An 82445-nucleotide genomic window follows, 5' to 3' on the forward strand; every position below is an offset into this window, starting at 1 on the left:
CTCGCGCAGCGGCCCAGCGAGGGGTCGGCCCCCTGCCACCTGGCGGTGGACCCCACCGGCACGCGCCTGGCGGTGGCCAACTACGGCGACGGCACCCTCAGCGTGCACGGCATCGACGGATCCGGCCTGCTGACCGACACGTGGATCTTCCCCTACCGCGAGGGTGCCCACGCCCACCAGGCGGTCTTCGGCCCCGACGACGTGCTGTACGTGAGCGACCTGGGGGCCGACGAGATCCGTCGCTACCTGGTCGGCGACGAGGTGGTCCCGCACCCGGAAGGACCGGTCAGGCTCGCCCCCGGCATGGGCCCCCGGCACATGGCCATGGCGGGCGGCCACTGGTACGTGGTGGGAGAGCTGGACGGCACCGTGCGCGCCTACGACGCCGAATGGCGCGAGATCCACGTCGCCCCGGCCAGCGGGAGCGGAGAGCGGAACCAGCCCTCACACCTGGAGGTCCGCGGCAGGCTCGTCTACGTCGCCAACCGGGGTCCCGACACGATCTCGGTCTTCGCCGGCCCCGAGTTGGAGCCGGTCGCGGAGGTCGCCTGCGGCGGCGCCTGGCCGAGGCACTTCGCCATCGCCGACGGCCGCATGTACGTGGCCAACCAGCATTCGGACACCGTCGCCGTGCTCCCGCTGAAGGACGGCGTCCCGCGGCCCGCGGGGGAGGTCTTCGCCGTCGGCACCCCGTCCTGTGTGCTGCCGCTGCCCTGAGCTGCCGGTGAGAAGGGGGTCGGTGGTTCCGGGTGGGTATGACCCATGAGGTGGCCGGGGATTCCCGCAGGTGACGTGCGCGACCTGTTTGGCACTCCGGTGGAGGCGCTCATGTGTCGCTTCTCCGTCGATCGTGGGAGGCGACATATGAGGACTAGTTCTATTTGGTCTAGACCACTGACGCATCTGACGGCAGAATGCGTTTCGTCGGTGGCGGAAATCCGTCGCCGATCGGCCCATGCCCTTTAGTCTGATCATCTTGGCTCGGACTCATAACCGGAGGATGTCATGCGTATCGGAGTGCTCACCGGGGGCGGCGACTGCCCCGGCCTGAACGCCGTTATCCGCGCTGTCGTGCGTAAGGGAGTGGGCGTCCACGGGCATGAGTTCGTCGGGTTCCGCGACGGCTGGCGGGGCCCCCTCGAGGGCGACACCATGCCGTTGGACATCGAGGCCGTACGCGGCATCCTGCCGCGCGGCGGGACGATCCTGGGCTCGTCGCGGACCAACCCGATCAAGATCGACGGCGGCGTTGAGAAGATCAAGGAGAACCTCGCGAAGGGCGGGGTCGACGCGCTGATCGCGATCGGCGGCGAGGACACCCTCGGTGTGGCCAAGCAGCTCTTCGACAAGGGGGTGAAGGTCGTCGGCGTGCCCAAGACGATCGACAACGACCTCAACGCCACCGACTACACCTTCGGCTTCGACACGGCGGTCAACATCGCCGTCGAGGCGATCGACCGCCTGCACACCACCGCCGAGTCCCACCACCGCGCGCTGATCTGCGAGGTCATGGGCCGCCACGCGGGCTGGATCGCCCTGCACGCCGGCATGGCGGGCGGTGCCAACGTCATCCTCATCCCGGAGAAGCCCTTCGACATCGACCGGGTCTGCGCCTACGTCGAGTCCCGCTTCAAGACGAAGTACGCGCCGATAATCGTGGTCGCGGAGGGCGCGCACCCGGTCGAGGGCCAGATGACGCTGCAGGCGGGCGAGCTCGACGCCTTCGGCCACGTGAGGCTCGGCGGCATCGGCGAGAATCTCGCCAGCGAGATCGAGAAGCGCACCGGCAAGGAGGCCCGTACCACGGTGCTCGGCCACATCCAGCGTGGCGGCACCCCCACGGCCTTCGACCGGGTGCTGGCCACCAGGTTCGGCCTGCAGGCCATCGACGCGGTGCAGGACGGCGACTTTGGCAAGATGGTCGCCCTCCAGGGCACCGAGATCGTGCGGGTGGGTCTCGACGAGGCCACCAAGGAGCTGAAGACCGTGCCGGCCAGCCGCTACGAGGAGGCCGAGGTCTTCTTCGGCTGAGACGTCATCGCGGCCCCTCGCGGAGAGTGGCCGTTTGCAAGCGTTCTGCAAGCGTCCGGTCCTAGCCTCCCGACTGGGCGGCCGGCCGCCTGCGATTCCCCTCCATGTACGGCTTGCGCCCTGACCAAGCGGCCCAGCGGGCGCAGGCCGTACATCATCGCTCTTGGGAGTCGAACAAAGACGGGCCCTTCGGCGCCTGAGCGGCGGGCGGGGTGACCGGCTCGTGCAGCCGGGCCTCGGCGCGGCGGTTCTCCAGCCTGGCCAGCAGGGTGGCGTCGTGGTCCAGCTCCGGCTGCGACGGCGACAGGATGACGGTGAGCAGCAGGCCGAGGGTCAGCAGGCCCAGCACGGTCAGCGTGGGCAGCATGAAGTCGATGCCCTTGGCCCCTCCGAGCGGCGCGGGTGAGAGCCGGGGGTGCACCTCGAGCGCGAACATGCCGGTGTAGTGCATGCCGCAGACCGCCAGGGCCATGATCATCGCGGCGCCGCCGGTGGCCGGCACGCCGCTGATCCGCAGGCTGAACCAGAGCGCCACGATGGACGCGGCGATCGCGATCGCGACCGAGACCCCGACCAGCACCGGATCGTAGGAGAGGTGGGCCGGCATTCTCATCGCGAACATGCCGATGTAGTGCATGCCCGCCACGCCGAGACCGGTGAGCACGCCGCCGGAGACCAGCGGCACGAACCGCTCGCCCTGGTAGGAGACCAGGAACAGGCCCGCGCCCACGACGACGACGGCCAGGGCCGCCGAGCCGATCGTCAGCGGCACGTCGTAGCGGATCTGGCCGCCGCCGACGGAGAAGCCCATCATGGCGACGAAGTGCATGACCCAGATACCGGTGCCGCCGATGGACAGTGCCCCGCCCGCCAGCCAGCGGACCCGTGCCGCCCCCGCCGCCTCGCGGGCTCTGGCGGTGAGCAGGAGGCCGAGCATGCATCCGACGCTCGACATGACATAGGCCAGCACGGGGGTGAGCAGGCCGTAAGAAAAGTGATCTACGTGGGACATGTTCCAGTTTTTCGTGAGAGAGAAATCGGTGGATTATTGCAGTACGCCGCTTTCTTGTTGAGAGGTAGGGCTGGCGTGTGACGGGAATCGAGGGGCCGTTCTGGCGGGCGGTCGCGGTGTTCCGCGTCGCATCCCTTGGGTACGCGGCGGTTCTGCTCATCCGTGCCGGAGGGTACGCCCACCCGGCGATCGGCTGGCTGGTGATCGGCGTCATGGCGCTGTGGACCGCGGGGACGATCTTCGCCTACTCCGTCGAGGAGCTCCGCGGCCGGCCGCTGCTCGCCGCCGACATGCTCGTGACCGTGGGCTGCCTGCTCGCCACCCCGGCGGTGCAGGGCGCCTACCAGGAGGGCAGCCTGCCGATCACCGGCACCTGGATGGGCGGCGCGGTGCTCGCCTGGGGCGTGTACGGCGGGCGGCGGCTGGGGGCCGTGGCCGCGTTGATCGTCTCGCTGGCCGACCTGTGGCTGCACGGTGTCCCCGGAGGGGGCTTCGAGATGCTGCCGATCAACGGCACCGTCCTGCTCTTCCTCGCCGGGACCGTCGTCGGGCACGTCGCCCGGCTGGCCAAGAAGGCCGAGGAGCGCATGGAGCAGGCGATCGAACTGGAGGTCGCGGGGCGGGAGCGGGAGCGGCTCGCCCGGGGAATCCACGACTCGGTGCTCCAGGTGCTCGCGCTGGTTCAGCGGCGCGGGCAGGAGATCGGCGGCGAGGCGGCCGAACTGGGCAGGCTCGCGGGCGAGCAGGAGGCCGCCCTGCGCGAGTTGGTCAGGCTCAGGCCAGAGGCGCCCGCCGCGGGCACCGCGGACCTGTGCGCCCTGTTGCACAGGTACGGCTCGGCCACGGTCACCGTCTCGGCCCCGGCGACCCCGTTGATCCTGCCCGCGGCCACCGCGGCGGAGATGGCCGCCGCGGTCGGGGCCGCCCTGGACAACGTCGCCCGCCACTGCGGGGCGCGGGCGCCCGCGTGGGTCTTCGCCGAGAGTGATGACGGGCTGGTCACCGTGACCGTCAGGGACGAGGGGCCGGGTATGGCACCCGGACGCCTGGAGGAGGCCGCCGCCGACGGGCGGCTCGGCGTCGCGCAGTCCATCCGGGGCCGTGTCGCGGACCTTGGCGGCACGGTCAGTGTGATCTCCGCTCCCGGCCGGGGCACCGAGATCGAGATGTCGGTGCCGACCGGCTAGACCGCCTCTCACGGCCGCCACGGGGGGCGGGTCGGGCCGTCCGGGCGCTGTGCAGCAGGACGGGCACCTCCGGAGGAACGGGCCTAAGGTAGGCCAATGCGCGTGATGGTGGTGGACGACCACCCGATGTGGAGGGACGGGGTGGCCAGGGACCTGGCCGAGGCCGGATACGAGGTGGTGGCCGCGGTCGGGGAGGGACGGCAGGCGGTCCGGGTGGCCGCGGCGGTCCGGCCCGAGCTGGTGGTGCTGGACCTGCGACTGCCCGACCTGCCGGGGGTCGAGGTGGCCAGGAGGCTGGCAACCTCGGAGCCACCGCCCAGGGTGCTGGTACTGTCGGCCAGCGGCGAGCAGGAGGACGTGCTGGAGGCCATCAAGGCGGGAGCCTCCGGATATCTCCTGAAATCCGCGAGCAAGGAGGAGTTCCTCGACGCGGTCCGGCGCACCGCGGGGGGCGACGCGGTTTTCACCCCCGGGCTGGCCGGGCTCGTGCTGGGGGAGTATCGGAGGCTGGCGGCCAGACCCGCGCCCGAGGCGACGCCCCGCCTGACCGAGCGGGAGACCGAGGTGCTCCGCCTGGTCGCCAAGGGGTTGTCCTACAAGCAGATCGCCGAGCGTCTCGTGCTCTCCCACCGGACCGTGCAGAACCACGTCCAGAACACGCTGAACAAGCTCCAGCTCCACAATCGGGTGGAACTGGCCCGCTACGCCATCGAGCAGGGCCTCGACGAGTCGTAGTCCCGACTAAAGTAACAAGGTCGAGAGGTTGTCTTTGCGCGAACGCGCGAGAGACTTGACGAAGCCCTACCACGAAGCCCCGCATATCCCCTCGAAGCTCCACCGGAGGTTGCACCATGACCATGTCCGCCTTGGGCGAGCCCTGCGTTCTGCTCAAACTGGGCGAGGTCGTCCTCAAGGGCAACAACCGTGAGCTCTTCGAGCGGAGGTTGCAGGCCAACATCAAGGCCGCGCTGAAGGATGTCGGCGTCAAGGTCGACGTCCGGCAGCGCCACGGCGTCATCGCGCTCTTCCTACCGGACGGCACCGAGGTCGAGGTCGCGGACACGGTCGCCGAGCGCGTCTCCTACGTCCCCGGGCTGGTCTGGATCCACCGTGCCTGGCGGGTCGCCAAGGATCCCTCGGCGATCACCAAGGCCGCCATCGAGCTGCTGGCCGACCGCGACGACGTCAGGCGCGGCGTCTCCTTCGCGGTCCGCTCCCGCCGCCGCGACAAGCGCTTCCCGCTCACCTCGATGCAGCTGGACCGCTCGGTCGGTGGCGAGCTCAACGACATCTACGGACTGCCGGTCGATCTGAAGCGTCCCGAGCTGGTGGTCTCCATCGAGGTCGACCGCGACGAGGCGTTCGTCTTCACCGGCGGGCTGCCGGGCCAGGGCGGGCTGCCGGTCGGCACCAGCGGCCGGGGCCTGGTCCTGATGTCCGGCGGCATCGACTCCCCGGTGGCCGCCTACCGGATGATGCGCCGCGGCCTGCGCGTCGACTTCCTGCACTTCTCCGGCATCCCCTTCACCACCTCCGAGTCCATCTACAAGGCGTACGCGCTGGTCAGGGCACTCGACAGGTTCCAGGGCGGGTCCCGGCTGTGGGTCGTCCCCTTCGGTAAGGCCCAGCAGTCCATCAAGGCCTCCGGCCAGGACCGCCTGGCGGTGATCACCCAGCGCCGTCTGATGCTGAAGACCGGCGAGGAGGTCGCCCGCCGCCTGCGCGCCGGTGCCCTGGTCACCGGCGACTCCCTGGGCCAGGTCTCCTCGCAGACCCTGCAGAACATCACCGCCCAGGACGACGCGGTCGACATGCCGATCCTGCGTCCGCTCATCGGCCTCGACAAGACCGAGATCATGGCCGAGGCCCGCCGCATCGGAACCCTGGCGATCTCCGAACTGCCGGACGAGGACTGCTGCTCGCTGCTGGCCCCCCGCCGCGCCGAGACCGCCGCGAAGGTCGCCGACCTGAAGAAGATCGAGCGTCGTCTGGACGCCGAGGAGCTCGCCGTCCAGCTCGCCGGATCCCTGCAGGAGTACCGGCTCGACGCCTGAGATCGGATCACCCGGCCCCGGGGCGTACCCGGGACCGGGGGTCGTGGCGAGCGGATGGGTCAGGCGGGGGCCAGGGCGTCGACGGCCGCGACCTTGCCCAGCAGCGGCGGGAACCGCTCCATCACCCGGGCCAGCTCGCCCAGGTCGCCGTCGACCAGCGCCTGGGGGCCGTCGCAGAGGGCTTGGTCGGGGCGCGGGTGGACATCGATGATCACGCCGTCGGCGCCGGCCGCGATGGCGGCGCGGGTGAGCGGCAGGACCAGGTCGCGGTGGCCACCGGAGTGGGACGGGTCGACGATGACCGGCAGGTGCGACAGCCGCTGGGCGAGCGGCACCGCGGAGACGTCCAGGGTGTTGCGGGTGGCGGTCTCGAAGGTGCGGATGCCGCGCTCGCACAGCACGATGTCGAGGTTGCCGCGCTGGGCGATGTACTCGGCGGCCATCAGCCACTCCTCGATGGTGGCGCTCATCCCGCGCTTGAGCATCACCGGCTTGCCGGCGGCGCCGACGGCCTGGAGCAGCGCGAAGTTCTGCGCGTTGCGGGTGCCGACCTGGAGCATGTCGGCGTAGGAGGCCACCAGTTCCACGTCGGCCGCGTCGACGACCTCGGTGACGACCGGAAGCCCGGTCTGCTCGCGCACGTCGGCGAGGATGCGCAGGCCGGCCTCGCCGAGCCCCTGGAAGGCGTACGGGGAGGTACGGGGCTTGTAGGCGCCGCCGCGCAGCAGGGTGGCCCCGGCGGCAGCGGCCATCCGGGCGGCCTGAAGGGTCTGTTCGGGGGTCTCCACCGCGCACGGGCCGGCGATCAGGGTGACCGTGCCGGGACCGATCGGCACACCGCCGACGCGGACCGTGGACCGCTCGGGGTGGTTGTCGCGGCTCACCAGCTTGTACGGCGCGCTCACCCGCATCACGTCGGCCACCCCGGTCATGCCTCGCAGGTCGAGGGTGGTGAACTGGGCGACATCGCCGACCAGGCCGATGATCGTACGGCTCACGCCCCGGCTGACGAACGCCTCGCCGCCCGCCGTGCCGATGACCTCCACGATCGCCTCGACGTCCTGCTCCGTGGCGCCGGGTCCCATGACGATGACCATGTCTCTCCCTCTTCGACGGCTCCGGCCGGTCCGACCGGCTCCGAGGTCTGTGGTGTGTTCGATGAAGGCCGGGAAAAGCAGAAGGCCCCGAGTCCGAAACCGGACCCGGGGCCTTCTGTTCGCCAGGCTGTCAGCGCAGCATCTGGTGGCGAACGGTCCGACTCACGGGTCCGTCGCCATAAAAAAACCAGAACGCTGTACGCATAGTGCGAAATGATAGCGCACGGTCAGAGCGCCCCTGTCCCGCCGGGCGAGAGAACGTTATTCGGTAGCCGCCGGGGCGCCGCGAAGTCCGCGATGGCAGGATTACCACGTGCCATAGGGGAAACGGCGGAGGGAGTGATGGTGGAGCAGTCCGAACCTTCGTGGGAGGAGCCTCGCCTGCCTCCGGGCCAGTACGTCCCCCGGGGCCGACCGGTGATCCACTACGGCCGGGTGCCCCGGTTCCGCCCGGAGACCTGGCAGCTGCACGTCATGGGGGCGACGGCCTCGGGTGAGCAGCACCGTTTCACCTGGCCCGAGTTCTCCGCGCTGCCGCGTACCACGGTGGTGGCCGACTTCCACTGCGTCACCAAGTTCTCGATCATGGGTAACGAGTGGGGCGGGGTGTCCGCGGCGACGCTGATGGAGGTCGCCCCGCCCGCGCCCGGTGTGAAGCACGTGATGATCTGGGGTGAGTACGGCTACAGCGCCAACGTGCGGATAGGCGACTTCGACCGCTCACAGACGATGCTCGCGCTGGAGCTGGACGAGAAGCCCATCGCCCTGGAACGTGGGTTCCCGGTGCGGATGATCGTCCCGCACCTGTACGCGTGGAAGAGCGTCAAGTGGGTGCGCGCCGTGGAGTACCTGCTGGAAGACAGGCGCGGCTTCTGGGAGGAGCGCGGCTATCACAACATCGCCGACCCCTGGCGCGAGCAGCGCTACTCCTATCAGGAGGAAGCGGGCGAAGGTCCGCCCTGAGCGGTCCGTGATCGGCGTTTGCCCCCGATCTCCGGGGTGGGTTGACTACGGTTTTCCGCATGTCGACCACGGGCTGGGTGCTGCTCTGCGCCTTCAGCGCCCTTCTCGGACTCGTCCTTCCCCGCCCGCGCCGGCGGCCCCCGGACCGGCAGGGCGGTCCGACGGACGAGGCCACCTTCCTGACACTGCACATCGCGGCGATGGCGGCTCCCTCGCTGCGGTCCGGGCTCACCCACGAGTCCGCCCGTAAGGCGGTCCGCCACCTGCGTACCCTGCTGGGCACCAGTGCCGTCGCGGTCGCCGACAGCGGTGGCCTGCTCGCCTGGGACGGCGCGGCGGGCTGCCACCGCGACCACGCGCCCGAGCACGCCAGGACCGTACTGGCCTCGGCGCGCCCGCACGTGGTGACCGGGAACGAACCGGCCTGCGACACACCGGGCTGTGCCACCGGGGGTGGGGTCGTCGTACCGCTCACCGTCGACGGGCGGGTGGTCGGGACGCTCGCCGCGTATGACGCCGTGGTGAGCGTGGCACTGGTGCGGACCGTCACCGAGGTCGCCAGATGGGTCTCGGGGCAGCTGGAGCTGGCAGAGGTCGACTCCTCGCGGCGGCGGACGATGGAGGCGGAGATGCGGGCGCTGCGCGCCCAGATGTCTCCGCACTTCGTCTACAACGCGCTGACCACCATCGCCTCGTTCGTCCGCACCGACCCCGAGCGGGCGCGGGAGCTGCTGGTGGAGTTCGCCGACTTCAACCGGTACGCGCTGCGCCGGGCACGCGACTTCACCACCCTCGCCGAGGAACTGCACTGCGTGGACCGCTACCTGCTCCTGGAACGTGCCAGGTTCGGCGACCGGCTCCGGTTCACCCTCAGGGTCGCGCCGGAGGTGCTGTCGGTCTCCGTCCCGTTCCTCTGCCTGCAGCCGCTGGTGGAGAACGCGGTCAAGCACGGCGTGGCCGCCGCGGGGCGTCGTGGAGAGGTGCGGGTGGTGGTCAGCGACGCCGGAGCCGAGGCTCACATCAGCGTGCAGGACGACGGCCTGGGCATGCCCCCCGAGCGGGCCAGGGGGCTCCTCGACGGCTCCGCGCCGCCGGGAGAGGAGGGCGGGATCGGGCTGGCGGGCGTCGACGTGCGCTTCCGCCAGATCTACGGCGAGGACTACGGTCTGGTCGTGGAGAGCGCCCCGGACGCGGGCACGACGGTGCGGCTCCGCGTTCCCAAGCTCCACCCCGCCAATAGCTATTTGTAGTCAAACCATTACCTGAAGTTGCCATGAGGCTTGCGGCGGGTGTGGTTCAGAGGGCAGCGTGGGGTCATGTTGCGAGTCCTGGCCGTTGACGACGAGGTCCCCGCCCTTGAGGAGATCGCCTATCTCCTCCGCCAGGACCCCCGTATCGAGCACGTCTCCACGGCCGCGGGCGGGGTCACCGCGCTCCAGGACATGGTCCAGATGATCGGCGCGGGCGAGCGGCTGGACGGGGTGTTCCTCGACATCCGGATGCCGGGCCTGGACGGCCTCGACCTGGCCAGGCTCATCGCGGGGTTTCCCAACCCGCCCCGGCTGGTCTTCGTCACCGCCCACGAGGAGTGCGCGGTGCAGGCCTTCGAGCTGGAGGCGGTCGACTACCTGCTCAAGCCGGTCAGGGCCGACCGGCTGGCCGAGGCGGTACGGCGCCTGGAGTCCATGATTCCGGCTGCGGCCGACCCCGTGCTGGAGGACGTCATCCCGGTCGAGCTCGCGGGGCGGACGCGGTTCGTGCCCCAGCAGGCCGTCTGGTTCGCCGAGGCGCAGGGCGACTACGTCCGGCTCCACACCGACGAGGGCAGCTACCTGGTCCGCATGTCGCTGGCCGCCCTGGAGCGGCGCTGGGCGGGGTCGGGGTTCATCCGGGTGCACCGCAGCACGCTGGTCTCGGTGCGGCACGTGAGCGAGCTGCGCTTCGACGGCGGCAGGGTGATGCTCCGGGTGGGCAACGAGACGCTTCCGGTCAGCCGCCGGCACGCCCGCGAGGTCCGCGAACGGCTGGTCCGCCAGTTCCGTGACCGCCCGGCCGTCCCCGGTGTGGTCCGGGCCAGGCCCCTGCCCTCCGCGGCCGCCCTGCGATAGCCGCGGCACGCTCTCCGTGGGCCCCCGCGCGGTGATTCGCGCCCGTGCGGGCTTCCAGCCGGCCGTTCCGCGGTCGCCGTCCCCTTCGCGTCTCTCCGCGCGCCGACCGGCCTCGCGCCTTCCGTGCGCCGTTCCACGGCCGTACGGCTCATCGGCGTTTCCCTGGCACGGGCGGGCCCCAGGGGTCCCGCGAGCCCCCGATCGACCGTTCGTCGCCCGCCGTGCGCCGTTCGTCGCGTCGGGACTCTCCGCACATCGACAACTACTGACCGTTAATCGCGCTGGCGGGAAAGCGCCGCTCGCTCGTCTGGACGCGCCTCTAGTGTTCCCTCATCGGAGAGCGAGACCCGCCGGATCAGGGGGGGACAGGGCCGTAAGGCTCGCACAGGACCTGATGCGCGGACACGGGGTGACCGCCGGCATCCGGCCACCGGGTCCTTGACCGGAAGGGGGAGGGGTCGCCGCTCTCCGATACGACGGGACGCCCGCGTTAGCCAGCGGGCCGGACCGTGATCCGGCCACACGGGGGCGGCCGGATCACGAGGACGGGCGTCCCGTCCGACCTTCCGGCAGGTCAGGAACTCACCCGGTCGCGGAGCTTCTTGAGCGCCTCGATGTCCTCGCGGTGCTTCTCGGCACCGCCCGGTGTCTCGATGCAGAACGGCACCCCGGCCATCACGGGATGGCTCAGCATCTCGGCGAAGGGTTCGGCGCCGATGTGGCCGGAGCCGATGTTCTCGTGCCGGTCCTTCCTGGAGTCGCACACGTCCTTGGAATCGTTGGCGTGGACCAGCTTGAGCCGTCCGGGGGCGATCGCGTGCAGGGCCTCCAGAGTCTCCTTGACGCCCTCGGAGGTCGACAGGTCGTGCCCGGCGGCGAAGGCGTGGCAGGTGTCGAAGCAGACCCCCGCCTTGGGGTGCCAGTCGAGGGCCGCCAGGTAGGGCTCCAGGTCCTGGACCGTCGCGCAGAGCACCGCGCCCTGCCCGGCCATCGGCTCCAGCAGCAGGTCGGGCCCGTCGTCGGGGATCTCGTCCAGGAGCGGCAGGAGATGTTCACGCAGCTGGCGCAGCGCCTCGTCGCGGGACTGGCTCACCGCCGACCCCGTGTGGACGACCACTCCCTTCGCGCCGATCGCGTGGCCGCGCAGCAGGTTGTGCCGCACGGTGGCCACCGACTTCTCCAGCGTCTCCGCGCTGGGCGAGCCCATGTTGACCAGGTAGGGCGCGTGCACGAAGGAGAGCACGCCCGACTCGAGGAGCTTGGCGTCCTGGGCGGGGTCACCCACGGCGAGCGCCCAGCCGCGAGGGTTGGTGACGAACACCTGGATCATCTCGGCACCGATGTCGGAGGCGTAGCGCAGCCCGCCCTTGGCGAGACCGCCGGTGACGGAGACGTGTCCGCCGATGGAGGAGAGAGAAGTCATGGTGACCTCAGTTTAGGCGGCGCCCTCGGCGCTTCACAGCCGACAGGCCGCCCACCTGACCTGCCCTCCCCGCACTCTGGGGCGAGGTGACCGGTGAGGGGCGCCGGCGGTGCGCTCAGCCGCGTCTCCCAAGGAGAATCGAGCGCCGGGTACCAGCAGGTTTGGAGTATGTTGCGGAAATCTGCGGCGAACCCTTGGCATAGTTTGGGGTGCTTGCCGCTGGACTGTACGCGCCGGTGGTGTGTGTACTGCTCCCATGTCTAACGTGCACTCCGCGCCGCAGGTCGCGGGGCTGGCCGCCTTCAACGCGCTGGGTACCGAGGAGGCCGAGGCCGAACTGCTGGCCTGCTGCGCCTGCCGGGACTTCGCCGCGCGGGTGGCGGCGTCGCGCCCCTACCGTGACCTCGACAGGCTGGCCGAGGTCGCGGAGGCCACCGTACGGAGCCTGGACTGGTCCGGCGTACGCGAGGCGCTGGCAGCCCATCCCAGGATCGGCGAGCCGCCACGCGAGGGCGGCCCGGTGGCCGGTCGTTCCGGAAGGGAGGCGGCCTGGTCCCGCCGCGAGCAGTCGGGGGTCGCGGCGGCGGGGCGGGAGGTCCTGGACCGGCTGACGGAGGGCAACCGCGCCTACGAGCGGCGGTTCGGCCACGTCTACCTGATCTGCGCCACGGGCCTGTCGGCCGAGGAGATGCTGGCCCGCCTCACCGAGCGGCTCGGCAACGACGAGGACACCGAGCGGGACGTGGTCAGGGCCGAGCTCGCGAAGATCATCCGTCTGCGGCTGGCGAAGCTCCTGGGGGCGGCCACATGAGCCTGTCCACGCATGTGCTCGACGCCGCCCTGGGCAGGCCGGCGGCGGGTGTCGCGGTACGCCTGGAGCGGGACGGCGAGGTGCTCGCCGAGGGCGTCACCGACGCCGACGGGCGGATCGCGGGATGGACCTGCGGGGCGGGCGCCCACCGGCTGGTCTTCGAGACCGGGGACTACTTCGCCGCCCGCGCGGTGGACGCCTTCTACCCGCGGGTCTCGATCGACTTCACGGTGGCGGACCCGGGGGAGCACCACCACGTGCCCCTGCTGCTCAGCCCGTTCGCCTACTCGACGTATCGAGGGAGCTAGCATGCCCGTCGTTCTCGGACCCAACCGCTACGGCAAGGCGGAGACCCGCCTGGTCCGTGTCGTCAGGGACGGTGACGTCCACCACATCAAGGACGTCACCGTCGGCTCGGCACTCTCCGGCGACATGGAGGCGGTCCACCTCACCGGCGACAACGCCGCGGTCCTGCCGACCGACACGCAGAAGAACACCGTGTACGCCTTCGCCAGGAAGCACGGTGTCGCCCAGATCGAGGACTTCGCGATCCTGCTGGCCCGTCACTACGTGGACTCCCAGCCCACGGTCCACCACGCCCGGGTGGAGATCGAGGAGTACTTCTGGGACCGGATCCCGGTGAACGGCGACTCCGCCCCGGGAGCCGGGCACTCCTTCGTTCGCTCCGGCAGGGAGACGCGCACCTGCGTCGTCCACCACGACCGGGACGGCACCACCACCGTGGTCTCCGGGCTGAGGGACCTGGTGGTGCTCAACTCGACGGGGTCGGAGTTCTCCGGCTTCGCCCAGGACGAGTACACCACCCTGAAACCCACCAGGGACCGCGTCCTGGCCACCGAGGTCTCGGCCCGCTGGCGGCACCTGCCAGGCATGCCCCCGCACGGGGACTCCTGGGGGGATTCCCACTACGGGGAGTCCTACGACGAGGTGCGCCGCTGCCTGCTCGGCGCGTTCGCCGAGACCTACAGCCTGTCGCTGCAGCAGACGCTCTACGCGATGGGCGAGCGGGTGCTGAACACCCGGAAGGAGGTCTGCGAGGTGCGCCTGGCGATGCCGAACAAGCACCACTTCCTGGTGGACCTCACCCCCTTCGGGCTGGACAACCCTAATGAGGTGTTCTACGCCGCCGACCGTCCCTACGGGCTGATCGAGGGCAGCGTGCTCCGTGACGACACCCCCGACGCCCGCTTCGCCTGGGAGTGATGACCGTGGATTTCCTGCGACCCGCCACCTGGGCGGAGGCGCTGGCCGCCAAGGCGGACCGGCCGGAGGTGGCGCCCATACAGGGCGGCACCGACATGATGGTCGAGCTCAACTTCGACGTGCGAAGGCCCGCCGGGCTGCTCGACCTGAACCGGATCGCCGAGCTCGCGACCTGGAGTGAGGAGGCGGACGGCAGGCTCAGGGTCGGTGCGGGCGTGTCGTACGCCCGGCTGATCGCCGAGCTGGGCGACCGGCTGCCGGGTCTCGCCCAGGCCTCCCGTACCGTCGGCTCGCCGCAGATCCGCAACCGGGGCACGGTGGGCGGCAATCTCGGCGCGGCCTCGCCCGCGGGGGACAGTCACCCGCCGCTGCTCGCGGGGGACGCGGTCATCGAGGTCGCCTCCGCCGCCCGGGGCGTGCGGATGATCCCGGCCGCGGCCTTCTACCTCGGGGTCAAGCGCAGCGCGCTGGAACCCGACGAGCTGATCAGGGCGTTCTGGATGAGCCCGGCGAGCGGCCCGCAGTACTTCTCCAAGGTCGGTACCCGCAACGCCATGGTGATCGCGGTCTGCTCGTTCGCGATCGCGCTCCATCCCGCGGAGCGCCGGGTCGGCACCGGCATCGGCTCGGCCGCCCCGACCCCCCGGCGCGCCGTCGCGGCCGAGGAGTTCCTGGCCGCCGAACTCGACTGGGAGGCGCGGCTCGACCCCGCACTGCTCGGGCGCTTCGGTGAGCTGGCCGCCGAGGCCGCCTCGCCGATCGACGACGTGCGCGGCACCGCCGACTACCGGCGTCACGCCATCGCGGTGATGGCGCGGCGCACCCTGACCTGGGCGTGGAACGACCTGCGCTCCGGGCGCTTCGAGAGGAGGGCAGGCTGATGCGCGTCACCTTCACGGTCAACGGCCGCAGCGAGACCGCCGACGACGTCTGGGAGGGCGAGAGCCTCCTGTACGTCCTGCGCGAACGGGTGGGCCTGCCGGGTTCCAAGAACGCGTGCGAGCAGGGCGAGTGCGGCTCCTGCACCGTCTACCTCGACGGGGTGCCCGTCTGCGCATGCCTGGTCGCGGCAGGGCAGGCCGAGGGCCGCGTGGTCCGCACCATCGAGGGACTCGCCGACGGTGACCGGCTCGACCCGGTCCAGGAGGCGTTCGTCGAGTGCGGAGCCGTCCAGTGCGGGTTCTGCACCCCCGGCCTCGTCGTCCAGGCCCACGACCTGATCGAGCGGATCCCGCGCCCGTCCGACGCCGAGATCCGCGAGGCCCTGGCGGGCAACCTGTGCCGGTGCACCGGCTACGAGAAGATCCTCGACGCCGTACGCCTCGCCGCGGCCCGCAAGGCCGGTGCGGGGCCGGGGCCGCGCGGCGAGGAGAAGGAGTCCCGTTGAGCGCCATCCTGATCGAGAACGTGCACATCGCCCCGGTCGTGGGCCCGGAGATCCCCTCGGGACACATCCACGTCGAGGGTGACCGGATCGTGGCCCTCGGCGCGGGCCCCGCCCCGGTGGTACCGGGTGCGGTCAGGATCGACGGCACCGGCTGCCTGGCCACCCCCGGTCTGGTCAACACCCACCACCACCTCTACCAGTGGGCCTCCCAGGGGCTCGCCCAGGACGCCACGCTGTTCGAGTGGCTGACGGCGCTCTACCAGGTGTGGGCCGCCATGGACGCCGAGGTGGTGAAGGGCGCGGCGGGCGCGGGGCTGGGCTATCTGGCCCTGTCCGGCTGCACCACCTCCAGCGACCATCACTACATCTTCCCGAAGGGGCGAGGGGATCTGTTCGCCGCGGAGATCGAGGCGGCCCGGGAGGTCGGGCTCCGCTTCCACCCCGCCCGGGGCTCGATGGACCGGGGTAGGTCGCAGGGCGGCCTGCCGCCGGACGTGGTGGTCGAACGGCTCGACGAGATCCTCGACGCCACGGCCGAGGCCGTCGACACCTACCACGACCCGTCCTTCTCCTCCAGGCTCCGCGTCGCGGTCGCCCCCTGCTCGCCGTTCTCCGTCAGTGCCGACCTGATGATCGAGGCCGCCGCGCTGGCCAGGTCCAAGGGGGTACGGCTGCACACGCACCTCGCCGAGACCCTCGACGAGGAGGAGCACTGCCTGCGGCAGGTCGGGCAGCGCCCGGTCGACTACATGGAGAAGCTCGGCTGGCTCGGCCCGGACGTGTGGTTCGCCCACGCCGTCCACCTGAACGACGGCGACATCGACGTCTTCGCCCAGACCGGTACCGGCTCCGCGCACTGCCCGAGCTCCAACGGCCGCCTCGGCGCCGGCATCGCCCGCGTCTCCGAGATGCTGCGCAGGGGCGCGAACGTCGGCCTGGGGGTGGACGGCAGCGCCTCGGCCGAGCTCACCTCGCTCTCCGGCGAGATGCGCCAGGCCCTGCTGTTCCAGCGGGCCAGGTACGGGCCCACCGCGCTCACCGCCCGCCAGGCCCTGGAGATCGCCACCCTGGGCGGGGCGAGGAACCTGGGCCGGCAGGAGGAGCTCGGCTCGCTGGAGGTGGGAAAGCTCGCCGACATCGCCCTCTGGCGCACCGGGGCCTTCGCCTCCGCGGTCGCCGACCCGGTCTGCGCCCTGGTCTTCGGCACCCGGCAGCCACCGCTGGCCCGGCTGCTGGTGGGCGGCGAGACCGTCGTCGAGGACGACGAGCTGCGCACCGTCGCCCAGGACGCACTCGGCCGCGCCGGTGGCGAGGCCCACCGCCGCCTCATGCGGCTGGCCGCCGAGCAGGGCTTCACCGCGGGCCAGGAGGTCGGCGGATGAGGACCGGGCGTCGGGGGCGCTCAGCGGTGGATGTGATGATTGTTCTCCGTTTCACCGGGGTCAGGCATTCGCTCCCCACCGGCTCGCACGGGCGGGGGGCGAATGCCGCCCATCCGCCATTAGGGAGCAGGGTTGTCTGAGTCGTCGGGACATGTAGTGATCGCCCCGGACAAGTTCAAGGGCTCGCTGACCGGTGCCGAGGTCGCCGCGCGGATCGCCGCGGGTCTCGGGCCCGGCGTCGCCACGGTCGCGCTGCCGGTGGCCGACGGCGGTGACGGCACCGTGGACGCGGTCGTGGCCTGCGGGTTCAGCCGGGTCGAGGTCGAGGTCACCGGCCCCGTCGGTGAGCCGGTCCTCGCCTCCTATGCCTGGCGCGACGCCCTCTGGAAAGGAGACGTGGCCACCGCGGTCGTCGAGCTGGCCGAGGCGTCGGGGCTGCGGCGGTTGCCGGCCGCCTCGGGGCAGGTCGCCCCGGCGGCGGGCTCGCTCGCGCACGAGGGCGTCGAGACGGCACCCCTCACCGCGACCAGCCACGGTACCGGCGAGCTGATCGCCCACGCGGTACGGCGCGGGGCCCGGCGGATCGTGCTCGGTCTCGGCGGCAGCGCCTGCACCGACGGGGGAGCGGGCATGATGCGGGCGCTCGGCGTCCGCTTCCTGGACGCCGAAGGGCGGGAGCTCCCGTTCGGTGGAGCCGCCCTCGGCGACCTGGCGAAAATCGATAAATCCGGCCTTATCAAGATTGATGATGTCGAGTTCGTCGTCGCGGGCGACGTGGACAACCCGCTGCTCGGTCCGCACGGGGCCGCCGCCGTGTACGGGCCGCAGAAGGGCGCGAGCCCCGACGAGGTGAGGCTGCTCGACGCCGCCCTCGCCCGGCTGGCCGCCGTCGCCGCGCACACCCACGGCCTGGTCGGGGCCGCCGAGCACGACGGCGTCGTCCGTTCGATGGGCGTGGCCGGGCAGCCGGGCGCCGGTGCCGCCGGGGGCGTGGGCTTCGCCGCGCTGGCCTTCCTGGCCGCCGAGTTCCGGCCCGGCATCGAATACCTCCTCGACCTGCTCGGATTCCACGACAGCCTGGAGGGCGCGCGCCTCGTCGTCACCGGTGAGGGCTCGCTCGACGAGCAGACGCTGCGCGGCAAGGCGCCCGCGGGGGTCGCGAGCGCCGCGGCCAAGGCGGGAGTCCCCGTGGTCGTGGTCTGCGGGCGCCGGGCTCTCGGCGACGAGGAGCTGAGCGCGGCGGGCATCACGGCCGCCTACGCGCTCACCGACATCGAGCCCGACCCGGCCGTGTGCATGTCGCAGGCGGGCCCGCTGCTCGAACGGCTCGCGCGCACGGTCGCCGAGAGGCACCTTTGAGCGCCGTTCCGGCGCCGTCCGGGCACGGCGGGAAGGGGACGCGGGGCCGATGAGCGTGAGCGGGGTACGGGCGCCCAGGCCGGCGCGTTCCGCGGCGAGAAGCGGGCAGGAACGGAGAGCCGATGAGTGCGAGGGCTGAGGACGTGCTGGATCTGGTCATCCGGTCCCGCCGGGCCGTGCTGCCCGGGAAGGAGGGACCTGCGGCCGTCGCGGTAAGGGACGGGAAGATCGTCGGGGTGCATGCCCACGCCGCCGAGCTGAACGCCGCCGAGCAGGTCGACCTCGGCGACGTCGCGCTGCTGCCGGGCCTCGTCGACACCCATGTGCACGTCAACGAGCCCGGCCGGACCCACTGGGAGGGGTTCGCCTCCGCCACCCGGGCCGCCGCGGCGGGCGGGGTGACCACCATCGTGGACATGCCGCTCAACTCGCTGCCGCCGACCGTGAACGCGGACGCCCTGGCGGTGAAGAGGAGCGCCGCGGACGGGCAGTGCGCGGTGGACGTCGCCTTCTGGGGCGGCGCGATCCCCGGCAACGTCGCGGACCTGAGGGCGCTGCACGAGGCGGGTGTGCGCGGGTTCAAGTGCTTCCTGTCCCCGTCGGGGGTGGAGGAGTTCCCGCCGCTGGACACGGACGGGCTGCGGGCGGCCATGGTGGAGATCGCCTCCTTTGACGGCCTGCTGGTCGTGCACGCCGAGGACCCCGCGCTGCTCGCGGACCCGGTGGGGCCGCGGTACCCGGAGTTCCTCGACTCCCGCCCCGGAGAGGCCGAGCGCCGTGCCGTCGAGCGGGTCGCCGCGCTGGCCGCGGAGACCGGGGTGCGGGCGCACATCCTGCACGTGTCGTCCGCGCTCTGCCTGGAACCGCTGGCCAGGGCCAGGCAGGAGGGGATCAGGCTCACCGCGGAGACCTGCCCGCACTACCTCACGCTGGTGGCCGAGGAGGTGCCCGAGGGCGCCACCCAGTTCAAGTGCTGCCCGCCGATCCGTGCCTCGGACAACCGCGACGAGCTCTGGCGCGGGCTCGCCGACGGGGTGCTCGGCTGCGTCGTCTCCGACCACTCGCCCTCCACCCCCGACCTGAAGGTGCCCGACTTCGCCGCCGCCTGGGGTGGTATCTCCTCCCTCCAGCTCGGCCTGACCGCGGTCTGGACCGAGGCGGCGCGGCGCGGGCACGGTCTGGGCGACGTCGTGCGCTGGATGGCCACCCGCCCGGCCGAACTGGCCGGGTTGCGCGGCAAGGGCGCCATCGTCGAGGGCGCCGACGCGGACCTGGTCGCCTTCGACGCCGACGCCGTCCAGACCGTAGACGTCGCCAGGCTGCACCACAGGAACCCGGTCACGCCCTATCACGGCAGGACGCTCACCGGCGCGGTCCGCACGACCTGGCTGCGCGGCCGGGCCGTGCGGAAGGACTTCAGGGGCGTCCTGCTTTAGCGCTCCCGCGGAACGATCCGGCGGCCAGGATTCCGCTCCTCGTGAGAAAGGTTCTCTCCTTGATCGAGTTCACCGCACTGCCCGACCTCGCCCTGCGCGCCCTCGGTGGCTCGGTGATCGCGGCCAACGACGAGTCCTTCGCGGAGAAGGAGAGCCTCATCAGGCCGGGGCGCCCCGGCTTCCGCCCGCACACCTTCGGCGCCAAGGGCCAGGTCTACGACGGCTGGGAGACCCGCAGGCGGCGCGAGCCCGGCCACGACTGGGCCCTGGTCAGGCTCGGCATGCCCGGGGTGGTCCGGGGTGTCGTGATCGACACCGCCTGGTTCAAGGGAAACTACCCGCCGCACGCCTCCGTCGAGGCGTGCGAGGCCGAGGGCTATCCGACGGTCGCCGAACTGGAGACGGCCGACTGGGTGGAGATCGTGCCAATGAGCGACCTCAGGGGGGACGCCGAGCACTTCTTCGAGGTGTCCGGAGAGCGCCGCTACACCCATGTGCGGCTGAACATGTTCCCCGACGGGGGCGTCGCCAGGCTGCGGGTGCACGGCGAGATCAGGCCCGACCTGTCGGTGTACGAGGGACTCGGCCTGGACCTGGCCGCGCTGGAGAACGGCGCGCTCGTCACCGCCTGCTCCAACGAGTTCTACTCCTCGCCCAACAACGCCATCTCCCCGGGCCTCGCCCGCCACCAGGCCGAGGGCTGGGAGACCGCCCGCCGCCGCGACGGCGGCAACGACTGGCTGGTCATCCGTCTGGCGGGGCCCGGGATCGTCAGGCTCGCCGAGATCGACACCACCAACCTGGTGTTCAACGCTCCCGCCGAGGTCTCCGTCACCGGCAGCGCGGACGGCGCCACCTGGTTCCCGCTGCTGCCCAGGACCCGCCTGCTGCCCGACACCCGGCACCGCTTCCGCATCACCGACGCGCCCGAGGCCGCGTACGCCAGGGTGGACATCCACCCCGACGGCGGTCTCGCCAGGATCCGCCTGCACGGCCTCCTGGCCGAGGGCTGAGCACCCGGAGGTTCGTCCCGTGCCCGGCTGCCGGTACCGGCCGGAGCACGGAGATCCGTCTCGCCGGGACCCGGTGCCGAGCCCGTCAGGCCCGGCCGTCAGTACCAGATGGTGACCTCGGTGCCGGCCGGGACCGTCTGGCCGCCCGGCGGGGTCTGGGCCAGCACCCTGCCCTTGCCCAGGGTCCGCCTCAGCTTCACCGTGACCCCCGCGGCGCGCAGCTCGTCGCGCGCCGCCCTGAAGTCCTTGAAGACGATGTTCGGGATCACCACGACGTTGCCGCCGTCGCCGGGAGGCTGCTCGCCGTTGTTCTCCCAGGGCCAGTGCCACTCGCTGGCGCACTGCGAAAGGGTCAGCCGGACCACGGCGCCCTTGTCGACCTCGGCCTTGGGCTGGGGGTCCTGGGCGATGACCGTGCACGGCTGGGCGGCGTCGGTCTGCTCGACGAACTCGGGAGCGAATCCCGCCCCGCGCAGCACCCCGTCCGCCTGGTCGCGGGGCATGCCCCGGACATCCGGCATGACCAGGCCCGCGCTCACGACCAGATCGACCTTGCTGCCCTCCTTGACCGGGTTTCCCACGGCGGGGACGGTCCGCATCACCTGGTCACGCGGCACGGTCTCGCTGGGCTGCCTCCTGACCTTGCCGACGACCAGTGAGGCCTCCGCCAGCCTGCTCCTGGCCTGGGGTTCGGTCATGCCCACCACGTTGGGCACCGCGACCCGCTTGGGGCCGGCCGAGGCGATCAGGATCAGCTTGCTGCCCGGCTCGGCCTCGGTGCCCGCCACGGGATCGGTGCGGAGCACGTTGCCCTTGGGCACCTTCTCGTCGTGCTCTGCCTCGCCCTCCTCGACGGTGAAGCCGCGCTGTCTGGCCTCGCTGGTGGCGACCGTGATGTTCTTGCCCACCAGGGTGGAGGGCACCACGATGGTGGTGTTCTGCGAGAACAGCCAGCCGGTCACCCCCACCGCGATCACCATGACCACGGCCAGCGCGAGCAGGAACCAGCGGGCGCCGGACATCTTGCGCGTCGTGGAAACGGGCGGTGGCTGGTCGCCCACCGGGCCGGTGGGCAACTCGACGCGGGGCTGGATCAGCGTGTGGTTGGCCGGTGCGGGCGGTGCGGACGGTGCGGACACGACGGTCTCGTGGGCGTGCGGCGGCCCGACGGGGACGGACGGCACCGGGCCGCTCTCCCTGGGCAGCATCCGGTGCGCGTCGACGGCGGCGACCAGCAGCGCGGTGGCGTCCGCGGGACGGTTCGCGGGATCGCGGGCCGTCGCCCTGGCCACCAGGGTGTCGAGCAGCGGGGAAGAGCCGGGGAGCAGCGCGGAGGGTACCGGCACCGTGTCGTGTACGTGCCGGTAGGCCACCGACATCGGGGTGTCGCCCTCGTACGGCTGGCGGCCGGTCAGGAGCTCGAACAGCATGATGCCGGCCGCGTAGACGTCGCTGCGGGCGTCGGCGGCCCCCGAGGTGACCTGCTCGGGGGACATGTAGCCGATGGTGCCGATCATGACGCCGGTGCGCGTCTGGTTGGTCGCCTCGATCGCGCGGGCCAGGCCGAAGTCCACCACCTTGACCCGGCCGTCGTCGGCGAGCAGCACGTTCTCCGGTTTGACGTCCCGGTGGACCAGGCCCGACTGGTGGGCGGCGCCCAGCGCGGCGAGCACCGGGATCATGACTTCCAGTGCCTCGCGGGCGGGCAGCCTGCCACGGTCGCGGAGCACGTCGCGCAGGGTCCGGCCCGGCACGTACTCCATCGAGAGGTAGACGTTGTCGCCATCCGTGCCCTGGTCGAAGACGTGCACCACGTTGGGGTGCGACAGGCTCGCCACCGACTTGGCCTCGCCGATGAACCGCCGTACGAAGGCGGGGTCCTCGGCGAGCGAGCGGTGCATCACCTTCACGGCGACAGTGCGGTCGAGCCGGATGTCCAGGGCCAGATAGACGGTCGCCATTCCGCCCCGGGCGATCCGGGACTCAACGCGGTAACGCCCGTCGAGGAGTTTCCCGACCAGGGGGTCCGTAAGCGTCGTGTCCACGTGGCCGAGTTTACGGGCGATTTGACGCCGACAGGGTCCCTGAATCCCAAACCGATGCCGAGACGTGGTCGTTTTCTATCGATGAAGAGGGGAGGAGGCCTCCGCGTAGCGACGCCGGGGTATCCGCCCGGCCAGGCGCGCCGCCCGGCCCGCCGCGACGGCCGAGCGCATGGCCTGCGCCATCAGCTCCGGACGCTGCGCCCGGGTGACCGCGGTGGCCAGCAGAACCGCGTCACAGCCCAGCTCCATGGCCAGTGCCGCGTCGCTGGCCGTGCCGATCCCCGCGTCCAGGATCACCGGCACGCTCGCGAACTCCACGATCAGCTCGATGTTGTGCGGGTTGCGGATGCCGAGGCCGGAACCGATGGGCGCCCCCAGCGGCATCACCGCCGCGCAGCCCGCCTGCTCCAGCCTGCGTGCCAGCACGGGGTCGTCGCCGATGTAGGGCAGCACCACGAACCCGTCGGCGACCAGCCGCTCGGCGGCGTCGAAGGTCTCGATGGGGTCGGGCAGCAGGGTGCGCTCGTCGGCGATGACCTCAAGCTTCACCCAGTTCGTCTCCAGTGCCTCCCTGGCCAGCCTGGCGGTCAGCACGGCCTCCCCGGCGGTGAAGCAGCCCGCGGTGTTCGGCAGCACCCTGATGTCGCGCCGGCGCAGCACGTCGAGCACCGAGCCCCGCGCGGCCGGGTCGAGCCGCCGCATCGCGACGGTGGTCAGCTCGGTCCCCGAGGCGGCGAGCGCCGCATCCAGGATTTCCAGGGACGGGGCGCCCCCGGTGCCCATGATGAGACGGGAGGAGAACTTCTCGCCGCCGATGATCAGATCGTCCACCATGCCCCTCATCCTCCCTGAACCGCGGTGAGCACCTCGACCCTGTCGGCCTCCGCGAGCGCGGTGGCCTCCCAGGCGCCGCGCGAGACGACCTCGTCGTTCACCGCGACGGCCACCCCGCTCCGCATGCCGGTCAGCCGCTGCACGGCCTGCGCGACGGTCGCCCCGGCGGGCAACTCGTGCGCGGCGCCGTTGATGGTCACGTTCATGACAGCTCCTGCGGTGGGTGCTCCTGGAAGCGGAGGGGTGAGCAGATCGAGGAGAGCTCCGGGTCGCTCTCGCCCGAGCAGAGGTCGGCGGTGAGCGGGGCGAGCAGCACCCCGCCCCGGTGGTGCCCGGTGGCCATGTGCAGACCGGGCACGATCGTGGGACCGATCAGCGGCAGGTTGTCCGGGGTGCCGGGGCGCAGTCCCGCGGCGACCTCGGCCACCTCCAGCTCGGTCACGCCGGGAACGAGCTCCCGCGCGTCGCGCAGCAACTCCCACAGCCCACCGGCGGTGACACGGGTGTCGAAGCCCATCTCCTCCTGCGTGGCGCCGAGGACGACCTCGCCGTCGCCGCGTGGCACCAGGTAGACGTTCGAGCCGTGCACGACCCCGCGCACGCATCGCCGCAGGATCGGCACGGGGGAGCGCAGCCGCATGATCTGGCCCTTGACCGGCCGCACCGGGGGCAGCGCCTCGGGCGGCATCCCCGGCAGGGAGCCCGACCAGGCGCCGGCGGCGAGGATCACCTGCTCGGCCCCGACACTCTCGCCGGTCGCCAGCCGTACCCCGGTGACCGCTCCGGCGGCCGTGAGCAGCCCGGCCACGCGGGCGCGCACCAGGGTGCCGCCCGCCCGCTCCAGGGCGGTGAGGAGCGCGGTGGTGACCTTCCTGGGGTCCACCCAGGCGTCGCCGCCCGCCAGCAGGCCGCCGCGGACCGCGGGGGCCAGCATGGGTTCCAGACGGCGGCACTCGCGGCCGGTGAGCCGCTCGGCGGGCAACCCCAGCTTGGCGACGAAGGCGGCGAGATCGTCCAGCGCGGCCAGATCGTCCGAGCCGAAGGCGACGTCGAGGGTGCCGTCGGTGCGGTGGTCGAGGTCGTGCCCGCTCGCGTCCGCCAGTTCGGCGGCGAAGGCGGGCCAGCGTTCCAGGGAGGCCAGGCCCAGTCGCAGCAGCGGCTCCTCGGTGTAGGTGACCTCGCTGACCGGGGCCAGCATGCCCGCCGCCGCGTGCGAGGCGCCGGAGGCGGGCGCGGGGTCGGCCACCGCCACCTTCAGGCCCCGGCCGGCGGCACGCCAGGCCACCGACAGTCCGATCACCCCCCCGCCGACGACGAGGAGGTGGAAATGGTCCGCCATACGTACTCCGCTCCCTTCGCCGGCATGATCCGGATCAGGTTCGTGGCGGTCGAGGGCCCGCTCGCGGTCGCCTCCGGACCTCGCTCACCGGTGCCGTGCGGATCCGTTCCTCGCACACCACCTGGCTCGCGCCGGGTCCTTCGTCGCTCCGCGGCCCTCCTCTCAGCCCGGTGCGTTCCGGGCTCCCGCGCGTCTTCCCCCCAACCCTAAGGGGTCCGGCAACACGCTTAGAGCGTCAGATGTGAGGTAAATACCGTTTTCGTTATCAACGACCGTTGGTAGGAGTACGGTGCTGACGCTTATGGTCGGGAAGTGTGAATCATGTCGTGGTGGTAGGCGCCGGTCTGGCCGGCGTACGCAGCGTCGAGGCGTTACGGGCCCGCGGGTTCGGCGGCAGGATCACGCTGATCGGGGAGGAGCGGCACAGACCGTACGACCGTCCACCCCTGTCCAAGGGGGTGCTGCTCGGCGAGACCGACTCCACCGTCGTCGACTCCGACCTCGACGCGCTTGAGGTCGACTTCCGCGCGGGCGTCTCCGCCAAGGGGCTCCACCCCGGCGTGGTCGAGACCACCGAGGGCGAGCTGGCCTACGAGGGCCTGGTCATCGCCACCGGCGCGCGCCCGATCCGGCTGCGCGGGGACGGCTCACAGCACGTGGTGCGCACCATCGACGACGCGCTCCGGCTGCGTTCCCTGCTCGGCAGGGGGACGAGGGTCGCCGTGATCGGCGCGGGCTGGATCGGCGCCGAGGTGGCCACCGCCGCCCGCAAGGCGGGCTGCGCCGTGACCGTGATCGAGGCCGCCGACGTCCCGCTGTCCGCCGCGCTCGGCCAGGTCGGCGCGTACACCGCCGCCTGGTACGCGGAGGCCGGCGTCGACCTGCGCCTGGGCACCATGGTCGCCTCGGTCGACCAGGGGGGGCTCACCCTGGCCGACGGCTCCGCGGTCGAGGCCGACGTGGTCGTCACGGGCGTCGGCGTGCGGCCCGCGACCGAGTGGCTGGTCGGCTCCGGCATCAGGCTCGACAACGGCGTGGTCACCGACGAGCACCTGCGCACCTCGCTGCCCGGAGTGGTCGCCGTGGGCGACTGCGCGGCCTGGTGGTCGCGCCGCTACGGCGTGCGCCTCCGCGTCGAGCACTGGGACACCGCCCTGGGCGCCCCGGACGTGGCCGCGGCCACGCTCGTCGGCGACGTCGCCGTCTACGATCCGGTCCCCTACTTCTGGTCCGAGCAGTTCGGTCACATGGTCCAGTACGCCGGGTACCACGACGGCGCCCGCCTGATCCGGCGCGGCGACCCGGAGGCCGAGGGAAACACCAGGTGGGCGGTGTGCTGGGTGACCGAGGACGACCGGCTCGCCGCGGTCCTCTCGGTCAACCGCCCCCGCGACCTCGTCCAGGGGCGCCGCCTCATCGAGGGCGGACGGCGCCTCGACGTCAATCGCCTCGCCGACCCTGCGATAGCGTTGCGCGACTGTACGGTGGCGTAACCTCGCCGCCAGGTGTTTGGCGAAGGGCTCGATGTGGTAGTGGTGGATTCGTGACGCTTTCTGTTGCGCAGATCGACCGGGAGACCGACCAGTTGGTGGGCGAGTGGCTCACCCTGACCGAGGTTGCCAGAAGGCTCAACCTGAGCGCCGGTCGCGCCAAGCAACTTCTCAAGGACCGCAAGCTCATCGGAGTGCGCAGGGGCGGTGGCGAGCCACAGGTCCCCGCGGCCTTCCTCGCCGGCGCGGACGTCGTCAAGGGGCTGCCGGGCACTCTCACGGTGCTCCTCGACGCCGGATACGACGACGTCGAGTCGCTCCGCTGGCTTTTCACCCCCGACGACACGCTGCCGGGCTCGCCGGTCGACGCGATCGTGGCGGGCCGCCACACGGAAGTGAAGAGACGTGCCCAAGCCCTCGGTTTCTGACGCCCGTCTGTATCTGTGCACCGACGGACGGCGTGACCGGGGAGATCTCGCGGACTTCCTCGACGCCGCCCTGGCGGGCGGGGTCGACATCGTGCAGCTACGCGAGAAGGGTCTTGAGGCGCGCGAGGAGCTCGACCTCCTCGCCGTCTTCCGTGCGGCCTGCGACCGGCACGGCAAGCTCCTGGCCGTGAACGACAGGGCCGACATCGCCTACGCGATCCGCCCCGACGTGCTCCACCTCGGCCAGGGCGATCTGCCGGTGCCGATCGTGCGCGACATGCTCGGCGACGACATCCTCATCGGGCGTTCCACTCACGCCCCCGAGGAGGCGTCCGCCGCGGCGGTCGAGCCCGGCGTCGACTACTTCTGCTGTGGCCCGATCTGGCCGACGCCCACCAAGCCCGGCAGGCACGCTCCGGGCCCCGGCCTGCTCAGGCATGCCGCGGCCCTGGAGACCGAACGGCCCTGGTTCGGCATCGGCGGCATCGACCTCACCAACCTGGACGAGGTCGTCTCCCATGGGGTGCGCCGGGTCGTGGTGGTGCGGGCGATCACCGAGGCCGACGATCCCAAGGCGGCGGCGGAGGAGTTCAAGCGGAGGCTGGCGGCCTCCGTCTGAAGTCCTTCCGCCCGGCGGGAGCCTGTCTCCGGCTGGGCGGACGGGACGCCGAGCACGGCGCCGGTCCGTGCACCGGACCGGTGCGCGCCGGCCCGTGCGCGGGTCAGGCGCGCGGTTCAGGCGCGCCGGGAGGTGGCGGCCACCGCGAGGTCGGCCAGGGCCGCCCGGGCGTCGGGGCGGATCGGGGCGCCCTCCAGCGAACCGAGGGCGTTCTCCAGGTACTCCTTGATCAGGTCCTCACACGCCACGAGAGCCCCCGTCTCCTCGATGATCCGGCGCAGCCGGTCCACCCCGGCCTCGTCCAGATCCGGGTCGCCGAGCGTGGCGCGTACCACCTGTGCCTGGGAGGCCGAGGCGGCGGCGAGCGTGCGGGCGATGAGCATCGTCCGCTTGCCCTCGCGAAGATCGTCGCCGGCCGGCTTACCGGTCTCGTCCGGGTCGCCGAACACGCCGAGGATGTCGTCGCGAAGCTGGAAGGCGATGCCCACGGACCGCCCGTACTCCTCGCAGAGCCGGTCGATCCAGGGCTCCCTGCCCTGGGCGGCCAGCACCAGCCCGAGCCGGAGCGGCTGTTCCACGGAGTACTTGCCGCTCTTGAAGAGGGCGACCCGCAGCGCGCTGTCGAAGGTGCCCTCGCCGTGCGCCTGCTCCAGCAGGTCGAGATACTGGCCGCACATCAGTTCGGTGCGCATGTCGTCGTGCACCTTCTGCGCCGCCGCCAGCGAGGCGGCCGGCAGACCGCTGTTGCGCCACATCTCACCGGACCAGATGAGCATCAGGTTGCCCAGCAGAATGGCCGCACCCTCGCCGAACTGCTCGGCGGAGCCGTGCCAGCCCGCCTTTCTGTGCAGTTCCTCGAACCTGCGGTGTGCCGAGGGCATGCCCCGGCGCAGGTCGCTGGCGTCCATCACGTCATCGTGCACCAGGGCGCTTGCCTGGAGCAGCTCAAGGGAGGCGGCCGCGGAGAAGAGCGCGGGGTCGTCGCCTCCGCCCGCACCGTGCCAGCCCCAGTAGCAGAAGGCGGGGCGCAGCCGCTTGCCGCCCGCGAGGAAGTCCTCGGCAGCGGAGACAAGAGGGGCCAGCTCTGGAGCACTGACCTGCGGACGCTGCTGTTCGACGAACCGCCGGAGAGCGTGGTCCACCTCGGACCGGATCATGTCCAGCGCGGTTGCAGAAGTGATCATCGAATACCTCCGGTATGGAGACCCTGGGCTTCAGCTCTGGGGAGGAAACGCGGTACGGTGCCGCACGCCCTGGCACCGTGTCCGGCGGTGATGACACCCCGACCACCGTACGCATGGTCGACACGGGCCTTCCCGCCGGGGCGGCGGAGCGGCGGAACGGTTGCGGGGCCGGTGCGAGACACGACACCTCCGGGTTTCTCGCGACTGGTCATGAGTCAGGAAACCCAATCTATGAAAGTTGGGATCCCCCGGCTTCGGCGGCAGGAGGAGGTCAAGTAATGAGATTAACGGTCCAAGGGGATATTTCGATCTAGAAGAACGGTTGTTTCGCGTGGAGATCGTCCTGTAGGCGGCCGTGATCTGATCGGGCATCCGAGCGGCCGGGCCAGTATCCTTGCCCCATGGCTCTGGGTCGCCCGTCCGTTCTTCCAGATCGTGTCGCCACCGTCCGCGAACTCCTCGCCGCCGGTGCCCACTCGTTCTCCTTCGAGTTCTCCCCTCCGAAGACCGACGAGGGAGAGCGCCACCTCTGGCGTGCCGTCCGCGAGCTGGAGGCGCTGCACCCCACCTTCGTCTCCGTCACCTACGGTGCCGGAGGCAGCACCCGCGACCGCACCGTCGACATCGTCGAGCGGATCGCCCACGAGACCACGCTGACCCCGGTCGCCCACTTCACGGCCGTCAACCACTCCATCCGCGAGCTGCGCCACCTGGTCGGCCGGTTCGCCGGGGCGGGCGTCCGCAACATCCTCGCCGTGCGGGGCGACCCGCCGGGCGACGTGACGGGCGAGTGGGTGCGCCACCCCGAGGGCGTCCTGTACGCCGAGGAACTGGTCAGGCTCATCCGCCAGTCCGGCGACTTCTGCGTGGGCGTGGCCGCCTTCCCCTACAAGCACCCCAGGTCGCGCTCGATCGAGTCCGACACCGAGTACTTCGTACGCAAGTGCCGGGCGGGCGCCGACTACGCGATCACCCAGATGTTCTTCCGCGCGGACGACTACCTGCGGCTCCGTGACCGGGTGGCGGCCAGCGGCTGTGACACGCCGATCATCCCCGGCATCATGCCCGTCACGCAGATGAGCACCATCGCCAGGTCGGAGCAGCTCTCCGGCGCGCCGTTCCCGCCCGAGGTGGCCGAGAGGTTCGCGGCCGTCGCCGACGATCCGGCCGCCGTGCGCAGCCTGGGCATCGAGCTGGCCGCCGAGCTCTGCCAGACCCTGCTCGACGAGGGCGCGCCCGGCATCCACTTCATCACCTTCAACCGCTCCAGCGCGACCCGCGAGGTCTTCCAGGCGCTCGACCACACGCCGAGGGCCCCTTCGCTGGGGGGCTGAGCGAGAGGGGCACCCGCTGGGCGGCTCAGCCGTCCAGCGGGAGGACCGCCCCGAGGATCGCGTAGCGCTCGTGCCCGCCGGGGAAGACGAACTGCGTGAGCAGGTCCACGAAGCCGATGCTCCGGTAGAGGTGCCGGGCCGCGGTGGGCCGGTCGCGGGTGGACAGCACGGCGGTGCGCTCCAGGCGGCCCGCGCAGATGCCCATGATCATCGACCGTCCGATGCCCTTGCCCTGGTAGTCGGGGTGGACGTGGATCTCGGCGAGCTCCAGCGCGTCGCCCAGCCAGCCGCGGGCGCTGCCCTCGCCGTGCTTCTCGGCGAGGGCCCGCCGGACCACGTCGTGCCACCACTGGCCGGAAACCCCGTGGAAACCGTAGGCGATCCCCACCGGGGTGCCGTCGGAGAGTTCGGCGAACAGGCAGGTGAAGGCCGGGTTGGTGGCGTGGTTTCCCATGATCGCCTTGCGACCGGCGATCTGGTCGGCGGGCGGGTTCATCGCCTTGGTGTAGACGTCAAGGACCGCGTCCAACCGGAGCGTGAACTCGTCGGGGCCGATCCGTCGCAGTCCGATCACGCGTCGCACCCTAGCAGGGAGGACATGACGCGGGTCATCGCCGGTGGCGGGAGCGCCGTGCCGTGCTCACCGCCGGATCGCGGTCATTCGACCTCGGCGGGGACCCCGCCGGTGATACGGACGAGCTCGTCGAAGGAGGTCGGGAAGACGGTGTGCGGGTGGCCGGCGGCGGCCCAGACGACGTCGTACTTGTCCAGCCAGGTGTCGACCAGCGTCCGGACCGGGGCGGGGTGGCCGATCGGGGCGACGCCGCCGATGACCTGGCCGGTGGCCGCCCGCACGAAGGCGGGATCGGCGCGCTTCACCTTCGCCACACCGGCCGTCCTGGCGATCAGGTCGGTGTCGACCCGGTGGGCGCCGCTGGTCAGAACCAGGAGCGGCTCGCCGTCGGCGTCGAATATCAGGCTGTTGGCGATGGCGCCGACCTCGCAGCCGAGCTGCGCGGCGGCGCTGGCGGCGGTCGGAGTGGCCTCGGCGAAGGTGACGATCTCGCCGGGGACGGCGTGCTCACGGAGCACGGCGGCGACTTTCTCAACGTTCGGATGCAACTTTTCTGGCACCTGGCCACTCTAAACGGGTTGACCGTTGATTTCCGCTTCATAACCGGTCGCTTGCACGGGGAACCCGTGCGCTATGGTCCCTTGACCTGATCCATAGTGATATGAGGAGTTGATGGAAAGTGGGGGTTGGACAGCGGCTGGGAGCGGCCGCGCTGATGACGGCGGGGGCCGTGCTCCTCTCTTCCGCGGGCGTCACCCTTTCCGCGGGCGTCGCCGAGGCGCGGGCCGCGGTCTCGGCCGCGCCGGCCGTCGCGACGAGGACCGAGGCGTCCCGGTTCGTCGCACCGGGCAAGACGCTCAGGCTCGGCGCGAAGGGCGCCACGGTGAAGGTGCTCCAGGAGAGGCTGGCCGAGCTCGGCTACGCCCCGGGCAGGATCGACGGCCGCTACGGCGGTGCGACCCTGACCGCGATCTGGGCCTTCCAGAAGGTCAACGGCATCTCGCCGACCAGCACCGTGGCGCGCAGGACCTGGCAGGCCCTGGAGAGTCCGCTGGCGCCGAAGGTGCTCGTCCCCGGGGGTAAGCCGACCCGGGTGGAGGTGAACCTCACCACCCAGGTGATGGTCCTCTACGTCAACGGCGCGGTGCGGCTGATCAGCCACACCTCCTCGGGCAGTGGGATCGCCTACTGCGAGACGGCCACCTGGGAGGGCAAGACCCAGCGGTTCTGCGGCGACGCCCGCACGCCGACGGGCGACTACAAGACCACCTGGCGCAGGGACGGCTGGCACAAGTCCTACCTGGGCCAGCTCTACAACCCGATCTTCTTCAACGGCGGCATCGCCTTCCACGGCGCGCTGTCGGTGCCGCTGGCACCCGCCTCCCACGGCTGTGTCCGGCTGCCGATGCACGTGGCGGAGGTCCTTCCCGGCCTGCTCGGCACCGGGGTGCCGGTGCATGTCCGAGGCAGGTTCGCCCGGTAGCGCGGCGGAGCGGGCGAACCGGCGGGCGGATCGGCGCTCGGCGAGCGGAGGCCCCGGGAGACGGAGATCTCCCGGGGCCTCCGTCGTGTCTGTCATATCAGAAGATCGAACTTTTGTTCGCCGTTTTACTTGACAGTATTAGTGGTCGAATTTATGTTCGATGTAATGACGCGGGGCTCGCAGCCCGTGTCCAGGGTGGTCGGCCGGATCCACGTCGTCGGAGGAGACGATCGGGCCCAGGTCGGGGCGGGCGGGGAGAGGGGAAGCTCCTCGTCCGGCCGCCCGGTGGATTTGTCGGTGGGGTCTGCGAATGTTGACACCGCCGGTGAAAACGCCGGGAGCCGCTTGCGACCAAGGAGGCTGACGCACATGACCCCTCGGCTCGGCGATTCCGGTGGGCCCCGACTGTCCCCCACGGTGCGGGCGCACCTCACAGACGCGCGTGACTGTCTCGAAGAGGCCGCCGCCGCCCGGACCTCCGCCGCTCGTTACGTCGCGGCCCACCTCGCGGCGCTCAGGGCGGCCGCCGCCGTCCTGGCCGCGCGCCCCCGTCCCATGCAGGGCCGCAGGCGCAGGCTGCGCAGTGCCTGGGAGTTGCTCCCCGAGGCCGAGCCACGGCTGGCCGAGTGGGCGCCCTACTTCGAGACGAGCGCGGCCAAGCGGGCCGCCGCCGAGGCGGGGCTGACCCGCACGGTGTCGTCGCGAGACGCCGAGGAGCTCATCTCCGAGGCGGAGCGCTTCGTCATCGAGGTCGAGAACCTGCTCGGGGTGCCGGCGCAACCCGTGCTCCCGGGCCACGTCCCGTTGGCGGGTTAGGTCCCCTCCGGCGGATCTCGCCGTGGCGAGGTCGGTCAGGAGGTTGGTCAGACGGTTGGTTCAGACGGTGTCGCGGCGTGCCTTGATGACCGGCGCGGTGACCGGCGACGGTGACCGGCGACGACGCGGCGGGGCGCCGTCCGACCGGCCGTGGCGGGCAGGCCCCGAGGCGGTCTACGCCGCGGAGGAGTTCTCCTGGACGGCGCGGTGGCGCAGCAGGAGCATGGCGGCGTCGTCGCCCAGCGGCCTGCCCACGTGGTGGAGCAGGTCCGCGCGCAGAGCGTCCAGCGACCCCTGAGGGTCGTCCTCACCGTCCAGCAGGTGCGCCCGCTCCGGCAGCGGGTAGAACTCGCCGAACCCGTTGCGCGCCTCGATGACCCCGTCGGTGTAGAAGAGGACCTGGTCCCCCGGCTCGAAAGGGATGTGGTGCGGCTGCGGCTTGCTGGCCTGTAGTGCGCTCATGCCCAGCGGCAGGGCCTCGTCCGGCGGGTCGGCGAACCAGATCGTGCCCTCGGCGTCCAGCACCATGGGCGGGGGGTGGCCGCAGTTGATGACGGCGATGGTGGAACCGCCGCGGATCTCGGCCAGTACGGCGGTCACGAACTGCTCGCCGGACAACTCGCGGGTCAGTGCCTTCTCCAGCCGGGCCACGACGCCCTGGAGCTTCTTCTCGTCGTGGGCCGCCTCGCGGAAGGCGCCGAGTACCACGGCCGCGGTCTCCACGGCCTCCAGGCCCTTGCCCTGCACGTCTCCCACGATGATCCGGACCCCGTGCGGGGTGGTGACGACCTCGTACAGGTCACCGCCGATTCTGGCCTCGGCCGTGGCGGAGGTGTACGAGACGGCCACGCCTATGCCGGGACCGGCGCGGCGGGGCACAGGGCGCAGCAGCACCCGCTGGGCGGCCTCGGCCACCGAGCGCACGTCGGCGAGCTGGCGCTCGTGGCGCAGCCGCCCGGCGCTGGCCAGCACGCTGGCCACGGTGACGCCGAGGATGGCGAACATGGTGATGTTGGTACGCGGCGTCCAGAGGATGTCGTTGTAGAGGCCGAGCGCGACGCACAGCATCAGGGCGACGACGCCGATCACGGTGGTGCGGGCCAGGCCGCAGGCCACACTGGCGAAGGCCGGGCCGAGGGCGAGCAGCGGGAGGAGGCCGGACGTGGGGCCCGAGCCGAAGTCGATCACGGCCACCACGGCCATGACGACGAACGGCAGCAGCTTCAGGGTGTCCTGGGTCCTGGTGGTGCCGATCGATGCCAGCAACCGCAGGAAGGTGCGCGTCCTGGTCGATCCCAGCGACACCATGACCGAGTGGAGACGGCTTTTTGAGCGCGGTCGAGAGTGATCGAGCCGATCATCTCCCGAAGTCATGTCCACCGTGTCTCGCCAATCGAATGTTTGCCTTTTCCTACCACAGTGGCCGTGGGCCGGGGCGGAATGAAGCTAACGTTCTGCTGAGAGCAAGATTTTTAGAGCGGGGTGGGCACGCCGGTTCCGGCGCACCCACGACCGGTCAGACGGTCAGAAGGACTCGACGGCGCGGCGCGCCTCGGGGTCCAGGACGCCCCAGCCGATGAGCTCCTCGGTGAGCTCGCTGGGGGACTTGTCGTAGATCACGGCAAGGGAGCGGAGGTCCTCCTGGCGGATGGACAGCACCTTGCCGTTGTAGTCGCCACGCTGGCTCTGGATGGTGGCCGCGTAGCGGGCAAGCGCGCCGGCCTTCTCCTTGGGGAGCTGGGCAAGGCGCTCAAGGTCGATCACAAGTTTCGGTGTCGGGCCCAGAGGACTGGGAGCAGCCCCTCCGGGCAGCAACTCCGAGACCGGCACCCCGTAGAAATCAGCCAGCTCGGCAAGCTTCTGCACGGTGACGGCACGGTCGCCACGCTCATAGGAGCCCACGACGACCGCCTTCCAGCGCCCGCGGGACTTCTCTTCGACTCCGTGCAGGGACAGGCCCTGCTGGGTGCGAATGGCGCGGAGTCGTGCACCCAGCGATTTGGCGTACTCAGACGGCATGGTGTGGCCCCCCGGCTCTGTATGTACTGCTCTCAACTTGATTGTGCTACCTCGCAACTTATGCCCCGGTCACCGGGTTGGCGCCCGGGGTAGGCGTCTTCGGTGACCGGTGCGTCAGGGTTCACCCGATAACGCCACGAGGTGTGGTTACGGACAGTGACGGTAAAGCTGTGGGCGCCTAAGGTCAAGCTGATTGGAAAAAAGATGTCGAATCCGGTCCGATGTGGTCCGCCTCAAACGCGGTAGTTGTCCTACCGCGCATCGCGAAACCTCTAGTTTTTACGGGATTTTCGCCGGATGCTGGCTTCTTCTGGGGGATTCGGGGCAACATCATCTTCGGGTGCGGCGACCAGAGTATGATCTTCGACAAGGTGGCCGGGAGGAATACCCGGTGCGACGGTCCCGTCCGGCCGGAGGTGTGGATCGGCGTTTCGTGGCGGCGGTCCGCCCGGCTCCCGGAAGGGCTCAGCCGCCGTCGCGTTCCAGCGGGCAGCTCATGCAGCGCGGGCCGCCCCGGCCCCTGCCGAGCTCGCTGCCCCGGATCGTGATGACCTCGATCCCGTTGCGGCGCAGGTGGTTGTTGGTGGTGGTGTTGCGCTCGTAGGCCACGACCACGCCGGGTCGCAGGGCCAGCACGTTGCAGCCGTCGTCCCACTGCTCCCGTTCGGAGGCGTACACGTCCTGTGTCGCGCTGAGGACCTTGATGTCGTCCAGGCCGATCGCCCGCGCGATGGCTCTGTGCATGTCCTCGGGGGGATGGTCGGTGATCTTGAGTTCCTTCTCGTTGTCGCCGGGCTCGACGGTGTAGGAGGGCAGCATGCCCAGCCCCGCGAACTTGGTGAACACCCCGACGTCCACGTTGGTCATGACCGTGTCCAGATGCATGAAGGCCCGCGCCTTCGGCATGTCCAGCGCGACGATCCTCGTCGCGGCGCCCTTCGCGAACAGGCTCCGCGCGAGCATCTCGACAGCCTGCGGCTGGGTGCGCTCGCTGATCCCCACCAGCACCGCGCCCTGGCCGATGACGAGCACGTCGCCGCCCTCGATGGTGGCCGGAGCCGCGGGGATGCCGGGCATCCAGACGTGGTAGCCGCCCTCCTCGGGCCGGTCGTAACCGGAGGCGAAGGCGGGGTGGTAGCGGTAGATCGCCTCCATGTTGACCGTCTCGCGGCGGCGGGCCTTCTTTCTCATCGCGTTGATCGAGACGCCGCCGTAGATCCAGCAGGAGGTGTCGCGGGTGAACAGGTGGTTGGGCAGCGGGGGCAGGACGAAGTCGTCCGGCCTGAGCGTGTGGAAGGCGAGGCTCTTGGGATCGGTGCCCATGTCCACCAGTTCGCGCTTGGTGATGCCGCCGGTGAGATAGCGCTGAAGCATCGTGGAGTCCATCGAGTCCAGCGCGTTGCGGATGGCGTCGACGGCCATCGGGCCGAAGTAGCGCTCGTCGGCGATGCCGTCCAGGATGTGCTTGCGCGCCTGGGGGATCTCGACGGTCTCATGGAGCAGGTCGGAGAGCATGTGGACGGTGACTCCCTGGTCGACCAGGAGTCTCTGCCACTCCTCGTGCTCCTCCACGGCGCGCTGCACCCACAGCACGTCGTCGAAGAGGAAGTCGTCCTTGTTCGACGGCGTGAGCCGTTTCAGGGCGAGTTCGGGCCGATGCAGCAGGACCTGGTGGAGCCGGCCGACCTCGGAGTCGACGTGAAAGGCCATTTCTCTTCCTTCGCGGCTGGTGACGAGAGAGTCGGGAGGGCGGCGCCCCGGACCCCGTGGGCGCGCTCGCCATACCTCGCGTTGGTACGGACCTAAAGCGCATACCCGCCAGAACCATGGGAAGTCAGTGAAGATCACGATATTTATTCACTTTTGGGAAGATCGCTGGGGCGGGCGTCCGGCGTCCGCCGAGGTGGGGCCGGTCAGGGTCCGGTCAGGGCGAGCCGTCGAGCGGCTGGTAACGTAAGAGTGCTGACTTCCTTTAAGACCCGTCCCGTGAGGCGGGAAAGGTGGTGTTACTCCTTGACCGATGCCATTTCGCATGCGCTGAGTGGTGCGCGCGCCGTTCTTGAGCAGCCCGATATCAACCGGGCCCTGGTCCGCATCTCCCACGAGATCCTTGAACGGACCAAGGGCGGCGAGAACGTCGTCCTGCTGGGCATCCCCACGCGCGGTGTCCACCTGGCCCGCCGCCTGGCCGCCCACATCAAGCAGTTCGAGGGCCGTTCTGTGCCCGTCGGCTCCCTCGACGTCACGATGTACCGAGACGACCTGCGCCTGCGTCCCGCCCGCGCGCTGGGCCGCACCGAACTGCCCGCCGACGGCATCGACGGCAGGACCGTCGTCCTCGTCGACGACGTCCTCTACTCCGGCCGCACGGTCCGTGCCGCGCTCGACGCGCTCAACGACCTGGGCCGCCCGCAGGCCGTGCAACTCGCCACCCTGGTCGACCGCGGCCACCGCGAGCTGCCCATCCGCCCCGACTACGTGGGCAAGAACCTGCCGACCTCCAAGTCCGAGAGCGTCAAGGTCTACCTGGAGGAGAACGACGGCCGCGACGCGGTCCTGCTGCTGAAGGAGGACGGCCGGTGAAGCGGCACCTGATCTCGGCGGCCGATCTGACCCGTGACGACGCCCTGCTCATCCTGGACACCGCGGACGAGCTGGCGAAGATCTCGGAACGTTCCATCAAGAAGCTCCCCACCCTGCGGGGCCGCACCGTGGTGAACCTCTTCTTCGAGGACTCCACCCGGACCAGGATCTCCTTCGAGGCCGCGGCCAAGCGCCTGTCGGCGGACGTCATCAACTTCTCCGCCAAGGGCTCCAGCGTCTCCAAGGGCGAGTCGCTCAAGGACACCGCGCTCACCCTGGAGGCGATGGGCGCCGACGCCGTCGTCATCCGGCACGGCGCCTCGGGCGCCCCGTACCGGCTGGCCGGCTGGGTGCGCGGCAGCGTCGTCAACGCCGGTGACGGCACCCACGAGCACCCCACCCAGGCCCTGCTCGACGCCTTCACCATGCGCCGCCGCCTGGGCTCGCTGGACGGCAGGAAGGTCACCATCGTCGGTGACGTGCTGCACAGCAGGGTGGCCCGCTCCAACGTGCTGCTGCTGGCCACTCTCGGCGCCGAGGTGACCCTGGTCGCCCCGCCGACCCTGTTCCCGGTCAACGTCGACTCCTGGCCGTGCGAGGTCTCCTACGACCTCGACGCGATGCTGCCCAAGTCCGACGTGGTGATGATGCTGCGCGTGCAGCGCGAGCGGATGAACGCGGCGTTCTTCCCCACCGAGCGGGAGTACAGCCGCCGCTACGGGCTCGACCGCGAGCGCGTCGCCAGGATGCCCGACCACGCCATCGTGATGCACCCCGGCCCGATGAACCGGGGGATGGAGATCGCGGCCGAGGTGGCCGACTCGCCGCGCTCGACGATCGTCGAGCAGGTCGCCAACGGGGTGACCGCACGTATGGCCGTTCTGTACCTGCTGCTTGGCGGCGCCGACCTCGGGGGAGAGATCTGATGAACGACCGCATCGGGGCCACGCGTGACGGCATCGTCATCAGGGGCGCCAGGATCCTCGGCGGAGAGCCCGTCGACATCCTGATCCGCGACGGTCTCCTGGTGGAGATCGGCCAGGGGCTGAGCGACGGCGGGACCGTCGAGACCGTCGAGGCTGAGGGGTTGATCGCCCTGCCCGGCCTGGTGGACCTGCACACCCACCTGCGCGAGCCGGGACGTGAGGACGCGGAGACCGTCACCACGGGCACCCGCGCCGCCGCCCTCGGCGGCTACACCGCCGTGCACGCCATGGCCAACACCGACCCGGTCGCCGACACCGCAGGCGTCGTCGAGCAGGTCTGGCGCCTGGGCCAGGAGGCGGGCTACTGCGACGTGCAGCCCGTCGGAGCCGTCACGGTCGGCCTGGGCGGCGAGCACCTGGCCGAACTCGGCGCGATGGCCGATTCGGCGGCCCGGGTCCGGGTCTTCTCCGACGACGGCAAGTGCGTCTCCGACGCGGTGCTCATGCGCCGCGCGCTGGAGTACGTCAAGGCCTTTGACGGCGTCGTGGCCCAGCACGCCCAGGAGCCGCGGCTGACCGAGGGCGCGCAGATGAACGAGGGCGCGGTCTCCGGCAGGCTGGGCCTGACCGGATGGCCCGCGGTCGCCGAGGAGGCGATCATCTCCCGCGACTGCCTGCTGGCCGCGCACGTCGGCTCGCGCCTGCACATCTGCCACGTCTCCACGGCGGGCTCGGTGGAGCTCATCCGCTGGGCCAAGTCCAAAGGCTGGGACGTCACCGCCGAGGTGACCCCGCACCACCTGCTGCTGACCGACGACCTCGTCGAGGACTCCCCGGTCGGCTCCTACAACCCGATCTACAAGGTGAACCCGCCGCTGCGCACCCGCGCCGACGTCGAGGCGCTGCGCGCGGCTCTGGCCGACGGCACGATCGACTGCGTGGCCACCGACCACGCCCCGCACCCGGTCGAGGACAAGGAGACCGAGTGGGCCGCCGCCGCCATGGGCATGATCGGCTTGGAGACGGCGCTCGCGGTGGTCCAGGAGGCGATGGTGGAGACGGGGCTGCTCGACTGGGCCGGTGTCGCCGAGCGCATGTCCTGCGCCCCGGCCAGGATCGGCAGGCTTCGAGGGCACGGGCAGCCGATCGAGGTCGGCGCGCCGGCCAACCTCACCCTCTACGACCCGGCGGTGCGCGCCGCGGTCGACCCGGCGGGCTACGCTTCCAAGAGCCGCAACACCCCCTACCAGGGCCTTACTCTGCCCGGCCGTGTCGTGGCGACCTTCCTGCGCGGCAGGCCGACGGTCCTGGACGGGAAGCTCACGTGAGGACTCCTCGCCTTCGCGCGCCGGGCGTCGGATACCTTCGCCTTCCCGCACCGGGACGTGGGGGCGTCCCGCTCGGTGCGGCGACGGCGAATCGATGTGCCAGATATTTCATACTTTGCGGAGCTGGAGCCGAGATGATCGGGGTGTGTGAGTGACCGCAGTGCTAGTGCTGGAAGATGGACGTGTCTTCCACGGGACCCCCTACGGCGCCGAGGGCGAGACCTTCGGCGAGATGGTCTTCAACACGGGGATGACCGGCTACCAGGAGACGCTGACCGATCCGTCGTACCACCGCCAGATCGTCGCGATGACCGCGCCGCACATCGGGAACACCGGGGTCAACGACGAGGATCCGGAGTCCTCGCGGGTGTGGGTGGCCGGTTACGTGGTCCGCGAGCCGGCCCGGGTGGCCTCCAACTGGCGCTCCAACCGTTCCCTGGACGACTACCTCAGGGAGCAGGGCGTCGTCGGCATCGCCATTCCCGGCACCCGCGCCCTGACCCGTCACCTGCGGGAGCGGGGAGCGATGCGGGCCGGGGTCTTCTCCGGCAAGGCTCTGGCGCCGGTCGAGGAGCTGCTGGAGCGGGTGCTGGGCAGCCCCCTGATGGAGGGCGCCGACCTGGCGGGGGAGGTCTCCACCGCCAAGCCGTACGTGGTGCCCGCGATCGGCGCGCGGCGGTTCACCGTGGCCGCGGTCGACCTCGGGATCAAGGCGATGACGCCGCACCGGATGGCCGAGCGCGGCTGCGAGGTGCACGTGCTGCCGGCCTCGGCCACCACGGAGGAGATCCTCGCGCTCGGTCCGGACGGGGTGTTCTTCTCCAACGGCCCCGGCGACCCCGCCACCGCCGACGGACCGGTCAAGGCGCTTCGCGGGGTCCTCGACGCGGGTGTCCCGTTCTTCGGCATCTGCTTCGGAAACCAGCTCTTCGGGCGTGCCCTGGGGCTGGGCACCTACAAGCTGCGTTACGGCCATCGAGGTGTCAACCAGCCGGTACAGCACCGGGGAACCGGCAAGGTGGAGATCTCCGCGCACAACCACGGTTTCGCGGTGCGGGCACCGCTGGAGGGCGTGTTCGACACGCCGTACGGTCCGGCGGAGGTCAGCCACGTCAACCTCAACGACGACTGCGTCGAGGGGCTGCGGCTGCTGGACCGCCCGGCCTTCAGCGTCCAGTACCACCCGGAGGCCGCGGCCGGCCCGCACGACTCCGCAAGCCTGTTCGACGACTTCTGCGCGTTGATGGCGGGAGAGCGGGGAACGGTCAACGGGGCGATCACAAGTACGGAGCGGTCCGGGGAACGAGCGGGCGGAGTGGCGGACGAGGGACGAGTCCTCCGCGGAGCCGGCGAGGAGCCGGACGCGACCAAGAGCACGGAGCGGTCCGGGGAACGAGCGGGCGGAGTGGCGGACGAGGGACGAGTCCTCCGCGGAGCCGGCGAGGAGCCGGACGCGACCATGGGTACGGAGGGAAGCAAGGGTGCCTAAGCGCACGGACATCCAGTCGATCATGGTGATCGGCTCAGGACCGATCGTGATCGGCCAGGCATGCGAGTTCGACTACTCGGGTACCCAGGCCTGCCGCGTGCTGCGCGCCGAGGGCTTCCGCGTGATCCTCGTCAACAGCAACCCGGCGACCATCATGACCGACCCCGAGTTCGCCGACGCCACCTACGTCGAGCCCATCACCCCCGAGATCGTCGAGAAGATCATCGCCAAGGAGCGGCCCGACGCGCTGCTGCCCACCCTGGGCGGGCAGACCGCGCTGAACACCGCGATCTCCCTGTACGAGGCCGGCGTCCTGGAGCGCTACGAGGTCGAGCTGATCGGTGCCGACGTCGACGCCATCCAGGCGGGCGAGAACCGCGAGCTGTTCAAGGGCATCGTGGCCAAGGTCGCCGAGGAGTACGGCCTCAACGCCGAGTCGGCCCGCTCGTCCGTCTGCCACACCATGGACGAGTGCCTGGCCGCCGCCAGGGAGCTGGGCTACCCGTTGGTGGTACGGCCCTCCTTCACCATGGGCGGGGTCGGCTCCGGTTTCGCGCACGACGAGGAGGGGCTGCGCCGCATCGCCGGGGCGGGCCTCGACGCCTCGCCGACCACCGAGGTGCTCCTTGAGGAGTCCATCCTCGGCTGGAAGGAGTACGAGCTGGAGGTCATGCGCGACCGGGCGGACAACGTGGTGATCGTCTGCTCGATCGAGAACATCGATCCGATGGGCGTGCACACCGGTGACAGCGTCACCGTGGCCCCCGCGCTGACCCTGACCGACCGCGAGTACCAGAACATGCGCGACGTGGCCATCGCGGTCATCCGCGAGGTCGGCGTCGACACCGGCGGCTGCAACATCCAGTTCGCCGTCGAGCCGCGCACCGGCCGCATGGTCGTCATCGAGATGAACCCGCGCGTCTCGCGCTCCTCGGCGCTCGCCTCCAAGGCCACCGGCTTCCCGATCGCGAAGATCGCCGCGAAGCTCGCCATCGGCTACACGCTGGACGAGATCCCCAACGACATCACGAGGGAGACCCCGGCGTCGTTCGAGCCCTCGCTGGACTACATCGTGGTCAAGGTGCCCCGGTTCGCGTTCGAGAAGTTCTCCGGGGCCGACGCGACCCTGACCACTCACATGAAGTCGGTCGGCGAGGCCATGGCGATCGGCCGGTCCTTCCCCGAGGCCCTGCAGAAGGCACTGCGCTCGCTGGAGAAGAAGGGCGCCTCCTTCACCTGGGCGGGCGATCCGGGCGACAGGGACGAGCTCCTGGCCGCCTGCCGTATCCCGCACGACGGGCGCCTGTTCACCATGCAGCAGGCCATCCGCGCCGGGGCGGGCGCCGAGGAGCTGTTCGAGGCCACCCGTGTCGATCCGTGGTTCGTCGACCAGCTGATCGCGATCGACGAGATGGCCGCCGAGCTGCGCGAGGTGCCGCAGCTGACCGCCGAGATGCTGACCAGGGTCAAGCGGTACGGCTTCAGCGACGCGCAGATCGCCGAGCTGCGCGGCATGACCGAGTCGCGGGTGCGCGACCTGCGCCACGCGCTCGGCGTCCGCCCGGTCTACAACACCGTCGACACCTGCGCCGCCGAGTTCGCCGCCCAGACCCCCTACCTGTACTCCACCTACGACGAGGAGAGCGAGGTCCCCTACGGGGAGCGCCCCAAGGTCCTCATCCTCGGTTCGGGGCCCAACAGGATCGGCCAGGGCATCGAGTTCGACTATGCGTGTGTGCACGCCTCCTTCGAGCTGTCGGCGGCCGGCTACGAGACCGTCATGGTCAACTGCAACCCCGAGACGGTCTCCACCGACTACGACACCTCCGACCGCCTCTACTTCGAGCCGCTCACCCTGGAGGACGTCCTGGAGGTCGTCCACGCCGAGCAGCAGACCGGCCCCGTCGCGGGCGTCATCGTCCAGCTCGGCGGCCAGACCCCGCTCGGCCTGGCCCAGGCGCTCAAGGACGCCGGTGTCCCGATCGTCGGCACCTCGCCCGAGTCGATCCACCTCGCCGAGGAGCGCGGCGCGTTCGGCCGGGTCCTCGCCGAGGCGGGCCTGCCCGCCCCCAAGCACGGCGTGGCGGTGACCTCCGACGAGGCGCTGGCCATCGCCGCGGAGATCGGCTACCCGGTGCTGGTGCGCCCCTCCTACGTGCTGGGCGGCGCGGGCATGGCCATCGTCTACGACGACGAGACCCTGATCGCCTACATGGCCAAGGCGGGCGCGGCCAGCGACCACCCGGTGCTGGTGGACAAGTTCCTCGACGAGGCCGTGGAGATCGACGTCGACGCGCTCTTCGACGGCGAGGAGCTCTACCTCGGCGGCGTGATGGAGCACATCGAGGAGGCCGGCATCCACTCCGGCGACTCGGCGTGCTCGCTGCCGCCGATGACGCTGGGAAGCTACGACATCAAGCGCATCCGCGCCGCCACCGAGGCCATCGCCAGAGGTGTGGGCGTGCGCGGCCTGCTCAACGTGCAGTACGCCATGTCGGCCAACATCCTGTACGTGCTGGAGGCCAACCCCCGCGCCAGCCGTACCGTCCCGTTCGTCTCCAAGGCCACGGCGGTGCCGCTGGCCAAGGCGGCGGCCCGGGTGATGATGGGCGCCACGGTGGCCGAACTGCGCGCGGAGGGCCTGCTGCCGGAGAGCGGAGACGGCGGCACCATGCCGCTGGACGCGCCCATCGCGGTCAAGGAGGCCGTGCTGCCCTTCAACCGGTTCCGCGGCGTGGACATCGTGCTCAGCCCCGAGATGCGCTCCACCGGCGAGGTCATGGGCATCGACGAGTTCTTCGGCACCGCCTACGCCAAGTCGCAGGCCGCCGCGTACGGCTCGCTGCCCACCAAGGGGCGGGCGTTCGTCTCGGTCGCCAACCGTGACAAACGCGCCATGATCTTCCCGGTCAAGGCCCTCGCCGACCTCGGCTTCGAGATCCTCGCCACCGAGGGCACCGCCGAAGTCCTGCGCCGTAACGGTGTCCGTGCCAAGATCGTGCGCAAGCACAGCGAGGGAGCCGGTCCCGCGGGTGAGCAGACCATCGTCCGGCGCATCCTGGACGGGGAGGTGGATCTCATCGTCAACACCCCCTTCGGCAGCCCCGGCCAGTCGGGACCCCGCCTGGACGGCTACGAGATCCGCACCGCCGCCGTGCTGCGCGCCATCCCCTGCATCACCACGGTTCAGGGCCTGGCCGCGGCGGTGCAGGGCATCCAGGCGATCGTCCGCGGTGACATCGGCGTACGGTCCCTTCAGGAGCACGCGAAGCGGTTGCGGAGCGGTTGAGGAGTGAGGCCGGCGCCCCAGCGGAGGTGAGGAAGACGCCTGTTACTCCGGTGCAGGTGACAGGCACGGTGCTGACGACGCGCCGCGTCGACGCCTACCATGCGCTCACCGTGGTGGCGCCCGGCATCGCCGAGCGCTTCCGGCCCGGCCACTTCGTCGGGGTGGCCGTGGGCGGGGCGCAGACGTCGATGCTGACGCGCCGTGCCTTCTTCGTCCACGACGTCAAGCCCGACTACGGCGGTACCGTCGAGTTCGTCTTCTCGGTGAGCGGGCCGGGCACGGCCTGGCTGGCCGACCGGCGCGCCCGCGACACCCTCGACCTGGTGGGTCCGCTCGGCCGCCCGTTCCCGCTGCCCAGAGACCCGGTGACCTGCGTCCTGGTCGGCGCCGAGCACGGCTCGGCGACGCTGTTCACCGTGGCCGACGCCCTCCAGCGGCGTGGTTGCCGCGTCGACTTCGTGCTCGGCGCGGCCTCGGCCGACCGGGTGTTCGGCGCCCTGCGGGCCAGGAGGATGGGGGAGACGACCACGCTGACCACCGAGGACGGCTCCCTGGGCATGCGCGGCCGGGTGACCGACGTGCTGCCCGGCGTGATCGCCGACGTACGGGCCGACGCGGTCTACGCCTGCGGTCCGATGCCGATGCTGCACGGCGTCACCACGGTGGCCGTCGAGTTCGACATCCCCGTCCAGGTGGCGGTCGAGGAGCGGATGGCGTGCGGGATCGGCGTGTGCATGACGTGCGTGCTGCCGGTCATCGGGGACGACGGGGTGACCCGGATGGTGCGCTCGTGCGTCGAGGGACCGGTCTTCAGGGGTGAGCGCGTCCGCTTCGACGACGTCGGGACGATCCCGTTCGACGCGCTGGGAGCGCCCGGTGGAGGAATACGGAATGCCGGTTGACATGCGGACGTACCTGGGGCACGTGGAACTGGTCAACCCCGTCACCACGGCCGCCGGGTGCGCGGCGTCCGGCTCCGAACTCGCCCAGTTCTTCGACCTCGCCCGGATCGGCGCGCTGACCACCCGGTCGATCACGATGGCCCCCAGGGCGGGCCGTCCGACCCCCAGGATGGCCGAGACGCCCTCGGGCATGCTCAACGCCGTCGGGCTCCAGGGGCCGGGTGTGGACGCCTTCCTGGAGCGTGAGCTGCCCTGGCTGGCCCAGCGGGGCGTGCGGACCGTGGTGTCCATCGGCGGCGGCACCGTGGCCGAGTACACCGCACTGGCCCGCAGGCTCACCGACGCGCCCGGCGTCACCGCCGTGGAGGTCAACCTGTCGTGCCCCAACATCGAGGACCGGGGCAGGGTCTTCGCCCGCGACGGCGCGGCCTCCGCCGAGGTGATCGCCTCGGTGCGCTCGGTGATGCGCTACGACGTGCCGGTGGTGGCCAAGCTCTCCCCGGACGTCATGGACATCGTGAGCGTGGCCCGCGCGTGCGTGGACGGCGGCGCCGACGCCCTGTCGATGATCAACAATCCGCTCGGCATGAGCATCGACACCGAGGCCATGCGGCCCGTGCTCGCGGCGGTCACCGGCGGCCTGTCGGGCCCCGCGGTCAGGCCACTGGCCGTACGCTGCGTATGGCAGGTCCACGCGGCCCTGCCCAGCGTGCCCATCATCGGCATGGGCGGCGTGCTGACCGGCAGGGACGCCTTCGAGTTCATCCTCGCCGGAGCCTGCGTCGTCGCCGTGGGGACCGCACTGTTCCACGACCCCTACGCCTGCCTGCGCATCCTCCGCGAGCTTGAGGAGATCCTGGCGGCCCGGGGGTTCCACCGGCTGGCCGACGCGGTCGGGCTGGCACACCGCCCGCCGGGGGCGTCCACCCGGCACCGGATAGACCTTGAGGAGAGTTCCCTGTGACGCCCGCACCCATCGCCGTCGCCCTGGACGCGCCAGACCTCGAGACCGCGGCTCACTGGGCCAGCCTGGTCACTCCACACGTCACCACGGTCAAGGTCGGGCTGGAACTCTACCTCCGCTACGGCCCCGACGTGATCGCCTCGGTCCGGGGGGCGAGCGGGGTGCGGGTCTTTCTCGACCTTAAACTCCACGACATCCCCAACACCGTCGCGGGCGCAGCCAGGGCCGTGGCCAGGCTCAAGCCCGCCATCCTGACGGTCCACGCCACCGGCGGCCCGGCGATGATCCGGGCGGCGGTGGAGGCCATGCCCAACACCCAGATCGCGGCGGTGACATTGCTCACGTCGCTCTCGGAGGCCGATCTGGAGCAGATGGGCGTCAGGGGCCCGTCCGAGGACGCCGTGCGCCGCCTGTCGGCCATGGCCGTCGCCGCGGGCGCCCAGGCCCTCGTCTGCTCGCCGCGCGAGGTGGCCGCGGTGCGTGCCGAGGTCGGGCCCGACATCACGCTCATCACCCCCGGCGTCCGCCCCGCCGGCGCCGAGAGTCAGGATCAGGCAAGAGTAGCGACCCCCGAGCAGGCTTTCGCCGACGGGGCGGACCTTCTCGTGATCGGCCGCCCGATCACCGGCTCCGCCGACCCCGGCGCGACGGCCGCGGGCATCGCCGCGGCCCTCCGGCGCACCTCCGCGGCCGCCGGACACGGCGCATGACACAACCCCGGAAAACTCGGCGTTGAGCGTAGTTTTGTCCACACAGGGCGATGTCGTGAGCACGGAAAGTCACGAAGTAGATTTTCTAGGGGGATAAAGTGGTCTTGACGTTGCTTGAAGCGCCATGACCAGCTAGTTTCCCTTCCCGTCCGAGTACATCGACAGGAAATTCGAGGTGACCCGGCGTGGCTCTTCCTCCCCTAACCCCTGAGCAGCGCGCCGCAGCCCTAGAGAAGGCTGCCAAGGCCCGCCGAGAGCGTGCCGAGGTGAAGAACCGCCTGAAGCACGGTGCGGTCTCTCTGGCTGAGGTGCTCAAAGACGGGCAGGCCGACGACGTCATCGGCAAGATGAAGGTTTCGGCCCTTCTTGAGTCGCTCCCCGGCGTGGGTAAGGTTCGCGCCAAGCAGCTCATGGAGCGGCTTGGCATCGCCGAGTCCCGCCGCGTGCGGGGCCTGGGTACGAACCAGCGAGCTTCGCTCGAGCGTGAGTTCGGCGGGGCCGAGAGCTAATCTCGGTTCAAACGACCACGTTCACCCCATATGGGGACAGCATCACGGGGGGTTTGGAGTGACCGGAACGTCGCGGTCCGGCAAGAGCCGGGCTCCGGAGGCAACCGCCGAGGGCGGAGCCGGTCGCTCCACATCCTCGGCCGGAGGTCCGAAGGGGGCGCGAGCCCTCGCCGGACTCCCGGCCGGTAGGCGTCTGACGGTCCTGTCCGGGCCGTCCGGCGTCGGCAAGTCCACGGTCGTCGCCGAGCTTCGGCGGGCACACCCGGAGGTGTGGCTGTCGGTCTCGGTGACCACCAGGAAACCCCGTCCCGGGGAGACCCACGGGGTCGAGTACTTCTTCGCCGACGACGAGGAGTTCGACCGCCTCGCCGCCTCCGGCGAGCTGCTCGAGTGGGCCGAGTTCGCCGGGAACCGGTACGGAACGCCGCGTGGCCCGGTGCTCGAGAAACTCGCCGCCGGGGTGCCCACGCTGCTGGAGATCGACCTCCAGGGCGCCAGGCAGGTCCGGGCGACCATGCCCGAGGCCCTGCTGGTCTTCCTGGCCCCCCCGACCTGGGAGGAGCTGGAGAAGCGCCTGCGCGGCCGGGGCACCGAGCCCGAGGACGTCATCGCCCGCCGCCTGGCGGCCGGCCGGATCGAGATGGCGGCCGAGCGGGAGTTCGACCTGACGCTCGTCAACACGTCAGTCCAGGATGTATGTCATCGGCTGATAGCCTTGTTGGCTGATGCTCCCGAGGGTTCACGCCTCGGACGTTCACCTAGCTAGGGGAAATCACACGTGGCAACCAGCGCCGCCTACTCCGAAGGCATCACCAACCCGTCGATCGACGCCCTGCTCGACATCGTCGACAGCAAGTACAGTCTCGTGATCTTCGGCTCCAAGCGGGCGCGTCAGATCAACGCCTACTACTCCCAGCTCGGTGAGGGCCTGCTCGAGTACGTCGGCCCGCTCGTCGAGACCCACGCGCAGGAGAAGCCGCTCTCCATCGCGCTGCGCGAGGTCAGCGAGGGCCTGCTCACCTCCGAGCCGATCGAGGGCTGACCCACCTCGATGCCGACCTCCGTGGTTCCCCGCAAGCCGAGGGTCGTCCTCGGTGTGAGCGCGGGCATCGCCGCCTACAAGGCGTGCGAGCTGCTGCGCCTGTTCACCGAGTCCGGCCACGAGGTGCGCGTGGTCCCGACCAGGGAGGCGCTCCGCTTCGTCGGTGAGCCGACCTGGGCCGCGCTGTCCGGCAACCCGGTCACGACCGACGTCTGGGAGTCGGTGCACGAGGTGCCGCACGTCCGCATCGGGCAGGGCGCCGACCTGGTGGTCGTCGCACCGGCCACCGCCGACGTGCTCGCCAAGGCCGCCCACGGGCTGGCCGGCGACCTGCTGACCAACACCCTGCTCACCGCGCGCTGCCCGGTGGTGTTCGCCCCCGCGATGCACACCGAGATGTGGGAGCACCCCGCGACCCGCGCGAACGTGGCCACGCTCCGCGAGCGCGGCTCGATCGTCGTCGATCCCGCGGTGGGCCGCCTGACCGGGGCCGACACCGGTCCCGGCCGCCTGCCGGACCCGAAGGAGATCTTCGAGGTCTGCCGCGGCGTCCTCTCCGGGCGCCCCGCGGACCTGGCGGGCCGTCGCCTGGTGATCTCCGCGGGCGGCACCCGCGAGGCCATCGACCCGGTCCGTTTCATCGGCAACCGTTCCTCGGGGCTGCAGGGGTACGCCCTGGCCCGCACGGCCGTCGCCCGGGGGGCGGAGGTCACCCTGGTGGCCGCCAACGTCGCCCTGCCCGACCCCGCGGGAGTCAAGATGGTCCGGGTCACCTCGGCCCTGGAGTTGCGCGACGCCGTGCTGGAGGCGGTGGAGGGCGCCGACGCCGTGGTCATGGCCGCCGCCGTCGCCGACTTCCGGCCCTCGGCGCGGAGCGAGTCGAAGATCAAGAAGACCGCCGACGAGCCTGACGCCATTCATCTGGTGAAAAATCCGGACATTCTTGCGGAGCTGGGGGAACGGCGCCGTGCGGGGCTCAAGCCGTATCCTCAGGTGATCGCGGGATTCGCGGCCGAGACCGACGACGTCCTCGCCAACGGGCGGGCCAAACTCGCCCGCAAGGGCTGTGATCTGCTCGTCGTCAACCAGGTCGGCGACGATCTCGCCTTCGGCACCCCCGACAACGCGGCGGTGGTCCTCCTCGCGGACGGGGAGCAGGTCGACATCCCGCGCGGTCCCAAGGAGGCCCTTGCCGACGTGCTCTGGGACCTCGTCGCCGCACGCCTGGCCTGACCACTTGCCGTAGCCCGACTCCCGGCGGATACTGCCTCCCAGAGCCCTGCCACATCGCAGCCGGGAGGGGTTTGGATCATGCCTGTCGCCGCCGCGGTCAGGGCACGATGCCGAGCGCTGCTTCCTCCGGGGGAGGAGATCCACTACGTCCTGCCGGCTCTGTCGGTGGGCACCCCGGGCATGGCGACCTTCCTCATCGTGATCACTGACCGCACCATCTACCTGCTCTCCACCAAGTTCTTCGACCGCGACGCGCCGACCTCGGTGTACGCCACCCATGCCCGGCGCACCCGGCTCGGCCCGCTGGAGTTCTCCGCGGGCGCGGCCATCGAGTTCGGTGGCATGGTGTTCGAGATCGAGGAGGAGTACGCCGCGGTGATCTCCGCCGCAGACGCCGAGGTCTTCGCCCCGGAGACGTTGCCGCCCGACCCGCTGCCCGATCTGTGAACCGGGCTGTGAGCCCCTGGGGATCCGGGTGGGGCGGGGGCTGCGCATCCCGCCCGCGAGATGTGGGTGAGCCCGGGAGCCGGGGCTTTGAGTCCCGGGCCAGTGAGGTGAGCCGGGGATTTCGTGGGCTCCGGATCCTTTCTGGGCGACTTCCGGAACGTGTCCCGCCTCACGTCATGGCAGGTGGGTTTCCCCGCGATGGATTCCGGTGAACCCGCAGCCCTTCCAGTACATGATCTGAACATTTAGGGTGACACGATCTGAGACGGTTTCGCGGCCCCGCATCAGGTGGGGCTAGAATTCGCCGGAGCGCTACTGGTGTCCTGCCGATGCCAGAGCCCCAGACGCCAGCAGCCGCTGCATGAGGAGCCACTGACTTGTCCCGTCGCCTGTTCACCTCCGAGTCGGTCACAGAGGGCCACCCGGACAAGATCGCCGACCAGATCAGTGACGCGATTCTCGACGCCATGCTCAAGGGTGACCCCAAGAGCCGCGTCGCGGTCGAGACGCTGATCACCACCGGTCAGGTCCACGTCGCCGGAGAGGTGACGACGGAGACCTACGTCGACATTCCCGGTCTCATCCGGGAGAAGATCCTCGAGATCGGTTACGACGCCTCGCACAAGGGCTTCGACGGCGCCTCCTGTGGCGTGTCGGTGTCCATCGGTGCGCAGTCGCCCGACATCGCCCAGGGCGTCGACGACGCCTACGAGAACCGCGAGGGCGAGGCGGGCGACGAGCTCGACCGCCAGGGCGCCGGTGACCAGGGCCTGATGTTCGGTTACGCCTGCCGCGAGACCCCCGAGCTGATGCCGCTGCCGATCCAGCTGGCGCACCGCCTGGCCGAGCGCCTGTCGCAGGTCCGCAAGGACGGCACGGTGCCCTACCTGCGCCCCGACGGCAAGACCCAGGTCACCGTCGAGTACGACGGCGACAAGCCGGTCCGGCTCGACACCGTGGTCGTCTCCACCCAGCACGCGGCCGAGATCGACCTCAAGGAGATGCTCGCTCCCGACATCAAGGAGCACGTGGTCGACCCGGTCCTGGCCGGCCTGGAGATCGAGACCGAGGGCTACCGCCTCCTGGTCAACCCGACCGGCCGCTTCGAGATCGGCGGCCCGATGGGCGACGCCGGCCTGACCGGTCGCAAGATCATCGTTGACACCTACGGCGGCATGTCCCGCCACGGTGGCGGCGCCTTCTCCGGCAAGGACCCGTCCAAGGTCGACCGCTCGGCCGCCTACGCCATGCGCTGGGTCGCGAAGAACATCGTGGCCGCCGGTCTGGCCGACCGCGCCGAGGTCCAGGTCGCCTACGCCATCGGCAAGGCGCACCCGGTCGGCGTGTTCGTCGAGACCTTCGGCACCGAGAAGATCGAGATCAGCAAGATCCAGGAAGCCGTGGTCAAGGTCTTCGACCTGCGCCCGGCCGCGATCATCCGCGACCTCGACCTGCTCCGCCCGATCTACTCGGGCACCTCCGCCTACGGTCACTTCGGTCGCGAGGGCTTCTCCTGGGAGTCCACCGACCGCGCCGACTCCCTGCGCGCCGCCGCCGGTCTCTGACGACCCGCACACTCCAGACGGCCCCCGTGAAAACTCATTCACGGGGGCCGTCGCACGTCCAGGCCGAGGGCTTCTCTACGGTGAACTGGGCCCAGACGGCGTGGCCGTGGGATTGGCTGCCTCGGCAGCCGACCTGGGAGGCCAGGGCGGTGACCAGGGGGAGCCCCCTGCCGCCCTCACCGAGGAGGGCGGGGTGGACGACGGCGGGGACGGAGCCCTGGCCGGAGTCGTAGACCGTCACCCGGGTGACCTCGGGTCTGCGGACGACCTCGACGACGAACGTGCCGTACGGTGTTGGCGGCGAGTTCGGCGACGATCTGCTCCGCGTCCCGCTGAAAGGACGAGTCCGCCGGCAGGAACCTGACGGAGCGCCGAACCTCCGGGGCTGACGGCGGCCCAGGCCGAGGCGACGCTGAAGGCGGACATCGACTGGTTGATGAATTTGCTTGCTGTGAAAGATGTCAAAGTAACGGACAGGGGTGGGAAGGACATCCCCTGTGATGGGAAGAAGGTGAGGAGAACATATGCTGTCGCCGGCGTCAAAAGGTCCGACGTAGATGATTCGATAAACATGCTCAATATGCTGGCCGGTGGCCTGGGGAGACGGGGATACAAGATTTCATCCGTCGATCGGGCAGCGCCGAGAGACGAGCTGGTAAAGAAGGATTCGCGCGTCAAAACAGTAACCACATCCTCCCGGAAAAATAATTTCGTCGTCTCCGGGGAGGCGGAATGTCTCCGGATGAATTAAAGCCGGTTTCATCCAAATGGGATGGGGGTGCCTTGGGTCTTGTCTTTGGCTCCTCCAAAGAAAACGTCGAGCCGCGTCGCGGCTCCTCCGGCGGTGCCGAGGTCTCCGCTCCCAGGTCCGTTGCGGATCAGCCGGTCGGTTTCGGGTCCTTGGCGAGTTCCTTGAAGGGAAGCAGGCCGCCGTCTTTCCCGGCGATGGGAGGCTGATCGAAGGCCGGATCGTTCGGGGGGGCCGGGGCCCGGTCCGCCGGGGAGTCGGACTCCTGGATCATCTGGTTGCGCCCGCACAGTCGCGGGATCTCCTGTTCCGGTCGGCCTTCGATCTCGCGGATCCGCAGCGCCGCGGACCGGTCGGCGCCCGCTGAGGAAAGCGCGTTCAGAATTCTCGCGGTCTCCTCACCGATCACTTTCCGTGCTTGCTCCAGCGACGCGATGAATTGCTCCATCAACTCCGGATCAATTCCTGAGTATTCATCCGGAGATGACCCGTTTCCCGATGACGCAGGCGGCGTCGGCCCCATATCGAAAGTCTCCTACCGAAGGCAATCCCCAATTTTACCTTAGGCATCCGGATCGCAGCCGGATAGGAATTCGATCGGCTGGGAGCCTCAGGCGTGGGCGGCTCCGGCGAGGATGCCGCCGTACTGGATGGCGACCAGGTGGCGGATCGGAATCGTCTCGTCGGGGGTGCCCGCCTCGGCCTCGGCGCACCATTTGGCGTAGGTGTCCGACAGCGTGCGGGCCCGCGCCCGGATGGTCGGGGTGCCGTTGCCGACGGCGAGTTCGCCCTCCAGCGCGCGCAGCAGCATGCCCCCGAACCTGAGCCGGACGCTGTGCGCGGTGTCGCGGCAGGACTGCCGCTCGGCGACGGTGGCCGGCCGGTCGCTCTCCGGTGCCCGCGCGTGGTGCTCGGCGGTGGTGGCCATCCCCTCGATGAACGGAACGAAGAACCTGCTGGCCCGGACGAACGGGGAGCGGGTCGCCAGGTCGCCGGAGACGGCGCCGAGCGTCTCGTCGAGGACGGCGAACGTCTCGCGCAGGTCCGCCGCGTGGGTCCGGATCAGATCGGCGTATCCGACCCCGGCGGGGGAGCGGTCGTCGGCGGTGAGATCCCTCCAGTAGGGCAGTTCGGCGGTCAGGCAGAGCGTGCCGTACCGGGCGGCGTAGGAGTCGCTGGACCCGCCGGTGAGCTGCGCCGCCGGATCCTCGCCGAGCGCCTCGATGTAGTCGTAGGTGTCCTCCATCCGCGGGGCGAGGAAGATCGACTCCTCCAGGGTCCGTACCGAGGGGTGCTCGGGCTCGCCCGCGTGCAGCGGCACGCCGTACCGGCCCGGCAGGGACTTGAGCAGGGCCTGCAGTTCGGGCACCGGGCGGTTGAGGTAGAAGAACGCCCCGCCCATCTCGCTGTTGTGCAGGGTGGTCATGAACGCCGGGCGGGTGTCGTCGATCAGCCGCATCAGCGCCAGTGTCTCGGGCATCACCCGGTCGAAGTAGGCGCGCTTGTAGGCGAAGGGGAAGGTCCACTCGACCTGCTCGTCACCCGCCGGACGGTAGAAGTGCCTGCCGTAGTGCGCTTTGGTGAACGGCCCGGCGAACCACCCCTCGTTGAGCCTGGTCCCGTCCGGGTCGAGGCAGCCCACGATGTGCCAGGTGTGACCGGTGGCCTCGCGCAGCGCGGCGCTCTCGCACAGCCGGGTGGCGAGATGGATCACGGTGAGCCCGCCGATGGGCTCGTTGGGGTGCGGCATGGCGCCGACCAGCGCGTGACGCGGCCCGTCACCGACGCTCAGGCAGAGGATCGGCTCACCCAGGGCGGAGCTGCCCACCCGCCTCAGCGAGGCGACGCCGGGATGGTCGGCGGCCAGCCGGGTGAGGGCGGCCGTGATCTCGTCCACGGTGGCGAACCGGTCATGGTCGGGAACGGAGTCGAGTTCGTCGTTCAGCAGGGGGTCTGTCACCCCCGACAGTCTGCCGAGCGGGCCTCGGTCCCGGGAGTCCGGAATGAGCGATCGGTCGGGTTTGTCGGGCGGGGGACCTGTTGCCCCGGCAGCCGAGGGGAGGGGGCGTCGGTCGTCCGCCTAGAGTCTCCTCATGTCCTCTCCCTCTGCTCGCCTGCTGCTGCGTAACGCGCGGATCGGTCTCGGTGGGCCGCTGCGCCATGTCCTGATCGTTGACGGCCGGGTCGCGGAGGTGGCCTCGGAGCCCCCTGCCTGCGACGAGTCGGTGGACGTCGGGGGCGCCACCCTGCTGCCGGGGCTGTGGGACGCGCACGTGCACTCCGTGCAGTGGGCACAGGCCCGGCGCAGGATCGATCTGACCTCGGCGCGGTCGGCGCGGGAGGCGGTCGACCTCGTCGCCCCGCAGGCGGGTACGTCCGGGTTCACGGTCGGCTACGGCTTCCGCGACGGCCTGTGGCCGGACACGCCGGACAAGTCGCTGCTGGAGGCGGCGGCGCCGGGTTGCCCGATCGTGCTGGTGAGCAATGACCTGCACACCGCCTGGTTCAGCCCGGCCGCGCTGGCGGTGATCGGCAGGGGCGGGCATCCGACGGGGGTGCTGCGCGAGCGCGACTGCTACGACGCGATGGCCCAGATGCCTCCGCCCCCCGAGGACGAGCTGGACCGCTGGGTGGCCGAGGCCACCACCGCCGCCGCGGCCAGGGGCGTCGTCGGCGTGCTGGACTTCGAGTTCGCCGACAACGTCACCGACTGGACCCGGCGGATCTCGCGGGGGGCGGTCGACGTCCGGGTCAGCTGCTCGATCCCGGTGAACCGGCTCGAAGAGGCGATCGATCGCGGGTTGCGCACCGGGGAGCCGGTCGCGGGGTCGGGGGGCCTGCTGGAGGTCGGGCCGGTGAAGACGTTCGTGGACGGTTCGCTGAACACCAGGACCGCCTACTGCGCGGACCCGTATCCCGGTGGCGACGCGCGCGGGCTGCTGGAGACACCGCCGGCGGAGCTGTACGGGGTCATGGAGCTGGCCGCCAGGCATGGGATCGTCCCGGCGGTGCACGCCATCGGCGACCTGGCGGTGGGCATCGCGCTGGACGCCTTCGAGCGGGTCGGCTGCCCGGGGAGGATCGAGCACGCGCAACTGGTCCGCCCGGAGGACTTCGGGAGGTTCGCGAGGCCCGGTCTGGTGGCGGGTGTGCAGCCCGCCCACGCGCCCGACGACCGGGAGGTGGCCGATCTGCACTGGCGGGGGCGGACCGGGCGGGCCTTCGCCTACGCCGACCTGCTGGCCGCGGGGGCGACCCTGGAGCTGGGCTCCGACGCTCCGGTGGCGCCGCTCGACCCGTGGGACGGGATCGCCTCCGCCGTGGCCAGGACCGACGACGAGCGGCCGCCGTGGCACCCGGAACAGGCGATCTCGCTGCCGGTGGCGCTGGCGGCGGCCGGCCGGGGCCGCGCCGGGGTGCGCCCGGGCGACCCCGCGGACTTGATGATCACCGAGTACGATCCGGCGGGGCTGGACGGGGACGGTCTCCGTCGTATGCCGATCCTCGGCACCCTGCTCGGTGGCCGCTGGACCCACCGCCGCGCCATCTGACCCGGCAGAACGGGGTGCGGTGGCGGTCCGCCCGGCCGGGTCCACCGCTGTGCCACCCGGTCTGCCCGATTCGCCCGCCTGGAGTCGCGGGCCGATCCAGCCGGTCGGGTTCGGTGGTGGTCCGTCCGGTATGCCGTTCCATGTCCGGTGCTTCTCGCACCCGGTGCCATACCGCCGACGGGCCGACCGTCTGGACGGGGGCCGGCTTCTGGTAGGACAGGCGGGTGACCCACGCCAACCCCTCGCCGGACGATGACGCCCTCCTGCCGCTCGACGCCGTACGCGAGCGGCCCGTGCCCGGCAGGGCCGCCAGGGCACGGGCGGGGGCCGTCCGAGCGGCGGGGGTGATCCGGGCGCAAGGGGTGGCCGAGCAGGTCAGAGGGGTGCCGGAGCCGGCCGCGGAGCTGCCGGTCGCGCGGGTGGTCGTCGACACCCCGCTGCCGCACCTCGACCGGTTGTTCGACTACCTCGTCCCCGCCCCCCTGGACACCGCCGCGGTGCCGGGGTGCCGGGTCCGGATCAGGTTCGCGGGCAAGCTCGTCGACGGGTTCCTGCTGGAACGGGTGGAGACCACCGAGCACCAGGGCAAGCTGACCCGCCTGGAGCGGGTCGTCTCCGCCGAGCCCGTGCTCACCCCGGAGATCGCCGCGCTGGCCCGGGTGGTGGCCGACCACTACGCCGGGACCATGGCCGACGTGCTGCGCCTGGCCGTCCCGCCCCGCCACGCCAGGGTCGAGGCCGAGGCCGTTCCCGCGGCGGGTACGGCCCCGCCGGCGGAGATGATCGGCGTCGAGGGTGAGACCCGGCGGGAGCCGGAAGCGGGCGTGCCCCAGGGCGGGGCCGAAGCGGATGAGACCCGGGGGGAGCCGGAATCCGAGCCGGGCCGGGGAGTGGAGAGCGGACCGGCCGAGGGACCGGGGCAGCGGACGGATCCGGAGCCGGGAGCGAGGAGCGGGCCGGCCCAGGCACCGGGATGGGGAGGGGAGAGCGGGCCGGATGTGGGGCCGGGGCCGTGGGCGGACTACCGGGAGGGGAAGGCGTTCCTGGCGGCGCTGGCGAAGGGGGGCTCCCCCCGAGCCGTGTGGACCGCTCTGCCGGGCACCGACCAGGACGGGCCCGGGTGGCCACGGGCGGTCGCGGTTGCCGTACGGGAGACCCTGCACGGTGGCAGGGGAGCCCTCGTGGTGCTTCCCGACGGCAAGGACGTGGCCCTGGCCGACGCGGCGCTGAGCGCCGTTCTGGGGCCCGGTGCGCATGTGGCGCTGACGGCGGACCTCGGGCCCGCGGAGCGCTACCGGCGGTGGCTGCGCCTGTCCAGAGGTCAGGTCCGGGTCGCCGTCGGCACCAGGGGGGCGGCGTTCGCCCCGGTCGCCGACCTCGGGCTGGCGGTGATCTGGGACGACGGTGACGACCTGCACTCCGAGCGGCTCGCCCCCTACCCGCACGCCAGGGAGGTCCTCGCACTGCGTGCCCACCGGGCCCGCGCGGGCCTGCTCATCGGCGGGTACGCCCGCACGGCGGAGGCCACCCAGCTCATCGCCACGGGCTGGGCGGGGCCCATCGTCGCGGCCCGCCAGGCGGTCAGGGCCAGGGCGCCGAGGGTCCGCCCGGCGGGGGAGGACTCGGAGCTGGCCAGGGACGAGGCGGCCAGGGCCGCCCGGCTGCCCAGCCTCGCCTGGCGGATCCTGCGCACGGGGTTGGAGAGCGGCCCGGTGCTGGTGCAGGTCCCCCGGCGGGGCTACCTGCCCGCGCTGGCCTGCCAGGGCTGCCGGACGCCGGCCCGCTGCGGGCACTGCGGCGGACCCTTCGCGCTACGTGGTGGCCACGTGGCCCCGTACTGCCGCTGGTGCGGCCGGATCGCCGGCGAGTGGCGCTGCCCCTCCTGCGGCGGGGCGCGGGTGCGGGCCCAGGTGGTCGGTGCCCGCCGCACCGCCGAGGAACTGGGGCGGGCCTTCCCCTCCGTACGGGTCAAGACGTCGGGCAGGGACGGGGTGCTGGCCACGGTCGGCGCGGCCCGGGCACTGGTGGTGGCCACCCCGGGAGCCGAGCCGGTGCCCGAGGGTGGATACGCGGCGGCGGTGCTGCTGGACGGCTGGGCGCTGCTCGGCAGACCGGACCTGCGCGCCGCCGAGGAGACGCTGCGCCGGTGGATGAACGCGGCGGCGCTGCTGCGGCCCGCCGCCGAGCTGGTCGTGCTGGCCGATTCCTCGTTGCCCGTCGTGCAGGCGTTGCTGCGCTGGGATCCGGTGACACATGCCGAGAGAGAACTGGCCGACAGGACAGAACTCGGTTTCCCCCCGGCGGTGAAAATGGCGACGCTCACCGGATCTCCGGCGGGGGTCAGGGAAATGCTCGGTGAGATGGCGCTGCCCCCCGAGGCACAGGTGCTCGGCCCGGTCCCGGTGGCCTCGCCCAGGGGGGATCAAGTGCGGGAACGTGCCATGGTGCGGATCGCGCGAGGCTCCGGCTCCACGCTGGCCGCGGCTCTGAAAGGAGCCGTGGGAGTGCGCTCCGCACGCAAGGCCGCGGAGGTGGTCAAGGTATGCATTGACCCTCTAGATGTGATTTGAGTTGTTTCCCCGATTCGCGGTGCTGGCAGTAAGCCGTTAATTTTCCCCTGTGTCGATCGAATGGGTGAATCGGGCCGTAGACGACCTGCGCGCGTGGGGGCGTGCGCGCGGCCTGGACGTTGACGTGGACGAGGTGCGGCTGCTCTGCGACTACGCGAGTGACTATCTGGACGTGAACGAGCTGGGTGATTTCACCCCTGTCGCCTTCGAGGAGCTGCTGCTCAACATCTATCCACGCAAGGTCATCGCCCCGCCGGAGAGTGCCCCCGAGACCGTCGCCGCCGCCCGCACCCTGGTCGACTTCCTGCTCTCGACCGAGGAGATCGGCGGCAAGATGGCCGTCCGGATGAGGAGCGTCCTCGACCGGATCGAGCCCGAGATGCCCATCGCCCTCGCCGACACCTCCAGGTTCGGCATGGCCAAGAGCCTCTTCAGCGCGATGGGCGCCGACTCGCTGGAGCGAGCCACTGGGAGCACTGAGAGCGCTGGGAACGCGATCCTCTCCGTCTTGGCGGTGCAGGAGGAGCCCGCCGTCGAGCACTGCGACTGCCCCGGCTGCTCGCCGCTTCCCCCGGTGCGCCTGGCGCCCCGCGAGACGCTCGCCCAGAGCGCCCTGCGGGTGCCGCTGCTGACCGACGCGCGCAGGCTGGTCCAGTGGATGCTCGCGGGAGGGCGTACCCCCACCGTCAAGGGCAGGCTCAGGGTCCGTGACGCCACCGAGGCGATCGCCCAGCTCTCGGTGACCGACCCCGGTCTGCTCTGGGAACTCGCGGTCCACACCGGCCTGGTCACCGTCGAGGGCACCGCCATCTTCGACGGCGAGGACTTCGACCCGCTCGACATCTGGGCCGCGACCGTCGAGTTCGTCGTCGAGAAGGAGACCGGCGGTGCCGTGACGGGTGAGGTCTCCCTGGACGAGGAGCTCTACGGCCTGTGCGACATGCTCTACCGGCTCCAGGCACCCGTGCCGATCCCGCTGGTCAGGGAGTACCTGGACGAGATCGGCCTGGTGGAGGAGGGGGAGATCGACGTCCCCGAGGTCGTGCGGCGGCTCGCCTACTGCGGGGTGGCCGAGCCGGGCGACGAACTCCTGGAGCTCACCCCGCTGGCCCTGTGGGGGCTGCACAGGCTCTACACCGACCTGGGCATCGAGGCGCCCCAGGCGGCCGACCTGGCCCTCGCCGACGCACCCGAGCTCATCGAGGGGTTGCTGTCGGGGATGCCCGCCGAGATGGCCGAGGCCGACATCGAGGGCTGGCTGCGGCACAGGAGCCCGGCGCGGGCGGTCACCGAGCTGTTCGGCTCCGTCTCGGGGGCGCCCTCGGTCGCCAGGGGCATCGCGGTGACGATCGTCGACCGCCTCGGCGCCGACGCGGAGGAGGCGGTGCGGGCCTTCCTGGAGGAGCCGGAGCTGCGCCCGCACGCCATCCACTGGCTGACCGCGCGCGGTCTGGCGGCCCCCGCGCTCACCTCGGAGGAGGTGCTCTGGATGAGCGTGGACATGCTCGTCCTGGCCATGCCCGCCGCCGAGGAGGATCCGGAGACGTTCGCCGAGAACATGTCCGCCTCCGGGCCGCCGCAGAGCGTGATCGAGGAGATGTGGCGGGTCGACCACCCCGAGGTCGTCGAGGTTCTTGAGCTGCTCGGACGCTCCCTGAGGGACCACAACGCGGCCAAGGCGGCCCGCAAGGCGGCTTTCAAGGCACGTTCCCGCGCCATCGGCTGAGCCGTGTATGCGTGAGGCGCGAGTGCAGTAAGTTTCACGGGTGGCAAAGAGCGGGAACAGTGGGAACGTCTTCGACATCGGCGAGCTGCGCAGGCTTGTGGACGAGCTGGGAGCGGCACCCCGCGAGCTGCGAACAGCCGTTCTGGAGGAGTCGGTCACGGCCGCGGGCCGTGACTGCCCCCCGCGCGGCGACGCGCTGAGCTTCCCGCCGGTCGACCTCGCCCCGGACGCCGAGCTGGCCGCGTCCGTGCCGCTGGTGCCGCTGGTGCTCGACGCCCAGCGGCTGGCCGCCTGGACCGGCACCCGCGCGGTGACCCCCGAGGGACTGCTGCCCGACCCGTTCGCGCCGTGCGCGGAGCTCGGCCTGCCGGGCCCGGCGCGGCTGCACCTGCTCTGGGTGGTCGCGGTCAACACCGGCATGCTGCGCATCTCCCGCGGCCGGGTGGACCCCGGCCCGCTGGCGCTCTCCGCCGACCTGCCGCACCGGGCCGTGCTGGGGTTCTGGGACGGCGTGGTCATGGACGTCCTCGACCGTGCGGACGACGACCTGACCGGGTCTCCCGTGATCGACGATCACCTGGCCGAGATGCTCGCCACGCTGTACGCCGTGCGCGAAGGACTGTCCACCGCGACCCTGGTCAAGGGCATCCTGCAGTCGCACCGGGTGGCCTGCGGGGCCGGTCCCGCCGAGATGAGGACGCTGACCGGCACGCTGCCCGCCCAGCTGGAGTCGGCCCTGTCGCTCCTGGGCTACTGCGGGCTGGTCGAGACCTCGCGGGCGGGCAGGCCCCGGCTGACCCCGCTCGGCATGTGGGCCATCCGCCAGGACCTCATCAGGGAGGGCCACGACGCGCCGACGGGCGCCGAGGTCGCCGTCTTCACCGACCTCGGCGCGCCCGAGCTGGTCGAGGCGATCGTGAAGGGTTCCGCCGCGCCCAGCGCCGTCACCGTGTGGCTGGAGTCCCGCCACCCCGAGGCCGCCGCGCGCGAGCTGGTCAAGGTCGCGGCCTCGGGCACGGCAGGCCGGCGCGGTGTCGCGGGCGCGATCCTGGAGGAGCTCGGCCCCGAGGCCGAGGCCCCGCTCAGGGAGGCGCTCTCCGAGCCCGCCATGTGGCGCTACGCCGCCTCCTGGCTGCACATCCGCGATCTGCCCGCGCCCGCGCTCACCCCCGCGGACAACACCTGGCTCGCGGTCGACTCGCTCGCCTCGCTGCTGGAGCGGGGCGAGGCCTCCGAGGCGATCTGCGAGTTCGACGCGCTCGAACCCGGAGAGGACCTGGTACGCGTGGTCGAGGAGATGGCCCTGGTGGAGCACCCCGACACGTTCGCCGTCCTCGACCTGCTCGGCTCCAGGCACGGCACCGCCGCGGTGGCCAAGTCGGCCCGCAAGGCCGCCATGAAGGCCCGCTCCCGCTGAGGTGCGCGGGAAGGCCCGGGGGAGGCGGCCGGCGCCCTTAGACTGGGGCGATCCCCTGAAGCGTGAGGAGACCCCTGTTGGCCATTCAGCCGATCCGCCTTTTCGGCGACCCGGTGTTGCGCACTCCGGCCGATCCGGTCAAGGACTTCGACAAGGAGCTGCGCAAGCTCGTCAAGGACCTCACCGACACGATGATGGACGCACCTGGGGCCGGGCTGGCGGCACCCCAGATCGGGGTCGGGCTCCGGGTCTTCACCTACTACGTGGACGATCAGCTCGGGCACCTGATCAACCCCAACCTCGACCTGTCGGACGAGGCGGACGAGGAGGGCGAGGAGGGCTGCCTGTCCTTCCCCGGCCTCTCGTTCCCCACGCCCAGGGCGCTGCGGGCCGTGGCGACCGGTTTCAACATGCACGGCGAGCCGGTGACGCTTGAGGGCACCGACCTGATGGCCCGTTGCTTCCAGCACGAGACCGATCACCTCGACGGCGTGCTGTTCATCGACCGGATGGACGCCAAACAGCGCAAACTCGCCATGAAGGCGATCCGCGAGGCCGACTGGAACGGTCTGTCGGCCCCCGCGTTCAAGTTCTCCCCGCACGCCACCCACGGGAAGGCTCTGTAGGAACCTTGCGCCTGGTCTTCGCCGGAACCCCGGACACAGCCCTGCCCGCGCTGCGGGCTCTGATCGACTCGCCCCGCCATGATGTCGTCGCCGTCGTCACCCGGCCGGACGCCCAGTCGGGCAGGGGCCGCAGGGTCCATCCGAGCCCTGTCGCCGAGCTCGCCGAGGAGGCGGGCATCGAGGTGCTCAGGCCGCAGAAGGCGGGTGACCCGGCCTTCCTCGACCGGCTCACCGAGCTCGCCCCCGACTGCTGCCCGGTGGTCGCCTACGGTGCGCTCCTGCCCCAGGCCGCCCTGGACATTCCCCGGCACGGCTGGGTCAACCTCCACTTCTCGCTGCTGCCGGCCTGGCGCGGCGCGGCGCCGGTGCAGCACGCCGTGCTGCACGGTGACGCGATCACCGGCGCGGCCACCTTCCGGATCGTCAGGGAGCTGGACGCGGGCCCGGTCTACGGCGTGGTCACCGAGGAGATCCGCCCCGCGGACACCAGCGGGGAACTGCTCGCCCGGCTCGCCGAGTCCGGTGCCGGGCTGCTGACGGCCACCCTCGACGGGATCGAGGACGGCAAGCTGGAGGCCGTGCCGCAGCCCGCGGAGGGGGTCAGCCTCGCCCCGAAGATCAGCGTCGACGACGCCAGGGTCGACTGGTCCGCACCCGCCATGCGCGTCGACCGGTTGGTCCGTGCCTGCACCCCCGCCCCGGGCGCGTGGACCGAGTTCCGCGGCCAGCGGGTCAAGCTCGGCCCCCTGCGACCGGTTCCCGACGCCTCACCCCTGGCCCCCGGCCAGATCGCGGCGTCCAAGAACACCGTCCTGGTCGGCACCGCCACCTACCCGGTCGAGCTGGGCGAGGTGCAGCCGCAGGGCAAGCGTCTGATGAGGGCGGGGGAGTGGGCCCGCGGTGTGCGGCCCACGGACGAGGATCGGCTGGCCTAGAGATCATGAGCAGTGCTGGTGGTGACGGCCGTAACGCCGCACGAGGCGGGCGCGGCCGGGGGGCGACTCCGCGCGGCCATGGAGCGGGCGGGAACCGAGGCAGGGGCAAGGGCACGGCCGGGGCCGGGCGTCCGCCCAAGCCGGTCCGCGACGAGGCGCGCAACACCGCGTACGACCTGATGCGTGCCGTCGACGAGCGGGACGCCTACGCCAACCTGCTGATGCCCGCGCTGCTGCGCGAGCGCCGCCTGTCGGGGCGCGACGCGGGACTGGCCACCGAACTGGCCTACGGCACCCTGCGCGGTCTCGGCACCTACGACGAGATCATCGCGGCCTGCAGCGACCGGGCGCCGGAGGACGTCGACCCGCCGCTGCTCGACGCCGTACGGCTGGGCGTGCACCAGTTGCTCAAGACGCGGGTGCCCCCGCACGCCGCCGTCGGCACCACGGTCGATCTGGTGCGGCTGCGCGTGGGCATCGGCGCCTCGAAGTACGCCAACGCCGTGCTGCGCAAGGTCTCCACCCGGTCGCTGGAGCAGTGGGTCCCGATCGTGGCGCCCGACCCCGCCGACGACCCCGTCGGCCATCTGGCGGTGGCCCACAGCCACCCCAGGTGGATCGTCGAGGCGCTGCGCGACGCCGTGGGCGGCGACTTCGACGAGACGGCCGCCCTGCTCGCCGCCGACAACGAGCGTCCCCGGGTGACCCTGGTCGCCCGTCCGGGCCGCTCGTCGGTCGCGGAGCTCCTCGACGCGGGCGCCGAGCCCGCCGGATACTCCCCGTACGCGGCCTACCTGCCCGAGGGCGACCCCGGGGCGATCCTCGCCGTGGCCGAGTCGCGGGCCGCCGTCCAGGACGAGGCCAGCCAGCTCGTCGCGCTGGCCCTGACCCGGGTCCCGGTGGAGGGCGCCGACTCGCGCTGGCTCGACCTGTGCGCGGGCCCCGGCGGCAAGGCCGGCCTGCTCGACGCCATCGCGACCCACGGTGACGAGGCGGGCCTCGCGGCGGGCGCCGGGCCGGCGGCCTTCCCCGGTGGGGCGCGCCTGCTCGCCGCCGAGCTGCAGTACCACCGGGCGCGGCTGGTGTGGCAGACGACCCGGCAGGCCGCGGTGATCACCGCGAACGGCACCGTGCCCGCCTGGCGGCCCGGAGTCTTCGACCGGGTCATGCTGGATGCCCCCTGCACCGGCCTGGGCGCGCTGCGCCGCCGCCCCGAGGCCCGCTGGCGCCGTGATCCCCGGAGCCTTCCCGAGCTGGGCAGGCTCCAGCGTGACCTGCTCGCCTCGGCGATCGAGGCGGTCCGTCCCGGTGGCGTCGTCGGGTACGTGACCTGCTCGCCGCACCTGGCCGAGACCGACGTCGTGGTCGGCGACGCCCTGCGCCACCGCGACGACGTCGAGGCGCTGGACGCCCGTGCCTACCTCCCCGAGGTCGAGGGGCTGGGCGAGGGGCCGTACGCGCGGTTCTGGCCGCACCGGCACGGCACCGACGCCATGTTCCTGGCCCTGCTGCGCCGCCGCTGATCGGCCCCGGGGCCGTCATCGCAGGTCAGGGCATATATGGATGCCGCACACCGTTCGACTGGGCATAACTGCTTCCAAGAGGACGCGGGGGTGGCGAAATGTGTGGAATCTGTGGATGGGTGGACTTCGAGGGCGATGTCCGGCAGTCACCGGACATCGCGAAGGCCATGACCGACACCATGGCCTGCCGCGGGCCCGACGACGCGGGGATCTGGCTCGCCCCGCACGTCGCGATAGGTCATCGGCGGCTGGCCGTCATCGACATCGAGGGCGGCCGCCAGCCGATGGTCGTCGCGGAGGAGGGGCTGCCGCTCGCCGTCCTCACCTACAGCGGCGAGATCTACAACTTCGTCGAGTTACGCGCCGAACTGGCCGCCCACGGTCACCGCTTCCAGACCCGGAGCGACACCGAGGTCGTGCTGCGGGCCTACCTCGAATGGGGCGAGGATCTCGCCGACCGGCTGAACGGCATGTTCGCCTTCGCGATCTGGGACACCCGCCGCGAGGAGCTGCTGCTCGTCCGCGACCGGATGGGTGTCAAGCCGCTGTACTACTACCCCACCGCGCACGGCGTGCTGTTCGGCTCCGAGCCCAAGGCGATCCTCGCCAACCCGCTCGCCGGGACGCCCACCGTCGACGCCGACGGGCTGCGCGAGCTGATCGCCTTCGTCAAGACCCCCGAGCACGCCGTCTACCAGGGCATGTACGAGGTTCGCCCCGGCCAGGCCGTCCGGGTGACCCGCGAGTTCCTGTGCCGGCGCCGCTACTGGCAGCTGAACTCCCACGAGCACGTCGACGACCTCGCCACCACGGTCGCGGGCGTACGCGACCTGCTGGACGACATCGTCGGCCGCCAGCTCGTCGCCGACGTGCCGCTCTGCGCCCTGCTCTCCGGCGGCCTCGACTCCAGCGCCGTCACGGCACTCGCCGCGCTGGGGCTTCGGGAGCGGGGGGAGGGGAGGGTCCGGTCGTTCTCCGTCGACTTCGCCGGATACACCGAGAACTTCCAGCCCGACGAGATGCGCGACACCCCCGACACGCCGTACGCGCACGAGGTCGTGCGGCACGTCGACGCCGACCACACCGACATCGTCCTGGACTCCGCCGACCTCATGGACCCGGCGGTGCGCGGCGAGGTCCTGCGGGCGCGGGATCTGCCGATCGGCGTCGGTGACATGGACACCTCCCTCTACCTGCTGTTCCGTGCCATCCGGGGGCACTCCACCGTGGCGCTGTCCGGTGAGTCGGCCGACGAGGTCTTCGGCGGCTACCGGTGGTTCCACGATCCGGAGGCGGTCGCCGCCGACACCTTCCCGTGGCTGGTCTCCCCGGGGATGGCGCGGTTCGGCGGGCTGGGGGCGCTCCTCGACGAGGACCTGATGCGCAAGCTGGACGTCCCCGCCTACCGCGCGGACAGCTACCGGCACGCGCTGGACGAGGTGCCCCGGCTACCGGGTGAGGAGGGGCTGGAACGGCGGATGCGGGAGATCTCCTACCTGAACCTCACCCGGTTCGTGCAGATCCTGCTGGACCGCAAGGACCGGATGAGCATGGCCGTCGGGCTGGAGGTCCGGGTGCCGTTCTGCGACCACCGGCTGGTGGAGTACGTCTTCAACGCCCCCTGGTCGATGAAGACCTTCGATGGACGGGAGAAGAGCCTGCTCCGCGCCGCCACGGCGGACATCCTGCCGCCCTCGGTCGTCCACCGCCGCAAGAGCCCCTACCCCTCGACGCAGGACCCCGCCTACGCGGAGGCGGTCCGCGCGGAGGCGGCCCGGCTGCTCGGCCGCGGGGACATCGCGGCCGAGCCGCTGATCGACAGGGAGAAGGTACGGGCGGTGATCGACCGGCCGGAGACGGATGGCGGCCCGGCGGGAGGCCGGGCGGCGCTGGAGGGGTTGCTGCAGTTCAACGCCTGGCTGGAGAGGTACCACGTCCGGGTCAACCTCTGATCCGAGATCCCGTCCCCTCAGCGCCGCCGGGGCACGTAGAAGAGCTTCACCCCGTCCTGGCCCGCTGAGGAGCTCCAGGCCAGGTTGGTCGAGATCACGCCGTAGAGGTCCATCACGCTCGCGGCGGGTACGGCGAGGAGGGCGACGACGGCGATCAGCGGGAGCAGAATCGAACGCAGGGAGCGGGGGCGAAAGGACATCGCTCCCCGATTCCGATAAAGACTGAGAAGTCGGTCGGAGCAGAGGCCCCGGACCTCGTGCACCGTCTCGTTCAATCATCCAGATGATTCCGGCAGGAAATTACTCCGGCAATCCCTCGTGTGCCAGGAGAGTTATGAGTTCGCGTCCTTTGACATTCCCTGCCGTCTCCGAGTTCGGTGCGGGAGGCTCGGTAGTAAGAGCGGTATATCCGATATGTCATGCTTCATGTGGCGCGCGTCGCGTGCCGGATGATATGTGACGCGGGTCACGTGGTGGACGGCGGGTGACGGAGGGCAGGGCGCCGCCTCATAGAATCGGCCAATTATGGCCGTACAGATCTCGCCCAGCATCCTGTCCGCTGACTTCGCCCGCCTCGCCGAGGCGGCCGAGGCGGTCCCCAACGCCGACTGGCTGCACGTGGATGTCATGGACAACCACTTCGTCCCCAACCTGACCCTCGGGCTGCCGGTGGTCGAGTCCCTGCTCAAGGCGACCTCGATGCCGCTCGACTGCCACCTCATGATCGAGGACCCGGACCGCTGGGCCCCGTCCTACGCCGAGGCCGGAGCCCAGAGCGTGACCATCCACGTGGAGGCGGCCAAGGCCCCGGTGCGTACGCTGCGCCAGATCCGCAGCGCCGGTGCCCGCGCCGGCCTGGCGCTGAACCCCGCCACCCCCGTCGAGCCGTACGAGGACCTGCTCGACGAGCTCGACATGCTGCTGCTGATGACCGTCGATCCCGGTTTCGGCGGGCAGAAGTTCCTCGACATGGTGCTGCCCAAGATCCGCCGGGCCCGCGAGCTGATCGACCGCTGTGGCGGGCAGGTCTGGCTCCAGGTGGACGGCGGCGTCTCCGACACGACGATCGAGCGCTGCGCGGAGGCGGGCGCCGACGTCTTCGTGGCGGGCAACGCCGTCTACGGCGCTGAGGACCCGGCCCGCGCGGTCGACGGTCTGCGCGCCCTGGCCACTCGCGGCTGACCGGTCCTGCTCCAGGGGGCGTCCGGGAGGACCGGACCGCCAGGCGGACAGCCGAACGGCGGAGGGCGGACCCGGGATGGGTCCGCCCTCCGCCGTTCTCTCACCGGGGATCACCGGTCGCGAGGACCGGCGACGGCCGGTGTCAGGTCTGCAGGGCCGGGTCCAGCACCACGTCCTGGCCGTGCACGGTCGGCTCCTCGGGGAAGTGGCAGGCGGTCAGGTGACCTTCCCTGTTGCCCTCCAGCCTGAGCAGCGGAGGCTCCTCGGTGGCGCACTTGTCCTGGGCCTTCCAGCAGCGGGTGCGGAAGCGGCAGCCGGACGGCGGGTTGATGGGGGAGGGCACGTCCCCCGCCAGGCGGATGCGCTCGCGCGGCTCGTCCTCCTCCTGCACTTCGGGCACCGCCGACAGCAGCGCGTGGGTGTAGGGGTGGCGGGGGCGCTCGTACAGGGAGGCGCGGTCGGCGACCTCGACGATCTTGCCGAGGTACATGACCGCGACCCGCTGGGAGAAGTGCCTGACGATCGCCAGGTCGTGCGCGATGAACAGGAACGCGATCCCCATGTCCCGCTGGAGCTGCTGGAGCAGGTTGACCACCTGCGCCTGGATGGAGACGTCGAGGGCCGAGACCGGCTCGTCCGCGATGATCAGCTTGGGGTTGAGGGAGAGCGCGCGGGCCACCCCGATCCGTTGCCGCTGGCCGCCGGAGAACTCGTGCGGGAAGCGGTTGTAGTGCTCGGGGTTGAGCCCGACGATCTCCAGGAGCTCCTGGACCCGCTTGGTCCTGCCGCCCGGCGGGTCGATCCCGTTGATCTCCATCGGGCCGCCGATGATGGTGCCCACGGTGTGCCGGGGGTTGAGCGACGAGTACGGGTCCTGGAAGATCATCTGGATCTCGGCCCGGATCGGCTTCAGCTCCCTGCGGCTGGCTTGGCCGATCTCGCGTCCGGCGTAGCGAATGCCGCCCGCGGTCGGTTCGAGCAGCCGGGCCGCCAGCCGCCCGGCGGTGGACTTGCCGCAGCCGGACTCGCCGACCAGGCCGAGCGTCTCACCGGTGTGCACGGTCAGGTCGATGCCGTCCACCGCGTGGACCCGGCCGACCTGCCGCTTGAAGATGAGGCCGCCCATCACCGGGAAGTGCTTCTTCAGACCGGACAGCTCCAGCAGCGGCTCGGAGGTCGTCTCGCTCACTTGTGGATCTCCCGCTTCTGGGCCAGGGTCAGGTAGCACGCGTCGCCGTGGCCGCGGTGCGGGGACAGTTCCGGCCGCTCCGAGCGGCACAGCTCGGGCCCCGCCACCTCCATGAAGTCGCACCGCGGGTGGAAGGGGCAGCCCGGCGGGACGTTGATCAGGCTCGGCGGGGTGCCGCGGACCGGCCGGAGCTGCACGTCCACCGGTGCGCTCAGCTTGGGCATGGAGGCCAGCAGGCCCCAGGTGTAGGGGTGGCGGGGCTCGCGGAGGACCTCCTTGACGGTCCCGCGCTCCACCGCGCGCCCGGCGTACATCACCAGCACCTCGTGCGCGGTGTTGGCGACCACGCCGAGGTCGTGGGTGATCAGGATGATCGAGGTGCCCATCTGGTCCTGGAGCTCCTTGAGCAGGTCCAGGATCTGGGCCTGCACCGTCACGTCCAGCGCGGTGGTGGGCTCGTCGGCGATCAGCAGGTCGGGGTCGCAGACCAGCGCCATCGCGATCATCGCGCGCTGCCGCATACCGCCGGAGAACTGGTGGGGATAGTCGTCCACCCTGGTCTTCGGCTGCGGGATGCCGACCCGGGTCAGCATCTCGATCGCACGGGCCCTGGCCTCGGCGCGGCTCGCGCCGGTGTGCTTGCGGTAGACCTCGGAGATCTGCTTGCCGATGGTGTGGTACGGGGAGAGCGAGGTCAGCGGGTCCTGGAAGATCATCGCGACCTTGTTGCCGCGCAGCCTCTCCATGGTGGACCGGGAGGCGCCGATCAGCTCCTCGCCGTCCAGCCGGATCTCCCCGCTGATCGTGCTGGTCTCCGGGTTGTGCAGGCCGAGCACCGTCAGGTTGGTCACCGACTTGCCGGACCCGGACTCGCCGACGATGCCCAGCGTGGTGCCCTTCTCCACGTCGAAGGAGAGCCCGTCCACCGCGTGGACGACGCCGTCCTCGGTGTGGAAGTCGACGGTCAGGTCGCGGACCGAGAGGAACGTTGACACTTTCTTCAGGACTCCTAACCCAGCCGCACGCGGGGGTCGATGAAGGCGTACAGGACGTCGACGACGATGTTGAAGAAGACGATCGCCCCGGCCGCCACGAGCACTGTCCCCATCAGCAGGGGCAGGTCGGAGTCCGTGACGGCCTGGATGGAGAGCCGTCCGAGTCCCTGCAGCCCGAAGGTGGTCTCGGTGATGATCGCGCCACCGATCAGCGTGCCGAGGTCCACGCCGAAGATCGTGATGATGGGCGTCAGGGTGCCGCGCAGGGCGAACCTCATCACCACGGTCCGGCCGGACATGCCCTTGGCCCGCGCGGTGCGGACGTAGTCCTCGCTGAGCTGCTCCACCATCGTCGAGCGCGTCATACGGGTGTAGTTGGCGGTGAAGATGATCGCCAGCACCACCCAGGGCAGCGCCAGCCCGCTCGCCCAGGCGAGGGGATTCTCGGTGAACGGCAGGTACTGGGGCCGTTCGAGGATCTGGCCCTTGTAGACGAAGACGTAGAGCGCGAGCGTGCCGATGAAGTAGATCTGCACGGAGGCGCCGATCAGGGACGCCACGCTGGCGATCTTGTCCAGTGGCTTGCCCTGGCGCAGGGCCGCGATGATACCGGTCGCCATGCCGAAGAGGAGGAAGACGACCGCCGCGCCGATGGTGAGGGAGACGGTGACCGGCAGCCGGTCCAGGATCGTCTCGAACACCGGCTCGCGGTTGACGAACGAGTAGCCGAGGCAGGGGGCCGGGCAGTAGTCCAGGTTCTCGTAGTCGCGGCCGACGAAGATGCCGGCCAGCCAGGCCACGAACTGGGCGAACAGGGGCTGGTCCAGTCCCAGGTTGTGCCGCGCCTGCTCCAGAAGGTCGGGCGGGCATACCTTGCCGCAGGCGAGCCTCGCCGGGTCGGCGGGCACGGCGAAGAAGAGGAAGAAGGTGACCGCGGCGATGATCAGAAGCGTGACCGCGGCGCCGAGCGTGCGGCGAGTGATGAATGGAAGCATTGCCTGTTTCCCGAGGTGGCTGGGACCGCTGCTGGGGCCTGACGGCCCCTTGGCCGTGACCTCGCGGGGGACGTGTCGTCCTCCTGCGGGGCCACGGCCGCCGGTGTCTCCTAAGGCTTCGTGGGCGTTACTGCTTCACGAAGATTCTGTTCGGCTGGACGACCCACGACTGCGGGTCGATCTCCGCGCCGCCGATCTTGGAGCCGTGCAGGGTGTTGGCGATCCGGTTCTCGGCGACGACCAGCGGGGTGATCGTCTCCTGGATCTCCTTGTCCAGCGCCATCCACGCGGCGTTCTGCGCGTCGATGTCGGTCATCGCGGTGATCTCGTCCATCTTCTTGGTGAGGGCCTCGTCCTTCAGGTGCGAGTAGTTCGGCGCACCGTCGGCGATCGGGCCGAAGATGACGGGCATGACCGTGGAGCCGGACGGCCAGTCGGCGCCCCAGCCGCCCCAGTACAGGTCGAACTCGTTCTTGGTCAGGCCGATGGAGTCGTAGTAGGTCTTGCGGTCCAGCGGCTTGGCGACGACCTTGATGCCGGCCTTCTCCAGAGCGCTCTTGATCACGACGGTGACCTGCTCCTGGACCGGCGTCTGGTTGTAGGCGTAGACGATGGTCGGCGTCGGGTTGCTCGACTCGGCCAGCAGCTGCTTGGCCTTCTCGATGTCACCCTCGGGCTTGGTCGTCTTGTTGAACAGGTCGTAGGGCTGGTAGCCGACCGTGGTGTTCTCGTTGAGGATGGTGGTCGGCAGCGCCGCGGCGGCCGGGCCGCCCATGGTCTGCTGGATCTGCTTGGAGGGCCACGCGTAGTTGATGGCCTGGCGGATCTTCTGGTCCTTCATCCGGTCAAGGTTGAAGTAGTAGTAGTTCCCGTACGGCGAGGGGCTCTTCATCAGGCGGGGTGCCAGCGCGGGGTCGCCGAGCACCTGCTGCAGCCGCTCCGGGGGAACGGTCGCGTAGAAGGTGAAGGCGGTCTGGTCCGGGCCCGCGTCCGCCATCAGGCGGTCGGTGATCTGCAGGGCCTCCTGGCCGAACTCCAGACGCCACTTGTCGGGGTAGGCGCCACGGATCGGGTCGGTGGCCGGGTCCCAGTTCGGGTTGCGCTCAAGGTCGATGGACTTGTCGACCACGTGGTTCTTGATGGTGTACGGGCCGCTGGAGACGGGGGCCTTGTCGTACTTCTCCTTGGTGTCCTTGGCCTTGGGCACGATGCCGTAGCCGCCCATGGCGAAGGCGTAGTTGGCGTCGGCGTGCGGCGTCTTGAACTTGTAGACGATCGTCTTGTCGTCCGGCGTCTCGATGCTGTCCAGGCGCTTGCCGTCATAGGGGCCCTGGTAGGCCTTCTTGTGGTCGACCTCGGTCAGCCACTGCTGGATGTAGGTCGGGCCCTGGGTGATGAAGGACGCGAACGTCCGCTCCATGCTCCACTTCACGTCCTCGGACGTGATGGGCGTGCCGTCCTCCCACTTCACCCCGTCCTTGAGGGTGAAGGTCCAGGTCTTGCCGCCGTCGGAGGGGGTGCCGGTGTCGGTGGCCAGGTCGCCGACCAGCTTGTACTCGCTCTTGTCGGTGCGCTTGTAGCCGGTCAGGGTACGCGCGATCAGGAGAGAGAAGTTCGTCTCGGTGTTGACGTAGAGCTGGCCCGGGTCCATGTGGGAGAAATCGTCCCGGTCGATCATCGTGACGGTGCCGCCCTTGACGACGCCCTCCGGCTCGATGGCCGGGCCCTTGGAGTCCTCCGCGGTGCCGACCGTGATGGTCGGCGCCTTGTAGGCCTCCACGGCGGGGGCGGAGGCACCGGCGGAGCCGCTGGGGGCGGCGGGGGCGCCCTGGTTGCCCTCGGCGCACGCGCTGGTGAGTGCAAGCGCGCCTATGGCGAGTACGGCCATCGCTGACCGCGTACGGACTTTCATCTCTCTCCTATCGGATCTAACGCTTGAGCTTGGGATCGAAGGCGTCGCGGACCGAGTCACCGAGCAGGTTGAACGCGATGACGAAGATCAGCAAAGCCGCGCCTGGGAAGATCAGGAAGGTGATGTCGTTCTGGTAGACCTGGGTGCCCCGCAGGAACATCCGGCCCCAGTCGGGGATGGGCTCGATCATTCCGACGCCCAGGAAGGACAGGGCCGCCTCGGCGGTCACCATCGCGGGCAGCAGCAAGGTCGACTGGATCAGGATCGGCGTCCACAGGTTGGGCAGCAGTTCCTTGAAGATGATCCGGGCGGGGGAGGCGCCGGTCACCTTGGCGGCCTCGACGAACTCCCGTTCGCGCATGGAGAGCACCTGGCCGCGCAGCAGCCGGGCGATGCCGGCCCAGCCGAAGGCCGTCAGCAGGGTGATGAGCGTCACCGCCCGCAGCCAGACCGGGGTCTCCTCGGAGGGGTCGACGAAGAGGTTCTCCACCACCGGCATGAACGCGATGATGAACAGGGTCGAGGGGAACGACAGGACGAGGTCGATCAGCCGGCCGATGAAGTAGTCGGTTCTACCTCCGGCGTACCCGGCGACGATGCCCATGACGATGCCGATCACCGAGATGAGGACCGTCGCGACTATCGCGATCAGCAGCGAGGTCCTGATCCCGTAGACGAGCTGCATGAACACGTCCCGGCCCAGGTTCGGCTCGACGCCGAACCAGAAGTCCGAGCTCATGCCGCCGTTGGGCAGCACCGGGTAGCCGAAGTCGTTCAGCAGTCCCGGGGTGTCCTGGCCGTAGAGGGTGTAGGGGTCCTTGCCGTAGAGCCAGGAGATGACCGGCGCGAGGATCGCGACGAGGAAGAAGAAGATCACCACGCCGGCCGAGGCGACGCCGGTGGGGTCGCGGCGGAAGCGCAGCCACATCAACTGGCCGGGGGAGCGGCCCACCGTCTCCGGTGTCTTCGCCGCGGGAGGTTCCACGGCGGTGGACGCGGCTGGTGCAGGGATGGTCATCGTGCGGGCGCTCCCAACGAGCATGGCTGAGCCTGATCCTTGGAACCATCGCAAAACAGTCAAGGTCAAATCAATGGTCTGCTCCTTACTCATTTTATTGTTGTGTAATTTCCACCTGTTCGTAGCTTCAATTCCGTTGACGCAGCGGGGGGGTGGGGTGAAAGAATCGGGGCACTTAAAAGCTGCTTTTCACGGATCTGTGACACTTTGATGACCTGGTCGTGACACCCTCGTCTGGATCCCGTTCCGCTTGTGTCACAGACCCGGGACATGTGTTCCCGGACCCCCTCCGGTAGCGTAATTAACCACTTACGAGGGAGGCGGCGCATGGATCACGGGTTGTTCGGACCGGATTCGGTGACCTGGAAGGTGATGGGCGAGCCGATCCTGCTCGTCGGAGGCTTCAGGGCGCTGCTCATGCAGGGCCTGCACCCCCGGGCGATGCGCGGGGTCGCGCAGAACTCGGCGCTCATGGACCCCGCGGAGGCCTGGTCCCGCTTCGCGCGCACCACCGAGTTCGTCCGGGTGCGCACCTACGGTACGACCGAGGAGGTCGCCCGCGCGGGGGCCAGGGTCAGGAAGATCCACGCGAGACTCACCGCCCTCGACCCCGACACCGGCGAGCGGTTCCGTCTCGACGACCCCGCCGCGCTGCTCTGGGTCCATGTCGGCGAGGTCGACTCCTACCTGTCGGTCGCCCGGCGGGCCGGAGTGGGTCTGAGCGGCGAGGAGGCCGACAGGTTCGTCGCGGAGTGGCGCCGCGCGGCCGAGGTCGTCGGCCTGCGCCCCGAGGACGTGCCCGGCTCGGTCGGCGAGCTGGACGACTACATCCGGGCCTGCCGTCCGGGTCTCTACTTCGCGCCCGAGGTGCCCCATCCGCTCAGGCAGTCGCTCAACGCGCCGCTCCCGGCGCGCCTGACCCCGCTCAAGCCGGTGTTCCCCATGGTCACCCTGCTCGCCTTCGCGACCCTGCCGCGCTGGGCCCGCAGGCTCTACGGGCTGCCCGCGACCCCGCTGGGAGACCTGTGGGCGACGGCCTCCCTGCGGGCGCTGCACACCGGCATCGGTCTGGTGCCCGCTCCGGTGCGCTACTCCCCGGACGCGCGGCGGGCTCGGAAGGTGATCGCCGAGCACGCGGCATGATTTGACCAAGCGCTCGCTTGGTCCATATGCTGGAGGGGTGTGCGGTGCGGTTTGCCGGACATGGCACACTGGTGTACGGGAAGCGGGCCGCCTGCGGCGCGCTTTCCGAAGCAAGACAGAGCAGCGTGCTCCGGGGTCGGTGAAATTCCGAGCCGGCGGTTACAGTCCGCGACCCGGTCGAATCCATCGACCGGTTGACCTGGTGAAACTCCAGGACCGACGGTTAGAGTCCGGATGGGAGGAAGCGCGCGAGCGGAGAGTGCCCTTTGGGGTCCTCCGCTGACCGGGTGTACGCACCCATCGAATTCCCCGGGGCCCGCCGTGGCAGACAGCTACTGGCGAGTAGGAGACCTCGGGTGACTGATCGGACGCGGACGCGCCCAGTGGCCGGGCCCGCCCCCCACGGGCATGGCGCCGCCGGCCCCCACCATTCCCTGACCGGGCACACCGGCTTATCCCGCTCTCCGAGCGCATGCCCCGCCGGCCCCCACGCGGCTTCCCGCCCTTCGGCGACGTTCCGCCTCCGGCCCCGCGACACCTCGGCCGCCCGCCTTCGCGCGGTCCCCCGCAAGGAGATGTGAATGTTCACCGGAATCGTCGAAGAACTGGGTGAGATCGCCGGGATCGAGCAGCTGAGCGACGCGGCCAGGCTGTCCATCCGGGGCAGGACGGTCACCTCGGACGCCGGGCACGGCGACTCGATCGCCGTCAACGGCGTCTGCCTGACCGTGGTGGACGTGGCCGGTGAGGTGTTCACCGCCGACGTGATGAAGGAGACCCTCGACCGTAGCTCCCTCGGCGCGCTGAGGCCCGGCTCCCCGGTCAACCTGGAACGCGCGGTCCGCGCCGACCAGCGACTGGGCGGCCACATCGTGCAGGGTCACGTGGACGGGACGGGCGTCCTGCTGTCGCGGGAGCCCGGCGAGCACTGGGAGGTCGTCCGCATCTCCCTCCCGTCCGACCTCGACCGCTACGTGGTCGAGAAGGGGTCGATCACGGTCGACGGCATCAGCCTGACCGTGGTGAGCGTCGGCTCCGGCGGCTTCGCCGTCAGCCTCATCCCCACCACTCTGCGCCTGACCACCCTCGGTGCCAAGCAGCCCGGAGACCCGGTGAACCTCGAGGTCGACGTGATCGCCAAGCACGTCGAGAAGCTCGTCGGCGCGTACGCCCCCGCGAGCACGGACGGCCAGGCCGGCAGGGGAGGCGAGCGGTGAACCGGGCGGAAGCGGGATTCGAGGCCCCCGTGCCGGTCCCGGTCGGATTCGTCAACTGGCTCAAGGAGCACAGGTCGCGGACCGTGCTCGTCCCCGAGGAGGCCGTGTGATCAAGCTGGACCCGATCGAACGCGCGATCGCCGACACCCGCGAGGGCAAGGCGGTCGTGGTCGTCGACGACGAGAACCGGGAGAACGAGGGCGACATCATCTTCGCCGCGTCCAAGGCCACGCCGGAACTGCTGGCCTTCACCATCCGGCACAGCAGCGGCGTGGTCTGCGTGCCGATGCGCGGTGAGGACCTCGACCGGCTCGGCCTGCCGCTGATGGTGCACGACAACAGGGAACGCCTGCGCACCGCGTACACGATCAGCGTGGACGCCAGGGACGGGGTGAGCACCGGGATCTCCGCCGCCGACCGGGCCCGCACGATCCGTCTCCTGGCCGACTCCGCGACCGACCCGTCCGAGCTGGTACGGCCGGGTCACGTCTTCCCGCTCCGGTACCGGGAGGGCGGTGTCCTGGTCAGGCGCGGCCACACCGAGGCGGCCGTGGACCTGGCCAGGCTCGCCGGGCTGAGCGAGTCCGGCGTGCTCGCCGAGGTCGTCAACGACGACGGGACCATGATGCGGCTGCCGGAGCTGCGCCGCTTCTGCGACGAGCACGACCTGGCGCTCGTCTCGATCGAGCAGCTGGTGGAGTTCCGGCGCAGGACCGAGCGGATGGTGACCAGGGTCGCCGAGACCCTGCTACCGAACAGGTTCGGTGTGTGGCGGGCCTACGGCTTCGCGAGCTCGGTGGACGGCGGCGAGCATCTGGCCCTGGTCTTCGGCGACATCGAGGACGGCGAGAACGTCATGGTCAGGGCGCACTCCGAGTGCCTGACCGGCGACGTGCTCGGGTCGCTGCGGTGCGACTGCGGGGTGCAGCTGGAACACGCGATGTCCCGGATCGCCGCCGAGGGCCGAGGCGTGATCGTCTACCTGCGCGGGCACGAGGGACGCGGCATCGGGCTGCTGGCCAAGCTACGGGCGTACAGCCTTCAGGACGCCGGCAGCGACACGGTCGACGCCAACCTGGAGCTCGGACTGCCGGTGGACGCGCGGGAGTTCTCCAACGCCGGGCAGATCCTCGCGGACCTGGGGGTGAAGTCGATCCGGCTGCTGACCAACAACCCGGCCAAGCTGCGCGGCATGGACGGCTACGGCATCAAGGTGATCGGCCGTGAGCCCATGCCGGTGGCGATGAACCCGTACAACGAGAAGTACCTGTCGGTCAAGCGCGACCGCCTTGGTCACGACATCCCCCAGGAGCGCGAATGAGTGAGCGTGGCAGGAGAGCCGGTATGGACGGGGTGTTCGCGAACGCGAACCGCGAGCGGAGTGAGTTGATCAGATGAGCGGGACAGGACGGCCGGTGGTGTCGGCCGTGGACGCGCGGGGGCTGACCGTCGGCATCGTGGCCGCCCGGTGGCACGAGGAGATCACCGATCAGCTCGTGGCGCGGGCCGTACGGGCGGGGGAGGACAGCGGCGCGGCGGTGACCGTGGTCCGGGTGGCCGGATCGCTGGAGATCCCGGTCGTGGTGCAGGCCCTGGCCAGGCGCTGCGACGCGGTCGTCGCCCTCGGAGCCGTGATCCGCGGGGAGACCGCCCACTTCGACTACGTCTGCGACTCCGTCACCGCGGGCCTGACCCGGATCTCCCTCGACGAGCAGGTCCCGGTCGGCAACGGAGTGCTGACCTGCGAATCCCTCGACCAGGCCGTGGACAGGTCGGGGGTGCCGGGCAGTCACGAGGACAAGGGCTACGAGGCCACCGTCGCGGCGCTGGAGGCGGCGCTGCTGCTGCGCGAACTCCGCTCCTAGAGCACCGCCGACGCACCCCGCCGCGCCGTGTGATCGGTGCGGCGGGGACGTGCGATAGGTTGCCATCGGCACCATGACCAGCCGTCGCAGCCGTTTTGATCGGTGGTTTCCCGAAGGATCGTGATCTGAGAGTGAGCCCGGAGAGCGTCTCCCCGCCCCCGTTGCCCGTCGTCTGGCGGCCCAAGAACGGGCGGATCGTGGCCTACGGCTTCGCGGGCGTGATCACGCTCGGCGCCATCCTGATGGCGATCTTCCTGCCGGCGCCGTTCACGCTGGCCGACAGGATCGGGATGCTCGTGCTGGGCCTCCTGATCGCCGGGGCCCTCCACCTGCTGGGGCGGTGCCGGGTGGAGGCCGACGAGCGGGGGATCACCGTCGTCAACCCGCTGAGGGTGCGCCGTTACGAGTGGGCCGAGGTGCTCGGGGTCACCCTGACCGCCCACGAGCCCTGGGCGAAGATCGACTTCGCCGACGGGATCACGGTCGGCGCCATGGGCCTGCAGGGGTCGGAGAAGAAACGCACGATGCGCCAGGTCCACGAGCTCGCCGCCCTCATCAGGGAGCGCGGCGAGGCGGACGAGGCCCGCTGAACCGCCGGCGGGCCGTCACCGCCTGAACGCGCCGGGTCCGGCGAGCCCCGTGGGGCCACTGTGGGGCCACTGTGGGGTCGCTGCGGAACCCCGCGCGGCAGGGGTTCTCGGTGCTCAGGTCTCCTCGGCGAACCGCTCGGTCTTGTCGGTGTCGCCGGCCACGAGCAGGATGTCGCCGCTCTGCACCACCGTCTCCGAGGTGGCGTAGGTGAACCCGCCACCGGGCTTCTTGATGCCGACCACGGTGACCCCGTACTCGCTGCGGATGCCCAGCCGGCCCAGGCTCTTGCCGTCCGCCCACCCGGGCGCCATGGTCTTGATCAGGGCGTAGCCCTCGTCGACCTCCAGATAGTCGAGCATCCGCCCGATGACCAGGTGCGCGACCCGCTCGCCCATGTCGTGTTCCGGCTGCACCACGCGGTGCGCGCCGACCCGCTGCAGGATCCGGCTGTGCTGCAGACTGATCGACTTGGCCCAGATGTCCGACACTCCCAGGTCGGTCAGGATCGAGGTGGTCAGGATGCTCGCCTCGATGTCGGTGCCGATGCCGACCACGGCCCGGCCGAACTCCGCGATGCCGAGCTGCCGGAGGGCGTCCGGGTCCGTGGAGTCCGCGCACACCACGTGGGTGAGCCTGCCGGAGAAGTGCTGGACGTTCTTGGAGTCGTTGTCCACGCCGAGCACCTCGACTTCGCGGCTCACCAGCTCCGCCGCCAGAGCGCCGCCGAACCGCCCGAGACCGATGACCACGACCGCGTCGCCGCGGTTCTTCTTGTCAACCAACGAGGGGACGCTCCTCCGGATATCGGAACCGACGGGTCTGGACGTGCAGTGCCAGCGCGGCGCCCAGGGTCACCGGGCCGAGCCGCCCGACGAACATCAGGACGGTCAGGATCAGGTGCCCCGCGGTGCCGACGTCGGCGGTGATCCCCGTCGACAGCCCGACCGTGCCGAAGGCGGAGATCACCTCGAACAGTACGCGGTCGAGCTTGAAGGGGGTCGCCGTCATCATCGCGAACGTTCCCACCGCGACCGACGCCACACTCAGCAGCGCGATCGTCAGGGCCTGGCGCTGGAGCTGCTCGGGGACGCGGCGGCGGCCCGCCGAGACGTCGGGCTCGCCGCGCAGCTCGGCGAGGATCACGAAGCCCAGGAGTGCGAACGTCGTCACCTTGATGCCGCCCGCGGTGCCCGCGCTACCCGCGCCGATGAACATCAGCACGTCGCTGACCAGCCAGGAGTTCTCGCTCATCTGGGAGGTGTCGACGGAGTTCAGGCCGCCGCTGCGGGTCATCGTGCTGTGGAAGAACCCGGCCATGATCCGTAGTCCCGGGGAGAGACCGCCCATCGTGCCGGGGTTGTTCCATTCGATGACGGTGATGGCCAGCGTCCCGCCGAGCAGCAGCACCGCGGTCATCCACAGCGTGATCTTGGCGTGCAGCGTCCAGCGCGACGGGCGACGCCAGTTCTCCCTCAGGACGGCGTAGACCGGGAAGCCGAGACCTCCGGCGATCACCGCCAGCGCGAGCGGGAGGCAGATCCACGGGTCGGTGACGAACCCCATGACGCTGTCCGACCAGAGGGCGAACCCGGCATTGGTGAATGCCGAGATTGCATGAAAAATCCCGTAATAGATGGCGCGGCCGACCGGCTCCCCGTACCCGATCACGAAGCGGGTGGCGAGCGCCGCGGCGGTCAGCACCTCGGCGACCAGCGTGACCTTGGCGACTCCCACGATCACCCGTCGCACGTCGCCGGGCCCGAGGGTCTTGGTCTCGGCCTGGGTGTTCAGGCGGGCGCGCAGGCCGAGCTTGCCGGAGACGAGCACGGCCAGGATCGAGGCGAGCGTCATGATCCCGAAGCCGCCGATCTGCATCAGCACCATGAGCACGATCTCGCCGAAGAGCGACCAGTGCGCCGCGGTGTCGTGCATGGCCAGCCCGGTCACGCAGACCGCGGAGGTGGCGGTGAACAGGGCCGACGTCCACGAGGCATGCTGACCCTCCTCGACCGCCACGGGTAGCGACAGCAGCCCCGTACCGGTGAGGACCACGGCCAGGAACGCCACCACGACGACTCTGGACGGGGTGTTGATCTGGCCGAGGAGGTTCTTCACAGGGGGTGAGGATACTTCTTCGAGGGGCGGCGGTAGACCTGTCCGCCCTCGATACCCGACGCCGCCCTCGCCGGGCCGGTTCCTCCCGCTGCCTCCCGGTGCCGCGGGTGCGGCGCGACAACGCGAGAACGCGACCACCGGGCGTAACCTGAGGTGGTGGTCAGGCGGACAATTGAGGCATCCAACGTGCAGTCACCCGCGCAGCTGGCGGAGCTGCTCGACGAGCAGTCGTATCTGGCCGATACCGGGCTCGCCACGGCCGCCTTTCTCGCACTGCGGATGGGGCGCCCGTTGCTCCTCGAAGGCGAGGCCGGCGTCGGCAAGACCGAGCTGGCCAGGACCCTGGCCGCGCTGCTCGGGGCGCCGCTGATCCGCCTGCAGTGCTACGAGGGGCTGGACGCCGCCCAGGCGCTCTACGACTGGGACTTCGCCCGCCAGCTCCTGCACCTGAAGGCGGCGGAGGCGGGTGGGATCACCGACGCCGCCCGGCTGGAGGGGGAGGTCTACGATCGGAGGTTCCTGATCGCCAGGCCGCTGCTGAAGGCGATCGAGACCCAGCCCTCGGTGCTGCTCATCGACGAGGTCGACCGCGCCGACGTGGAGTTCGAGGCGATCCTGCTGGAGGTGCTCTCGGACTTCGCGATCTCCATCCCCGAGCTCGGCACGGTCCGCGCCGCGCGGCCGCCGGTGGTCGTGCTGACCTCCAACCGCACCCGCGAGGTACACGACGCCCTGAAACGGCGCTGCCTCTACCACTGGCTGGAGCACCCCTCCTTCGAGCGGGAGGTGGCGATCCTGCGCAGGCGGCTCCCCGGCTGTTCCGCGATCCTGGCCGAGCAGGTCGCTCACGCGACGGGACGGCTCCGCGAGGCCGACCTGATCAAGCCACCGGGGATCGCCGAGACCCTCGACTGGACCGAGGCACTCCTGGCTCTCGGATCCCGCGAGCTCGACCCCGACGTGGCGGCGGCCACCCTGGGCGCCCTGCTCAAGCACAGGGAGGACCACGAGACCGTGCTCGGGAACGGATTCTTCGGTGTGGCCCGGCGCTGACGGCCCCGGCTTCCCCACCGGCGCGACCGGTGCCCCGGCGGATCGGGACACCGGCGGCCCGCCCGCCACGGATGACGGCGCCGCCCTTCCCGCCGGGAACGGCGAGGACCTGGTCGCGGTCATGACCGGTTTCGCCAGGACCCTGCGTGCCGCGGGGGTACCCGCCGATCACGAGCGAACCCAGGGCCTGCTCCGCGCCCTGTCCCACCTGGACGCCGCGGAGCCCACCGACGTCTACTGGGCGGGCAGGCTCACGCTGTGCGCCTCGGCCGACGACCTGCCCCGCTACGACCGGGTCTTCGCGGCCTACTTCGAAGGGCGGCGCGCGGGCCGCGCGAGACCGGCGGCGATCACCGTCACCCGGCACACCGCGGCGCTGCCGCAGACCCGGCCCGATCGGGAGGAGAGCGGTGACCCCCCCGGGGGGGGGGGGCGCGCCCGCGCCGGCGGCGCGGGGGGGTCGCGCGGTCCGGGTGCGGGGCT

At 70.9% G+C, this 82445-nt stretch carries 76 protein-coding genes, 2 pseudogenes and 1 riboswitch (1 of these 79 running past the window's edge); of the genes and pseudogenes, 54 read left to right on the forward strand and 24 right to left on the reverse strand.

Translation table 11 applies throughout. From position 1 onward, the window contains the following. Positions 1–717, forward strand: the 3' portion of a protein-coding gene (locus ACWD3H_RS11105; protein ID WP_451954822.1) for a lactonase family protein. The gene continues 231 nt to the left of window position 1, outside the view; only the last 717 of its 948 coding nucleotides appear in the window; its start codon lies off the left edge, out of view; its stop codon occupies positions 715–717. Positions 718–1005: 288 nt separating this feature from the next. Beyond that, complete coding sequence (locus tag ACWD3H_RS11110) at positions 1006–2031, forward strand: 6-phosphofructokinase (protein WP_350924365.1); 1026 nt, start codon at positions 1006–1008, stop codon at positions 2029–2031. A gap of 154 nt (positions 2032–2185) precedes the next feature. On the opposite strand, the gene ACWD3H_RS11115 is transcribed toward ACWD3H_RS11110, so the two are convergent. Continuing rightward, positions 2186–3043: an MHYT domain-containing protein gene (locus tag ACWD3H_RS11115; RefSeq protein ID WP_451954823.1), complete on the reverse strand. Its 858-nt coding sequence runs from the start codon at positions 3041–3043 to the stop codon at positions 2186–2188. Between the two features lie 77 nt (positions 3044–3120). Between ACWD3H_RS11115 and macS the strand changes: the two genes are divergently transcribed. The 3 genes from macS to thiI all read left to right on the forward strand — a co-directional run bounded on the left by macS (position 3121) and on the right by thiI (position 6284). Continuing rightward, positions 3121–4230, forward strand: coding sequence for a MacS family sensor histidine kinase (gene macS, locus ACWD3H_RS11120; protein WP_355617471.1), 1110 nt, complete (start codon positions 3121–3123; stop codon positions 4228–4230). Positions 4231–4335: 105 nt separating this feature from the next. Next, positions 4336–4965: a response regulator transcription factor gene (locus ACWD3H_RS11125; RefSeq protein WP_350924574.1), complete on the forward strand. Its 630-nt coding sequence runs from the start codon at positions 4336–4338 to the stop codon at positions 4963–4965. Between the two features lie 116 nt (positions 4966–5081). Beyond that, positions 5082–6284: a tRNA uracil 4-sulfurtransferase ThiI gene (thiI, locus tag ACWD3H_RS11130; RefSeq protein WP_350924371.1), complete on the forward strand. Its 1203-nt coding sequence runs from the start codon at positions 5082–5084 to the stop codon at positions 6282–6284. Between the two features lie 59 nt (positions 6285–6343). Here thiI and aroF read toward each other — a convergent pair whose 3' ends face one another. Continuing rightward, positions 6344–7381, reverse strand: a complete 1038-nt coding sequence (gene aroF, locus ACWD3H_RS11135; protein WP_350924373.1) for a 3-deoxy-7-phosphoheptulonate synthase — start codon at positions 7379–7381, stop codon at positions 6344–6346. 342 nt (positions 7382–7723) lie between these two features. On the opposite strand from aroF, the gene ACWD3H_RS11140 reads away from it, so the two are divergent. The 3 genes from ACWD3H_RS11140 to ACWD3H_RS11150 all read left to right on the forward strand — a co-directional run bounded on the left by ACWD3H_RS11140 (position 7724) and on the right by ACWD3H_RS11150 (position 10452). Continuing rightward, entirely contained in the window at positions 7724–8344 is a 621-nt protein-coding gene (locus tag ACWD3H_RS11140; protein WP_451954824.1) for a molybdopterin-dependent oxidoreductase, read from the forward strand. Positions 8345–8403: 59 nt separating this feature from the next. Continuing rightward, positions 8404–9594: a histidine kinase gene (locus ACWD3H_RS11145; RefSeq protein WP_451954825.1), complete on the forward strand. Its 1191-nt coding sequence runs from the start codon at positions 8404–8406 to the stop codon at positions 9592–9594. Positions 9595–9660: 66 nt separating this feature from the next. Further along, on the forward strand, positions 9661–10452 hold the full coding sequence (locus ACWD3H_RS11150) for a LytR/AlgR family response regulator transcription factor (RefSeq protein WP_350924379.1): 792 nt from the start codon (positions 9661–9663) through the stop codon (positions 10450–10452). Positions 10453–11026: 574 nt separating this feature from the next. Here ACWD3H_RS11150 and ACWD3H_RS11155 read toward each other — a convergent pair. Then, positions 11027–11875 (reverse strand): deoxyribonuclease IV, encoded by an 849-nt coding sequence (locus ACWD3H_RS11155; protein WP_451954826.1) that lies wholly within the window; start codon positions 11873–11875, stop codon positions 11027–11029. Between the two features lie 256 nt (positions 11876–12131). Between ACWD3H_RS11155 and uraD the strand changes: the two genes are divergently transcribed. From uraD to alc, 9 genes are all read left to right on the forward strand, one after another. Continuing rightward, the gene (uraD, locus tag ACWD3H_RS11160) at positions 12132–12686 is read left to right on the forward strand and encodes a 2-oxo-4-hydroxy-4-carboxy-5-ureidoimidazoline decarboxylase (protein WP_451954827.1); all 555 of its coding nucleotides are present in this window, start codon (positions 12132–12134) and stop codon (positions 12684–12686) included. Continuing rightward, on the forward strand, positions 12683–12994 hold the full coding sequence (gene uraH / locus ACWD3H_RS11165; protein WP_350924385.1) for a hydroxyisourate hydrolase: 312 nt from the start codon (positions 12683–12685) through the stop codon (positions 12992–12994). The genes uraD and uraH overlap by 4 nt, the downstream gene beginning before the upstream one ends. A 1-nt stretch (position 12995) precedes the next feature. Then, a complete protein-coding gene (gene pucL / locus ACWD3H_RS11170) occupies positions 12996–13910 on the forward strand; it encodes a factor-independent urate hydroxylase (RefSeq protein WP_451954828.1) in 915 nt (304 codons plus the stop codon). A 5-nt stretch (positions 13911–13915) separates the two neighbouring features. Next, positions 13916–14791, forward strand: a complete 876-nt coding sequence (locus ACWD3H_RS11175) for an FAD binding domain-containing protein (protein ID WP_350924576.1) — start codon at positions 13916–13918, stop codon at positions 14789–14791. After that, on the forward strand, positions 14791–15297 hold the full coding sequence (locus ACWD3H_RS11180; RefSeq protein ID WP_350953481.1) for a (2Fe-2S)-binding protein: 507 nt from the start codon (positions 14791–14793) through the stop codon (positions 15295–15297). Before ACWD3H_RS11175 ends, ACWD3H_RS11180 begins: the two co-directional genes overlap by 1 nt. Next, positions 15294–16679 carry an 8-oxoguanine deaminase gene (locus ACWD3H_RS11185; protein ID WP_451954829.1) on the forward strand — a complete coding sequence of 462 codons (1386 nt, stop codon included), beginning with the start codon at positions 15294–15296 and terminating at the stop codon, positions 16677–16679. Before ACWD3H_RS11180 ends, ACWD3H_RS11185 begins: the two co-directional genes overlap by 4 nt. A 132-nt stretch (positions 16680–16811) precedes the next feature. Further along, the gene (locus ACWD3H_RS11190; RefSeq protein ID WP_451954830.1) at positions 16812–18038 is read left to right on the forward strand and encodes a glycerate kinase; all 1227 of its coding nucleotides are present in this window, start codon (positions 16812–16814) and stop codon (positions 18036–18038) included. Positions 18039–18160: 122 nt separating this feature from the next. Further along, a complete protein-coding gene (gene allB / locus ACWD3H_RS11195; RefSeq protein WP_451954831.1) occupies positions 18161–19474 on the forward strand; it encodes an allantoinase AllB in 1314 nt (437 codons plus the stop codon). Between the two features lie 59 nt (positions 19475–19533). After that, positions 19534–20487 (forward strand): allantoicase, encoded by a 954-nt coding sequence (gene alc, locus ACWD3H_RS11200; RefSeq protein WP_451954832.1) that lies wholly within the window; start codon positions 19534–19536, stop codon positions 20485–20487. Positions 20488–20585: 98 nt separating this feature from the next. Here alc and pknB read toward each other — a convergent pair whose 3' ends face one another. The 4 genes from pknB to thiO all read right to left on the reverse strand — a co-directional run bounded on the left by pknB (position 20586) and on the right by thiO (position 24705). After that, a complete protein-coding gene (pknB, locus tag ACWD3H_RS11205) occupies positions 20586–22532 on the reverse strand; it encodes a Stk1 family PASTA domain-containing Ser/Thr kinase (RefSeq protein ID WP_451954833.1) in 1947 nt (648 codons plus the stop codon). A gap of 75 nt (positions 22533–22607) precedes the next feature. Further along, positions 22608–23366 carry a thiazole synthase gene (locus tag ACWD3H_RS11210; RefSeq protein ID WP_343979663.1) on the reverse strand — a complete coding sequence of 253 codons (759 nt, stop codon included), beginning with the start codon at positions 23364–23366 and terminating at the stop codon, positions 22608–22610. A gap of 5 nt (positions 23367–23371) precedes the next feature. Next, positions 23372–23572 carry a sulfur carrier protein ThiS gene (gene thiS / locus ACWD3H_RS11215; protein WP_030910039.1) on the reverse strand — a complete coding sequence of 67 codons (201 nt, stop codon included), beginning with the start codon at positions 23570–23572 and terminating at the stop codon, positions 23372–23374. After that, positions 23569–24705, reverse strand: coding sequence for a glycine oxidase ThiO (gene thiO, locus ACWD3H_RS11220; protein WP_451954834.1), 1137 nt, complete (start codon positions 24703–24705; stop codon positions 23569–23571). Before thiO ends, thiS begins: the two co-directional genes overlap by 4 nt. Positions 24706–25019: 314 nt before the next feature. On the opposite strand from thiO, the gene ACWD3H_RS11225 reads away from it, so the two are divergent. The 3 genes from ACWD3H_RS11225 to thiE are packed head-to-tail and all read left to right on the forward strand — an operon-like array spanning position 25020 to position 27242. Next, positions 25020–26198 (forward strand): NAD(P)/FAD-dependent oxidoreductase, encoded by a 1179-nt coding sequence (locus ACWD3H_RS11225; RefSeq protein WP_350953493.1) that lies wholly within the window; start codon positions 25020–25022, stop codon positions 26196–26198. Between the two features lie 50 nt (positions 26199–26248). Beyond that, positions 26249–26623: an Rv2175c family DNA-binding protein gene (locus tag ACWD3H_RS11230; protein ID WP_326638209.1), complete on the forward strand. Its 375-nt coding sequence runs from the start codon at positions 26249–26251 to the stop codon at positions 26621–26623. After that, positions 26601–27242 (forward strand): thiamine phosphate synthase, encoded by a 642-nt coding sequence (gene thiE / locus ACWD3H_RS11235; protein WP_350924408.1) that lies wholly within the window; start codon positions 26601–26603, stop codon positions 27240–27242. The genes ACWD3H_RS11230 and thiE overlap by 23 nt, the downstream gene beginning before the upstream one ends. A gap of 116 nt (positions 27243–27358) precedes the next feature. Here thiE and ACWD3H_RS11240 read toward each other — a convergent pair whose 3' ends face one another. Then, positions 27359–28426 carry a polyprenyl synthetase family protein gene (locus tag ACWD3H_RS11240; protein WP_451954835.1) on the reverse strand — a complete coding sequence of 356 codons (1068 nt, stop codon included), beginning with the start codon at positions 28424–28426 and terminating at the stop codon, positions 27359–27361. Between the two features lie 401 nt (positions 28427–28827). On the opposite strand from ACWD3H_RS11240, the gene metF reads away from it, so the two are divergent. Beyond that, complete coding sequence (gene metF, locus ACWD3H_RS11245) at positions 28828–29760, forward strand: methylenetetrahydrofolate reductase [NAD(P)H] (RefSeq protein ID WP_350924412.1); 933 nt, start codon at positions 28828–28830, stop codon at positions 29758–29760. A 25-nt stretch (positions 29761–29785) separates the two neighbouring features. On the opposite strand, the gene ACWD3H_RS11250 is transcribed toward metF, so the two are convergent. Both ACWD3H_RS11250 and ACWD3H_RS11255 read right to left on the reverse strand, forming a co-directional pair. Then, complete coding sequence (locus ACWD3H_RS11250; protein ID WP_350924414.1) at positions 29786–30334, reverse strand: GNAT family N-acetyltransferase; 549 nt, start codon at positions 30332–30334, stop codon at positions 29786–29788. An 83-nt stretch (positions 30335–30417) separates the two neighbouring features. After that, a complete protein-coding gene (locus ACWD3H_RS11255) occupies positions 30418–30894 on the reverse strand; it encodes a YbaK/EbsC family protein (RefSeq protein ID WP_451954836.1) in 477 nt (158 codons plus the stop codon). A gap of 119 nt (positions 30895–31013) precedes the next feature. Here ACWD3H_RS11255 and ACWD3H_RS11260 point away from each other — a divergent pair, with 119 nt between their 5' ends. Further along, positions 31014–31817, forward strand: coding sequence for a L,D-transpeptidase family protein (locus ACWD3H_RS11260; RefSeq protein ID WP_350924416.1), 804 nt, complete (start codon positions 31014–31016; stop codon positions 31815–31817). Positions 31818–32186: 369 nt separating this feature from the next. Further along, positions 32187–32633: an SAV_6107 family HEPN domain-containing protein gene (locus ACWD3H_RS11265; protein WP_355549782.1), complete on the forward strand. Its 447-nt coding sequence runs from the start codon at positions 32187–32189 to the stop codon at positions 32631–32633. A gap of 174 nt (positions 32634–32807) precedes the next feature. Here ACWD3H_RS11265 and ACWD3H_RS11270 read toward each other — a convergent pair whose 3' ends face one another. The 3 genes from ACWD3H_RS11270 to ACWD3H_RS11280 form a co-directional block, all read right to left on the reverse strand. Continuing rightward, a complete protein-coding gene (locus tag ACWD3H_RS11270) occupies positions 32808–33941 on the reverse strand; it encodes a PP2C family protein-serine/threonine phosphatase (RefSeq protein ID WP_355549785.1) in 1134 nt (377 codons plus the stop codon). Between the two features lie 216 nt (positions 33942–34157). Next, on the reverse strand, positions 34158–34652 hold the full coding sequence (gene bldD / locus ACWD3H_RS11275; RefSeq protein WP_030910010.1) for a transcriptional regulator BldD: 495 nt from the start codon (positions 34650–34652) through the stop codon (positions 34158–34160). 465 nt (positions 34653–35117) lie between these two features. Beyond that, on the reverse strand, positions 35118–36362 hold the full coding sequence (locus tag ACWD3H_RS11280; RefSeq protein WP_355549787.1) for an arginine deiminase: 1245 nt from the start codon (positions 36360–36362) through the stop codon (positions 35118–35120). 303 nt (positions 36363–36665) lie between these two features. Between ACWD3H_RS11280 and pyrR the strand changes: the two genes are divergently transcribed. From pyrR to metK, 14 genes and pseudogenes are all read left to right on the forward strand, one after another. Then, a complete protein-coding gene (gene pyrR, locus ACWD3H_RS11285) occupies positions 36666–37235 on the forward strand; it encodes a bifunctional pyr operon transcriptional regulator/uracil phosphoribosyltransferase PyrR (protein WP_350924424.1) in 570 nt (189 codons plus the stop codon). Next, positions 37232–38161, forward strand: a complete 930-nt coding sequence (locus ACWD3H_RS11290) for an aspartate carbamoyltransferase catalytic subunit (RefSeq protein WP_343979617.1) — start codon at positions 37232–37234, stop codon at positions 38159–38161. Before pyrR ends, ACWD3H_RS11290 begins: the two co-directional genes overlap by 4 nt. Continuing rightward, complete coding sequence (locus tag ACWD3H_RS11295) at positions 38161–39489, forward strand: dihydroorotase (protein ID WP_451954837.1); 1329 nt, start codon at positions 38161–38163, stop codon at positions 39487–39489. Before ACWD3H_RS11290 ends, ACWD3H_RS11295 begins: the two co-directional genes overlap by 1 nt. A gap of 151 nt (positions 39490–39640) precedes the next feature. Then, positions 39641–40744: pseudogene (carA, locus tag ACWD3H_RS11300) on the forward strand (glutamine-hydrolyzing carbamoyl-phosphate synthase small subunit); the annotation flags it as partial. A 226-nt stretch (positions 40745–40970) separates the two neighbouring features. Further along, complete coding sequence (gene carB / locus ACWD3H_RS11305; protein WP_451954838.1) at positions 40971–44267, forward strand: carbamoyl-phosphate synthase large subunit; 3297 nt, start codon at positions 40971–40973, stop codon at positions 44265–44267. Positions 44268–44317: 50 nt separating this feature from the next. Continuing rightward, the gene (locus ACWD3H_RS11310; RefSeq protein WP_350924430.1) at positions 44318–45169 is read left to right on the forward strand and encodes a dihydroorotate dehydrogenase electron transfer subunit; all 852 of its coding nucleotides are present in this window, start codon (positions 44318–44320) and stop codon (positions 45167–45169) included. After that, the gene (locus ACWD3H_RS11315) at positions 45159–46133 is read left to right on the forward strand and encodes a dihydroorotate dehydrogenase (RefSeq protein WP_030909991.1); all 975 of its coding nucleotides are present in this window, start codon (positions 45159–45161) and stop codon (positions 46131–46133) included. Before ACWD3H_RS11310 ends, ACWD3H_RS11315 begins: the two co-directional genes overlap by 11 nt. Further along, entirely contained in the window at positions 46130–46843 is a 714-nt protein-coding gene (gene pyrF / locus ACWD3H_RS11320; protein ID WP_350924433.1) for an orotidine-5'-phosphate decarboxylase, read from the forward strand. The genes ACWD3H_RS11315 and pyrF overlap by 4 nt, the downstream gene beginning before the upstream one ends. Positions 46844–47028: 185 nt before the next feature. Then, positions 47029–47352 (forward strand): integration host factor, actinobacterial type, encoded by a 324-nt coding sequence (mihF, locus tag ACWD3H_RS11325; protein WP_030909986.1) that lies wholly within the window; start codon positions 47029–47031, stop codon positions 47350–47352. A 193-nt stretch (positions 47353–47545) separates the two neighbouring features. After that, positions 47546–48118, forward strand: a complete 573-nt coding sequence (gmk, locus tag ACWD3H_RS11330; RefSeq protein ID WP_051752025.1) for a guanylate kinase — start codon at positions 47546–47548, stop codon at positions 48116–48118. A 12-nt stretch (positions 48119–48130) separates the two neighbouring features. After that, positions 48131–48394: a DNA-directed RNA polymerase subunit omega gene (gene rpoZ / locus ACWD3H_RS11335; protein ID WP_030909981.1), complete on the forward strand. Its 264-nt coding sequence runs from the start codon at positions 48131–48133 to the stop codon at positions 48392–48394. Positions 48395–48403: 9 nt separating this feature from the next. Beyond that, positions 48404–49627 (forward strand): bifunctional phosphopantothenoylcysteine decarboxylase/phosphopantothenate--cysteine ligase CoaBC, encoded by a 1224-nt coding sequence (coaBC, locus tag ACWD3H_RS11340; RefSeq protein WP_451954839.1) that lies wholly within the window; start codon positions 48404–48406, stop codon positions 49625–49627. A gap of 78 nt (positions 49628–49705) precedes the next feature. Then, on the forward strand, positions 49706–50074 hold the full coding sequence (locus tag ACWD3H_RS11345; protein ID WP_451954840.1) for a hypothetical protein: 369 nt from the start codon (positions 49706–49708) through the stop codon (positions 50072–50074). A gap of 377 nt (positions 50075–50451) precedes the next feature. Then, positions 50452–51639: a methionine adenosyltransferase gene (metK, locus tag ACWD3H_RS11350; RefSeq protein WP_355563093.1), complete on the forward strand. Its 1188-nt coding sequence runs from the start codon at positions 50452–50454 to the stop codon at positions 51637–51639. A 34-nt stretch (positions 51640–51673) separates the two neighbouring features. Here metK and ACWD3H_RS11355 read toward each other — a convergent pair whose 3' ends face one another. Beyond that, a complete protein-coding gene (locus ACWD3H_RS11355) occupies positions 51674–51880 on the reverse strand; it encodes a hypothetical protein (RefSeq protein ID WP_451954841.1) in 207 nt (68 codons plus the stop codon). Between the two features lie 195 nt (positions 51881–52075). Between ACWD3H_RS11355 and ACWD3H_RS11360 the strand changes: the two genes are divergently transcribed. Then, positions 52076–52390: a hypothetical protein gene (locus ACWD3H_RS11360; protein ID WP_451954842.1), complete on the forward strand. Its 315-nt coding sequence runs from the start codon at positions 52076–52078 to the stop codon at positions 52388–52390. Positions 52391–52517: 127 nt separating this feature from the next. Here ACWD3H_RS11360 and ACWD3H_RS11365 read toward each other — a convergent pair whose 3' ends face one another. Together ACWD3H_RS11365 and ACWD3H_RS11370 are read right to left on the reverse strand one after the other, a co-directional pair. Continuing rightward, entirely contained in the window at positions 52518–52910 is a 393-nt protein-coding gene (locus tag ACWD3H_RS11365; protein ID WP_451954843.1) for a hypothetical protein, read from the reverse strand. A gap of 87 nt (positions 52911–52997) precedes the next feature. Then, complete coding sequence (locus ACWD3H_RS11370; RefSeq protein WP_451954844.1) at positions 52998–54347, reverse strand: M14 family zinc carboxypeptidase; 1350 nt, start codon at positions 54345–54347, stop codon at positions 52998–53000. A 133-nt stretch (positions 54348–54480) separates the two neighbouring features. Between ACWD3H_RS11370 and ACWD3H_RS11375 the strand changes: the two genes are divergently transcribed. The 8 genes from ACWD3H_RS11375 to asnB all read left to right on the forward strand — a co-directional run bounded on the left by ACWD3H_RS11375 (position 54481) and on the right by asnB (position 66687). Further along, positions 54481–55938 (forward strand): amidohydrolase, encoded by a 1458-nt coding sequence (locus ACWD3H_RS11375; protein ID WP_451954845.1) that lies wholly within the window; start codon positions 54481–54483, stop codon positions 55936–55938. A 224-nt stretch (positions 55939–56162) separates the two neighbouring features. Continuing rightward, positions 56163–58508, forward strand: coding sequence for a primosomal protein N' family DNA-binding protein (locus ACWD3H_RS11380; RefSeq protein WP_451954846.1), 2346 nt, complete (start codon positions 56163–56165; stop codon positions 58506–58508). Positions 58509–58572: 64 nt separating this feature from the next. After that, positions 58573–60234: a hypothetical protein gene (locus ACWD3H_RS11385; RefSeq protein WP_451954847.1), complete on the forward strand. Its 1662-nt coding sequence runs from the start codon at positions 58573–58575 to the stop codon at positions 60232–60234. A 40-nt stretch (positions 60235–60274) separates the two neighbouring features. Next, entirely contained in the window at positions 60275–61651 is a 1377-nt protein-coding gene (locus tag ACWD3H_RS11390; protein ID WP_451954848.1) for a hypothetical protein, read from the forward strand. Positions 61652–61728: 77 nt separating this feature from the next. After that, positions 61729–62277 (forward strand): peptide deformylase, encoded by a 549-nt coding sequence (gene def / locus ACWD3H_RS11395; protein ID WP_343979553.1) that lies wholly within the window; start codon positions 61729–61731, stop codon positions 62275–62277. Between the two features lie 5 nt (positions 62278–62282). Beyond that, positions 62283–63212 (forward strand): methionyl-tRNA formyltransferase, encoded by a 930-nt coding sequence (fmt, locus tag ACWD3H_RS11400; protein WP_355563112.1) that lies wholly within the window; start codon positions 62283–62285, stop codon positions 63210–63212. 5 nt (positions 63213–63217) lie between these two features. Next, positions 63218–64735, forward strand: a complete 1518-nt coding sequence (locus ACWD3H_RS11405; protein WP_451954849.1) for an RsmB/NOP family class I SAM-dependent RNA methyltransferase — start codon at positions 63218–63220, stop codon at positions 64733–64735. 98 nt (positions 64736–64833) lie between these two features. Beyond that, complete coding sequence (gene asnB, locus ACWD3H_RS11410) at positions 64834–66687, forward strand: asparagine synthase (glutamine-hydrolyzing) (RefSeq protein ID WP_451954850.1); 1854 nt, start codon at positions 64834–64836, stop codon at positions 66685–66687. Positions 66688–66704: 17 nt separating this feature from the next. Here asnB and ACWD3H_RS11415 read toward each other — a convergent pair whose 3' ends face one another. Further along, complete coding sequence (locus ACWD3H_RS11415) at positions 66705–66887, reverse strand: hypothetical protein (protein ID WP_451954851.1); 183 nt, start codon at positions 66885–66887, stop codon at positions 66705–66707. A gap of 325 nt (positions 66888–67212) precedes the next feature. Between ACWD3H_RS11415 and rpe the strand changes: the two genes are divergently transcribed. Then, positions 67213–67869: a ribulose-phosphate 3-epimerase gene (gene rpe / locus ACWD3H_RS11420; RefSeq protein ID WP_350924464.1), complete on the forward strand. Its 657-nt coding sequence runs from the start codon at positions 67213–67215 to the stop codon at positions 67867–67869. Between the two features lie 142 nt (positions 67870–68011). Here the strand turns inward: rpe and ACWD3H_RS11425 are convergent, their stop codons facing one another. The 5 genes from ACWD3H_RS11425 to ACWD3H_RS11445 form a co-directional block, all read right to left on the reverse strand. Beyond that, the gene (locus ACWD3H_RS11425) at positions 68012–69058 is read right to left on the reverse strand and encodes an ABC transporter ATP-binding protein (protein WP_451954852.1); all 1047 of its coding nucleotides are present in this window, start codon (positions 69056–69058) and stop codon (positions 68012–68014) included. Continuing rightward, a complete protein-coding gene (locus tag ACWD3H_RS11430) occupies positions 69055–70053 on the reverse strand; it encodes an ABC transporter ATP-binding protein (RefSeq protein WP_451954853.1) in 999 nt (332 codons plus the stop codon). Before ACWD3H_RS11430 ends, ACWD3H_RS11425 begins: the two co-directional genes overlap by 4 nt. Positions 70054–70067: 14 nt before the next feature. After that, positions 70068–71048, reverse strand: coding sequence for an ABC transporter permease (locus ACWD3H_RS11435; protein ID WP_451954854.1), 981 nt, complete (start codon positions 71046–71048; stop codon positions 70068–70070). A gap of 127 nt (positions 71049–71175) precedes the next feature. Next, positions 71176–72960, reverse strand: a complete 1785-nt coding sequence (locus tag ACWD3H_RS11440; protein WP_451954855.1) for an ABC transporter substrate-binding protein — start codon at positions 72958–72960, stop codon at positions 71176–71178. 16 nt (positions 72961–72976) lie between these two features. After that, positions 72977–73978 (reverse strand): ABC transporter permease, encoded by a 1002-nt coding sequence (locus ACWD3H_RS11445; RefSeq protein WP_451954856.1) that lies wholly within the window; start codon positions 73976–73978, stop codon positions 72977–72979. Positions 73979–74305: 327 nt separating this feature from the next. On the opposite strand from ACWD3H_RS11445, the gene ACWD3H_RS11450 reads away from it, so the two are divergent. The 5 genes from ACWD3H_RS11450 to ACWD3H_RS11470 all read left to right on the forward strand — a co-directional run bounded on the left by ACWD3H_RS11450 (position 74306) and on the right by ACWD3H_RS11470 (position 78793). Then, a complete protein-coding gene (locus ACWD3H_RS11450) occupies positions 74306–75121 on the forward strand; it encodes an oxygenase MpaB family protein (protein ID WP_350924475.1) in 816 nt (271 codons plus the stop codon). A 121-nt stretch (positions 75122–75242) separates the two neighbouring features. Continuing rightward, a riboswitch (FMN riboswitch) is annotated at positions 75243–75373 on the forward strand. Positions 75374–75702: 329 nt separating this feature from the next. Next, the gene (locus ACWD3H_RS11455) at positions 75703–76338 is read left to right on the forward strand and encodes a riboflavin synthase (RefSeq protein WP_355566985.1); all 636 of its coding nucleotides are present in this window, start codon (positions 75703–75705) and stop codon (positions 76336–76338) included. Between the two features lie 106 nt (positions 76339–76444). Beyond that, positions 76445–77659, forward strand: coding sequence for a bifunctional 3,4-dihydroxy-2-butanone-4-phosphate synthase/GTP cyclohydrolase II (locus ACWD3H_RS11460; RefSeq protein WP_350924479.1), 1215 nt, complete (start codon positions 76445–76447; stop codon positions 77657–77659). A 73-nt stretch (positions 77660–77732) separates the two neighbouring features. Continuing rightward, the gene (gene ribH, locus ACWD3H_RS11465; protein ID WP_350924481.1) at positions 77733–78203 is read left to right on the forward strand and encodes a 6,7-dimethyl-8-ribityllumazine synthase; all 471 of its coding nucleotides are present in this window, start codon (positions 77733–77735) and stop codon (positions 78201–78203) included. Between the two features lie 131 nt (positions 78204–78334). After that, a complete protein-coding gene (locus ACWD3H_RS11470) occupies positions 78335–78793 on the forward strand; it encodes a PH domain-containing protein (RefSeq protein ID WP_350953534.1) in 459 nt (152 codons plus the stop codon). 114 nt (positions 78794–78907) lie between these two features. Here the strand turns inward: ACWD3H_RS11470 and ACWD3H_RS11475 are convergent, their stop codons facing one another. Continuing rightward, positions 78908–79576 carry a potassium channel family protein gene (locus tag ACWD3H_RS11475; RefSeq protein WP_451954857.1) on the reverse strand — a complete coding sequence of 223 codons (669 nt, stop codon included), beginning with the start codon at positions 79574–79576 and terminating at the stop codon, positions 78908–78910. After that, positions 79569–80909 carry a TrkH family potassium uptake protein gene (locus ACWD3H_RS11480; RefSeq protein ID WP_355566975.1) on the reverse strand — a complete coding sequence of 447 codons (1341 nt, stop codon included), beginning with the start codon at positions 80907–80909 and terminating at the stop codon, positions 79569–79571. Before ACWD3H_RS11480 ends, ACWD3H_RS11475 begins: the two co-directional genes overlap by 8 nt. 156 nt (positions 80910–81065) lie before the next feature. Here ACWD3H_RS11480 and ACWD3H_RS11485 point away from each other — a divergent pair, with 156 nt between their 5' ends. Together ACWD3H_RS11485 and ACWD3H_RS11490 are read left to right on the forward strand one after the other, a co-directional pair. Then, positions 81066–81962 (forward strand): AAA family ATPase, encoded by an 897-nt coding sequence (locus ACWD3H_RS11485; RefSeq protein ID WP_451954858.1) that lies wholly within the window; start codon positions 81066–81068, stop codon positions 81960–81962. Next, positions 81946–82445 (forward strand): annotated as a pseudogene (locus ACWD3H_RS11490) (hypothetical protein); the annotation flags it as partial. The gene ACWD3H_RS11485 and the pseudogene ACWD3H_RS11490, both read left to right, overlap by 17 nt.

The sequence above is a fragment of the Streptosporangium sp. NPDC002607 genome (assembly GCF_053592655.1).

Excerpts from the sequence above, each read along its gene's own strand:
- ACWD3H_RS11110 (WP_350924365.1), top strand. The coding sequence starts at position 1,006 with ATGCGTATCGGAGTGCTCACCGGGGGCGGCGACTGCCCCGGCCTGAAC.
- ACWD3H_RS11115 (WP_451954823.1), bottom strand. The coding sequence starts at position 3,043 with ATGTCCCACGTAGATCACTTTTCTTACGGCCTGCTCACCCCCGTGCTG.
- ACWD3H_RS11125 (WP_350924574.1), top strand. The coding sequence starts at position 4,336 with ATGGTGGTGGACGACCACCCGATGTGGAGGGACGGGGTGGCCAGGGAC.
- thiI (WP_350924371.1), top strand. The coding sequence starts at position 5,082 with ATGACCATGTCCGCCTTGGGCGAGCCCTGCGTTCTGCTCAAACTGGGC.
- aroF (WP_350924373.1), bottom strand. The coding sequence starts at position 7,381 with ATGGTCATCGTCATGGGACCCGGCGCCACGGAGCAGGACGTCGAGGCG.
- ACWD3H_RS11140 (WP_451954824.1), top strand. The coding sequence starts at position 7,724 with ATGGTGGAGCAGTCCGAACCTTCGTGGGAGGAGCCTCGCCTGCCTCCG.
- ACWD3H_RS11145 (WP_451954825.1), top strand. The coding sequence starts at position 8,404 with ATGTCGACCACGGGCTGGGTGCTGCTCTGCGCCTTCAGCGCCCTTCTC.
- ACWD3H_RS11150 (WP_350924379.1), top strand. The coding sequence starts at position 9,661 with ATGTTGCGAGTCCTGGCCGTTGACGACGAGGTCCCCGCCCTTGAGGAG.
- ACWD3H_RS11155 (WP_451954826.1), bottom strand. The coding sequence starts at position 11,875 with ATGACTTCTCTCTCCTCCATCGGCGGACACGTCTCCGTCACCGGCGGT.
- uraD (WP_451954827.1), top strand. The coding sequence starts at position 12,132 with ATGTCTAACGTGCACTCCGCGCCGCAGGTCGCGGGGCTGGCCGCCTTC.
- uraH (WP_350924385.1), top strand. The coding sequence starts at position 12,683 with ATGAGCCTGTCCACGCATGTGCTCGACGCCGCCCTGGGCAGGCCGGCG.
- pucL (WP_451954828.1), top strand. The coding sequence starts at position 12,996 with ATGCCCGTCGTTCTCGGACCCAACCGCTACGGCAAGGCGGAGACCCGC.
- ACWD3H_RS11180 (WP_350953481.1), top strand. The coding sequence starts at position 14,791 with ATGCGCGTCACCTTCACGGTCAACGGCCGCAGCGAGACCGCCGACGAC.
- allB (WP_451954831.1), top strand. The coding sequence starts at position 18,161 with ATGAGTGCGAGGGCTGAGGACGTGCTGGATCTGGTCATCCGGTCCCGC.
- ACWD3H_RS11210 (WP_343979663.1), bottom strand. The coding sequence starts at position 23,366 with ATGGTGGACGATCTGATCATCGGCGGCGAGAAGTTCTCCTCCCGTCTC.
- thiS (WP_030910039.1), bottom strand. The coding sequence starts at position 23,572 with ATGAACGTGACCATCAACGGCGCCGCGCACGAGTTGCCCGCCGGGGCG.
- thiO (WP_451954834.1), bottom strand. The coding sequence starts at position 24,705 with ATGGCGGACCATTTCCACCTCCTCGTCGTCGGCGGGGGGGTGATCGGA.
- ACWD3H_RS11240 (WP_451954835.1), bottom strand. The coding sequence starts at position 28,426 with ATGATCACTTCTGCAACCGCGCTGGACATGATCCGGTCCGAGGTGGAC.
- metF (WP_350924412.1), top strand. The coding sequence starts at position 28,828 with ATGGCTCTGGGTCGCCCGTCCGTTCTTCCAGATCGTGTCGCCACCGTC.
- ACWD3H_RS11265 (WP_355549782.1), top strand. The coding sequence starts at position 32,187 with ATGACCCCTCGGCTCGGCGATTCCGGTGGGCCCCGACTGTCCCCCACG.
- ACWD3H_RS11270 (WP_355549785.1), bottom strand. The coding sequence starts at position 33,941 with ATGGTGTCGCTGGGATCGACCAGGACGCGCACCTTCCTGCGGTTGCTG.
- bldD (WP_030910010.1), bottom strand. The coding sequence starts at position 34,652 with ATGCCGTCTGAGTACGCCAAATCGCTGGGTGCACGACTCCGCGCCATT.
- ACWD3H_RS11280 (WP_355549787.1), bottom strand. The coding sequence starts at position 36,362 with ATGGCCTTTCACGTCGACTCCGAGGTCGGCCGGCTCCACCAGGTCCTG.
- ACWD3H_RS11295 (WP_451954837.1), top strand. The coding sequence starts at position 38,161 with ATGAACGACCGCATCGGGGCCACGCGTGACGGCATCGTCATCAGGGGC.
- ACWD3H_RS11315 (WP_030909991.1), top strand. The coding sequence starts at position 45,159 with ATGCCGGTTGACATGCGGACGTACCTGGGGCACGTGGAACTGGTCAAC.
- coaBC (WP_451954839.1), top strand. The coding sequence starts at position 48,404 with ATGCCGACCTCCGTGGTTCCCCGCAAGCCGAGGGTCGTCCTCGGTGTG.
- ACWD3H_RS11345 (WP_451954840.1), top strand. The coding sequence starts at position 49,706 with ATGCCTGTCGCCGCCGCGGTCAGGGCACGATGCCGAGCGCTGCTTCCT.
- ACWD3H_RS11360 (WP_451954842.1), top strand. The coding sequence starts at position 52,076 with ATGAATTTGCTTGCTGTGAAAGATGTCAAAGTAACGGACAGGGGTGGG.
- ACWD3H_RS11365 (WP_451954843.1), bottom strand. The coding sequence starts at position 52,910 with ATGGGGCCGACGCCGCCTGCGTCATCGGGAAACGGGTCATCTCCGGAT.
- ACWD3H_RS11375 (WP_451954845.1), top strand. The coding sequence starts at position 54,481 with ATGTCCTCTCCCTCTGCTCGCCTGCTGCTGCGTAACGCGCGGATCGGT.
- ACWD3H_RS11405 (WP_451954849.1), top strand. The coding sequence starts at position 63,218 with ATGAGCAGTGCTGGTGGTGACGGCCGTAACGCCGCACGAGGCGGGCGC.
- asnB (WP_451954850.1), top strand. The coding sequence starts at position 64,834 with ATGTGTGGAATCTGTGGATGGGTGGACTTCGAGGGCGATGTCCGGCAG.
- ACWD3H_RS11415 (WP_451954851.1), bottom strand. The coding sequence starts at position 66,887 with ATGTCCTTTCGCCCCCGCTCCCTGCGTTCGATTCTGCTCCCGCTGATC.
- rpe (WP_350924464.1), top strand. The coding sequence starts at position 67,213 with ATGGCCGTACAGATCTCGCCCAGCATCCTGTCCGCTGACTTCGCCCGC.
- ACWD3H_RS11435 (WP_451954854.1), bottom strand. The coding sequence starts at position 71,048 with ATGCTTCCATTCATCACTCGCCGCACGCTCGGCGCCGCGGTCACGCTT.
- ACWD3H_RS11440 (WP_451954855.1), bottom strand. The coding sequence starts at position 72,960 with ATGAAAGTCCGTACGCGGTCAGCGATGGCCGTACTCGCCATAGGCGCG.
- ACWD3H_RS11445 (WP_451954856.1), bottom strand. The coding sequence starts at position 73,978 with ATGACCATCCCTGCACCAGCCGCGTCCACCGCCGTGGAACCTCCCGCG.
- ACWD3H_RS11450 (WP_350924475.1), top strand. The coding sequence starts at position 74,306 with ATGGATCACGGGTTGTTCGGACCGGATTCGGTGACCTGGAAGGTGATG.
- ACWD3H_RS11455 (WP_355566985.1), top strand. The coding sequence starts at position 75,703 with ATGTTCACCGGAATCGTCGAAGAACTGGGTGAGATCGCCGGGATCGAG.
- ribH (WP_350924481.1), top strand. The coding sequence starts at position 77,733 with ATGAGCGGGACAGGACGGCCGGTGGTGTCGGCCGTGGACGCGCGGGGG.